Source organism: Agrobacterium sp. ST15.13.013 (assembly GCF_027956525.1).
Classification (GTDB): domain Bacteria; phylum Pseudomonadota; class Alphaproteobacteria; order Rhizobiales; family Rhizobiaceae; genus Agrobacterium; species Agrobacterium salinitolerans.
Map to the genome: position 1 here is coordinate 1 of NZ_JAQKGP010000022.1, position 99265 is coordinate 99265.

Annotated in this window: 83 protein-coding genes and 3 pseudogenes; 54 read left to right on the plus strand and 32 right to left on the minus strand. The window is 58.5% G+C overall.

The window, feature by feature from the left end; genetic code table 11:
* The first annotated feature begins 267 nt into the window (after positions 1 to 267).
* Both PL597_RS19885 and PL597_RS19890 read left to right on the plus strand, forming a co-directional pair.
* Positions 268 to 1416: an FkbM family methyltransferase gene (locus PL597_RS19885; protein ID WP_271366071.1), complete on the plus strand. Its 1149-nt coding sequence runs from the start codon at positions 268 to 270 to the stop codon at positions 1414 to 1416.
* 49 nt (positions 1417 to 1465) lie between these two features.
* The gene (locus PL597_RS19890; protein WP_271366072.1) at positions 1466 to 3349 is read left to right on the plus strand and encodes a glycosyltransferase family 4 protein; all 1884 of its coding nucleotides are present in this window, start codon (positions 1466 to 1468) and stop codon (positions 3347 to 3349) included.
* 38 nt (positions 3350 to 3387) lie between these two features.
* On the opposite strand, the gene PL597_RS19895 is transcribed toward PL597_RS19890, so the two are convergent.
* From PL597_RS19895 to tnpA, 8 genes and pseudogenes are all read right to left on the minus strand, one after another.
* Positions 3388 to 4818, minus strand: coding sequence for a mannose-1-phosphate guanylyltransferase/mannose-6-phosphate isomerase (locus PL597_RS19895; RefSeq protein WP_271366074.1), 1431 nt, complete (start codon positions 4816 to 4818; stop codon positions 3388 to 3390).
* A gap of 36 nt (positions 4819 to 4854) precedes the next feature.
* The gene (locus tag PL597_RS19900; RefSeq protein ID WP_271366075.1) at positions 4855 to 6618 is read right to left on the minus strand and encodes an ABC transporter ATP-binding protein; all 1764 of its coding nucleotides are present in this window, start codon (positions 6616 to 6618) and stop codon (positions 4855 to 4857) included.
* Positions 6619 to 7019: 401 nt separating this feature from the next.
* Entirely contained in the window at positions 7020 to 8312 is a 1293-nt protein-coding gene (locus tag PL597_RS19905) for a glycosyltransferase family 4 protein (RefSeq protein WP_271366076.1), read from the minus strand.
* A 502-nt stretch (positions 8313 to 8814) separates the two neighbouring features.
* A pseudogene (locus PL597_RS19910) lies at positions 8815 to 9932 on the minus strand (IS110 family transposase).
* A 355-nt stretch (positions 9933 to 10287) separates the two neighbouring features.
* Positions 10288 to 10662, minus strand: coding sequence for a hypothetical protein (locus tag PL597_RS19915; RefSeq protein ID WP_416372241.1), 375 nt, complete (start codon positions 10660 to 10662; stop codon positions 10288 to 10290).
* Positions 10614 to 12185 (minus strand): IS66 family transposase, encoded by a 1572-nt coding sequence (gene tnpC / locus PL597_RS19920; RefSeq protein ID WP_271366077.1) that lies wholly within the window; start codon positions 12183 to 12185, stop codon positions 10614 to 10616. The genes PL597_RS19915 and tnpC overlap by 49 nt, the downstream gene beginning before the upstream one ends.
* 70 nt (positions 12186 to 12255) lie before the next feature.
* Positions 12256 to 12603, minus strand: coding sequence for an IS66 family insertion sequence element accessory protein TnpB (gene tnpB / locus PL597_RS19925; RefSeq protein ID WP_137409396.1), 348 nt, complete (start codon positions 12601 to 12603; stop codon positions 12256 to 12258).
* A complete protein-coding gene (gene tnpA / locus PL597_RS26355) occupies positions 12600 to 12953 on the minus strand; it encodes an IS66-like element accessory protein TnpA (protein WP_416372243.1) in 354 nt (117 codons plus the stop codon). Before tnpA ends, tnpB begins: the two co-directional genes overlap by 4 nt.
* On the opposite strand from tnpA, the gene PL597_RS19930 reads away from it, so the two are divergent.
* Positions 12837 to 13304, plus strand: a complete 468-nt coding sequence (locus tag PL597_RS19930; protein ID WP_271366078.1) for a hypothetical protein — start codon at positions 12837 to 12839, stop codon at positions 13302 to 13304. The genes tnpA and PL597_RS19930 overlap by 117 nt on opposite strands.
* A 190-nt stretch (positions 13305 to 13494) precedes the next feature.
* On the opposite strand, the gene PL597_RS19935 is transcribed toward PL597_RS19930, so the two are convergent.
* The gene (locus PL597_RS19935; RefSeq protein ID WP_271366079.1) at positions 13495 to 14565 is read right to left on the minus strand and encodes a hypothetical protein; all 1071 of its coding nucleotides are present in this window, start codon (positions 14563 to 14565) and stop codon (positions 13495 to 13497) included.
* A 271-nt stretch (positions 14566 to 14836) separates the two neighbouring features.
* Between PL597_RS19935 and PL597_RS19940 the strand changes: the two are divergent.
* Both PL597_RS19940 and PL597_RS19945 read left to right on the plus strand, forming a co-directional pair.
* Positions 14837 to 15234 (plus strand): annotated as a pseudogene (locus PL597_RS19940) (transposase); the annotation flags it as partial.
* A 334-nt stretch (positions 15235 to 15568) separates the two neighbouring features.
* Positions 15569 to 15838 (plus strand): annotated as a pseudogene (locus tag PL597_RS19945) (transposase); the annotation flags it as partial.
* Positions 15839 to 15850: 12 nt separating this feature from the next.
* On the opposite strand, the gene PL597_RS19950 reads toward PL597_RS19945, so the two are convergent.
* Positions 15851 to 17917 (minus strand): ATP-dependent helicase, encoded by a 2067-nt coding sequence (locus PL597_RS19950; protein ID WP_271366082.1) that lies wholly within the window; start codon positions 17915 to 17917, stop codon positions 15851 to 15853.
* A gap of 276 nt (positions 17918 to 18193) precedes the next feature.
* Here PL597_RS19950 and PL597_RS19955 point away from each other — a divergent pair, with 276 nt between their 5' ends.
* The 6 genes from PL597_RS19955 to PL597_RS19980 are packed head-to-tail and all read left to right on the plus strand — an operon-like array spanning position 18194 to position 25036.
* On the plus strand, positions 18194 to 19264 hold the full coding sequence (locus PL597_RS19955) for a LacI family DNA-binding transcriptional regulator (RefSeq protein WP_271366083.1): 1071 nt from the start codon (positions 18194 to 18196) through the stop codon (positions 19262 to 19264).
* Positions 19265 to 19269: 5 nt separating this feature from the next.
* A complete protein-coding gene (locus tag PL597_RS19960) occupies positions 19270 to 20871 on the plus strand; it encodes an FAD-dependent oxidoreductase (protein WP_271366121.1) in 1602 nt (533 codons plus the stop codon).
* A gap of 48 nt (positions 20872 to 20919) precedes the next feature.
* Complete coding sequence (locus tag PL597_RS19965; protein ID WP_271366085.1) at positions 20920 to 22191, plus strand: ABC transporter substrate-binding protein; 1272 nt, start codon at positions 20920 to 20922, stop codon at positions 22189 to 22191.
* 10 nt (positions 22192 to 22201) lie between these two features.
* Positions 22202 to 23134, plus strand: a complete 933-nt coding sequence (locus PL597_RS19970) for a carbohydrate ABC transporter permease (RefSeq protein ID WP_137411214.1) — start codon at positions 22202 to 22204, stop codon at positions 23132 to 23134.
* Positions 23124 to 23966, plus strand: a complete 843-nt coding sequence (locus tag PL597_RS19975; RefSeq protein ID WP_271366087.1) for a carbohydrate ABC transporter permease — start codon at positions 23124 to 23126, stop codon at positions 23964 to 23966. Before PL597_RS19970 ends, PL597_RS19975 begins: the two co-directional genes overlap by 11 nt.
* A 17-nt stretch (positions 23967 to 23983) precedes the next feature.
* Positions 23984 to 25036, plus strand: a complete 1053-nt coding sequence (locus PL597_RS19980) for an ABC transporter ATP-binding protein (RefSeq protein WP_217003954.1) — start codon at positions 23984 to 23986, stop codon at positions 25034 to 25036.
* Positions 25037 to 25132: 96 nt separating this feature from the next.
* Here the strand turns inward: PL597_RS19980 and PL597_RS19985 are convergent, their stop codons facing one another.
* The 4 genes from PL597_RS19985 to PL597_RS20000 form a co-directional block, all read right to left on the minus strand.
* A complete protein-coding gene (locus tag PL597_RS19985) occupies positions 25133 to 25870 on the minus strand; it encodes an ABC transporter ATP-binding protein (protein WP_217003953.1) in 738 nt (245 codons plus the stop codon).
* Entirely contained in the window at positions 25867 to 26712 is an 846-nt protein-coding gene (locus PL597_RS19990; protein ID WP_217003952.1) for an ABC transporter ATP-binding protein, read from the minus strand. Before PL597_RS19990 ends, PL597_RS19985 begins: the two co-directional genes overlap by 4 nt.
* Complete coding sequence (locus PL597_RS19995; RefSeq protein WP_416172498.1) at positions 26699 to 27529, minus strand: ABC transporter permease; 831 nt, start codon at positions 27527 to 27529, stop codon at positions 26699 to 26701. The genes PL597_RS19990 and PL597_RS19995 overlap by 14 nt, the downstream gene beginning before the upstream one ends.
* Positions 27530 to 27594: 65 nt before the next feature.
* The gene (locus PL597_RS20000; protein ID WP_077983451.1) at positions 27595 to 28623 is read right to left on the minus strand and encodes an ABC transporter permease; all 1029 of its coding nucleotides are present in this window, start codon (positions 28621 to 28623) and stop codon (positions 27595 to 27597) included.
* Between the two features lie 206 nt (positions 28624 to 28829).
* Here PL597_RS20000 and PL597_RS20005 point away from each other — a divergent pair, with 206 nt between their 5' ends.
* From PL597_RS20005 to ligD, 9 genes are all read left to right on the plus strand, one after another.
* Positions 28830 to 29543 (plus strand): FadR/GntR family transcriptional regulator, encoded by a 714-nt coding sequence (locus PL597_RS20005; RefSeq protein ID WP_271366090.1) that lies wholly within the window; start codon positions 28830 to 28832, stop codon positions 29541 to 29543.
* A 67-nt stretch (positions 29544 to 29610) separates the two neighbouring features.
* Positions 29611 to 30591: a mannonate dehydratase gene (locus PL597_RS20010; protein WP_271366091.1), complete on the plus strand. Its 981-nt coding sequence runs from the start codon at positions 29611 to 29613 to the stop codon at positions 30589 to 30591.
* Positions 30592 to 30715: 124 nt separating this feature from the next.
* The gene (locus tag PL597_RS20015) at positions 30716 to 32254 is read left to right on the plus strand and encodes an ABC transporter substrate-binding protein (RefSeq protein WP_271366123.1); all 1539 of its coding nucleotides are present in this window, start codon (positions 30716 to 30718) and stop codon (positions 32252 to 32254) included.
* Positions 32255 to 32531: 277 nt separating this feature from the next.
* On the plus strand, positions 32532 to 33635 hold the full coding sequence (locus PL597_RS20020; RefSeq protein WP_137411236.1) for a hypothetical protein: 1104 nt from the start codon (positions 32532 to 32534) through the stop codon (positions 33633 to 33635).
* Positions 33636 to 33822: 187 nt separating this feature from the next.
* Positions 33823 to 36162 carry a bifunctional diguanylate cyclase/phosphodiesterase gene (locus tag PL597_RS20025; RefSeq protein WP_149148173.1) on the plus strand — a complete coding sequence of 780 codons (2340 nt, stop codon included), beginning with the start codon at positions 33823 to 33825 and terminating at the stop codon, positions 36160 to 36162.
* A gap of 201 nt (positions 36163 to 36363) precedes the next feature.
* Positions 36364 to 37257, plus strand: coding sequence for an SDR family oxidoreductase (locus tag PL597_RS20030; protein ID WP_149148172.1), 894 nt, complete (start codon positions 36364 to 36366; stop codon positions 37255 to 37257).
* Between the two features lie 43 nt (positions 37258 to 37300).
* The gene (locus tag PL597_RS20035) at positions 37301 to 37588 is read left to right on the plus strand and encodes a hypothetical protein (protein ID WP_080796398.1); all 288 of its coding nucleotides are present in this window, start codon (positions 37301 to 37303) and stop codon (positions 37586 to 37588) included.
* Complete coding sequence (ku, locus tag PL597_RS20040) at positions 37585 to 38418, plus strand: non-homologous end joining protein Ku (RefSeq protein WP_149148171.1); 834 nt, start codon at positions 37585 to 37587, stop codon at positions 38416 to 38418. The genes PL597_RS20035 and ku (PL597_RS20040) overlap by 4 nt, the downstream gene beginning before the upstream one ends.
* 3 nt (positions 38419 to 38421) lie before the next feature.
* Positions 38422 to 40914: a DNA ligase D gene (ligD, locus tag PL597_RS20045; protein ID WP_149148170.1), complete on the plus strand. Its 2493-nt coding sequence runs from the start codon at positions 38422 to 38424 to the stop codon at positions 40912 to 40914.
* A 12-nt stretch (positions 40915 to 40926) separates the two neighbouring features.
* Here the strand turns inward: ligD and ku (PL597_RS20050) are convergent, their stop codons facing one another.
* From ku (PL597_RS20050) to PL597_RS20060, 3 genes are all read right to left on the minus strand, one after another.
* Complete coding sequence (ku, locus tag PL597_RS20050) at positions 40927 to 41718, minus strand: non-homologous end joining protein Ku (RefSeq protein ID WP_149148169.1); 792 nt, start codon at positions 41716 to 41718, stop codon at positions 40927 to 40929.
* 89 nt (positions 41719 to 41807) lie between these two features.
* Positions 41808 to 42809 (minus strand): inorganic phosphate transporter, encoded by a 1002-nt coding sequence (locus PL597_RS20055; protein ID WP_077983442.1) that lies wholly within the window; start codon positions 42807 to 42809, stop codon positions 41808 to 41810.
* Complete coding sequence (locus PL597_RS20060; protein ID WP_149148168.1) at positions 42809 to 43453, minus strand: DUF47 domain-containing protein; 645 nt, start codon at positions 43451 to 43453, stop codon at positions 42809 to 42811. Before PL597_RS20060 ends, PL597_RS20055 begins: the two co-directional genes overlap by 1 nt.
* Before the next feature lie 113 nt (positions 43454 to 43566).
* On the opposite strand from PL597_RS20060, the gene PL597_RS20065 reads away from it, so the two are divergent.
* A complete protein-coding gene (locus PL597_RS20065; RefSeq protein ID WP_077983440.1) occupies positions 43567 to 44109 on the plus strand; it encodes an NUDIX hydrolase in 543 nt (180 codons plus the stop codon).
* A gap of 27 nt (positions 44110 to 44136) precedes the next feature.
* Here the strand turns inward: PL597_RS20065 and PL597_RS20070 are convergent, their stop codons facing one another.
* Positions 44137 to 45045, minus strand: coding sequence for a hydrogen peroxide-inducible genes activator (locus PL597_RS20070; RefSeq protein ID WP_149148167.1), 909 nt, complete (start codon positions 45043 to 45045; stop codon positions 44137 to 44139).
* 208 nt (positions 45046 to 45253) lie between these two features.
* Here PL597_RS20070 and katG point away from each other — a divergent pair, with 208 nt between their 5' ends.
* The gene (katG, locus tag PL597_RS20075; RefSeq protein WP_149148166.1) at positions 45254 to 47425 is read left to right on the plus strand and encodes a catalase/peroxidase HPI; all 2172 of its coding nucleotides are present in this window, start codon (positions 45254 to 45256) and stop codon (positions 47423 to 47425) included.
* Positions 47426 to 47436: 11 nt separating this feature from the next.
* Here katG and PL597_RS20080 read toward each other — a convergent pair whose 3' ends face one another.
* Positions 47437 to 47757 (minus strand): hypothetical protein, encoded by a 321-nt coding sequence (locus PL597_RS20080; RefSeq protein WP_271366095.1) that lies wholly within the window; start codon positions 47755 to 47757, stop codon positions 47437 to 47439.
* A gap of 214 nt (positions 47758 to 47971) precedes the next feature.
* Here PL597_RS20080 and PL597_RS20085 point away from each other — a divergent pair, with 214 nt between their 5' ends.
* Entirely contained in the window at positions 47972 to 48865 is an 894-nt protein-coding gene (locus PL597_RS20085; RefSeq protein WP_210248739.1) for a helix-turn-helix domain-containing protein, read from the plus strand.
* A 117-nt stretch (positions 48866 to 48982) separates the two neighbouring features.
* Here the strand turns inward: PL597_RS20085 and PL597_RS20090 are convergent, their stop codons facing one another.
* On the minus strand, positions 48983 to 51103 hold the full coding sequence (locus PL597_RS20090) for a TonB-dependent siderophore receptor (RefSeq protein WP_271366096.1): 2121 nt from the start codon (positions 51101 to 51103) through the stop codon (positions 48983 to 48985).
* A gap of 221 nt (positions 51104 to 51324) precedes the next feature.
* Here PL597_RS20090 and PL597_RS20095 point away from each other — a divergent pair, with 221 nt between their 5' ends.
* The 6 genes from PL597_RS20095 to PL597_RS20120 all read left to right on the plus strand — a co-directional run bounded on the left by PL597_RS20095 (position 51325) and on the right by PL597_RS20120 (position 55927).
* Positions 51325 to 52335 (plus strand): iron-siderophore ABC transporter substrate-binding protein, encoded by a 1011-nt coding sequence (locus PL597_RS20095; RefSeq protein WP_149148163.1) that lies wholly within the window; start codon positions 51325 to 51327, stop codon positions 52333 to 52335.
* On the plus strand, positions 52332 to 53375 hold the full coding sequence (locus PL597_RS20100; RefSeq protein WP_149148162.1) for a FecCD family ABC transporter permease: 1044 nt from the start codon (positions 52332 to 52334) through the stop codon (positions 53373 to 53375). The genes PL597_RS20095 and PL597_RS20100 overlap by 4 nt, the downstream gene beginning before the upstream one ends.
* Positions 53372 to 54412 carry a FecCD family ABC transporter permease gene (locus tag PL597_RS20105; RefSeq protein ID WP_149148161.1) on the plus strand — a complete coding sequence of 347 codons (1041 nt, stop codon included), beginning with the start codon at positions 53372 to 53374 and terminating at the stop codon, positions 54410 to 54412. The genes PL597_RS20100 and PL597_RS20105 overlap by 4 nt, the downstream gene beginning before the upstream one ends.
* Positions 54409 to 55215 carry an ABC transporter ATP-binding protein gene (locus PL597_RS20110; RefSeq protein WP_149148160.1) on the plus strand — a complete coding sequence of 269 codons (807 nt, stop codon included), beginning with the start codon at positions 54409 to 54411 and terminating at the stop codon, positions 55213 to 55215. Before PL597_RS20105 ends, PL597_RS20110 begins: the two co-directional genes overlap by 4 nt.
* 78 nt (positions 55216 to 55293) lie before the next feature.
* Positions 55294 to 55572, plus strand: a complete 279-nt coding sequence (locus PL597_RS20115) for a type II toxin-antitoxin system RelE/ParE family toxin (protein ID WP_149148159.1) — start codon at positions 55294 to 55296, stop codon at positions 55570 to 55572.
* Between the two features lie 55 nt (positions 55573 to 55627).
* Positions 55628 to 55927 carry a HigA family addiction module antitoxin gene (locus PL597_RS20120; protein WP_149148158.1) on the plus strand — a complete coding sequence of 100 codons (300 nt, stop codon included), beginning with the start codon at positions 55628 to 55630 and terminating at the stop codon, positions 55925 to 55927.
* A 19-nt stretch (positions 55928 to 55946) separates the two neighbouring features.
* Here PL597_RS20120 and PL597_RS20125 read toward each other — a convergent pair whose 3' ends face one another.
* The gene (locus PL597_RS20125; protein ID WP_149148157.1) at positions 55947 to 56819 is read right to left on the minus strand and encodes a helix-turn-helix transcriptional regulator; all 873 of its coding nucleotides are present in this window, start codon (positions 56817 to 56819) and stop codon (positions 55947 to 55949) included.
* Between the two features lie 134 nt (positions 56820 to 56953).
* On the opposite strand from PL597_RS20125, the gene PL597_RS20130 reads away from it, so the two are divergent.
* From PL597_RS20130 to PL597_RS20155, 6 genes are all read left to right on the plus strand, one after another.
* Positions 56954 to 58168 (plus strand): amino acid ABC transporter substrate-binding protein, encoded by a 1215-nt coding sequence (locus PL597_RS20130; protein WP_149148156.1) that lies wholly within the window; start codon positions 56954 to 56956, stop codon positions 58166 to 58168.
* A 70-nt stretch (positions 58169 to 58238) separates the two neighbouring features.
* Positions 58239 to 59111, plus strand: coding sequence for a branched-chain amino acid ABC transporter permease (locus PL597_RS20135; RefSeq protein ID WP_149148155.1), 873 nt, complete (start codon positions 58239 to 58241; stop codon positions 59109 to 59111).
* Positions 59108 to 60016, plus strand: a complete 909-nt coding sequence (locus PL597_RS20140; RefSeq protein ID WP_149148154.1) for a branched-chain amino acid ABC transporter permease — start codon at positions 59108 to 59110, stop codon at positions 60014 to 60016. The genes PL597_RS20135 and PL597_RS20140 overlap by 4 nt, the downstream gene beginning before the upstream one ends.
* Positions 60013 to 60741 (plus strand): ABC transporter ATP-binding protein, encoded by a 729-nt coding sequence (locus tag PL597_RS20145; protein ID WP_149148153.1) that lies wholly within the window; start codon positions 60013 to 60015, stop codon positions 60739 to 60741. The genes PL597_RS20140 and PL597_RS20145 overlap by 4 nt, the downstream gene beginning before the upstream one ends.
* Complete coding sequence (locus PL597_RS20150; protein WP_271366099.1) at positions 60734 to 61456, plus strand: ABC transporter ATP-binding protein; 723 nt, start codon at positions 60734 to 60736, stop codon at positions 61454 to 61456. Before PL597_RS20145 ends, PL597_RS20150 begins: the two co-directional genes overlap by 8 nt.
* Before the next feature lie 16 nt (positions 61457 to 61472).
* Positions 61473 to 62924 carry an aldehyde dehydrogenase gene (locus tag PL597_RS20155; protein WP_271366100.1) on the plus strand — a complete coding sequence of 484 codons (1452 nt, stop codon included), beginning with the start codon at positions 61473 to 61475 and terminating at the stop codon, positions 62922 to 62924.
* A 30-nt stretch (positions 62925 to 62954) separates the two neighbouring features.
* On the opposite strand, the gene PL597_RS20160 is transcribed toward PL597_RS20155, so the two are convergent.
* Entirely contained in the window at positions 62955 to 63851 is an 897-nt protein-coding gene (locus PL597_RS20160) for a choline sulfate utilization transcriptional regulator (RefSeq protein ID WP_271366101.1), read from the minus strand.
* A 94-nt stretch (positions 63852 to 63945) separates the two neighbouring features.
* Here PL597_RS20160 and PL597_RS20165 point away from each other — a divergent pair, with 94 nt between their 5' ends.
* Complete coding sequence (locus PL597_RS20165; protein WP_149148149.1) at positions 63946 to 64899, plus strand: choline ABC transporter substrate-binding protein; 954 nt, start codon at positions 63946 to 63948, stop codon at positions 64897 to 64899.
* Between the two features lie 15 nt (positions 64900 to 64914).
* Complete coding sequence (betC, locus tag PL597_RS20170) at positions 64915 to 66429, plus strand: choline-sulfatase (RefSeq protein WP_149148148.1); 1515 nt, start codon at positions 64915 to 64917, stop codon at positions 66427 to 66429.
* 15 nt (positions 66430 to 66444) lie between these two features.
* Here the strand turns inward: betC and PL597_RS20175 are convergent, their stop codons facing one another.
* Genes PL597_RS20175 through PL597_RS20200 form a run of 6 tightly spaced genes read right to left on the minus strand, consistent with a single transcriptional unit; the run spans position 66445 to position 72945 of the window.
* A complete protein-coding gene (locus PL597_RS20175; protein WP_149148147.1) occupies positions 66445 to 67338 on the minus strand; it encodes a carbohydrate kinase family protein in 894 nt (297 codons plus the stop codon).
* Positions 67335 to 68375, minus strand: a complete 1041-nt coding sequence (locus PL597_RS20180; RefSeq protein ID WP_149148146.1) for an ABC transporter ATP-binding protein — start codon at positions 68373 to 68375, stop codon at positions 67335 to 67337. Before PL597_RS20180 ends, PL597_RS20175 begins: the two co-directional genes overlap by 4 nt.
* Positions 68375 to 69889: an argininosuccinate lyase gene (gene argH / locus PL597_RS20185; RefSeq protein WP_271366104.1), complete on the minus strand. Its 1515-nt coding sequence runs from the start codon at positions 69887 to 69889 to the stop codon at positions 68375 to 68377. Before argH ends, PL597_RS20180 begins: the two co-directional genes overlap by 1 nt.
* A gap of 4 nt (positions 69890 to 69893) precedes the next feature.
* Complete coding sequence (locus tag PL597_RS20190) at positions 69894 to 70736, minus strand: carbohydrate ABC transporter permease (RefSeq protein ID WP_080793593.1); 843 nt, start codon at positions 70734 to 70736, stop codon at positions 69894 to 69896.
* A complete protein-coding gene (locus PL597_RS20195; protein ID WP_080793591.1) occupies positions 70733 to 71674 on the minus strand; it encodes a carbohydrate ABC transporter permease in 942 nt (313 codons plus the stop codon). The genes PL597_RS20190 and PL597_RS20195 overlap by 4 nt, the downstream gene beginning before the upstream one ends.
* A 17-nt stretch (positions 71675 to 71691) precedes the next feature.
* On the minus strand, positions 71692 to 72945 hold the full coding sequence (locus PL597_RS20200; RefSeq protein WP_271366105.1) for an extracellular solute-binding protein: 1254 nt from the start codon (positions 72943 to 72945) through the stop codon (positions 71692 to 71694).
* Between the two features lie 254 nt (positions 72946 to 73199).
* On the opposite strand from PL597_RS20200, the gene PL597_RS20205 reads away from it, so the two are divergent.
* The 3 genes from PL597_RS20205 to PL597_RS20215 are packed head-to-tail and all read left to right on the plus strand — an operon-like array spanning position 73200 to position 77756.
* A complete protein-coding gene (locus PL597_RS20205) occupies positions 73200 to 74426 on the plus strand; it encodes an ROK family transcriptional regulator (RefSeq protein WP_271366106.1) in 1227 nt (408 codons plus the stop codon).
* Positions 74427 to 74445: 19 nt separating this feature from the next.
* The gene (locus PL597_RS20210; protein WP_271366107.1) at positions 74446 to 76848 is read left to right on the plus strand and encodes a PIG-L family deacetylase; all 2403 of its coding nucleotides are present in this window, start codon (positions 74446 to 74448) and stop codon (positions 76846 to 76848) included.
* The gene (locus tag PL597_RS20215; RefSeq protein WP_271366109.1) at positions 76845 to 77756 is read left to right on the plus strand and encodes a DMT family transporter; all 912 of its coding nucleotides are present in this window, start codon (positions 76845 to 76847) and stop codon (positions 77754 to 77756) included. Before PL597_RS20210 ends, PL597_RS20215 begins: the two co-directional genes overlap by 4 nt.
* Before the next feature lie 15 nt (positions 77757 to 77771).
* Here the strand turns inward: PL597_RS20215 and PL597_RS20220 are convergent, their stop codons facing one another.
* Both PL597_RS20220 and PL597_RS20225 read right to left on the minus strand, forming a co-directional pair.
* The gene (locus tag PL597_RS20220; protein ID WP_271366110.1) at positions 77772 to 78233 is read right to left on the minus strand and encodes a hypothetical protein; all 462 of its coding nucleotides are present in this window, start codon (positions 78231 to 78233) and stop codon (positions 77772 to 77774) included.
* Between the two features lie 76 nt (positions 78234 to 78309).
* Positions 78310 to 79197 carry an AraC family transcriptional regulator gene (locus tag PL597_RS20225; RefSeq protein ID WP_077983929.1) on the minus strand — a complete coding sequence of 296 codons (888 nt, stop codon included), beginning with the start codon at positions 79195 to 79197 and terminating at the stop codon, positions 78310 to 78312.
* Positions 79198 to 79394: 197 nt separating this feature from the next.
* Here PL597_RS20225 and PL597_RS20230 point away from each other — a divergent pair, with 197 nt between their 5' ends.
* From PL597_RS20230 to PL597_RS20280, 11 genes are all read left to right on the plus strand, one after another.
* Positions 79395 to 80861 carry an alpha-glucosidase/alpha-galactosidase gene (locus PL597_RS20230; protein WP_271366112.1) on the plus strand — a complete coding sequence of 489 codons (1467 nt, stop codon included), beginning with the start codon at positions 79395 to 79397 and terminating at the stop codon, positions 80859 to 80861.
* Positions 80862 to 80966: 105 nt separating this feature from the next.
* The gene (locus PL597_RS20235; protein ID WP_271366113.1) at positions 80967 to 83054 is read left to right on the plus strand and encodes an ABC transporter substrate-binding protein; all 2088 of its coding nucleotides are present in this window, start codon (positions 80967 to 80969) and stop codon (positions 83052 to 83054) included.
* Between the two features lie 145 nt (positions 83055 to 83199).
* Positions 83200 to 84207 (plus strand): ABC transporter permease, encoded by a 1008-nt coding sequence (locus PL597_RS20240; RefSeq protein WP_271366115.1) that lies wholly within the window; start codon positions 83200 to 83202, stop codon positions 84205 to 84207.
* 1 nt (position 84208) lies between these two features.
* Positions 84209 to 85345 (plus strand): ABC transporter permease, encoded by a 1137-nt coding sequence (locus PL597_RS20245; protein ID WP_271366116.1) that lies wholly within the window; start codon positions 84209 to 84211, stop codon positions 85343 to 85345.
* Positions 85346 to 85357: 12 nt separating this feature from the next.
* Positions 85358 to 87025 carry an ABC transporter ATP-binding protein gene (locus PL597_RS20250; RefSeq protein WP_077983925.1) on the plus strand — a complete coding sequence of 556 codons (1668 nt, stop codon included), beginning with the start codon at positions 85358 to 85360 and terminating at the stop codon, positions 87023 to 87025.
* A 22-nt stretch (positions 87026 to 87047) separates the two neighbouring features.
* Positions 87048 to 88421, plus strand: a complete 1374-nt coding sequence (locus PL597_RS20255; protein ID WP_137411161.1) for an alpha-glucosidase/alpha-galactosidase — start codon at positions 87048 to 87050, stop codon at positions 88419 to 88421.
* A 311-nt stretch (positions 88422 to 88732) separates the two neighbouring features.
* On the plus strand, positions 88733 to 89797 hold the full coding sequence (locus tag PL597_RS20260; RefSeq protein ID WP_077983923.1) for an HlyD family secretion protein: 1065 nt from the start codon (positions 88733 to 88735) through the stop codon (positions 89795 to 89797).
* An 11-nt stretch (positions 89798 to 89808) separates the two neighbouring features.
* Positions 89809 to 92577 (plus strand): ribosome-associated ATPase/putative transporter RbbA, encoded by a 2769-nt coding sequence (gene rbbA / locus PL597_RS20265; RefSeq protein ID WP_271366118.1) that lies wholly within the window; start codon positions 89809 to 89811, stop codon positions 92575 to 92577.
* Positions 92574 to 93692 carry an ABC transporter permease gene (locus PL597_RS20270; protein ID WP_416372242.1) on the plus strand — a complete coding sequence of 373 codons (1119 nt, stop codon included), beginning with the start codon at positions 92574 to 92576 and terminating at the stop codon, positions 93690 to 93692. The genes rbbA and PL597_RS20270 overlap by 4 nt, the downstream gene beginning before the upstream one ends.
* 136 nt (positions 93693 to 93828) lie before the next feature.
* A complete protein-coding gene (locus PL597_RS20275; protein ID WP_165691259.1) occupies positions 93829 to 94431 on the plus strand; it encodes a hypothetical protein in 603 nt (200 codons plus the stop codon).
* Positions 94432 to 94646: 215 nt separating this feature from the next.
* Positions 94647 to 94793 (plus strand): DUF1127 domain-containing protein, encoded by a 147-nt coding sequence (locus tag PL597_RS20280; protein WP_077983920.1) that lies wholly within the window; start codon positions 94647 to 94649, stop codon positions 94791 to 94793.
* 404 nt (positions 94794 to 95197) lie between these two features.
* On the opposite strand, the gene PL597_RS20285 is transcribed toward PL597_RS20280, so the two are convergent.
* The gene (locus PL597_RS20285) at positions 95198 to 95638 is read right to left on the minus strand and encodes a response regulator (protein ID WP_077983919.1); all 441 of its coding nucleotides are present in this window, start codon (positions 95636 to 95638) and stop codon (positions 95198 to 95200) included.
* A gap of 380 nt (positions 95639 to 96018) precedes the next feature.
* Between PL597_RS20285 and ftsZ the strand changes: the two genes are divergently transcribed.
* The 3 genes from ftsZ to PL597_RS20300 all read left to right on the plus strand — a co-directional run bounded on the left by ftsZ (position 96019) and on the right by PL597_RS20300 (position 99030).
* Positions 96019 to 96981, plus strand: a complete 963-nt coding sequence (gene ftsZ / locus PL597_RS20290; protein WP_003521714.1) for a cell division protein FtsZ — start codon at positions 96019 to 96021, stop codon at positions 96979 to 96981.
* 276 nt (positions 96982 to 97257) lie between these two features.
* The gene (locus PL597_RS20295) at positions 97258 to 97956 is read left to right on the plus strand and encodes a GntR family transcriptional regulator (RefSeq protein WP_077983918.1); all 699 of its coding nucleotides are present in this window, start codon (positions 97258 to 97260) and stop codon (positions 97954 to 97956) included.
* A 108-nt stretch (positions 97957 to 98064) separates the two neighbouring features.
* Entirely contained in the window at positions 98065 to 99030 is a 966-nt protein-coding gene (locus PL597_RS20300; protein ID WP_137411157.1) for a dihydrodipicolinate synthase family protein, read from the plus strand.
* 45 nt (positions 99031 to 99075) lie between these two features.
* Here the strand turns inward: PL597_RS20300 and PL597_RS20305 are convergent.
* On the minus strand, positions 99076 to 99265 hold a 190-nt coding region (locus PL597_RS20305), incomplete at its 5' end, for a hypothetical protein (protein WP_271366119.1).

Consider the following 99265-nt stretch of genomic DNA (forward strand, 5'->3'; position numbering starts at 1 on the left):
CGACAAATGGCCAGCGGATAAGCCGATGCTCGATGAGCCGGCGCCGGCAAGCACCTTCTATCACATCGCCTGCGCCATATATGAGGCGGAGGCGGTGCTGGCGGTTCACGAGTAGATCGTTACGTGCTGATGAATGCTAATTTCCTACTTTTTCGTGGACGACGTTAGAAAAGCTACAAAATGCCTAGTGTTTTGCGAGCAAACATATAATCAAGACGCGGCTATTTTCTTGTCGCTAACAACGAAATTTGAAAACCGGGGGACGAAATGGATACATATCTCATTGAGGCATTGAAATGGCTAGAAAATAAAACAAGAACAATATACTCTCAGGAGGAATTTTCTTGGAATAATATAGTTTTAATCGGCTTGAATGAATCTAACTCGCGTAATGATGTAGGTATATCAAAGTACGCGCTGATTCATAAAGGAAAGATTAGGGAAATTAACCCCGCTATTTTAATGCAGTATGTTGGTAGAAGCGAAATTTGCTTTACTAATGATGTATATGTCGTGTTGCGAGTTTCCGATATTTCTGAAAAAGGTGACGGAATTAAGAGTTTCTTCTACAATTTGGCTGACTGCCTGCATATCGATACGACACCATCGAAGACAATACATCGAATGTGCCAATATATCGGAGAGAAAACTGTCTTAACAGAGACATTTTTTGGAAGGAAAATATTTTTAGACAGTATGGATATTTCTCTGACACCTCATATCATGGCTGAAGGGCGTTGGGAGCCGTGGGTCACTACGTTTCTTCAAAAAAACCTGAAAAAAGGCGATGTGTTTTTCGATGTGGGGGCGAATTGTGGATTTTATACCTTGTTGGCGGCTCATATCGTTGGTGAGCAGGGGTTCGTATTAGGTGCGGAGCCCCAAGTTGCCTTGCATTCTCGATTGATAAAGAGTGTTGCAGTAAATGGCTTCTCAGGTTTTGTAGAAGTCGCAAATGTTGCCTTGGGTGATGAAAGGAAAGAGGTCCATATAAATAAAATTGGAGATTACGTCGGTAGCGCCACATTGCTTGACGTAGAGGGATCCTATCGAAGTGAGCGCGTTAACGTCACGACCATGCCGTTATTGATCCAGGATGTAGAGCGCAAATTCAAACGAAATGTGTCACCAAATTTTATCAAAATAGATGTTGAAGGTTATGAAATAAATGTTTGGAAGGGTATGCGGAACTGGATTAAAGAGCAGCAGAACCTCACAATAGTTATGGAGTTTAGTCCAGTTGCGTACAAAGAAATGGGGCAAGATCCGCATGGTTTTGTAGGCGAAATCGTGGAGGCGGGCTTTAGTATTACTAGATTACTGCACGATGGAACGGAGATGTATTTTTCTTCGTCATCTGTTGACGATGTTATTGGTTCTGGAGATTATGTAGATCTGATATTGCGGCGAGAGTGATCGCATTGTCAATGCGGCGTGTTGCTTCGGTAGTGTAGGTATGGGTGTAATGATGTCGAAGTTTGTTTCATTTTCAAAAAATATGGAAGACGTTCTTCTGTGGCGTATGTTTAAATCTGAAGAAAACGGCTTTTATATCGACATCCATGCAGATTCGCCCGATCGCGAATCGCTTACCAAGGGTTTTTATGAGAAAGGTTGGAGCGGGCTCAATATCCATTGCGACATATCTATACTCAATCTATTTGAGCATTTACGTCCGAATGATGAAAACTTGCATTGTGTACTATCCGCGGACGCCAACCATTTAGGTGAAAATCTTACTGCTGATGGCAGTCGTCCCAATGTCTTATCGACTTGTTCGATTGGGAGAGGATTTAATAAAGCAAGACAACAGGTTTTTTCATTCAATCAGATCTGTGAGCGCTTTGTGCTGCCAAGTAAGTTAGTCCACTTTTTAAGGGTAAATTGGGGCGCTGATTTTGATCACTTATTCTCATATAATAACTGGCTTCAATTTCGCCCTTGGCTATTGATTATTGATACGCGAGATTTTGTCGACGCAGCCTTCAATGATCTCGATCAAAATATGCATTCTATTTCTTACGAAATCGCGTATTTCAACAATGACTATCGGTTTTATTTGGCAAAGGAAAAAAAGGAGCTCGCGTCTTTTTTTGACAAAGAGCCCAGTTTCGCTGATGGTTTTATTCCGCATGAGCTTTCACTCATTGCGGCCGAACTAACCGGCGCAAAGTCACAACTAGACGACCTCCACGAACGAATTGGTTCTCTCAACCACGAAGTTCTCTTTTTGAGATCAAAAATAGACGTTTTGGAAAGTAATAAGCTGCTCAAGATCGTCTCAGCTTCGAGGAAGTTGAATCCGGAGCGCATTATTCGGCGGGCAATCAGAAAGCGTTTTCCCAAAAAAGGAATCTTAAGTAGCGAAGAACTCTCGGGTTTTATCGAAATTAAGGTTGATGACATAACTATAAATTTTGCTGCGGAAGCGCTGAGGGATCAAAGAGGTATCGGTCGAGTAGCGCGGGAGTACTTGGCAGAATTGCGGAGCCGCCAGAACAAAGATCAATTACCTCTTGTGAATGATGAAGGCAGTAAAGTTATTAACTTCTATCCGTCTATTCATTGGTGTCCAGAGGATTTGAATGGCAATTCCTTGGTCATGATACACGACGTGATACCGCTTCTGTTTCCAGATCTTTTTCCTCGAAAAACGATTGACGATTGGAAGAATAAGTACGCCTACATTGCAAGTAAGGCGGGGCATATTTTAACTGTTAGTCATAGCAGCGCGGAAAGCATTTCAAGAGAGCTTTCGATCCCTATGAATAAGATTTCGGTCGCCTATAATGGTGTCACGATTTATGATCCTGATAGCGACGACTTAAATGACAGTCAAGAGCGGGGGAAATACTTTGTTTGCATAGGTTCTTTTGATTACCACAAGAATTTGAAAGTGATATTTGACGCCGCCCTTCTTCCGAATTTTCCTGACTGCAAGATATTTGTTGTGGGCGCTGGACACAATAACGAAAAATTGGCGTACTATAGTCCAAAAATACACTTCACGGGGAAACTGTCGGACGCTGAGCTTTTCTCACTTGTTAAAAATTCACAAGGATTGTTGTTTCCGAGTCTGTACGAGGGATTTGGCTTGCCCCCGCTCGAGGCGCTAGCTTTGGGTGTACCAGCCATTTGCAGCTCCCGACCCGCGATGACGGAGATCCTTGCGCAAGGAGTCTTATTTTGTAGACCCCACGACCCTAAAGAATGGGTCGAGGCTATGGTCAGCTTGATGTCATTGCCTCCTAGTGCTGAAGAAAGTCGCGACATGAGAGAATTTGTTAGAAGCAGATTCACTTGGGCTAAATCGGTTGATTCAATGATGGAGGCAATAAAAAAGATGTGAGTTTATCAGAAACTTCACTGATAATGCGCATCGCAAATCTATTGCCTCTTATAGTCATCCTCGATGCGGATGACATCATCCTCGCCGATATAGGCTCCGGTCTGGATTTCGACCAGTTCGAGCGGGATCTGCCCCTCATTGGCAAGCCGATGTGACTCGCCGATCGGGATGTAAACCGACTGGTTCTCCGTCAGCAGCCGGGTTTCCTCGCCAATCGTCACCGTCGCCGTGCCCTTGACGACGATCCAGTGTTCCGAGCGGTGATAGTGTTTCTGGAATGAGATGCGATGGCCGGGGTCGACGGTTATGTGGCCCACCCGGTAACGCTCGTCCACATACATGTGTTCGATATAACCCCAAGGGCGATAGACCCGCTTGTGGGTCTGCGTCTGCGGTGCGTGTTCGCCGTCCTTCAGCGTCTCCACCAGACCCTTCACATCCTGCACCCGGTTTTTCGGCACCACCAGAACCGCATCCTTGGTGGCCACGACAACCATGTCCCTGGCGCCTACCACCGTCGTCAGCAATTGCGTCGAATGGATGAGGCAGCCTTCGGAATCGATGAAGACGCCGTTGCCTTCCAGCGCATTGTCATTGCCGCGCTTGTCGGCGATCTCCCAGATCGCATCCCAGCTGCCAATATCCGACCAGCGGAAATGGCCGTGCACCACCGCCATGCGCTTGGTCTTCTCGATCACCGCATAGTCGATGGAATTTTTCGGCGAAGCCTCAAAGCTTTCCTGATGCAGGCGCACGAAACCCAGGTCGCTTTCATATTGCTCGACGGCCTGCGTCACCGCCGCCAGAATCTCCGGGGCGAAGGCCTTCAACTCGGCGATCATCACATCGGAACGGAACAGGAAGTTGCCGGAATTCCAGAGATAGCCTTTTTCCAGATAGGAAATCGCCGTCTTCATATCCGGCTTTTCCACAAAAGCGTCGACGCTGCTGAGGTCTTTTTCGCCATCGATCGCATCACCCGGCTTGATGTAACCGTAGGAGGTGCGCGGTTCGGTCGGCACCAGGCCGAAGACGACGATATTACCCTGATCGGCGGCCTTTGCGCCGAGTTTCACGGCGTCGGAGAACTTGTCGGCATCGAGCACCACATGATCGGCGGCAAGCGCCAGCACCAGGCATCCGGGTTCACGACGCTCGGCCAGCACGGCGGCGGCGGCCATGGCGGCGGCGCTGTCGCGGCGGGCGGGCTCCAGCACCACCGTCGCCGGCAGGCCGATTTCTTCCGCCTGACGGCGGGCGAAGAAACGGAAATCCTCGTTGGTGATGACAAGCGGCTCGGCATAGAGGCTCTTATCGCCCACCCGCTGCAACGTTTGCTGATAGGTCGAAAGATTGCCGACCAAAGGCTGGAACTGCTTGGGCAACTGATCGCGCGAGACGGGCCAAAGTCGGGAGCCCGCACCGCCAGCCAGAAGAACCGGCGTGATCTTTCGAGTATGTTCCTTCACGACAAAACCTTTCCAATGCGGCCTGATAAATCAGGATCATGCTACGTCCGCATCGAACTGGATGCTGTGCAGGCGTTTATAAAGGCCATCCGTTGCAAGTAGTTCACGCCGACTGCCTTCTTCTACGACCTGTCCATTATCCATAACGACGATCTTGTCGGCTCGGTTTATTGTTGAAAGCCGATGAGCGATGACAATAGATGTTTTGTTCAGTGTCAGGCGCTCAAGCGCATCTCGCACAAGAGCTTCGGATTCCGAATCCAACGCACTGGTCGCCTCGTCAAGGATCAAGATATCTGCGTCTCTCAGCATGGCGCGAGCGATCGCAACACGCTGTCTCTGACCGCCGGAAAGGCCTGAGCCATTTTCACCAAGCTTGCTGTCGTAACCGTCAGGCATCTTCATGATAAAGTCATGGGCATTGGCAGCCTTTGCAGCCGCAATGATCTCTTCTTCTGTCGCATCGTCCCGGCCAACGGAGATATTGTGCTTTACAGTACCCGAAAACAGGAAGGTTTCCTGACCGACATAAGATACGTGCTCTCGCAGGCTCGCAAAGGAGACATCGCGCAAATCCATACCGTTGATTTCAACGGAACCATTCTGAGGATCGTAAAGGCGCATCATAAGATTAATTATTGTGGATTTGCCACTCCCGGAAGGACCGACCAATGCGGTCATCTTGCCGCCCTCGAAGAGTACGCTGACGTCCTTCAGAACTGGTTGGCCAGAAACATATTCGAAGCTGACGTTCTTTAGTTCCACGTCGCCGCTGGCCTTGGGGAGAGGCAGAGCATCTTTCTTTTCGGCAAGCGTCAACGGGGCGTCCAGAACCTCGAACATCATACGGACACCGATCATGCCTCCTTCGATCTGGATTCGCATACGCGCCAGACGTTTTGCTGGTTCGTAAGCAAGAAGCAGAGCGGTTATAAAGGCCATCAGATCGCCCGGAGACCCGCCTTTCTCCAGAACGGTGTAGCCGGAAACGGCAATAACGACGGCAATCGCAAGGCCCGACAGCGTTTCCATGATCGGACTGGTCGCCGCTTCAAGCTTCGCAATACCATTTGCTCGATGCTCGACGTCAGACACTGCTTTGTTCATACGTTGACGCATAAGCTTCTCAAGCGAAAACGCTTTAATCACGCGGACGCCGATGCTGGTTTCCTGCACGACGTTGACAATTTCGCCAAGCGAAGCGAGCTCTGCCTCCATGATCTTACGCACCCGGCGCAAGACAAGACGGACGCTGAAGATGGCAAGAGGGCCTATAATCATCGAAATCGCGCTCAGAAGAAAATTCTGGGCGAACATCACCACGATCAAACCGATGAGCGAAAGCAGGTCGCGGATAAAGGACGTCACGATTGTATCGATAACGCTCCTGGCAGCCTGTGCATTGTAGGTTACGCGAACCAGCAATTCCGATGATGGCAGGTTTTGAAAGAACGATACGCCTTGCTTCAGCAGGCGATCATAGATTTTACGTTGCTGCTCCGCGACTATGCTGTTGCCGGCTTTGCTCAGATAGTAGCTCTGAACGAACGTGGCGAGGCCCTTGACGATGAATATCGCGGCAACCGCAAACGCAATCTCAAGGACGACATCAAAGCCACGCTTCAAGTAAACGCTATTAACGATATCGCGCATGATCCAGGCGCTGAGAGAGGTCGTTGCGGCAACAACAACCATTGCCGCGATTGCCATCGAGTACCAACCGACATGCTTCTTAAAGTTCTCTTTGAACAGTCGTACCAGCAGCTTCTTGTCGTTTTGCGACAAAAATGATCCGATCACAGCGATATTCCTAATTTGTGCAGAAACTACATTTGGTGAGTGTTTATCAGGTCAGATGAATAAACCCAAGCAGATGGAGTGATGGTCTGTGTGTAGGGTTCATTTATGACTGCTCAAGTTTCATACTGGCAAAACTTAAAGCTTAGCACTGGTCCAAATGCCGAGGCACTGCTAATCCAAAATTGGTTTAGTGCACTTAAATGGGTGATCACTAAGTGTCAATCTCTCTCCGGCTGTAAATGTCATCACAGCCCGTTTCTGGCTGCGACAAGAACGGAAGAAATTGCTGCTTTAGGGTAACCGGCAAGAAAATCCCATCTAGTGTGGCGGATGCCGATCCATCCCCATTCCGCGCTCAATATAGCCTCCCGATGGCACATCATCGATGTCAGCTTGCAGCCTTATCTCGCCCCCCGTTTCTCTTTGTGGTCAAATTTGCGCACCGAATGAAGTATATCGGACGCGACATTTCGCCAGGTCCGCATTTGTGGTTTGAATTCGGCGATTTTCGTTTTCAACGCAGCATAGCTATCCGGCTTTAGCAACAACCCGCGAACCAAATCCGCCAATTCATCCGGTTTCTCCGGATTGAAATACAGTGCGAGTGTACCCCCTGCCTCCCTCAAGGCCGGCACATCCGCAGCAAAAGCCGGCGTTCCGCACCAAAGAGCTTCGCTAATCGGCAAGCCCCAACCTTCCATCCTGCTCGGCAAAACGAGGCCATAGGCATTTTCGTAAAGCAGACGTAATTCCGCTTGGTTCGGGTTAACAACAAAGTGGAATTTGTCGACTATAGGGCGAAACTTTTCCTGCTTTAAGAATTTTTCAACTCTTTTGCGCCTTGCGCCTGCCAACACCAGTGCGGGCGGAACGACACCGGAAGCTTGCAATAGAAGCATAGCTTCAACAACACATTCCAAGTTTTTACGGCCGTTATAAATACCGACGCCCAGAAGGTAACGGCCTTGAGGGGGCTTTTTATCTATTGGCTCAACCGTCGGCCGAAGCTCATTACAAAGCGGGATAGCGACAACGTCCGGCAATGGCGGCAATGTCCCCTTATCTGAGAAATGCTTTACTTCCCGTGCCGTAAATTCTGAATTTGTCAAGATCAGTGCTGCTGCCCGGATAGCGACCTTGTTATCGTGAATAAAATTCCTAGGAAACGAAAACTGATTCCGATGTGTGAAATTATGTAATGGGATCATGTCATGGAGCATCGGAATGAACGTGGCTTTTTCGCCACGTTCATTCAACGCCATAATATAGTCAGACATGATTTTTGGCCTACCCAGTGAAACCAGAATCTGTCCGTCGAGATTAACCTCGCGAACAGCGCTTGCCGGAATAGTTGCCCAACGCTTGCGATTGCGATGTTCGACGACCATGCGCACCATGCTGTAGAAAAAGGACTTCGCAAAGTTGGTATCGAAAATATTCTGCCTCAGACGCAATGGGGTCGCGCTTGGAGGAATATTTGGATCCAGAACACCCGTCGGGGATGCGCCACCCGTGCGGGGAAAAACCTCGAAAAACCGACGATGCAGCGGCGAATAGATTACATACCTTACAGATTTTTCCGCCAAAGTCAGTTCATAAGCGACTTCCATTACGGTTCGCGCAATTCCGTAGTACTTGAACTTGACTCCTGAATTCAGAAAAAGTTCCGACAGATCAAAAAAGACTTGGGGCATTTACCGTCCTGCCTGACGGAGACTTCCGTCATGAAACATATTAGATTGCAAAAACTTACGAGCTCATATGCCACGCTGTTGCCGATCGCCCACCATACAGTTTGGATATAGATTTTGGACAGCACATTTGTCAACGTCGAGAACCTCCTGGTGGTGCAAAACTACACATTTCTGTCCACAATCTAATAGGCCGGACTCTCTTATGTTCATTTGCAAGCTCGTTAGGCGCGTTTTTTCTTTCGCCTTTGACGAGGAGGTCATGCGTAAAGCTGATGCACAAAGCAGGAGACAGGGCATTTAGACGACGGCTGGCATACTCTTATACGCGGGTTGGGTACCGCATTTCCGTGTGTTCGTCTGGGGCTGCCTCTGTCTAATCTCGGGCATGGATGTATCCGCCACATAGAGTCCGCGAGGGTTCCCCACCGGAGCCCTGCCTCCAACTTTGCACATCAGACAGATGATTGAGTTTCTCGATAATTTTCCGCCGACGGTCGGCGCTTTAAACCTTTGTTGCAGGAGCGACCTCCTGCCCAATCGCCCACAGGAACGCGGCCATTTCTCGCGCAATGGCGGTGACCGCGACGACCTTCGGCTTGCCTGCCGCGATTAGTTTTCGATAGCGCGCGCAAAGCCGTATCTGGCCTTTCCAGGCAATCTCGCGAACTGTCCTTGGCAGTCCCTCCAGCCGTGCCTGGATCGTCGGGCTTACCCGTGCAGGGAAGCGATATGTCCAAGCCCCTTCAATGAGGACTCTTCGAGCCCTTGTGTTACCCGCCTTGGTAATCCCACCACGCTTGACCCGTTCGCCCGTCGAGCTCTCCGACGGCACGAGGCGAAGATATGCCATCAACTGACGGGGATTATCAAAGCGCCTGACGTCGCCGATTTCGACGACAAAGGTGATCGCCGTCATGAACGCGACGCCGCGCATCGCTTGATAGGCGGCCACAACCGGCGCCATCGACCAGGAAGCTGCGGTCTCCGCCACCAACTTCGTTAGCCTGTCCAGACGCACGCCGGCATCCTCGATGGCCTGGCAATATTCTGCCAACAGGATTTGGTGGGCGGGGTGATCAAATCCCTGGCACGCCAGCCACCGTACATGGCGCGCGTCCATGGCTTGCGTCCGGTATAGATGCGGTCGTGACGCAACAAGAAAGATTGAAGTTGCTGACGCGCCTGTTTCAGCGCGTCGTTGGCAGCTTCGCGGGCTCGTACCAGGTCGCGGATCGCCTCATGAGCTTCGTCCGGAACCCAGACCGAGGTCAGTTCGCCCGCCCGGTGCAGCCGCGCCAGGCTTACGGCATCCCGGCGGTTTGTCTTCACCCGGTCGCCCGCACGCCTGGGCACGAGCGATGGTGCCACCACCACGCAGTCGTGTCCCAGTTCGATAATCTGACGGTAAAGGCCGTAACCGGTCGGACCTGCTTCGTAGCAAAAGTGAAGCTTCCCTCCACGCTTTGAAAGTCTGTTGACCAACGACGTCACAGACGCCGGTTCCGAGGAGATGTCGCCAAAAAACCGCACCTCGCCGTTGCGCGCTCCATCGGCAACCGCAACTGAAATCTTCGACTTGGATGTATCCAGGCCAATGAAGAATACGCTATCTTCTTTCATGGTTCGCCCTCGCTAAGCATGGGGCAAGGCTCCGGCCAATCCAGAGCAACCCCCGAATTCAGCTTACCGCGGGGGCGGGCCACACTCACCCCGCGAACATACGGTCTAATTCATTCTGGAGGAGATTCTCATTTGCACGTCATCACGGCCATCATAGATGGCCACAAGAAAAGCCGGATCGACGAGCTGCTCCTTTGTGCATTCCATAGGACCGTCAAGCCAGCCGCTTGACGGTTTCAACTCCACTGGCATACTCAGTGGAACTGATGTGGAAGCTTGGACGTGAGCTATGATTGAAGACTACGAACCCAATCTGGTCACTTCTGGTAAAAGGTAAGCGTCCGGCGAATAGATTTTATGCCCGCTTACGGTTTTGAGCCTCGGTTCGAGCCTGTTCTTTCGCCATGATGCGTTCGATCGTTTCCGGGTCACAATGATCCGCGACCAGGAAGCTTCGTAGTCCGCCCTTCCAGCTCCGGGCATCGCGAAGGAGTTCCTCTATGCATTCGATGCCGCGGTCTGTAAATCCGGTCATGCCATCTTTGGACCCGTCGTCTATGTGGATCATCTCGCCGTAATCGATGTTGTCGGAATTGTACGTGATCTCTTCGAGCAGCGCCATATCCTCGTCGAGGAGGTCCGAGACGGCTTTGATCGTGTATACGCGGGTCGAGCGGGCCATCAGGCGGCCTCGGCGCGGGTGATTGCTGCCGTCGGCACCCAGTTCCACGGCAGCAACTCCTCAAGGCGATCCTTGGGATGATCCTGAATCCTGATCAGAACGTCCGTCAGATAGACTTCCGGATTATGGCCATGGAGTTTGACCGTTTCGATGATTGTCAATATATTGGCGATGCGATCGCCACCCTTGTCCGAGCCTGCGAATAACCAGTTTTTTCTGCCAATTCCCAGCGGACGCATGGCTCGCTCAGCTATATTGTTGTCGATCTCGACACGTCCATCATCGATGTAAATGCTCAATGCTGCCCACCGCGAGAGGGCGTATCGCATCGCTTCGGCCAGCTTCTGTTTCTGCGGCAACGTCGGTAGCGTAGCCTCGATCCACACCTTCAAGTCCCTCAGAATGGGCTTGGCATGTTCCTGGCGCAGTGCGCACCGCTCATCAGCCGGCATGCCGCGGATACGATCCTCAATATCGTAGAGCGCGCCGATACGAGACAACGCCTCCTCGGCTATCGGTGATGGCTTCAGTTTGATCACATCATGGAACTTGCGGCGCACATGCGCCATGCAGGCGGCCTCGGTGATTTGGTTGCCGTAAAGCTTCTTATAACCACCATAGCCATCCGCATGCATCACGCCGCTGAAGCTAGCAAGATGGTCGGCTGGATGTGCGCCCTTACGATCGGGGCTATAGTAATAGGCAATGGCCTTGGGGGTTGGATCTTGATAGCCGCTGCCATCGAAGACGTAGACCCAAACCCTGCCGGTTTTCGTCTTCCCGCGCCCAGGGTCGAGAACATCGACCGGGGTATCGTCCGTATGTATTCTGTCGACCGCAGCGATATGGGCTCTGATCAGCAAGATGAGAGGCGCAAGCAGAACGGATACGCGGCCAACCCAGTCCGCCATGACGGACCGGGATATATCTATTCCCAGCCGGTCGTACATCTCGGATAGACGATAGAGCGGAATGTGATCGTCGAATTTGGCGACCATGATATGCGCGAGCAATCCCGGTCCGGGCTGGCCTCGCTCGATCGGCAAGGTTGGCATTTCGCCGGACACCGTCGTATCGCAGTCCTTGCAGATCATTCGCTTTTCGACGTGGCGGACAATCTTTACGGACGCCGGTACGTGCTCCATCACCTGGACCACCTTGTCAGCCGCCTTGAGGAAAGACGTGCCACCGCAGGTCGGACAACTGCAGGGCGCTGCATAGACCTGCTCTTCGGTGGGAAGGTCATCCGGCAGCGGTCTGCGCTTCGGCTTACCCGGTACGTCGTCCAAATCCGGCAAAGGGGTCTTCCCGGAACGCACCTCAGCCTCAGCACGAGAGGCCTCGATCTCCTCCAGCATCAGTTCGAATTGCTCGATCTTCCGGTCGATCTTTTCCGAAGAAGGACCGTGCTGCCGATGTCGGAGCAGTTCCAACTGCGCGCGCAGAAGACTGATAATGGAGTCGCGCTTGGTGACTTCGGCTTCCTGGCTCTCAAGTTTCGCCGCCTGTTCAGCGACGAGCGCGCGCAATGCAGATAGCTCGTCCTGACTGTTCAATGGCGTTGTTTCCATGCCGTTAAACTAGCCGATTTGCGCCTGAAGCGCTAGAATTTTTCCCGGATTTTCAAGTAAAACAAGGCTCTTAGCCCGTCCGAGCTGGAGCGGAAGTCCACGCCGGTCGACGCCAATCAATCCCTTCGACAAGCATGGAAAGCTGAGCCTGCGTCAGATGCGCAACGCCTTCTTTCGCCGTCGGCCAGGGAAAATATCCGCGCTCGAGAATTTTGTAAAATAAGCAAAACCCCTGGCCATCCCACCATAAAAGCTTAATCCGATCCGCGCGTTTGCCGCGGAATCCGAAGATCGCGCCAGAACCCGGCGCCTCCTTTATGACTGCCTCGACCAACACTGACAGACCATCAATGCCGCGCCGCATATCAGTCACCCCGCAGGCCAAATAGACCCGTACATTTCCTGAAGGCCCGATCATGCCGCCTCCACGCAGGCGATCAAAGATGCCAACGTCTTTCGCTCAAGGTCGACTGGAACTTTCAAACCGCGACCGTTTCGTAGCAAGATCTCGATGAACACCCGCGACGGCGGAACGGCAGGCTTCTGCCGCTGACCTATGTCGTCCACGAGCTGTACCGGAACGAACGATGGCGACGCACTAAAGTGGCTGAATGTCTTTCGCCATAAACGGATCTGACCCGGATGGATATCATGCCGACGAGCTACATCCCCAATGCGGACGCCAGGCTCATCTGCTTCTGCCAGTATCTCCAGCTTAGCCTCTTTCGACCATCGCCGCCTACGCTCAACGCCGGAAATAATCTCCATGCGAGCCATGCCAACCTCTCAGATCTGGTATTAATCTCAGCACTAATGCTGGTTCTAATGCCAGAACATCGCCTAACTGGCTCGTTCTGCAAAATCCGCTCACCGGACGCTCACGGTAAAAGTAAGAGGATCGTCGTTGATGGCTACCCGTTCTCTATCGACATCTTCCGGCTGGAAACCGATACGACATGGACGCTTGAAGTGGTCGATCACCAAAATACCAGTCACGTATGGGACGACCAGTTCAAATTCGACGCAGAGGCTTGGGACGTGGCAGTCAAAACTATCGAGGCAAAGGGCGCCCTTTCGTTCATGCGCGGCAACAACGTCATTCCCTTCCGTCATGGGTAAATCGACGTGCTCTTAAAGCGGCGTTTATCACGAGTGAGCGACCAAACCAACAAAGCGGGTGACCGTATTCACGAGAATCAATGCTGCGATGATCCGACTGCAAGCGCTGGGGCGGTGTTGGTTACAGCCGCAGTAAAGTCAAGCAGTCTTCATGGCATTGCCGGGTGCATTGCTTACTCGCTCCCTTATGTCATGGCTTCGACCATTCGAAATTAATCAGACCTTTAAGCCTACCTTCAACGAAAGGCATCTTACCTGCGTTAACGCGCCGCCGAGTAAGAGACTGTATCCAAGAGCGGGCAGTTCCGTGCGTTTCGAACACGTGCCTCCAAAACTCTGGGTACCAGTACTCATGGGTTATAGGTACGTAGTCCCGATAAAAATCGCCTCCCCAGTGGCGACCGGACAGATACAATGCAGAGTGTCCAAAAAGCTTGGCTTCATAAGCGGAACCTGACGAGATTGTAACAATCCTTAAGTCCTTGCTTTGGCAGAATAACTCGTAAGCCGAGATATCGCTTGGCACCTCTTTTGTATCTGGGAACATATGTTGCCAAAAATCAAATGACTCTTGGTTGCGTACATGGGGATGGCGTTTGTAGAATATGGCACGAGACGAATTAATTTCGTTTTTCAATATTTCCGAAAAATCACCGATCCTCAAGAATCGGCCGTTTTCTATTAGGCTAGCATCTTCATTTGTCTGCGCCATAAATATCGTTGATCCAGCGGGGATCACATTTGGTGATTTACGCCATCGCCTTTGACACAGCTTCACTTCTCGCTTTAGGAAATTACCTTTCATCGCGAATTGCTTCAATCTTAGAGCAAAGTTTTTATTATTCGTCTTGATTGCAAAAATTAGGTCGGACGCGAATCGGATAGGGTGAACGCGGAAGTTAAGATACACCATCCCTGCAGAATCCAAGGCTTCCATGAATGCGGGTGATGCCTCGAACAAAAAAAACGTCGCGGGCCCAAATGCGTCAATAAGTTTCTTGATAAATGGGGCTGGGAAGCCGGCATCATAACGCGCCGCCCATTGATCTTGAATTTGGCGGGAGGTTTGATCGTAAATCGAATCGTGTAGGAGGTTTAGAGGGAAGTCATTCTCTTTCTCTCCAACAGTATAGACCTTGAACCCCAGCGACTCAAAAATAGGCGTAAAAAGACGAGAAAACCAAGCGATATTGTGGGACTGATGTAGCTCCATCCTATTATTCACTCTGGTTAAGTCGCCAGAGATAACGATTTGTGTCATTGTCGTACCAGTGATTTAGTCTGCACTTTCTTTCTCCTAAAAGTTTGGAATAACCTGCTCCTCAAATGAGAAGCAACTAATAGAACTTGTGGGGGATTGTTTGCGGTCAAAATCTTCGAGCTCGCGGCGGCTAGGTCCTGTTGACAAGGTTGGATTGAGCGCTTGTGAGTGATCGCGATCTGGATATGTTCAGCGGATGAGAATAGAGAGAGATGGCTCGGGAAATCTCAACGGCGGGGATAAGTGGAATTTCTGCCTGACTTCGGCTTAGATGCCGGGAACAGGAGATACCATGACGCGACAACCGCGCCGGAACCACAGCCCGGCTTTCAAGGCGAAAGTGGCGCTCGCCGCCATTCGAGGCGAGCAGACGCTGGTGGAATTGTCCCAGCAGTTCGACGTTCACGCCAACCAGATCAAACAATGGAAAGACCAGCTTCTTGAGGGAGCGACAGGTGTCTTCGGCGATAAAGCGAAGCCGGAACCGGCGGGTTCAACCGTTGATGTCAAAACACTGCACGTGAAGATCGGCGAACTGACACTGGAAAACGATTTTTTATCCGGAGTGCTCGGCAAAGCGGGCTTGCTGGGCGGAAAGAAATGATCGACCTTTCGCACAAACCATCGGTCGCGCGCCAGGCGAAGCTTCTCGGATTCAGCTGTGGTAGCGCTGTCTAATCGCACCTCATTAGTCAAGTTGGTCTGCCAATCGGCATCGTCACCTTACTCCGGACCACGCAAGGTGTCGTAAGTTCTTTGATTAGATCGGGCCTGTTTTCGTCAGAGCTATCCGGCGCCGGGAGCAGTGTTGTCTCCGCGGTCGACACATGATCGCCGCATGATGTGTCTTCGCAGGGTGGATCTTCCTATGTCTACTGCGCAGTCTCGATCAGCTGCAGCGCTGCTATCGGAATGATCTAGCCCACGTCCTAGCGGGGACGCTCATTGCATCAAATCAGTTTTGATACGCTGAGGTGAAGGCTGGCTTTTTCGCTTATGCGGGAAGCTTGTCGGCGTGGCATCGATCAAGCGCGATAGCGGACAGATGCGCGGCAAGCGGATGATCGCAGGCGGACGAAAGCAGGTCCGCGACGAACTCTATATCGCCGCCCTGCCGGCAATCTGCTTCGATCCGGTTATGAAGGCATTGTTCCAGCCTCTCAAAGAAAAGGGCAAGCCTGGAAAGGTTGCCCTCGTCGCCGTTATGAGAAAAATGATCATCATCTTAAATGTAAGAATGAGAGATCACAGAGAAACGGTGCTTGACCGATAACACCGCTGCTCTTTATTTCCACATGGTCCGCATACGCGCACCCACATCGATGCGGATCTGCTGCGCGCTGCGTTCCGAAGCGGCGGCTGAAACCAGTGGCCAGGTCGCCGTTTCGAAGAATTGCAGCAATGTCGCCGGGATGAAGCGGGTTCTTGCGGCGTAAACATGCCTGTCTCCCTGCTGGCTCTGCCCGCCGGTGAAGAAACGTTGCGGCGTGATCAGCGCGAGACTGTCCTTTGCGCGCGTCATGGCGACGTACAGCAGCCGGCGTTCCTCCTCCAGTTCCTGGGTGGTGCCGACCCCGAGATCGGAGGGAATGCAGCCATCGACCACGTTCAGGATGAAGACGGAACGCCACTCCTGGCCTTTTGCCGAATGGATGGTAGACAGGCTGAGATAGTCCTCGTCGAGCAGCGGCACGCCGGCCTGATCGCTGGTGGCGTCGGGTGGATCGAGGGTCAGCTCGGTCAGAAAACGTTCGCGTGAGGGATAGCCGCCAGCGATTTGCTCGAGTTGTAGCAGATCGGCCTTGCGGGTGTCGGCGTCCTCATGGAGGCGTTCCAGATGCGGTTCGTACCATAGCCGCGCCTGCCCGATCTGGCCCGGCCAGTCGTTCGGCGCCTGTCGCAGGCCCACCAGCATTTGCGTGAAGGCCACCCATTCATCGCCGGTCTTCGGCGGCGGCGGAATTTCGGCAAGGGCAAGCAGCGGCTCGGGGTCTGTCGCAATCGCATCGAGAATATTGCCGGCCTTCTTCGGTCCGATGCCGGGCAGCATCTGCAGCAGCCGGAAACCAGCGACGCGGTCGCGCGGGTTTTGGGCAAAACGCAGCACCGCCAGCATGTCCTTCACATGGGCGCTGTCGAGGAATTTCAGGCCGCCAAACTTGACGAAGGGGATGTTGCGGCGGGTCAGTTCCACCTCGAGCGGGCCGCTATGGCTGGAGGTGCGGAACAGCACGGCCTGCTGTTTCAGCGTCATGCCGCTTTCGCGATTGGCAAGGATCTGGTCGATGATGAAATTCGCCTGTTCGGTTTCGTCCTTTACAGTCACGAGTTTCGGGCGCTCCAGCGACTGCCGCTCGGTCCAAAGATTCTTGGTGAACCGCTCGCGCGCCAGATCGATGACGCCGTTGGCGGCCGCAAGGATCGGCTGCGTTGAGCGATAGTTGCGGTCCAGCGTGACGATATCGGCCGCCGGGCTGAAGGAAGCCGGGAAATCGAGGATGTTGCGAACGGTCGCTGCGCGGAAAGAATAAATCGACTGCGCGTCGTCGCCCACCACGGTCAAGCCGCGGCCGCCGGGCTTCAGCGCCATCAGCACCGAAGCCTGCAGGCGGTTGGTATCCTGATATTCGTCGACCATCACATGGTCGAAGCGGTTGCCGATATCATCAGCCAGAACGGGATCGCTCACCATCTGCGCCCAGTAAAGCAGGAGATCGTCGTAATCGAGCACGTTCTGGACCTGCTTTGCCTCCACATAGGCTGCAAACAGTTCCTTGAGTTCGCTCTCCCAGTTGGCGACCCAGGGATAATGCTGGCGCAATATCTCCTTGAGCGGCGTCTGGGAATTCACCACCCGCGAATAGATCGAGAGACACGTACCCTTTGTCGGAAAACGGCTTTCCGTTTTGGAAAAACCCAGTTCGTGCCGGCAAAGGTTCATCAGGTCGGCGCTATCTTCGCGGTCGTGGATGGTGAAATCGATGTTGAGCCCGATCTGTTCGGCATAGATGCGCAACAGGCGCGCGCCAATGCCGTGAAACGTGCCGGACCAGGCGAGCGCGTCGGTCATAATTGCAGAATTCGCCCCGATAACGTGTTTGCAGATACGCTCGACCCGCCGCGACATTTCCGTGGCGGCACGTCTGGAAAACGTCATCAACAGGATGCGGCGGGGATCGGCGCCGTTCACGATCAGATGGGCGACACGGTGGGCGAGCGTGTTTGTCTTGCCCGAACCCGCGCCGGCGATGATCAGCAAAGGCCCGGCCGAGTGGCCATCCGTCAGCCCAACGCCATGCTCGACCGCCTTGCGTTGCTGTTCGTTGAGCTTTTCCAGATAGGCAACCGCCATGCCAGCAATCCTTTAGATAACCTGCCTGTTCCCACGGATGAGAACCCTGTTCAGAGATGGCAGTCGTCGCGAAGCTCCGGCCACTGTCTGCTCGTTGTTGCAATGATTAGCAAAGACTCAAACAGCAATCCAGAACAAATGCTGAACGCGTCGCTCCATGGTGTGAGAGGGCCGTCAGATGCAGTTTACCTCTTGACTCGGCGTCCCAAAATCATGCTAATGCGCATTAGCAGCTAATACGCATTAGCAAATATCGAATGTCGGGGAGGGCATCGGTTGACTACTCACAGACGTCTCACCCAAAACGATATCGCCAAGCTCGCAGGCGTCAGTCAGGCAACCGTGTCGCTTGTTTTGAATGGCGCGCCGGCAGCGATCGCCCGCATCCCGGAGGAGACCCGGGAAAGGGTACAGGCCGTCATTCGCCAGACAGGTTATGTCGCCGATCCGATTGCGCGGCGCATGGCCAAGGGGCTGAACCGCATCCTCGGCGTGTTTACCTATGAGCCGGCATTCCCAAGCGCGCAGGCTGACTTTTTCACGCCATTTCTGCTCGGTATCGAAGAAGAGGCGCAGCAGCAGGCTTACGATCTTCTGCTGCTGACGAGCGCCGTCGTCGGCGAGAACCGCAAGATATTTTCGGAGGGCAACAGGCTTCGGATTGCGGACGGCTGTCTGGTTCTCGGTCGCGAGTTCGATCGCAAGGAACTCGCCCGGCTGGTTTCGGAAGACTATCCCTTCGTCGCGATCGGCCGGCGTGAAGATGCCGGCGGACCGGTTCCTTATGTGGGCGGTGACTATGCCGCGGGCACGCGTCAGCTTGTCGAAGACGCCATTGCGCTGGGGCACACCAAGCTTGCCTATATCGGCCCGAATGGTCCGGCAGAATCGATTGCGGATCGCTGGCGGGGTTTCAACGCGGCGCTGGGAGGCGCGGCCTCGCTCGCCCTGCATATCAAGGCAGTCAATCGCCCGGCTGAGAAAATACTCGATGCGATCCTTGAGAGCGGGGCCACGGTGGCCTTCTTCATAGAATTGGCTGATGCCGTGCGCGTCGAGGCGCTGGCGCGGGCGAGGGGACTTGTCGTGCCGGACGCTTTTTCGATGATCGTGCTTGGCAGCCATATTAGAGCCGCGCGTAGCCCGGTGCGCTTCACCTCCTATGAAATTCCCCGCGAGGAGATGGGGCGGCAGGCGACCGCCATGCTGGTCAATCGCATCGAAACCGGCAGCGCTGGAGGGCAGATCCTTCTCAAATGTGAACCCGTCAAGGGAGAGACGCTGGGGCCGGTCCCAACTGGTTCGGCAAACAAGTCCTCAGTCAACAAAACGGATGTGACGTCGTGAAAGACATGAAAGCAGATATTCTCGTGGTCGGTGGCGGCCTTGGCGGCGTGGCGGCAGCAATGGCGGCTGCTAAGGCCGGAAAACGCGTGATCATGACCGAGGAATATGACTGGATCGGCGGGCAATTGACCAGTCAGGCCGTTCCGTCGGACGAGCATACTTGGGTCGAACAGTTCGGCATCACCCGGTCCTACCGCGCGCTGCGCAACGGTGTGCGGCAATTTTATCGCGACCACTATCCGGTGACGGAAGGTGCGCGGGCATGGGGCGATCTCAATCCGGGTGGCGGATGGGTGAGCCGTATCTGCGCCGAGCCGCGCGTCAGCCTCGCGGTCCTGGAAAGCATGCTGATGCCCTATATTGGCGCAGGTCGCCTGACGGTCCTCAAACCCTGGCGTCCCGTCGCGGCTGACGTGGACGGCGACAGGGTTCGCTCGGTGACTGTTCGCCATCGTGACAGTGGCGCTGAAATCTCCATTTCCGCCGATTACGTTCTCGACGCCACCGAACTTGGCGATCTGCTTCCGATGACGGGCACGGAATATGCCAAGGGATTTGAGGCGCAGTCAGATACAGGCGAACCCAGCGCGCCGGCTGAAGCCCAGCCCGATAATGTGCAGGCTGTCTCGATCTGCTTTGCCATTGACCATGTCGATGGCGACCAGACAATCGACAAGCCCGAAAATTACGATTACTGGCGCTCTTACCAGCCGCATTTCTGGGGCGGGCCGCTCCTTGGTTTCACCGCGCCAAACCCACGCACGCTGGAGCACACCACCCGCTCCTTCACGCCCAATCCCGATGACGATCCGCTGCTTGTCGATGCCGACCAGCGCAAAGGCGGCGGCGATGAGAACCTGTGGATTTTCCGGCGCATTGCGGCGCGGAAAAACTTTGCGCCCGGCTTCTACCAGTCGGATATCTGCCTCGTGAACTGGCCGATGATCGATTACATGGACGGCACGATTATCGACGTGTCGGAAGAGGAAAAGGCGCGACATCTGAAGGCGGCGGCGGACCTTTCCTATTCGGTCTTCTACTGGCTGCAGACGGAAGCGCCGCGTTTCGATGGCGGGCAGGGGTTCCGCGGGTTGCGGCTGCGCGGCGATATCACCGGCACCGACCATGGGCTCGCTATGGCGCCCTATATTCGCGAAAGCCGCCGCATCAAGCCGGTAACGCGCATTGTCGAGCAGGACCTGTCCTACACGGTTCGCGGCGAACGAGGCGCTGTGCGCTATCGCGACAGCATCGGCATCGGCATGTATCGCATCGATCTGCATCCATCCACCGGCGGCGACAACTATATCGACGTGCCGTCATGCCCCTTTGAGATCCCGCTCGGCGCGCTTATCCCTGAGCGGGTGAAGAACCTCATCCCGGCCGGCAAGAACATCGGCACGACGCATATCACCAACGGTTGCTACCGCCTGCATCCGGTCGAATGGAACATTGGCGAAGTGGCGGGAATGCTCGCGGCGCATTGCCTGGAGAATGGCCTCACGCCGCACCAGGTGCAGGAAGACGACAAGCACCTGCACGCCTTCCAGGCGAAACTGACCCGCGAGGGCATCGAGATTCGCTGGCCGGATATCGCAGCATACTAGGACGGCGGTTTGCCGTCTGATCGAACCCATCTTGGAGGAGGACCGGGAATGAACAATCATTTTAAACTGAAATCCACGGCCTGTGCGCTTGCGCTTATCGGCTCGTTTACGCTTGGCGGTGCTGCCAAGGCGCAGGATGCAGTCAATCTGCGCATGACGATCTGGAGCGCCAATGAGGCGCATCTGAAGCTCTTCAACGATATCGCAGCGGGTTTTAAAAAGGATCATCCAAATGTCAGCGTGACCTATGAGTCCCTGCCTTTCGATACCTACACGACAGCACTCACCACCCAGATCGCGGGCGGCAATGCACCTGACATGGCCTGGATTTTCGAGACGTCGGCCTATGACTTCGTCAAGTCCGGCGCGCTCTACCCGCTCACCGACACGCTGAAGGCCGCGCCAGGCTATAATCTTGAGGAAGTCAGCGCCGGGGCCACGGAACGCTGGTCGCAGGACGGTACGCTTTACGCCTATCCGTTCTCGACGTCACCCTTCGCCGTCTTCGTCAACAACGATCTCATAAAATCCGCCGGCGCCAAAACCCCTGCCGACATGATCGCTGCCGGCGAATGGACCTGGGAAAACGCCATCGCCACGGCCTCTGCCGTTGCCAAGACCGGCAAGGGCGGGCTTGTCGTCCGCGATTTCAATTACCAGAGCTGGCAATATCTCACCTCGGTCTGGAATGGTTGGGGTGCTTCCCCCTGGAGCGCTGACGGCGCAACCTGCACCATGGCGGAAAAGCCGATGGCGGATGCCGTCTCATTCATCCACGACGCCATCTTCAGCAAAAAGGCCATGCCCGGCCCCGGCGAGACAGTCGATTTCTTCGCCGGCAATGCGGCGATGACCATTACCCAGATCAGCCGCGCCTCGCTTCTGCCGAAAGACAAGCCTTTTGGCTGGGATCTCGTGCCTCTTCCGAAGGGGCCGGCCGGCGAATACGCGCTGATCGGACAAGCCGGTATCGGCGTCATGCAGTCCGGCAAGAATGCGCAGACTGCAGCCGAATTCGTCGCTTACATGACCAATCCGGAAAATTCCGCCAAGCTCAGCCAGTTCTTCCCATCAGCGCGCAAGTCGCTGTTGAATGCGGAGGTGTTGATAAAGACCAATCCGTTGCTCAGCCAGGAACAGATCGAAAAGGTTGTCATATCAGGCATCGCGACCGGCAAGGTCATGCCCGGCCACACCGGTTTTGCCCAGATCCAGCAGATGGTGCGTTCAAACCTCGACGCCGTCTGGCGGCCGCAGGCCGACGTCGCCGGTGCGCTTCAAAAAATCTGCGGCCAGATCGGGCCGCTCCTGAAGCGCTGAGGAGAAAAAGATGGCTGTCGCGCAGGAAGTTACCCGTCGTCCAGATCGCCCGGTGTCGGCGTTCTGGACAATCGCGCGGCGCGACAGCCTTGCAGGCTTCCTGTTCATCGCCCCGCAACTGATCGGCATCATCATTTTCGTGCTGATCCCGCTCGGGCTGGTGTTCTGGTATTCGCTGCATGAATGGAATGTGCTGGCCAACACCTTCACCTATACGGGCGCCCAGAACTACTCGATGTTGATGGAGGACGGCAATCTTCGTGAGGTGCTGGGCGCGACCGCGATCTTCTCGGCCGGTCTAGTCGTGTTCAACCTGTCGCTGGCGCTGCTTCTGGCCGTATTGCTGAACCAGAAACTGGCCGGCATCGCCATCTTCAGAACACTGTTTTTCTCGCCGGTCGTCGTATCGCTGGTTGCCTGGACGATCGTCTGGGGTTTCCTGCTGCAGAAGAACGGCGGCATCAACGGCATGTTGCTGATGGTCGGCATCGAAGGTCCCAACTGGCTGCGTGAGGAAACGACCGCGATGATTTCCGTCATCGTCGTGCAGGTCTTCAAGAATGTCGGTCTCAACATGATCCTGTTTCTGGCGGCCCTTCAGGGCGTGCCGAAGGAACTCTATGAGGCGGCCCGCATCGATGGTGCGCCCGCCTTCAAGCAATTTCGTCGCATTACCCTGCCGCTGATCAGCCCGACAATCCTGTTGACCTCGATCATCACCATCGTCGGCTCGCTGCAGGTCTTTGCCCAGATCGCTGTCCTGACCCAGGGCGGTCCGGGTCTCTCGACCACGGTGCTGGTCTATTACCTCTACCAGCAGGCCTTCCAGTTCCATTTCTTCGGTTATGGCTCGACGCTTTCCATCCTGCTGTTCCTGATCGTCGCGGTATTGACCTTCGCCCAATGGCAGATGCGCAAGAGGATCGTCTTTTATGAAAGCTGACCTTTCCCCCCGTATGCAGATGGCGCTCTACGGACTGTTGTGCGTGCTGCTGATCCCCTTCGTCTTTCCGACCTGGTGGATGGTGACCTCGTCCATCAAGCCCATCAGCGACATCTTCGCCTTCCCGCCTCAGCTCATCCCGCAGAGCTATGACTGGACGACCTATTCGAAGGTCTTCGAGCTGCAGCCTTTCGTGCGGCAATATTGGAATTCCGCCTATATTGCCGCTGTGGTGACAGTGGGAACCATGATTATTTCCTCCATGGCGGGATATGCTTTTGCGCGGATCCGGTTTCCGGGCGCCAACGCCATCTTCATGATCGTGCTGCTTGGCCTGCTCATCCCGTCGGAGGTGACAATCGTGCCGCTGTTTCAGATGTTTCTGAAGGCGGGTATGGTCAATACACACTGGCCGCTCATCCTCGTGCCGATCTTCGGCGCGCCCAGTGTCTTTGCCACCTTCGTCATGCGGCAGTTTTTCGTGACGCTGCCGGGAGAGCTCGAAGAGGCGGCGCGCGTCGATGGTCTCGGGCGCTTCAAGATTTTTCGCAAGATCGCACTGCCGCTCGCCAAACCGGCGCTGGCCTCGGTCGCGATCTTCACCTTCCTGCACTCCTGGAACCTGTTCCTCGAACCGATCGTCTTTCTCTCCAGCGCCGAGATGTTCACGCTGCCGCAGGCGCTGACACAATATACCGACGCCTATGGCGGACCGATGTGGAATATCCAGCTTGCCGCAGCGACGCTGACGGCGCTGCCCGTGCTCATCGTCTTCGTGATTGCCCAGAAGCAGTTCGTCGAAGGCCTCGCCCATACCGGCCTCAAGGGCTGAAGAACCGGATTTAATCGATGGCTAATGTTTCCCTGTCCGACATCCGCAAAAGCTATGGCGCGGTAAAAACCATTCACGGCGTCGATCTCGACATCGAGGATGGCGAATTTGTCGTCCTTGTCGGCCCCTCCGGCTGCGGCAAGTCGACCCTGCTGCGGATGGTCGCCGGTCTTGAAACGATCACGGGTGGTGAACTCAGGATCGGCGAGCGGATCGTCAACGATCTCGACCCGAAGGACCGCGATATCGCCATGGTGTTCCAATCATATGCTCTTTATCCGCATATGACGGTCGCCAGCAATATGGGTTTTTCGCTGGAGCATCGGGGATCGAGCAAGCAGGAAATCGCCGAAAAGGTGAATTGGGCAGCGGATATTCTCGGCCTCACACAGCTGCTCGACCGTTATCCGCGCCAGCTTTCAGGCGGCCAGCGCCAGCGTGTTGCCATGGGCCGGGCTATCGTTCGCAATCCGCAGGTGTTCCTGTTCGACGAACCCCTGTCCAATCTCGATGCGAAACTGCGCGTCGTCATGCGCGGCGAAATCAAGGCGCTTCACCAGAAGCTCAAAACCACCACGATCTATGTGACGCATGACCAGGTGGAGGCAATGACGATGGCGGACAGGGTCGTGGTCCTGAATGGCGGCCGGGTCGAACAGGTCGGCACGCCGCTTGAACTTTACGACCGTCCGGCAAACCAGTTCGTTGCCGGCTTCATCGGTTCACCCTCCATGAATTTCCTGCCTGGCGTGATATCGCAAGCCGGTTTTGAAACCGGCGGTGTGGTCCTGCCGCTGCCGGCCGCTACCGCAGCTCTTGTGGGAAGAGGGGCCACTTATGGCATCCGCCCGGAGCACTTCGCGCTCGATCCTTCCGGCGTGCCGGCCGAGATCCTGCTCGTCGAACCGCTGGGATCGGAAACGCAGGTCACCATGACGCTTGGTGGTTCGCGGGTGCTCGGCGTCTTTCGCGAACGTATAGCCCAGGCGGTCGGCGAGGAGATAAGAATTTCACCGGCTCTGGACGGAATTCATCTGTTCTCGGACGAGAACGGCAATCGGCTGAACTGACTTTGGCATCTGCGGCGGTTAGGAGCCGCAGACGCCGGACATGTCCGGGCAAGCCCGACCGAGCTTCGGGCGTTGCCGTCATCGCGACCGGTCATTTCAAAGAAAGCTGCTTTCGAACAGCTCGCCTGAATAGGTCGAATGGGTAATACCCGCTTCAAGATCGGCCTTGGTCAACTCATCGACAAACACGCCGTTCTGCATCACCAGAACGCGGTCGCACATATGGGCGATCACCGCGAGATCGTGGCTGACGAGAACAAAGGTCAGGTCGCGTTCTTCGCGCTGGTCGGCAAGCAGGTTCAGGATTTCCGCCTGAATGGAGACGTCGAGCGCGGATGTCGGCTCGTCGAGCAGCAGGATCGGCGGTTCTAGGATCAGCGCGCGGGCGATCGCCACGCGCTGGCGCTGGCCGCCGGAAAGTTCATGCGGGAAACGCTCGGCGAAATGTGCGGGCAGACCCACCTGCTGCAGGGCGGCCGGAACCTTCGACCAGCCGTCGCCAAGGCCCATGGCGCGGACCGGTTCGGCGAGAGCCCGGCCGATGCGGTGGCGCGGGTGCAGCGAACCATAAGGATCCTGAAACACCATCTGGGCCAGTTTCAGTTCGTCGCGACTGCGGGTCTTGCCGACCGGTTTGCCATTAAAGCTGATGGAACCGGTCCAGCCGGCCTCCAGCCCAGCCAGCGAGCGCAACAAGGTGGACTTGCCGCAGCCGCTTTCGCCGACGATGCCAAGGGTTTCCCCCTTGTTGACCGTGAGGCTGACGCCGCGCACGACGTGATTGCTCTTTTCCTTTACGCCGTAGACGACGTCGAGCTTGTCTACCGTGATCATCCCATCACCTCCGCATCGATTGCCTGACGATCCAGCACCTTGAGACGCCGCACCGGATTGCGGGGATCGGGCATGGCCGCGATCAGGCCCCGCGTATAGGGATGTTGCGCATCTTCCAGCTTCGTCAGCGTTTCCACCACGCGCCCGCCATACATGACCAGCACGCGCTCGCAGAAGGCCGCGACCATGCGGATGTCATGGCTGATAAGGATAAGTCCGGAATTATTCTCGCGCACCATCTCGTCCAGCAGCAAGAGCACATCCTTGCGCACACTGACATCGAGGGCCGAGGTCGGCTCATCGGCAATGACGAGTTTCGGCTTGGCGAGCAGCATCATGGCGATCATCACACGCTGGCCCATGCCGCCCGATATCTGGTGCGGATAAAGCGCCATGACACGATCAGGATCGTTGATGCGCACACGCAGCAACATGTCACAGGCTGCATCTCTCGCCGCCTTTCCGGTCAGCGCCAGATGCAGTTCGGCGGCTTCCGCCACCTGTTTGCCGATGGGCAGCACCGGGTTGAGCGAATAACGCGGGTCCTGCATGATCAGCGCCATCTCGCTGCCGCGGATCGCGCCCATTTGCCGCTCGGATTTTGAAAGCAGCGGTTCGCCGAGAAAATCCATTCTCTCTGCCGTCACCGTTGCGCTTTTCGGCAAAAGCCGCATGGCGGCCCGGCCGGTGGTGGATTTGCCGGAGCCGGATTCACCGACGATACCGACCCTTTCTCGCCCGACATCGAAATTGACGTTGGACACGGCAGGAATGGTGTTGCGGCCAAAACGGACATTGAGGTCGCGGACCGAAAGGATGGGGGAGCTATCAGGAACGGGCATGACGCGGATCCAGAAGGTCGCGCAGCGTATCGCCGGCGATGTTGAAGGCAAGGCTCGTCAGCAGGATGGCGATGCCGGGCATGACGGCGACCCACCAGTAATCGAGCATGAATTTGCGGCCGCTGGAGATCATCGCGCCCCATTCCGGAAGCGGCGGCTGGGCTCCCAGGCCAAGGAAGCCGAGTGAAGCGGCGGTCAGGATGATGCCCGCCATATTCAATGTCAGGCGAACGATGACCGAGGGAATGCACATCGGCGCAATGTACAAAAACAGGATGCGCATCGGCGAGGCCCCATAGAGACGGGCGGCGGCGACATAGTCGGTATTGCGCACCACAAGCGCTTCCGCGCGGGCAAGACGCGCAATCGGCGGCCATGCGGTGAGCGAGATCGCAATGATTGCCGTGCCGAGACCGGCGCCCATGGCGGCCGCAAAAGCAAGTGCCAGTACGAGGGACGGGAAGGACAGCACAATATCCGTGGCACGCATCAGGATCGCGTCGGTGCGCCCGCCGAAGAAGCCGGCCATGACGCCGATGGCAAGGCCGATCGGACCGACGATGACCGAGACCGACAGCACCGTCTGGATGGTGATGCGCGTGCCGTAGACGAGCCGGCTGAAAATGTCGCGACCGAATTCGTCGGTTCCGGCCAGATGCACCCAGCTGGGAGGCTGGAGCGCGTTTTCGAGCGCCTGGCGCGCAGGATCGTAGGGTGCAATGAGTGGCGCGAAAATGGCGACCACGACCAGAATGGCCAGAATGGCGAAGCCGAACATGCCAAGCGGTTCGTCTGCGAGCTTACGAAGCGTCAGCATGGTGGTGGTCGAGAGACGCGACAGGGCGCCGGGGCGATCAACGGTATTGTTATGCGCGATATCAGTCATCGTGCAGCCTCCCGTGTACGGGGATCAAGCGTGGTGTAGGCCAGATCGGCAAGGAAGTTGAGCAACATGAATATGAAGCCGATGACGATTGTGGCGGCGAGGATCGCATTCATATCGCCGATGAGCAGCGCATTCGTCATGTACTGGCCGATGCCGGGCCAGGAAAAAACGATCTCGGTCACCACCGCGCCTTCCAGCAGGTTGCCGTAGGAGATAGCCAGAACGGTGATGAGCTGCACGGCGATGTTGGGCAGTACATGCCGGGTTATGGTGCGTGCCGGGCTGACGCCCTTCGCTCGCGCTGCGATGACATAGTCCTGGCTGAGCTGTTCAAGGGTGAATGCCCTCGTCATGCGGGTGATGTAGGCCATGGCCATATAGGCGAGGATGATGGCCGGCAGGATGATATGCCCAAGCGCGTTCCAGAAGATTTCCGTCTCGCCCGCAAGCAGGCTGTCGACAAGCATCAACCCCGTCTTCGGCTCGACAATGCCTTCGTAGAAGACGTCGACCCGGCCGGGCCCGGCGACAAGGTTGAGGTTCGCGTAAAAGATCACCAGCCCGACGATGCCAAACCAGAAGACCGGTATCGAATGCCCCACAAGCGCGAAAACGCGCGCGAACTTGTCGATGAAGGTGTCGCGGAAGAGCGCAGCGGCAAGACCCAGTGGGACGCCGATGACCGTCGAGATGATGATCGCCAGCGTGGCAAGTTCGAAGGTGGCGGGAAAGGCCTGCGCCAGATCGCGGGTAACGGGGTTGCCGGTGAGGATAGCAATGCCGAAATCGCCATGCAGCAGTCCGCGCAGGTAGATGAAAAATTGCTGGTAAAGCGGCAGGTCGAGCCCCAGCCGCGCCCGCATGGCCTCGTAGGCCTTGGGGTCGGCAAGTTCACCGACGATGGCACCAACCGGATCGGTCGGCATGACCCGGCCGATGATGAAGGTGATGCACAGCAGGATGAAGAGGCTGACGATCAGTTGCAGGAAACGATGTCCAAGCCCGCGCAGTGAGATCTCCGTCATTGCTGGTCGCACTTCCCCGTAAAAAAGCCGTCAGCGGCCAGGGTGTTGCACGCTGCTCGCCGCAGACGCGCAATTCTCCTTTGCAAAAACTCTCGATGGTACTTCATCCCAACTCCTCCCTGAGTTAACATGAAAACATATGATGTGCGGTCATGTCATCATATGAGTAACGAAGGGATTCGTATTCTGCAAGAGGGAAGAGTGGCATGATGGGCGACAAGGCGAGGCCGCGGGAGAGGCGGGCGCAACAGATCATCGATAATCTCAGCGCAGAAATTCGCAGTGGAAAACTGAAGAATGGGGATCAGCTTCCCACCGAACCGGAGCTTGAGCGCAGCTATGGCGTGAGCCGCACCGTGGTTCGCGAGGCGATCGCGGATTTGCGTTCTGCCGGCTATGTCGTTCCCATCCAGGGCAAGGGGGTTTTTGTCAGCAACGCCAGTGAGTGGGCCGGCGTGAAGCTGACGCAAACCGAAGTCGGCACCATCGCGGAAACGCTGGAAATGTTGGAGTTCAGGCTTGCGACCGAAGGGGAGGCGGCGGCAATCGCCGCCTATCGCCGCACCGCCCAGCAGGAGGCCGCAATCTCTGCGGCGCACCGGAAAATGGCTCGCGCCATCGATGCGGGTGAAACCACCGTCGATGCCGATTATGAGTTCCATTCGGCCATCGCGATCGCCACCAACAACCGCTTTTATCTGGAGGCTCTGCGTCAGTTCGGCTCGCGCTCGATACCGCGTGGGCAATTCCCGACGCTGCCGGAAACCGGTGATGCGAATTATCTTCGCAAAGTGCAGGCCGAGCACGAGGCAATCCTGCGCGCCATCGTCGAACAAGACCCGGATGCGGCGCGAAAAGCCATGCGCGAACATATGCTTGCCAGCCAGCGTCGATACAGGTTGCTGTCGGAAGCGCAATAGCATCTCGACACTCATCTTATTTCATGCGATGTCATATGATGACTTGCATGGAGAGAGGAGAGAATCGATGTATGTCGGCACCCAGGTTGCTGCGCGCGATGATGAGGATTTCAAGGTTTGGGCGCAGCTTGGCGTCAAAAATATCAACGCGGATCCGCCCGGAAAGCCCGCGAGCTGGACTTTCGAGGACTTCGAGCGCCATCGTGACAAGGTCGAAAGCTTTGGCCTCGTTCTCGACATGGTGCAATTACCCCTGCCATCGCGGCCCATCGAAGAGGCGTCCTATCCCGATATCCTGCTTGCCGGGCCGGATCGCGACCGGCAGATCGATGCCGTCTGCACGATGATCGAAAATATCGCCAGGGCAGGAATCCCTGCCGCGAAATACAATCTCAACCTTATCGGCATTCCACGCACGGAAATGGAGCGCGGACGTGGCGGTTCGCTCAATGAAGCCTGGCGTTGGGACAAGGCGGACCATGATGCCGCGCCGGGCCTCGCCGGCGTTCTTTCAGAGAACGAAAACTGGGAACGCATCGACTATTTCCTCGAGCGCGTGGTGCCGGTGGCTGAAAGCAACAAGGTGCGTCTCGCCTGCCATCCGCATGATCCTTATACCCCGCCGGGGTACAAGGGGGTGACCCGCGTTCTCGGCACGGTCGAGGGGCTGAAGAAATTCGTGCAGATGCACGAGAGCCCCTATCATGGCCTGAATTTCTGCCAGGGGTCGATCGGCGAGATGCTCGATAATCCGCGCGAGGAGATCGACGACATCATTCGCTGGTTCGGTAGTCGCGACAAGATTTTCAACGTCCATTTTCGCAACATCAGTGGCGGCAAGCTCTCCTTCATGGAGACATTCCCCGATGAGGGCGACATGGACATGGTGCGGTCGCTGAAACTTTACCATGAGCTCGGTTATCGCTACATGATCATGCCGGACCACGTACCGACGATTGCCGGGCGCGATCCCGTCGGCGTGGCTTTCGCCTTCTGTTACGGCTACATCGCTGCCCTGATCGAAGCGCTTGATAACAAACATCTTTGACCATTCCGGCTCGCGACGCACCCGGCGTCGCGGCCTTTTCCTGAACATGAATTACCGATCTGTAGGAGGAGCAGGTATGAAAAGAACACTAATCCGTCTCGCATTCACCACCGTTCTGGGCGCAATGCTCGTGCAGGGATCGCCCGTCGCGGCCAAAACCCCCAACGACCAGCTGGTCATTGGAACGTCGCTGGCGCAGGTCCTGTCTCTTGATCCGCACCAGGCGACGGAGGCAAAGGCCAATGAAATCATGGCCAATCTCTATGACCGTCTGATTTCCGTCGATGGTTCAGGCAAGGTTTCCCCGCAGCTTGCCGAGCGTTGGGAGACGGATGACAAGGGCATCACCTTTCATCTGCGCGAGGCCAATTTCGCTTCGGGCAATCCCGTAACCTCGGCCGACGTCGTCTATTCGCTCACTCGCCTGCTGAAGATGAACCAGGCCGCAGCCGCCAATCTGAAGCGCGTGGGTTATAACGCCGATAATATCGACAAGCTGGTCAGCGCACCCGATGAAAAGACGGTTCGCCTCGATCTTTCCGGCGAGACGACCTCCGAACTGCTCCTCTATCGTCTGGCCATGGTCATCGCCAGCGTCGTCGACAGCAAGGAACTCAAGTCGCATGAAAGCAATGGCGACTGGGGCAATGGCTGGCTGAGAACCAATTCCGCCGGTTCCGGTCCCTTTACGCTCAATCGCTGGTCGCCCAATGAGATCATCATTCTCGAGGCCAACAAGAACTACGTGGTCGGTAGCCCGAAAATGCGCCGCGTCATCGTGCGGCATGTGCCGGAAAGCCAGGTTGAGCGCCTGATGCTGGAGCGCGGCGATATCGACATCGCCAGTGCGCTGACGGCTGCCGACCTTGCAACCTTCAACAACAAGGAGGGTTTCCAGATCCAGCGCGTGCCGACGGGCGGCTTTTACGTCCTGTCCATGAATGCCGGCAAGGAGCCTTTGTCCAACCCAAAGGTCCGCGAAGCGATTGCCTATGGCATTGACTACAAGGGCATGGAAAAGACCATCATGGGTCCTTATGGCAAGGCGCGCACGGTGCCGGTGCCGCAAAACTTCGAATACGCCATTGCGAGCCCTGACTGGAAGCTCGATGTGGAGAAGGCGAAGGCTCTCCTCAAGGAGGCCGGTTATGAGAACGGCTTCACGCTCACTCTGAAAACGATTGCGCAGACGCCGCGCATCGATCTCGCCACCGCCATCCAGGCCTCACTCAGCCAGATCGGCATCAAGGTCAACATCCAGCAGGGGAATGGTTCGGAGGTTATTGCCGCTCACCGCGCGCGGGACTTCGATCTGCTCATTCCACAGACCGGCGCCTATATGCCGAATGTTCTGGGCTCGATGGAGCAGTTTTCGTCCAACCCCGATAATTCGCTGGCCGCCAACAATGCCGGTAATTTTGTCTGGCGCTCGGCCTGGGACATTCCGGAACTGACGGCGCTCACGGCAAAGGCGTCGCTGGAACCCGATGCCAAGAAGCGCGGGGAAATCTACACGCAGATGCAGGAGATGTTCGTCGCCCAGAAACCGGCAGTGCTGCCGATGTTTGAGAGGTTCGAGCCGATCGTGCTGAATGCGCGTGTGAAGGATTATGTGGGGCATCCGAGCCAGACGACGCGGCTTGAAAACGTAACGAAGGACTGAGGACAAACGACAGCCTTTGCAACAAGTGACGGGCGGTTTTACCGCCCGTTTTTATGAGGTTTTGGGCCCATGCCCCGGAAGGCTTCCGCCGCAAGGTTCATCCGGCGCTTTGCGTTCACAAAGCAAAGCGGCAATAGGCGATTGCCGCCCTCATCCCACAATTTCAGGGGGTTTTCTCAAGGACTTCATCGGTTTAGACCGTCCCGCAACTGTTCCTTCCGTCGGGCGAGAGTCGCGAACTCCGCTCACCCACCTCCCGAAGAATGCGTTGACGACAATGAACCTTGCACAGATAAAACTTCCGTCGCGGCCGCTGAGCCTCAAACGCGGCGTCATTTCGGCTCCTGCAGCCTATTATTTTTCCATTCCGGTGCTTCTGGCCATCACGGTCGTCATGCTTGTCGCCGAAGGCCCGGGCATATTGCGCGACTATCAGATCAGCAAAGATCCGCTGGAGATTGAAAACGGCGATATCAGCGGCAGCTGCAAGACGCGCAAGGCGATCTTCACGACCTGCAAGGCCGATCTTTCCTATGACCATGCGGGCGTAAGCTACAAGAAAGATGTCGAGGTCATGTTCGTCGATTTCCATTCCGGCGATTATGAAACCGGACTGGTCATCTCCGCGAAGAACCCGGAACTCGCAACGATTTCGCTGGGCCTCGACATGCTCTGGAACCGCATCATCACGCTCGGCGTGTTCGTTGTTCTTCTCGGTTTCGGCAGTCTCGCGATGCTGTTCACGCTTCTGCGGATCCTGCGGGTTCGTCTGCAACTGCGCAAGCCTGAGCCTTTGTCCGTCATTCCGGTGGCGCTGACGGCGGTTGCCGAAAAACGCAGCCGTCTCTTCGTCACCTATGCCGATACGGTGAGGGACGATAAAACCAAGCGGCAATCTTTTGCGCATCTGGAGCGGGGCCGCATTCCCGTTGTCATTGGTCACACCGGAAAACAGGATGTGGCGCTGGCGGTCCTGCATGGCGACAGCGCCTTGCCGGTTCTGCTCGACGACCGGCTGGAGCGGATCGACCTGACCGAGCAGGAAAGGGCGGAAGCCCTTGCATCAATTGCCCCGATGCTCGCCAGTGAGGCGCAGGAGGCTGCAACGGCCCAGGCCGCGGCGATGAAGAAGGGACCGGGCCTGCTGCGCAGACTGGGTATTTTCGCTGCGATCGTCGCCGTCATCGTCGTCGCGGTGTTCGGTTACTGGCTGTGGTATGTCACAAGCGCTCCCTCGCAGTTCAACTCGCCCGGAATGGACATCAACAACATGCTGCCGGCGGCGCTTAACGAATGGGGTTGCGCCCGGTTGCAGGAGCGTTTCGCCGATGGCGCGGCGCCTTTCGGATGTGCCGCGGCAGATTACCGAAGCTGGAAATAAAGTTTCGGTCGATGATTTTCCCGGGTCGGTTTGCCATAAGCGTGACAGCCTGGCGCGCCGGCCCGCTTTCTTTTTCGTGCGCGAAAAAATATTGAAACAATTATCAATGGTTGCATTAGAGATTTATAAATAAACCATTCCCATAGTGCCATCCTGAGCGGTTCTTCAGAGGCTGGGAGAGTGCGTCATGTTCACGGTTCTGGAATGCGTTGCCATACAGCACGACCACGCGGTCGTGCTTCTCGCGGCTGTTATCTGCCTTCTTGGCATGTTTGCTTTTTTTCATCTTTTGTTGCGCGCGGAAGAAAGTCCGGCTGGCCGTAAACCCTACTGGGTGCTGGTTGCGGCCATTGCCGGGGGACTGAGCGTCTGGGCGACGCATTTCGTCGCCATGCTGGCCTACAAGGGTGCGGTCCCGATCGGTTATGATTTCGCCTTCACGGCTCTTTCTGCGGTTCTGGCCGTTTTCGGTTTCTGGTTTGCGCTCATTACACGCTCGCAGGCCGCGCACAGCCCGGTGATCGTCGGCACGCTCATCACCTTGTCGGTCGCCGTCATGCATTTCGTCGGAATGGCCGGAATGGATGTCGCCGCCACGATCAGCTACCGGTGGAGCGCGGTGGTGGGTGGTTTTGCGGTCGCCTGGGTGTCGTTTCTTCTGGCGTTTTTCCTTTTCCGTCGCCTCGGCTCCTGGCAGCGCATCGCCGCGCCGGCCGGATCGGCGATCTTCGCGATCTGCGCACTACATTTCACGGCCATGTCGGCCACGGTGCTTTCGCCGGATCCATCCGTATCCGGGCCTGATCCCGACAATGTCGCCCGGCTGATCATGATCTGCGCCATTTCCGGCGTCACCTTCCTGATCCTGTCCACCACTGCCGCTGCTGCTCTTGTGGATCGTTACCTTGTCGATCTCAAGGGTCTTGTGGATGCGACGCTCGATGGTCTCGCCGTCGTGCGCGATGGGCGGATCGTGGAGCTTAACACCCGCTTTGCCGGCCTTCTGGGCCGGGAGGAAGCGTCGCTGCTCGGACAAAATCCCGACGATCTTTTCAAGGCCATCGACGGACAGCCCGCCTATCTGCCGCGCCACGCACCTGTGGAGGCGGTTCGCGAGCGCGCCGGCCAGGCGCAAATATTCGAGCTTAGTGTGCGCACGATCGAATTTCGCGGCCATCCTTGCGAGGTGATGGCCATTCGCGACCTGACGGAAAAGCGCGAAGCGCAGCGGGAGATCGAATATCTCGCCCGCCACGACGTCCTGACAGGCCTTTCCAACCGCACCATGTTCCAGACCCGTCTTCACCAGCAGATCGAGCTCTGCGACGAGGAGGACCAATTCGCGCTTCTGGCGCTCGATCTCGACCGCTTCAAGGCGGTCAACGACATATTCGGCCATGCCGAAGGGGACCGTGTTTTGAAAAAGGTCGCCGCTATTCTCGATGAATGTGCAAGGGCAGGCGATGTGGTCGCTCGCCTCGGCGGCGATGAATTTGTCATTCTGACCGCACGGCAAACCAGGGCGGAAGAGGCCCGTTTGCTGGCAGAGACGATCCTTGGCATGTTCGCGCTGAAGATGAATGTCGCCAACGATCCGACTTCCGTTGGCGTCAGCATCGGCATCGCCGTCTTTCCGCGGGACGGGAAGGATCACGAAAGCATCATGCATGCCGCCGATCTAGCGCTTTACCGCGCCAAGATGGGCGGGCGCGGCATATTGGCCTTCTATGACCCCCTGATGGACCAGGAAGCGCGCGAACGCCGCCAGCTCGAGACGGATTTGCGCCTCGCTATTAATCGCAACGAGTTGCTGCTGAATTATCAGCCGGTCCTTTCGGTCGAATGCGGCCAGGTGGTCGGTTACGAGGCGCTGGTGCGCTGGCAGCACCCGACGCGCGGCGTAGTGCCGCCGGATGTCTTCATTCCGATTGCCGAGGAGAGCGGCATCATCATCTCGCTCGGCGAATGGGTGCTGCGCGAGGCCTGCCGCCAGGCGGCCGGTTGGGCGCCGCATCTGAAGGTCGCGGTGAATGTCTCGCCGTTGCAATTCTCGTTGGCCAATCTCGGCCATGTCGTCTGCACCGCCCTGATGCAGACCGGGCTTTCGCCGAACCGGCTGGAGCTGGAAATCACCGAGGCAGCACTTCTGAAGGATCGTAAGGCGACGCTGATTATCCTCAACCAGTTAAAGGCGCTCGGCGTTGCCATCGTCATGGATGATTTCGGCACCGGTTACTCCTCGCTCAGCAACCTGCAGAGCTTCCCCTTCGACAAGATCAAGATCGACCGAAGCTTCATTGCCGCCATGAGCGACGATGACAATGCCCGCGCCATCGTGCGCGCGGTAATCGGGCTTGGCCGCAGCCTCGATCTGCCGGTGACAGCAGAGGGGATTGAAACGGATGCGCAATACCGCATGGTGGTGGATGAGGGCTGCGCGCAGGCGCAGGGTTATCTCTTCGGCAAACCGGATGTCGCTCCCGCGCAGGTCGTCAGACCCAACACGCGGAAGAAACATCCTGTTTGATAGAAACGGTGACGGCGAGGACGTCGTCACCACGCCTTCCCATATTCTTTGGAACGAGAGCGAGGGCAGATCGTTAGGGTTGCGTATGGCGCGTCCATGCTGCGGCTGCCTGAGCGGTATCCGCGAGCAACCCGACAGGAGTTGTTTGACCCCTGTCATGAACGCGTCCCTGATAAACTTCTATCGATGGGAGAGATCGCGATGACAGACCGCCTCGAGCCTCAGGATCCACGCAGCCAGTATCCGCGCCCGCCCTTTTCGACCCCGACGCAGGAGATGCCGGGTTTGGTGACAAATATGACGCCTTTCCCGGACCATGGTGAGAAGACCTATCGCGGCGCCGGCAGGCTTGCAGGGCGCAAGGCGCTGATCACCGGTGGCGATTCAGGCATCGGCCGCGCGGTCGCTATCGCCTTTGCGCGGGAGGGCGCGGATGTGGCGATCTCCTACCTGCCGGAAGAAGAACCCGACGCCGAGGAAGTTGTGGCGCTCATTGAGGCGGAAGGTCGAACAGCCGTCGCGCTGCCCGGCGATATTACCGATGAGGCGTGGTGCCGTGAACTGGTTGAGAAAGCAGCAGGCGATCTCAACGGGCTGGATATTCTGGTCATCAATGCCGCAAGACAGCAGTATCGCGACGACATAGAGGAATTGTCGACAGCCGACTTCGACCGCACCATGAAGACCAATCTTTATGCGCTTCATTGGATTTCCCAGGCCGCTGTTCCCTATCTCAAGCCGGGGTCGTCGGTGATCACGACCGCCTCGATCCAGGCATATGAGCCCTCCGCAATCCTGCTGGATTACGCCACCACCAAAGCCGGTATCGTCGCCTACACAAAAGCGCTGGCCAAACAGCTTATCGAAAAAGGTGTGCGCGCCAATTCCGTTGCTCCCGGCCCGTTCTGGACGGTGCTTCAGCCAAGCGGCGGCCAGCCGGACGAGAAGGTGAAGAATTTCGGCAAGGACAGCGATTTCGGCCGTCCGGGACAACCGGTGGAACTGGCGCCCGTTTATGTGCTGCTGGCGTCGCAGGATGCGAGCTTCATCAATGGCGAGGTTTATGGTGTGACTGGCGGCAGGGGCATTGCCTGAGGCGATGCCCGCCAATGCCGGACGAGCCTATGAGGATTTCCAGATGAAACGGCAGGCAGACCCTTCAGAAAGGAATTTGAAGAGCTTGGATGTCCGCGACCGGCTGATACTGGCGCTTTATGCGCAGTTGAAAGCCGAGCGGCAAACCCGCGAGGCGATGGAATGGGTCATCCGCAATGGCGGGCTGTCGCCGGAGATGCTTGAAGCCATGGCGTCAGACCCGGTACCGGTTCTGGCGGAGGCGGACGTGCCCGCCGTCGAGCGCATTCTGGCCAGCGGCCGACGCGGAGAAACGTCCTCCCACAGCGATGACGAGGGACGACGGACATGAAACGGAGAGCGAGCTGGAGAGGCAAGCTGACCTTTGCCGATTTCAACTGCGAAGTCGGTCTTTATTCCGCACTGACCTCGGCGGAGAAAATCTCCTTTAATATCGTCAACCGCAAGACCGGCCACCGCGTCGAGCGGCAATATGTCGATAGCGATACCGGCGAGGCGGTTCTTCGCGAAGATCAGGTCAAGGGGTACGAACTCGACAATGGCGACCATATCGTCATTGAGGGAGACGAGATCGCAAAGCTGATGCCGGAAAGCGATAAGGTTATCCGCATCAGTCACTTTCTGCCCTGTGACGAGATCGACAAGCTTTATTTCGACAAGTCTTATTATCTCGCGCCAAGCGGTGAGGGTGGCGAAGAGGCGTTGACGCTTCTGGCGAAAGCCATGGACGACGAGAACGTCGCAGCTCTCGGCGAAGCGGTGCTTTTCCGCCGCAACCGTGTCCTGCTAATCCGTCCGTGCGGTAAGGCTCTCGTCGCGACGACGCTGAATTTCAGCTACGAGGTCCGTTCGCAGACATCCGTCTTCAAGTCGATCCCTGACATCGAGTTCGATGAAGAAATGCTCGAGCTCGCCGGGCACATCATCGAAAAGCGCGCAGGTACCTTCGATCCCGCCGACTATAGCGACCGTTACAACGATGCGCTGGCAGAACTTGTGAAAGCCAAGATCGAGGGCCGGGAAATCGAGAAACAGCCGCCACGCAAGGAAGACAATATCATCGATCTCAAGGAGGCCCTGCGTCGCAGCGCCGGGGCCGAAAAGGACAGCAAGAAAAGAGCAACGGCAACAGGCCGCAAGGCGCCGCGGAAAGCGAGCTGATCCATGGGATTGCAGACCTACAACGCCAAGCGCAGTTTCGACAAGACACCGGAGCCCAAAGGCACGAAGGCCGAAAAGCAAGGGTCGAGCTTCGTTATCCAGAAGCACGATGCCCGCCGACTGCATTATGATTTTCGGCTGGAAATGGACGGCGTGCTGAAAAGCTGGGCGGTGACGCGTGGCCCAAGCCTTAATCCCGAGGACAAGCGCCTTGCCGTACATGTGGAAGACCACCCGCTCAGCTATGGCGATTTCGAGGGAGTCATCCCGAAAGGACAATATGGCGGCGGCACGGTGATCGTCTGGGATCGCGGTATCTGGCAGCCGGTCGGGGACGCTCGGACGGGTTATCGCAAAGGCCATCTGGAGTTCGAACTGGAGGGCGAGAAGCTGAAAGGCCGCTGGCATCTGGTGCGCATGCACGGAAAGCCCGGAGAAAACCGGGAGAACTGGCTGCTGATCAAGGGCGATGACGAGGAGGCGAGGCATAAGGGTGGCGCGGATATTCTCGAAGAACGGCCGGAATCCGTAAAAACCGGGCGCAGTGTCGAGGAAGTCGCAGCCAAACCGAAGGATACCTGGAATTCCAAGCCGGTATCGAAAAAGGCCGCCGCTTCGACGTCGGGCAAGAAACAGGCGCATGTGCTGCCCAAAGGTGCACGCAAACTGGCTATGCCATCTTTCGTGCCGCCGGCACTCGCCACCCTGAAGCCTAAACCGCCGAGCGGAGATCGCTGGCTGCATGAAATCAAATTCGACGGTTACCGTCTGCAGGCGCGTGTCGATCAGGGCAAGCTACAGCTGCTGACCCGCAGCGGGCTCGACTGGACGGAAAAATTCGGTGATGCCGTAGCATCCGCGCTGACGGCGCTACCGGCAGAAACGGCGTTGATCGATGGCGAAATCGTCGTTGAAGGCGATAACGGCGCCTCCGATTTCTCCGCCTTGCAGAAGGATCTAAGCGAAGGGCACAGCGACCGCTTCCTATTCTATGCCTTCGACCTTCTTTATCTCGATGGCAGCGATCTGCGCGCTGCGGCATTGAGCGAGCGAAAGGCGCTGCTGGAAAAGCTGTTGCCGGCAGGCGATCCCCATCTCCGCTACAGTCAGCATTTCGAAGAAAGTGGCGCGCTTGTCCTCGACCATGCCTGCCGGCTGAGCCTCGAAGGCGTCATTTCCAAGGTCAGGAACAGCAAATATGTTTCGGGCCGCAAGGGCGATTGGGTAAAATCCAAATGCTCGATGCGACAGGAATTCGTCATCGGCGGTTATACCGTCTCCTTGACATCGGACCAAGCCATCGGTTCGCTGGCACTCGGTGTCTATGAAAAAGGCAAGCTGCGTCATGTCGGCCGTGTCGGGACGGGTTACACGGGCGACGTGGCGGAGATGATATTTTCTCGTCTGAAGCCGCTGGAACGCAAGGACAGCCCCTTCGGTGACAAGCTCACCGCGCTTGCCCGCCGCGATCTTCATTTCGTGGAGCCCGAACTGGTGGCGGAAGTGGAGTTCCGCGCATGGTCGGGAGATGGCAATCTTCGTCACGCCTCCTTCCGGGGTCTACGGGAAGACAAGCCGGCTGGGGAGATCGAACGCGAGGAGAAGGCCGTGTCGGATAGCAATGCGCCGCAGTCGAAGATCAAGTTCACTCACCCCGACCGGCTCTACTGGCCGGACGATGGCGTGACGAAGGAGGGACTGGCCGACTATTATGCGCAGGTCTGGCGGCACATGGCGCCCTTCGTGGTCAACCGGCCGCTTGCGCTGCTGCGTTGTCCGGAGGGCATAGAGGGCCAGCGTTTTTTCCAGAAACACGCCTGGCGCGGCATCAACAAGGCAATCGAGCAGATCAAAGATCCCAAGGACAGGGGCGGCGAACCGCTGATCCGCATCACCGATTTCGATGGCCTGATGGCGCTCGTGCAGTCCGCTGCGCTTGAAATCCACCCCTGGGGGGCAAGCACCGCCAACTGGGAAAAGCCTGATATGATCACCATGGATATCGACCCTGGCGAGGATGTGGCCTGGGACGCGGTGATCGAGGCGGCGCACGAACTGAAGCGACGTTTCGAAGAGGCGGGTCTTGCCGCTTTCGTCAAGACGTCGGGCGGCAAAGGGTTGCATGTCGTCGCACCGTTGAAGCCGCAGGCGGGCTGGGGCCCGGTCAAGGCCTTCGCGAAAGCGATGGCGGCGGATATGTCGAAGGCCGAACCGGAGAAATATCTCTCCGTCGCCACCAAGGCGAAACGGCAGGGCCGCATCTTCATCGATTATCTGCGCAATGGCCGGGGCAATACGGCGGTTGCGGCCTATTCGACGCGCGCCCGGCCGGGGGCGGCCATTTCAGCGCCGCTCGAATGGTCGGAGCTGACGGCTGAGATCGGCCCGGCCCATTTCACCGTCAGCAATATCGGCGCACGCCTTTCCGCTTTGAAGAAAGACCCGTGGGACGGCTTTTTTACTGCTGCCGAGCCGCTTCCGAAAAAGGCCCGCTGAAGGCATCGAGCCTCAGCTTCTCTTGTCGGAAGCAAGGCTTTTCTTAAGGGCATCCATGATGTTGATGACATTGCCGCCGCTGCGTGCCTTCGTGCCGGTTTTCTTTTTCGAGGAGGAGACCTCCTCGCCCTTGGACTTAAGCAGGGATTTGATCTTTTTCTGAATGGGGTCCTGCACCAAAGCCGGCTTCCAACCCGTCACCTGTTTGCCGATGCGTTTTTCCATGGCGTCCAGCAGCGGCCGGTCGATTTTCATCTTCGGCTCCAAGGCGTCGATGCTCTCGCGCACTTCCTCACCGTAATGCAGCGTCCAGAGAATGATGCCCTTGCCTGAAGGTTCGAGGAGCACAGCCCTCTCGCGGCGATAGATCACCAGACGCGCAATGCCGAAAACATCGTTCACCTTCATGGCTTCGCGGATGACGCTGAAGGCTTCGGTGCCGATCTTGTCTTCCGGGCGCAGGAAATGCGGACGGTCGTACCAGATCCAGTCGATAGACCCCTTCGGCACGAAGGTCTTGATATCGATGGTGCGGGTGCTTTCCAGCGCCACCGCATCGATTTCGTCATCCTCCAGCAGAACGTAATCGTCCTCGGAGCGTGGAAAACCCTTCACCTGGTTTTTCCCGGCGACCGGCCTATGGGTGACGCTGTCGACATACCGGCTTTCGACCCGATTGCCGGTTTTGCGATTGAGGATATGGAAACTGTATTTGTTGCTTTCGGTCGTTGCGGGCGTCAGCGAGACGGAAGCCGTCACCAGCGACAGCTTCAAATAACCCTTCCAAAAAACCTGCCGTGCCATGTCCGCGATCCACGTTGATCTCCCGGAACAACAGCCAAGGGCGGCGTTTGTTCCGGGAGAAGCGGCCCGTAGCGGCAGTAATGCAGCTATCAGAACAGCGAGGTCAGCCCGTAAACCGCAGCGGAGATCAGCGCAGCCGCCGGCATGGTCACGATCCAGGCGATGACGATATTGCCGGCAAGGCCCCAGCGCACCGCCGAGACACGGCGGGCCGCGCCGACGCCGACGATGGCGCCGGTGATCGTGTGGGTGGTGGAGACCGGAATGCCGAGCCATGTCGCACCGAACAGCGTCAGCGCGCCGCCGGTTTCGGCGCAGAAACCCTGCATCGGGTTCAGCCGGGTGATTTTCGATCCCATCGTATGAACGATGCGCCAGCCGCCGAACAGCGTACCAAGCGCCATGGCCGACTGGCAGGAAATCACCACCCAGAAGGGCACGTAGAAGCTTTCGCCGAGATGGCCCTGGCTGAAGAGCAGCACGGCAATGATGCCCATGGTCTTCTGCGCGTCGTTGCCGCCGTGTCCCAGCGAATAAAGCGAGGCGGAGATGAACTGCATGACGCGGAAGGTGCGATCCACGGCAAAGGGCGTCTGCCGCACGAACAGCCAGGAGACAGTCAGCACCAGAAGCAGCGCGAGGAAGAAGCCGATGGCAGGCGACATAAAAATGGCGCCCACAGTCTTCAGCAGGCCCGACCAGACGATGGAATTGAACCCCACCTTGGCAAATCCCGCACCGACGAGCCCGCCGATCAGGGCGTGCGACGAGCTGGAGGGAATGCCGAAAATCCAGGTGACGATGTTCCAGACGATGGCGCCGATCAGCGCCGCGAAGATCACCTGCGGCGACACGATGGCCGGGTCGATGATGCCGGTGCCGAGCGTTTCGGCCACATGCAGGCCAAAAAACAGGAAGGCGATAAAGTTGAAGAAGGCCGCCCAGGCTACCGCATATTGCGGGCGCAGTACGCGCGTGGAAACGATGGTGGCGATGGAATTGGCGGCGTCGTGCAGGCCGTTCAGGAAATCGAAGAACAGCGCAATGGCGATGAGGCCGACAAGCAGCGGCAAGGCAAGTGCGACATCCATCAGACGTTCTCGATCACGATGCCGCTGATCTCGTTGGCCACATCCTCGAAGCGGTCGACGACCTTTTCGAGTTCGCCGTATATCTCGCTGCCGATTATATAGGCCATGGCATTGCCGCTTGCGCCGTGGCGGCGGAAGAGGTCCTTGAGACCCAGATCGTGAAGTTCGTCGGAGCGGCCTTCAACGCGGGTCACCTCTTCGGCGATGGACGACAGGCGATGCGCATTCGTGCCGACCTTGTTGAGAAGCGGAATGGCTTCTGCGATGAGGCCGGCTGCGCGCACGATCTCATGACCCATTTCCTTCATCAGCGGATCGAATTCCGTTTGCTCGAAAAGACGGATGGTCTTGACCGTCTTGTGCATCATGTCGATGGCGTCATCCATCGACTGGATGAGATCCTTGATGTCGCCACGATCGAATGGCGTGATGAAGCTGCGTCTGACCGCAAGCAGCACATCGCGGGTGATGTCATCCGCCTGGTGTTCCAGAGCGACGATGAGGTCGCAGTTCTTCTCGACGTCGATGCCGCTCAAAAGTTGGTCAAGGGCCTCGGCCGCTTTGATAACGGTTTCGGAATGTTTGCTGAACATCTCGAAGAAACGGTCCTCGCGCGGCATCAGCTTGCGAAAAATACTCATCATGCGAATTGGCCCTCAATGGCGCTATATTAGTTGTGGGGGGTGATTGTCATAAAACTGTCATAAATGTACGTGGGGCATTGATGCAACCCGGAAAATCAGCACTATCAACGGATATGAAACCCACCAAGAAAAGCCGGAAAACCCGCCCGGCTCGTGCGCTGACATTGCTACAGCAGCTTGCTGCGGTTCCGGAAAAGCTCTTCACTGGCGCTTTCCGGCAGCAATATGCCGCGCTCTGCTTCCGTTATGCCGGCAATGGCGAGGAGGTCGAAATCCTCCTTGTCACCTCCCGTACCAGCGGGCGCTGGATCATTCCGCGCGGCTGGCCGATGAAACGAAAGAAGCCGCACGAGGCGGCGGCAATCGAGGCGTGGGAGGAGGCGGGCGTGCGCGGCCGGGTGAAAAAGAATGCCGTCGGCCGCTACACCTATCTCAAGATGCTCGACAATGGCGATGTCGTTCCCTGCATGGTCGATGTGTTCCAGATAGAGGTGACTGAGGCGGAAACCAGTTTCAAGGAACGCGGTGAACGCCTGCTGGAATGGGTGCGCCCGGACGAGGCGGCAAGGCGCGTTCGCGATATCGAGCTGAAATCGCTGTTGGTCGATTTTCGCCCGAAGGGCAAAAAGAAGCGTCAGAGCGGCGTAAAGCTCTAGGCCCAGCTACAAGGGTGGCGGATTTCTTCAGGCGGCGGCCGCCAGCCTCCGGAGGCCGCATTCGCGGACGATCTCCGCAATATGGGCAAACTGCGCCGAGAGCGGATTGCTCTTGCGCCACACGATGCCGATGGTGCGGGAAGGACGAGGCTCCGCCAGCCGAAACACAGAGACCGTGGATTGCCGTGTCTCCATGTCGACCGCCATCTGCGGAATGAGCGTGACCCCGATGCCGGCACCGACCATCTGCACAAGGGTGGAGAGCGAGGAGCCTTCCATCAGCACGCGCGGCGGCGCATTGGTCGTGCTGCAGAAGGAAAGCGCCTGGTTGCGGAAACAATGGCCTTCTTCCAGTAACAGCAGGCGCATTTCGCCCAGCTTGTCGGCGCTCGGCACCGGCATGCCCGCGTCCTCCATCGGCCGCACAAGGATGAATTCCTCCGAAAACAGTGGAACTTCCTCCAGTGCCGGCTCCGAGACGGGCAGGGCGACGATCGCCATGTCCAGCCGGGCTTCCAGAAGGTCGTCGATGAGTTTCTGCGTCACCGCCTCGCGCGGGCGGGCCTCCAGTCCGGGATAATGCCGCGTGAGTGTCTTGATAATCTGTGGTAAAAGATAGGGTGCGACGGTGGGAATGACGCCGATGCGCAGGCGCCCGCTGAGCGGCCCATGCCGCGCCCGCGCCAGATCCTGCAACTCATCCACCGAACGCAAGATCGAGCGGGTGCGTTCGGCGAATTCCTCACCAAGCGCCGTCAGCCGGATCTGGCGGCTGCTCCGTTCAACGAGCGGTGCGCCGATCAGTTCTTCCAGCTCCCGGATCTGCAGCGACAGCGCCGGTTGGGAAATCGCGCAAGCCTCTGCCGCCCGGCCGAAATGGCCGATCTTGGCCAGCGCATCGAAATAACGGAGATGTTTCATGGAGAGCGCAATCATAAGCTCAGCATATCGCAGCCTTTAGAATATACAATTGGAAATTATGGAACCCGGCTGCTAGTCATTTTCATGACAGAAAGAGGCTGTAGCTGTGAGAGGTTACCAGCGTCGCTGCACGGTTTCCCATGACCAACTGCTGGCTCTGGCTTCCACGCTGCACATGTCGAATTGATTATTGGTTTAATTGTCAAACCCATCGGAGGGCGAAATGGACGCAACTTCAAAACCGGCTGGCAAGTGTCCTGTCATGCATGGAGGCAACACGGCCTCGGGTAGATCGGTGACCGAATGGTGGCCGAACGCGCTGAACCTCGACATCCTGCACCAGCACGACACCAAGACCAATCCGCTCGGCACCTCCTTTAACTATCGCGAAGCCCTGAAGACGCTCGACGTTGAGGCGCTGAAGGCCGATCTGCGCGCGCTGATGACCGACAGCCAGGACTGGTGGCCGGCCGACTGGGGCAGCTATGTCGGCATGATGGCGCGTGTTACCTGGCATGCGGCGGGCTCCTACCGCGTGACTGACGGTCGCGGCGGCGCCAACACCGGCAACCAGCGTTTTGCCCCGCTCAATTCCTGGCCGGATAACGTCAACACCGACAAGGGCCGCCGCCTGCTGTGGCCGATCAAGAAGAAATACGGCAACAAGATTTCCTGGGCAGACCTGATCGCGCTCGCCGGCACTATTGCCTATGACGTCGCAGGTCTGAAAACCTTCGGTTTCGCCTTCGGCCGTGAAGACATCTGGGCTCCGGAAAAGGACACCTATTGGGGTGACGAAAAGGAATGGCTGGCGCCGAGCGACGGCCGTTACGGCGACGTGACCAAGCCCGCGACGTTGGAAAACCCGCTTGCCGCCGTGCAGATGGGCCTCATCTACGTCAACCCGGAAGGCGTCAACGGCAAGTCCGATCCGCTGGCGACCGCCGCACAGATGCGTGAAACATTCGCCCGCATGGGCATGGATGACGAGGAAACCGTGGCTCTGACCGCCGGCGGTCACACCATCGGCAAGTCGCATGGCAATGGCAGCGCCGCCAACCTCAGTCCCGATCCGGAAGCCGCCGGCCCGGAATACCAGGGTCTTGGCTGGATGAACACCAAGGGTCGCGGTATCGGTCGCGACACGGTGGTGTCGGGCATTGAAGGCGCCTGGACCAGTCATCCGACCAAGTGGGACAACGGCTTCTTCGACATGCTGTTCAAGCATGAGTGGACGTTGACCCACAGCCCCGCCGGTGCATCGCAATGGGCGCCGATCACCATCGCCGAGGAAGACAAGCCCGTGGACGTCGAGGACGCCTCGATCCGCACCATCCCCATGATGACCGATGCCGACATGGCCCTGAAGGTCGATCCGATCTACCGCGAGATTTCGCTGAAATTCAAGGACGATCAGGACCATTTCTCTAAGGTTTTCGCCCGTGCATGGTTCAAGCTGACGCATCGCGACATGGGCCCGAAGTCCCGTTATTTCGGTCCGGACGTTCCGGCGGAAGACCTGATCTGGCAGGATCCCATCCCCGCAGGCTCCACCAGCTACGATGTCGCTGCCGTCAAGGCAAAGATCGCGGCGTCGGGCCTTTCTGTTGCCGATCTAGTTTCGACCGCCTGGGACAGCGCCCGCACCTTCCGCGGTTCTGACAAACGCGGCGGCGCCAATGGCGCACGCATTCGCCTTGCACCGCAAAAGGACTGGGAAGGCAATGAGCCCGCCCGTCTTTCGCATGTGCTTTCGGTTCTGGAGCCGATTGCCCGTGAAACCGGCGCGAGCATCGCGGATGTGATCGTTCTGGCCGGCAATTACGGTGTGGAACAGGCGGCGAGAGCGGCCGGCTTCGACATTGCCGTGCCTTTCTCGGCCGGCCGTGGCGATGCTTCCGCCGAGCAGACGGATGCCGACAGCTTTGCCCCGCTGGAACCGCTGGCGGATGGTTTCCGCAACTGGGTCAAGAAGGACTATGTCGTCAGCCCTGAGGAACTGCTGCTTGATCGCGCACAGCTTCTGGGCCTGACCGCGCCGGAACTGACCGTGCTCATCGGCGGCCTGCGCGTCATCGGCGCCAATTACGCCGGTGCGGCCCATGGTGTGTTCACCGACAAGCCCGGCGCGCTGACGACGGACTTCTTCACGACGCTGACGGACATGGCCTATTCCTGGGTTCCGACCGGCAACAATCTCTATGAGATTCGTGACCGCAAGACTGGCGCGACCAAGTATACGGCGACCCGCGTTGACCTCGTGATCGGTTCTAACTCCATCCTGCGCGCCTATGCAGAAGTGTACGCGCAGGATGACAGCAGGGAGAAATTCGTGCGTGACTTCGTCGCCGCCTGGACGAAGGTGATGAACGCCGACCGTTTTGACCTTCTGTAAGAAAAACCCGGCTATTTAAGAATAAACACCTCCCCGAGAAATCGGGGAGGTGTTTTGCGTTCTATCGACCGCCAAGGCGCAAGGTTTGCCGCGACGGTGAAAAGATTGCTGGACGCCTCATAGGCCCTCTTTATCTTGTTTGCGCAGGACGGTTTCCCTATCGCCGGTCCGATGACGGACGGTTTGCCGGCCGGGGTTTTTTCAGCGTCTGGCGACGGGGCTTTGCCGTCCTTCTCGTTTTCATGCGCGTCCGGCCCCGCCACGATCACGCCACGGCCGTGCTCCTCGCGCTTCTTGTCTGCGAAGTCGCCCGGTTCCTTATTGCTGTTCATGGTAATCTCCTTGTTGCACTTCTGTCAGGAGTTCAACGGCCGTCATGAGCAGAGGTTCCAGCGCGGTCGCCGCCGCGAACGTTTCACTTTATAACGATCTTTGCTATTAACATGAATTGATAAGTCATGTTAATGGGGCGCAGCGCGATGACTGGCGTGGTGCGCGCGTCTTTTCATACGCTCACCCTAACCCGACAACCGGACGGTACCCGCATTGAGTTTCTGGCATTCCATGACCTGGCACACGGAAGGGATCAGCGTCACTGCGCCGGTGAAATGGCGCCAGTTCGACGGACTGGTCAGTGCTTTCTGGGAGGCGGAAAGCCAGATGGGGGCGAAGGGTTATTATCTGGCCGCCGATCCGCGCATCATGATCTTTTTCAACGATGTCTCCTCGCGCATCAGCATGTCCAACCGCAATGGCGAATTTACCAACCATTCGCGGCCAATGACACGGGCGGTTTATGTGCCCGCCGGCGTGCCGATGTGGACGAGCAGCAGCGCCACGCACCGGTTCTCGCATCTCAACCTGCATATTCACAAGGACCGGTTGTTGCGCTTCCTGTCACCTTCGGTCGGCAGTTCCGCGGCGATGACGGCGCTGCGTCGCCCGGTCGAGATACAGGACATCGGTTCGGTGGAAACCCTTGCCGGCCTGCTTGTCGATGAGCTCTGCGAACCCTCGAAACATGCGGTCTACGCGGAAAGTCTTGTCGGCAGCATCGTTGCCGGCCTGCTGGATATTCCCGGCCCTGCTCCGGAGCAGGCTAATGGCAGGCTGACGCAGGCGCAGTTGAACAAGCTTCTTGCCCAGGTCGAAAAACGTGGCGACGACCGTATGACGGTTGCCGAGATGGCCGATATCGTCGGGCTTTCGGAAAGCTGGTTCGCCACCGTATTTCGCCAGACCACCGGCAAGACGCCGCTGCAATGGCAATTGGAGCGGCGCATCAATGCCGCCCAGAAACTTCTGCTGGAAGGCGATCTGACGGTGGCCGATATCGCCGCCCAGCTCGGCTTTTCCGATCAGGCCCATCTGACCAAGGCTTTCCGCCAGTCCGTAGGCAACACGCCCGCCGCCTGGCGACGTCTGCACAAGCTGCTTTGACGGGGCGAGATCGGTGTCTTGATGCGACCCGGTCAGATCCTCGGGACAAGCCCGAGGATGACTTTATGTGTTAGAAAAACTATGCAATATTCTGAAAAATATTGCTAATGTCGTTTTTTACCACGTCTTTCGCAAGGTTATGGAAAACGCCCGACCGGGATTATAAAAGTCAGCGCCGAACCCGCCATAAGAGACATGTTTTTCGTTGAAGATGTTGGAAACATTGACGTCCAGCGAGGCAGTTTCCTGAATCTTGTAGCTGAACGCGGCATCCACGGTCACGCTGCTTCCGGTTTCGACCTTGTTGGCATTGTCGAAATAATAGGCGCCTGTATAGCGGCCGCCGAGACCGAAGGTCATGTCGCCGAAATGGTCGTTGCCAGCAAGCGTATAATTGACCCACAATGAAGCCTGATGCTCTGGCACGAATTGCGGCCGGTTGCCGACATTGCCGCCGGTGCCGTTTTCCGTGATTTCCGCGTCGAGATAGGAATAGGCCGCCGTCAGGCTGAGATTGTCGGTCACTTCCGCCTTGGCTTCGAGATCGAGACCGCGCACGCGTACCTCGCCGATGGTGGTCGGCAGGCTGGTGATCGGGCTGGTAACGGTAATGTTGTTCTTCTTCAGATCGTAGATCGATGCGGTGAACAGGGCCGGGAAAGCGTCGGGCCGGTATTTCACCCCGAGTTCGATCTGCTCGCCGCGTTCGGGCTCTACCGTCAGGCCGGATGCGGGCACTACCGATTCGGCATAGCTGATATAAGGCGCGATTTCGTTGGTGACCTTGTAGGACACGCCGATGCGCTTGGTCAGTTCGCTGATGTCGCCGCTGGCCGTCGTGCCATTCAGCCGATTGGTCTGCTCGGTGTCGATCCAGTCGTTGCGCAGGCCGGCGCTGACGATCAGCCTGTCGAAGAAGGTGAAGTCCTGCTGGAGATAGATCGCCTTGGTCTTCTGATCCGTCAGGGAGTCGGCATAGAGCGGCACGGAAGCGGGTGCGCCGGTATAGACCGGGTTCATCCAGTTGATGCTCGGCGCAGCACCGAAGTAGCTTTTGCTGCCGGATTCGTAGTTGTTATAAAAAACGCCGACGAGGCTGCGGCTTTCGACAGTTTCAAACCGCGTGTCATATTGCAGGCGTGTGTCGATCAGGAAGTTTTCGGTCTCGGTGTCGTTTCCGAAATAGGACCGGTTGGCGATGGTCGAACCGTTGGTCGGTGTCGACGAGATATAGGCGTAACCGAAGTCCGTATTCGCCTTGCTGTAGCGCGCATTGGAACTCAGCGTCAGGCCGGAGCCGAAATCGTGGTCGAACATCACGCTCAGCGAATTGCGGTTCGTGCCGCGATAATTGTAGTCCGGTTCGCCGAAGAAGCGGCTCCGGTCGAAATGCGAGCCGACGGGATGGCCGCCCCCGCCCGGAACGCCATCCTTGTTCAGATGATCGTAAACCACGGTAAGGCTGGTGACGTCCGTGGGGCGCCAGGTTAAGCCGCCCATGAAGAATTTCTCGTCGTCGCGGGAATAGTCATATTCCGCATCGGCATTTCTGAGCTTGCCGGTCAGGCGATAGGACAGCGTGTCGTCGCTGGTGATATTGTCGCCAAAGTCGAAGCCGGTTTCGGCGCGGCCATAGGAGCCGCCGGTGACATAGGCTTCACCGAAACGGGTGCGCTTCGGCACCTTGGTGGAATAATTCACCGAGCCGCCGGGATCCGAGACGCCAAAGGTGGTGGAATTTCCGCCCTTCAGCACTTCCACACGCTCATAGGCATAGGTTTCTTCGCGCAGCGCGCCGAAGGGACGGCCAAGCGTCAACCCGTCGCGATAGGTATAGGCGTCGAAACCGCGAATCTTGAAATAGTCGAAACGGTCGTCGGAGCCGTAAAAATCCGTTGTCACACCGGCGGTATATTGCAGCGCCTCTTCCACGCTCTGCACGCCGCGCTGCTGCATTTCCCTGGCGGTGATGACGGAAACGGAGGCCGGTGTGTCGAGAATATCGGTCGCCATCTTGCTGCCGCTTGTGGTGCGGGTGGCGACAATGGACTTCTGGTCATTGTCGCCGCTATCGATGGTGATGCGCTCCAGAACCGTGCTGCCGCCCGTATTGGCAGCTTCCTGCGCCAGAAGGGAGCCGGGCAGGGTGGCGACAAGCGCCGTGCAGGCAAGCAGCGCCCTATCCTGATAACGACGTCGCGTGGTTTTGCGGTGTCTGCCTTCGGTTTCGATATTCATTGGTATGTTCCAGACGTTGATGCCCCGACCGCCGCTTGCACGGCCCACTCTCGAAGCGCCCAATAACTTGAGAAAGTTTGTCCGGTATTGTAACTTTTTGCGGTTTTGTACAAAACCCCGGAAATTTCACCGCTGTTGCGACGCCATTTCCTGCCTGGGCTTGACGGGGGCATTTGAAGCTGAGAGTTCAACTCCACTTTTGAACCTTTGAGAGCTCGCCAATGCTTTGCCCGTTCCGCTGCCTCATGTCGGTATTTGTGCTTTTCCTGTCGATGATCGCGCCGAATATGGCCGCGGCGGAGGAGACAACCCGCTATCCCATCGTCATCAAACATGCGTTCGGCACGACCACGATTGCGAAGAAACCGCAGCGGGTCGCGACTGTCGCCTGGGCCAACCATGAGGTGCCGTTGGCCCTCGGCATCGTGCCTGTCGGCTTTGCGGCGGCCAATTTCGGCGATGATGACGGCGATGGCCTGCTGCCATGGGTGGCGAAGCGGCTTACCGAACTCGATGCCGCAAAGCCTGTTCTGTTCGACGAGGGTGACGGTATAGATTTCGAGGCCGTGGCGGCGACGCAGCCGGATGTCATCCTTGCCGCCTATTCAGGCCTCAGCCAGTCCGACTACGATACGCTGAGCCAGATCGCCCCTGTCGTCGCCTATCCCGTTTCTCCCTGGGCAACGGACTGGCGCGAGATGATCCGATTGAACAGCGCCGGTCTTGGCATGGCGGCCGAAGGTGAAGCGCTAATCAAACGCATAGAGGGTGAGATTGCTGAGGTCGTTGCCGGCCACCCGCAGCTGAAGGGCAAGTCGGCCATGTTCGTCACCCATCTCGACGCCACCAATCTCAGCGTCGTCAATTTTTATACGGCCAATGACACCCGGGTGAAGTTTTTCGCCGATCTTGGGCTTTCCTCGCCGAAAAGCGTCTTGGAGGCGACGAAGCCGGGGCAATTCGCCGCCGGCGTCAGCGCCGAGCGTGTGGATGCCTTCGACGATGTCGATATCGTCGTGACCTATGGCAGTGAGCAGCTGCTGAATGCCATGCGGGCCGATCCGCTTCTCGCGCGCATGCCGGCCGTTGCCAATGATGCCATCGTCATGCTGGGCCGCGATCCGCTTGGCACCGCCTCCAACCCCACGCCGCTGTCGATTTCGTGGGTGTTGAAGGACTATGCCGATCTTCTGGCAAAGGCCGCCGACAAATCCTCCGGGAAATCGCAGTGACAATGTCCGGCCCTGGCAAAGCGACGGCCGTGCTGCTCGCCGGCCGCTCCAACCGCGTGCGAACGGCCTGGCTCGGTGCGGTGCTGGCGCTTCTCGCACTGCTTTGTGCGCTCTCCGTCGCCATCGGCACGCGTGAGGTCTCTTTTGCGGATATTGTTGGTGGGCTCAGCGGCCGCGTCGCGACGGTTGCCGAGGCGGCCGTCGCGGTGCGCCTGCCGCGCACGCTGCTTGCCCTGCTTTCCGGGGCGGCACTTGGGCTGGCCGGGGCCATCATGCAGGGCGTCACCCGTAATCCGCTTGCCGATCCAGGCATTCTCGGTGTCAACATGGGGGCGTCGCTCGCCGTCGTCATCGGCATTGTCTGGTTCGGCATCGCCACGGCGCAGGCCTTCATCATGGTCGCGATTGCCGGGGCGGGGGGATCTGCGGTTTTCGTTTATGTCGTCGGTTCGCTCGGGCGAGGCGGGGCGACACCGTTGAAACTCGCACTTGCGGGCGCCGCCACCTCCGTCGCCTTTTCCTCGCTCGTCGTCGCCGTCGTGCTGCCGCGTAGCGATATTGCCGGCGGCATCCGTTCCTGGCAGATCGGCGGCGTCGGTGGGGCGACTTTCGAGCGCATCGAGACCGTGCTGCCCTTTCTGGCCGCCGGCTTCATCATCAGCCTGCTTTCGGCGCGCAAGCTGAATTCTCTGGCGCTCGGAGACGAACTCGCCGCCGGGCTTGGCGAGAATGTTGCGGTGGCCCGAGCCGTAGCCTCCTTCGGTGCCATTCTGCTCTGCGGTGCGGCTACCGCCATTTGCGGGCCGATCGGTTTTGTCGGGCTGGTGGTGCCGCATCTCTGCCGCCTGCTCGTCGGGGTGGACAATCGCTGGCTTTTGCCGTTCTCGGCACTTGGCGGTGCGTGCCTGCTGCTTGCCGGCGATATTGTCGGGCGCATCGTGGCGCGGCCGTCGGAACTCGATGTCGGCATCGTCACCGCCCTTGTCGGTGCGCCTTTCTTCATCTGGATTGTCAGACGCCAGAGGGTGCGCGAATTATGACCATATCCGCTCCCGTCATCGAAAATCTTGTTTTCAATCGCCATGCCCGTCAGCGCCGGCGCCGTCTTGTCATCGCCGCCCTGTCGGTGATCCTGATCGCCGCTTTCGCAATTACGCTGATGCTCGGGCAATCCTTCACGCCGCCCGGCGATGTCACTCGTGTTCTGTTGGGGGAGGAGATTGCCGGCGTCACGTTCACCGTCGGGCAGCTGCGCCTGCCGCGCGCGCTCCTTTCGGTTCTCGCAGGCCTGAGCTTCGGGCTCGGCGGCGTCGCCTTCCAGATCATGCTGCGCAATCCGCTCGCCAGTCCCGATATTATCGGCATCAGTTCCGGCGCAAGTGCGGCGGCCGTTTTCGCCATCGTCGTTTTGCAGATAAGCGGTCCGCTAATCTCGGTCTTCGCCGTCGCGGCCGGTCTCGGCGTCGCGCTTCTCGTCTATCTCCTGTCCTTCCGCAACGGCGTGGCCGGCACGAGGCTTATCCTCGTCGGCATCGGCGTTTCAGCCATGCTGGAAAGCTTCATCGCCTATATACTCTCCGTTGCGCCGGCATGGACGTTGCAGGAGGCGATGCGCTGGCTGACCGGCAGCGTCAACGGCGCCAAAATCGCCCAGTTGCTGCCGCTCCTCATCGCGCTCATCCTGTTCGGCGGCCTGCTCCTCAGCCGGGCGCGTGATCTGGAAGCGTTGAGACTGGGTGACGACGCCGCCGCAGCGCTCGGCGTGCGGGTGGGACGAACCCGTATCATCGTCATCATCGCCGCAGTCGGCATGATCGCCTTTGCAACGGCGGTCTCCGGGCCGATCGCCTTTGTCGCTTTTCTCTCCGGGCCGATTGCGGCGCGCATCGTCGGCAGCAACGGCTCGCTGCTCCTTCCTGCGGCTCTGGTCGGGGCTGTGCTGGTGCTGGTTGGCGATTATTGCGGCCAGTTTCTGTTGCCAGGCCGTTATCCGGTCGGCGTCGTTACCGGCGCGCTCGGTGCGCCCTATCTGATTTACCTGATCGTGCGGGTCAACCGCAGCGGAGGCTCGTTATGACCGGCCACTCCCTTTCCGTGAACGGCCTGTCGGCCGGCTACGGCGAAAACCTCATCATAGAAGGGCTGGATCTCACCGTTCCGCGCGGCAAGATCACCGTCATCGTCGGCGCCAATGCCTGCGGCAAGTCCACCTTGCTGCGCAGCATGTCACGGCTCATTACGCCACGCGCCGGTCAGGTTCTGCTCGATGGAAAATCGATTCATCGACTTGCCTCCCGCGATCTCGCAAAGCGCATGGGCCTTTTACCGCAATCGCCGATAGCGCCGGAGGGTATCGTGGTTGCCGATCTCGTCAGCCGTGGCCGGCACCCACATCACGGCCTCTTCGCCCGCTGGTCGCGGCAGGACGACGAGGCCGTCGCCGCAGCCCTTGTCGCCACCGATACGGTGGAACTGGCCGAGCGGCCGGTGGATGAGCTTTCCGGCGGCCAGCGTCAACGCGTCTGGATCGCCATGGCGCTCGCTCAACAGACAGACATATTGCTGCTGGATGAACCGACCACCTTCCTCGATATCAGCCACCAGGTCGAGGTGCTGGATCTTCTGACCGACCTCAACCACGCCCGCGAGACCACCATCGTCATGGTGCTGCATGACCTCAATCTCGCGGCCCGTTATGCCGATCATCTCGTTGCCATGAGGGACGGGAAGCTGCATGTGTTCGGCACGCCGGAAGAGGTGCTGACGGAAGAGAATGTCCGTCACGTCTTCGGCATCGAAAGCCGGGTCATCGAGGATCCGACCTCGGGCAAGCCGATGATGCTGCCAATCGGGAGGCATCGAACGGTGGTGGGGTGGTAATAGCCGTATCTCTTTGAGATACGGCTCTGTTGACTTCTGTGCGTATCGGTTTATGATACCAACATCGCGAGGCCAACAATGATCCGCTCTTTCAAAAACAAGCTGACCGCGTCGATTGACGACGGATCTGTGAAGAAGGGCTTTCCCGCCGATCTGGTACGCCGCGCCCAGCAGCTGCTCACGATCCTGGACGCGGCGACCACGGTAGAAGACTTTCGGTCACCGCCCGGTAACCGTTTGGAGGTGTCCGGCGACCGTGAAGGCCAATATTCGATCCGGATCAACAAGCAGTGGCGCATCTGCTTCGTCTGGACGGAAGCAGGGCCGGAAAACGTTGAAATAACCGACTATCACTAGTCTGGCATTTTTGTGGAGAGGCTCATGACAAATCGGCCAAGGAGGGCCAGCGAGCATGACAATCAGTAAATCGCCTCCGATCCATCCGGGGGAAATCCTGCGGGAACTCTATCTTGAGCCGCTGGGGATGTCTGCTTACGCTCTTGCAAAGCACCTCAATATTCCGCGCACCCGCATAGAACGCATTGCCGGAGAGAAACTCGGTATCACCGCCGACACCGCCTTGCGCCTGGCAAAATTTTTCAAGACCACACCGGAATATTGGCTGAACCTGCAGAACGCCTTTGACATTAAGGCGGCGGCTGCGAGGCTGGAAGCGGACCTTGCCAATATCAAAGAACTGGAAGCGGCTTAATTCTCAGCCGCCTGTCAGGTCACGGCCAGGCCGCATAAGATGGCGGCGGAACCTTCTGCATTCGCGTTGCCGTTCTCCTGAAACGGCCGGGAGACGTGCCCTCGTTGCGAGTGAAAAAGCGGTTGAAGTATCCAGGGTCCTGAAAGCCCAATCGGAATGCGATTTCAGCGACTTGCAGCGATGAGTTCACAAGAAGGTCGCGCGCTTCGGACAGCAGTTCCCGGTGAATATAGGCCTGCGGCGAAAGCCCCGTCGCCTTGCGCACCGCAAATCCCAGCCGTTCGCGATTGACGCCGAGTTGCCTTGCATAGTCTTCCACGCCCCATTGATCACGTTTGTGCTGGCTGACCAGCAGCACGAAACGCTCGGTGAGGCTGCCAGGCGTGGAGACGGCTGCGGCAATATCGGCGATGGCGTGCTGGCATATGCGAATGAGGGTGACGGAGAGGAGGCTGGTGATGATCGTGTCTGAGCCGGTTGTCGCGCGGACATTTTCGCTGGCGATGGTCTCAAGATAACCCGCCAGTTCCTGCCGGTCCTTCTCCGCCGGCGTCTGCGTCAGAACACGTTGCAATATATTGCGAACAGCGCTTGCGCTCGTGCCGGTGGGCATCGCATGGGCAAGCCCGATTTCCGTCGTCTTAAGCAGCGATCCACGGCTTCCGGCATTCAGCCGGAGGCGGCCATTAGGACCGATGGGCAGCCAGATCAGCCCCGGTGCCGGGACAGGCAGCGTCTTTTCACCCTGTATGATTTCCGCTTCCCCGGCGGACAGGAGAAGGAGATGGGCGCTATCCGATTCCAGCCGGAACTCGGATATGCGCAGCGTCGAGGCGAGGGTGCGCGCCGTGATCTCCACGCGATTGCCGGCAATCTGGCTGTGCAGCGGCATTCGACCTCCAAAAGTGCAATAATGCGCTACATTAGTGCATTTTATATGCGGCTGTCATTGCTAAACTTTGATCAGCGCAGGGGAAAGCCTTGAGGAGAATGGCAACCCCGACAACGCGCTTTGGGAGGAACATCATGAATAGTCTGAAGCGCAGAACGCTGTTCTGCCTGCTCTCCAGTGCTGCCCTGTCGGCGGTATTTTTCGGTCACGCCAATGCGCAGGACCGCACCTCGGTGAAGATCGGTTATGCGGTCTCAAAAAGCGGCGCCAACGCCACGGGCGCCGGCATCACCACCATTCCCAACTACAAATTATGGGTGAAGGAGGTCAACGATGCCGGCGGCCTCACCCTGCCGGATGGCAAGCGCCTGCCGGTGGAAGTGGTCGAATATGACGACCGTTCCTCGGCCGAGGATGCGGTGCGGTTCACCGAGCGTCTGGCGAGCCAGGACAAGGTCGATTTCATTCTGCCGCCCTGGGGAACGGGCTTCAATCTGGCCGTCGCTCCGCTCTACGACCGTTTCGGTTATCCGCAGCTTGCGGTGACTGGCGTCACCGACAAGGCGCCCGAATTTGCCGCCCGCTGGAAAAAGAGCTTCTGGATGCTCGGTGGTGGCCATGATTATGCCAATGCACTGGCCGATGTTTTGAAAGCCGCACGCGATGCCGGCCAGATCAACGACAAGGTCGCGGTGATTTCGGTGGCTGACGGTTTCGGCATCGATCTCATCAAGGCCGCGCGGCCGGCGCTGAAGGAAGCGGGTTTCACGCTTGCCTATGACAAGACCTATCCGGTCGGCACCTCGGATTTCGCAGCACTTGTGAACGAGGCGGCGGCGAGCGGCGCGGACAGCTTCATTGCCTTTTCCTATCCGCCCGACAGTTTCGCGGTGACGAAACAGGCGCAGACCGCGCGATTCAACCCGAAGGTTCTTTATGTCGGTGTCGGCGGTGCGTTCCCGATTTTCCCGAAGGTCTCCGATGGCAAGCAGGAAGGCGTGATCAGCATCGGCGGCGTCGATGGCAGCAGCGACAAGATCGAGGATTATTTCAAGCGCCACGAAGCCTTCATCGGCGCCAAGCCGGACAGCTGGGCAAGCGCCATCACCTATGCGAGCCTCGAAATGCTTGCCCAGTCCATCCAACGTGTCGGCCTTGATAAGGCGGCGGTGGCGAATGAGCTTTCGACGGGAAGTTTCCAGACCGTCATCGGCCCGGTCAAGCTTGAAGACAACCAGCTTCGCCAGCTCTGGTGGGCGGGACAATGGCAGGGTGACCGTTTCGTGGCGATTGCGCCCGCAGACCGCCCGGGCGCAGCGAAGCCGGTCATTCCGAAGCCGCAATGGTGAGCCTTTGCCGGCCGGGGCCGTAAACCCCGGCCGGAAGGCTTCGGCCATGTTCCATACTGGAGACGTTCCCTTGTTTTTATCCACCCTCATCTTCGGTTTGATGCTGGGAGGGACCTATGCGCTGATCGCGCTTGGACTTTCGCTGCAATATGGCATCGCCCGCATCATGAACCTTGCCTATGGCGAAGTGCTGATTGCGGCTGCCTTCATCACCTTCGTGCTGTTTTCCGCCTATGGCCTGTCGCCACTCTGGTCTCTTTTCATCATCGTTCCGCTCGGTTACGCCCTGTCTTTCGTCATCTACCGGGTCATGATGCGGCCGCTGGTGCGCCGTTCGGGCGCGTCCGGCCGTCTGGAAGTCGATTCCATTCTGGCGACCTTCGGGCTGCTCTTCGTTATCCAGGGCATCATGCTGGTGGCGTTCGGCGGCAACTACCATTCCTATTCCTACCTCTCCGATGGCGTCGACGTCTTCGGCACGACAGTGGCGCTGGACCGGCTCTTGTCCTTCGGCCTGTCGGTCGCAATCGGTGGCGGGCTATATCTGGCGCTCACCCACAGCCGCTGGGGCCTCAACCTGCGGGCGGTCGCGCTGGCGCCCAAATCCGCGCCGCTGGTCGGCATCGATGTGAATCGCGTGGCCTCAATCGGTTTTGCGCTTGGCGGCGCACTCGCCGTGGCAGGCGGGGTGATGATCTCTATGTATCAGACTTTTTCCGCCTCCTATGGCGTTGTCTTCACCATGAAGGCGCTTGTCGTCGTCATCATGGGCGGTGTTGGCAATCTGCTCGGCGCGCTGGTTGCCGGCCTGCTGCTTGGCCTCGTGGAAACCTTCGTACTCGTTTACGTTGATCCCGGCCTCACGCTTGCCGCCACCTATCTGCTTTTCCTTGTGGTGCTGCTCTGGCGTCCGGAAGGCATTTTCGCAAGGAGGGGCAAATGATCCCGCTTCTCATCGGCCTTGCCGCAGCCGCGCTGCTGGCGCTTTCCCCCTTCTTTTTCGATGCCTATGGCGTCGGTGTTATCATCGGCCTTCTCGGTTATGCGACGCTTGCCTCCGCCTGGGCGATGTTCTCCGGTCCGACGCGGTATATTTCGCTCGCCACCGTCGCGTTCTTCGGTGTCGGGGCCTATACGGTTGCGGTGCTGAGCGAAGTCTTACCATGGCCGCTCGTCCTCCTGAGTGCGGCCCTTGTCGGCGCGTCGCTGGCGCTCGTCGTCGGGCTGTCCACACTGCGCGTCGCCGGCATTTATTTCGTGATCTTTTCCTTCGGTCTTGCCGAACTTATCCGTCAGCTCATCACCTGGTATGAGGTGAATGTGACGGGCACGCTCGGGCGTTACATCTTCCTGCCGCTGGAGCCGCAGCATGTGCTCTGGCAATTGCTGGCGCTGGCTGTCATTACCCTTCTGCTGTCGATCCTCATCGACCGCAGCAAGCTCGGACTGGCGTTGAAGGCAATCGGTGACGACGAGGTCGTGGCCGCCCATGCGGGCATTAATCTCGCACGCACCAAGCTGACGCTTTTCGTGCTGTCGGCCACGATCATCACGCTTGTCGGCGCCATTCAGGCCCCGCGCTGGGTCTATATCGAGCCGGCCATCGTCTTTAATCCGCAGGTCTCGTTCCTCACCGTCATCATGGCACTGCTTGGCGGAGCCACACGACGCTGGGGACCGATCCTCGGTGCGGTGCCGCTGTTCCTGCTGTTCGAGTGGCTGGGTGCCAACTTCCCCAATCATTTTTCCATCATTCTCGGCGCTCTCTTCATCCTCATCGTGTTCGTGCTGCCGGATGGCGTGCTCGCGGCGCTCGAGAAGTTGCGCAAAAAGGAGAAAGCCGCATGAGCGCCGTTCTCGAAATCACCGATATCCGCAAGACCTTCGGCGGGCTGAAGGCGGTGGATGGCCTTGGTCTTACCATCGAGGCCGGCGAAGTCGTCGGGCTGCTTGGGCCGAACGGTTCCGGCAAGACGACGCTGATGAATCTCATCTCCGGGGCGTTGAAGCCGACCGAAGGGTCGATCCGGCTCAAAGGGCAGGAGATTGCGGGCAGACGGCCGGATGTGATTGCGCGCGCCGGCGTGGCGCGCACCTTCCAGCTCGTGCGGCTTTTGCCTTCGCTTTCCCTACTCGAAAACGTTGCCGTATCGGCCATGTTCGGCCCGCAACGGCTTTCGCGTCCCGAGGCGGAGAAGGTTGCGCGCGCCTGCCTTGAAAGGATTGGTCTTGCCGGGCGGGAGACGATGCCGGCTGGCGATCTCACCTATATTGACCAGAAACGCCTTGAACTGGCGCGTGCGCTTGCGGGTGAACCGAAGCTTCTGTTGCTGGATGAATGGCTCGCGGGCCTCAATCCCACCGAACTTCAGGAGGGAATAGCGCTGATCCGGCGGCTGGCATCGGAGGGTACGACGATCTTGCTGGTGGAACATATCATGGCCGCCGTGCGCGCCCTTTGCTCGCGCTCGGTGGTCATGGCGGCCGGTCGCAAGATTGCCGACGGGCCGACGGCAAGGGTGCTTGACGATCCGCACGTCATTTCCGCCTATCTGGGAGCGGCACATGCTTGAAATAGACGCACTGACAATCCGCTACGGCAAACATCTCGCGGTTGACGGCATATCGCTCAATGTCGCCAAGGGCGAAACGGTGGTGCTGCTCGGTGCCAATGGAGCCGGCAAGTCGTCACTGCTGAAGGCGGTCGGCGGCCTAGTTGCGGCAGCCGCCGGCGACGTGCGCGTCAATGGCGAGTCGCTTGCCGAGGTTCCCGCCCATCAGATCGTGGAGCGGGGTGTGGCGCTGGTGCCGGAGGGGCGCGGAATTTTCGCGGCGTTGACGGTGGAAGACAATCTCCGTCTCGGATCCAATCCCCGCCATGCCCGTTCAGCGGAAAAGACGACAAGAGAGCATATTTTTTCGCTGTTTCCGCGGCTTGCGGAGCGGCGGCAGCAGCTTGCCGGCACCATGTCCGGCGGCGAGCAGCAGATGGTCGCCATCGGCCGCGCGTTGATGTCGGCACCGGATTATCTGCTGCTGGATGAACCGAGCCTTGGTCTTGCGCCCATCGTTACACAGGAACTTTTTGCCGCTTTGGCGGAGATCAAGAAAAGCGGCCTTTCCATTCTGCTCGTAGAGCAGAATGTGCGCGAAAGCCTCGCGCTTGCCGATCGCGGTTATTTGCTGGAAGCAGGGCGGATTGTCGGGGCAGGCACGGCTGAAGCCCTGTCCGCCGATCCCGCCGTGCAACGGGCGTTTCTTGGCGGCACCACCGCCGCCATTGTCTGAATTCAGGAGGAAGATCATGCAGACTGTCAATCTTTTCATCGGTGGCGACCATTGCCCGGCCACAAGCGGCAAGCGCTTCGAACGCAGCAACCCCATTACCGGCGACGTGGCGACGAGTGCTGCGGCGGCAACAGTGGAGGACGCTACCCGCGCGGCCGATGCCGCGGCGGCCGCTTTCCCGGTCTGGTCGGCAACGCCGCCCGGTGAACGCCGTCGCCTGCTTCTGGCCGCTGCGCAGGCGCTTCTGGCCGCAGGGCCCGATATTACCCAGGCGATGAAGGAAGAAATCGGCGCAACCGACGCCTGGGCCGGTTTCAACGTCAAACTGGCAAGCGATATGCTGGTGGAGGCCGCAAGCCTCACCACCCAGATCAAGGGCGAGATCATTCCGTCCAACCGTCCGGGAACCGTGGCCATGGCGCTGCGCCAGCCAGCGGGCGTTGTGCTGTCCATCGCGCCGTGGAACGCGCCGGTTATTCTCGGCGTGCGCTCCATCGCCACGCCGCTTGCCTGCGGCAATACGGTGGTGATGAAGACCTCGGAACTCTGCCCACGCACCCATGCGCTGATCATTGAGGCGGTCGCTTCCGCCGGTCTGCCCAAGGGCGTGCTCAACGCCGTCTCCAACGCGCCGGAAGATGCCGCAAAGATCGTCGATACGCTGATCGCACACCCCGCCGTCAGACGCGTGAATTTCACCGGCTCGACCCGTGTCGGCCGGGTGATTGCCGAAACGGCCGGCCGTTACCTGAAACCCGCGCTGCTGGAGCTTGGCGGCAAGGCGCCGTTCATTGTGCTTGACGATGCCGATATCGACGCAGCTGTCGCGGCTGCGGCTTTCGGCGCATACATGAACCAGGGCCAGATCTGCATGTCGACGGAACGCATCATCGTGCTCGACAGCGTCGCCGATGCGTTTGTGGAGGCCTTCGCCAAAAAAGCGTCGAGCCTCACGGCTGGCGATCCGCGTGAGGGCAAAACACCGCTCGGCTCGCTGGTCAGCGCCGAAGCAACCTCGCGCATTCGGGCGCTGGTGGATGACGCCGTCTCCAAGGGTGCACGGCAGGTCGCCGGTGGCGGCGGCAACGGCACGATGCTGGATGCGATTGCCGTCGATGGCGTCACCCCCGCCATGCGGCTCTATTCGGAGGAAAGTTTCGGTCCGGTCGTTTCCATCATCAGGGCCGGCAGCATCGATGAGGCGGTAAGCATTGCCAATGAAACCGAGTTCGGCCTCTCCGCTGCGATTTTCGGTAGGGATCAGGCACGGGCGCTGTCCATTGCCGCCCGTATAGAAAGCGGCATATGCCACATCAACGGTCCAACCGTTCACGATGAAGCGCAGATGCCCTTCGGCGGGGTTAAGGCCTCCGGCTACGGCCGCTTCGGCGGCACGGCGGGCATTGCGGAATTCACAGAGCTACGCTGGGTCACGTTGCAGGACGGACCGCTGCATTATCCGATCTGAACAGGAAACGGTACAAGCTGGCGGGCGGCGTTACCGCCGCTCGTCGATCAGCCAGCCGGTGAGTTTTCTCACCGCGGTGTCGCTGCTTTTCGGTCGCATCAGCCAGTAGCCGCGCCCCGGTGCATCGAGGCTTGGGCCTGCCGTCACCAGCACGCCGGCCTGAAGCAACGGATCGACCAGTCCGGCCCAGCCGAGCGCGAAACCCTGCTCGCCAATGGTTGCCTGCACCACCATGGTGTAATTGTTGAAGCTGATGTCGCCGCCATCGTGGTCGGCCGGTCTCTGCACGCCGAAATGCTTGAAGTAGGAAGGCCAGTCGAACCAGTGCGCTTGCGAGGTGTTTTCGAGGTGAATGAGCTTCCGTCGCGAAAAATCCGCAACGGTTGCGGATGCCGGTGTCTCGGTCAGCAGGGCAGGCGAGCAGACCGGCGTGACCTTTTCCGAAAGTAGCAGCACCGCGCCGTCGCCGGCCTCCTGCCGCGTGCCGAAAATGATCATCACGTCGCTATCGTGCTTGCCCTGGCCCAGCGGATCCTGCGTGGCGACGATCTGGATATTGATATCCGGATTGAGCGTTCGAAAGCCATGCATGCGCGGGATGAGCCATAAGGAAGAAAAGGCATAGTCCGTGTGCAGGCGGATGGTCTGCCGTTCCTCCGTCCGGCGAAGCTGTTGTGCGAGATGGTCGATGGCGTCAACATTGCGTGAAACAATCTCGAATAGTTTTTGTCCCTCGGCCGTTAGTTCGATGCCGCGATGTCTGCGCTGCACGAGCGCTACGCCCAGTTCCTCCTCCAGGCGGCGAATCTGATAGCTTACGGCCGGTTGCGTCAGCCGCAGGGATGCCGCCGCCGCCGTCAGGCTGCCGCGGCGGGCAACCTCGGTGAAAATGCGCATCCATCCCAGATCGAGCGGCCGGTCTGACATTAAAATTCCTTATATCAACCATCGAAAAATACCCGCTTCACAGGCAAAAGCAACGTGGTGTTCAATAAACTGGATTGATAAAAGGGGAGCCGCAATGAAAACCATTTCTCATCTGCATCGCATCGCCGCCGGTCTCATCCTGTCGGTGGCAGCCTTCTCCACCCCGCTTCAGGCGGCCGATGACGCGGCCTGCAAGACCATCCGCCTCAGCGATCCCGGCTGGACCGACATCACCGCCACCAATGGTGTCGCGTCCGTGCTGCTCGATGCGCTTGGCTATGAGGCCGACGTCAAGACGCTGTCAGTGCCGATCGGCTATCAGGCGATGAAGAACGGCGAGATCGACGTTTTTCTCGGCAACTGGATGCCGGCGCAGAAATCCTTCGTAGATGATCTTGATGCCGCCAAGGCGGCAGAGGTGATGACGAAGAACCTCGAAGGCGCCAAGTTCACGCTGGCGGTGCCGGCCTATATGGCGGAAAAGGGCGTGAAGGATTTCGCCGATCTCGCCAAACACGCCGATGAGTTCGAAAGCAAGATTTACGGCATCGAGCCGGGCGCGCCGGCCAACCAGAATATCCAGAAGATCATCGACGCCAATGATTTCGGCCTGAAAGGCTGGCAACTCGTCGAATCCGGCGAGCAAGCCATGCTGGCGCAGGTGGAGCGGGCGGGCAGGGACAAAAAGGCCGTGGTATTCCTCGCCTGGGCGCCGCATCCGATGAATGAGAAGATCGATATCGCCTATCTCTCCGGCGGGGACGCCTATTTCGGCCCGAATTTCGGCGGCGCGGAAGTCTACACGCTCGCCCGCACCGGCTGGCCGCAGCAATGCCCGAATGCGGCGACGCTGTTCAAGAACCTCAAATTCGATATTGGCATGGAAAACAGCCTGATGGGTTCCATCCTCGGCGGCGAAGATTCCAAGGCCGCGGCGACGGCCTGGCTGAAGGCGAATCCCAAATCGCTGGATGGCTGGCTGCAGGGTGTCACCACGCTGGATGGCAAGCCGGGTGCGGACGCCGTCAAAGGCAAGCTTGGCCTCTAAAATCGGAAAGTGGAAATGCCGCGTCCCAATATTCTGATCCTGATGGCCGACCAATTCAACGGGACGTTTTTTCCCGATGGCCCGGCCGATTTTCTCTACGCACCACATCTCAAAACATTGGCGAAGCGCTCTGTGCGCTTCGCCAATACCTATACGGCAAGTCCGCTCTGCGCGCCGGCGCGCGCCTCCTTCATGTCCGGGCAGTTGCCAAGCCGGACACGGGTCTATGACAATGCCGCCGAATTCGCTTCCGATATTCCGACCTATGCGCATCACCTGCGGGCGGCGGGTTACTACACCGGTCTTTCGGGAAAGATGCATTTCGTCGGCCCGGACCAGCTGCATGGCTTCGAGGAGCGCCTGACGACTGATATCTATCCGGCTGATTTCGGCTGGACGCCTGATTATACCAAGCCGGGCGAGCGGATCGACTGGTGGTATCACAATCTCGGTTCGGTGACCGGCGCTGGTGTCGCGGAAATCACTAACCAGATGGAATATGATGACGAGGTGGCCTACAACGCCACCCGCAAGCTTTACGACCTGTCGCGCCGCCTCGATGAGCGGCCGTGGTGCCTGACTGTCAGCTTCACCCATCCGCACGATCCCTATGTGGCGCGGCGCAAGTTCTGGGATCTATACGAGGACTGCCCGGCGCTCGATCCGCAGTCGCAGGCGATTGCCTTCGAGGAGCAGGACCCGCATTCGAAGCGGCTGCTGGAAGCCTGCGATCATGGGGCATTCGAGATCACAGGCGAGCAGATACGCCGGGCACGGCGCGGTTATTTCGCCAATATCTCCTATATCGACGAAAAGATCGGCGAAATCCTCGACGTGTTGAAAGCGACACGGATGGAGGACGACACCATCATTCTCTTCCTGTCGGACCATGGCGATATGCTGGGCGAGCGTGGCCTGTGGTTCAAGATGTGTTTCTTCGAAGGCTCCGCTCGTGTACCGCTGATGGTGGCCGCACCCGGCTGGCAGCCGGCTTTGATCGACACGCCGGTCTCGACACTCGATGTCACGCCGACGCTGTGCGGGCTGGCGGGTCTCGATATCACTTCGCTCAAACGCTGGACGGATGGCGAGGATCTGGCGGCGCTTGCCAAGGGAACCGGCGGGCGTGGCCCGGTGCCGATGGAATATGCCGCCGAAGGCTCGATAGCACCGCTCGTTGCCCTTCGCGATGGGCGCTACAAGCTGTCGGTTTGCGAAGCCGATCCGCCGCTGCTTTACGATCTTGAGGCTGATCCGGAAGAGCGCACGAACCTTGCCGGCGATCCGGCTTTGCGCGATGTGCTTTCATCGCTTTCCGCCGAGATTGGTCGGCGCTGGCAATTGCCGGTCTTCGACGCTGCCGTTCGCGAAAGTCAGGCGCGGCGCTGGGTGGTCTACAAGGCGTTGCGCAACGGGGCTTATTATCCATGGGATTACCAGCCCCTGCAGAAAGCCTCGGAACGCTACATGCGCAACCACATGGACCTCAACGTGCTGGAGGAAAACCAGCGTTTTCCGCGGGGAGAGTGAAACAGGCGGGATGCCTCAAGCGGCGGCCGTCTCCCTTGGTGCGCCGCCTGCCGCCTGCACGGCAAGGCTGCCCGCAGCGACCCCGGCTTTGAGGCATCGCTGTTCGTCCTGTCCCTCAAGCCACGCATCGAGAAAACCGGCATTAAAGGCGTCGCCTGCGCCGGTCGTATCGATAACCGGGACTTTCTGGGCCGCTACATGCCGCAGCCCCCTCTGAGAGGAAACCCACGCCCCCTGCGCGCCACCTTTCAAAGCCACGACGGGAAACGCCTCTGATAAAGCGCGGATCGCGATTTCCGGGTCAGAATGACCAGTGATTGCTTCGGCCTCTTCGAGATTCGGCAAAAAAACGTCGACGCCGGCACAGGCCTGGAGCAGGCCCTTGTCATAGATCAGCGAAGCATCCCAGCTTGGGTCGAGCGAAACGGACAATCCGCTTGCCTTGGCGCGGGAGACCAGGTCGGGCATCTCATGCAGAGTGGCGAATTCGGCGATGTGCAGATGCCGGGCGGTTTCCCACGCAAAGGCGGCATCCAGCGTCGAAGGCCGGGCGGCACCGGCGCGACGCGTCAAAAAAGCCCGGTCCTGACCAACCACTGTCGCCACCGTGACTTGCGGTCCGGCATCTGCTGAATGTTCCAAAAACTGCAGGTCGACGCCGCTTCGCGCCATTTTCTCACCGATATCTCGCGAAAACGTGTCGGTGCCGAGCCTTGCCAGCAGCGCAACGGGTCGGCCGATATGGGCGAAATGCGCGGCGGCAATGAAAGCTCCGCCGCCGGCGGCAATTTCCATGTCGCGGGCAAACAGTTCCCGGCCGAGCACCGGCAATTCGTCAAGCCCGGTGAAAATGAGGTCGCAATAGATCCGGCCGACGCTGATGACGGCAGTTTTTTCCGTTGTCATCATGCGCGGCCCAGAAGCTTTTCCGTCTTGGCGTCGAAAAGATAAAGCGAACCTCGCTCCGCCTGGCATTGCAGCCGGCTGCCGACGGCCGGAATGGTTTTGCTTCGCGCAGTGGCGATCACCGAACTGGTGTCGGTGTCCAGATGAACAAGCGTCTCCGGCCCGAGCGGCTCGACCGCCGTTACCGTTCCCTCAAGCGTGAACGTCGCCTGAGCAGCACCGTTCTCGCCGACCAGCAGATCATGCGGCCTGACGCCGATCAGAAGGTCTCCCGTGGCCGAGGGCGCAACGCTGTCGCCGGCGCTGGTTCCGCGCAGGAGGTTCATCGAGGGGCTGCCTATGAAGCGTGCGGTAAAGATGTCGACGGGTGTTTCGTAAAGTTCCGTCGGCGTGCCGACCTGCAATATGTGGCCGTCCTTCATCACCACGATACGATCCGCCATGGTCATGGCTTCCACCTGATCATGGGTGACGTAGACGGTTGTCGTCTTAAGACGTTGGTGCAAGCGTTTGATTTCAATGCGCATCTGCGATCTCAACTGCGCGTCTAGATTGGAGAGCGGCTCATCGAAAAGAAAGGCAGCAGGATCGCGCACCATGGCGCGGCCGATGGCGACGCGCTGCCGCTGGCCGCCCGACAAAGCGGCAGGACGGCGGTCGAGCAGGGCCTCAAGCCCCAGCACCCGGCCGGCCTCTTCGATGCGGCGGTTCTTTTCCGCCCTGTCGAGCTTTGATGTATAAAGTCCGAAACCGATATTCTGGCGAACCGTCATATGCGGGTAGATCGCATAATTCTGAAAGACCATGGCGATGTTGCGCTGCTTCGGTTCTTTCTCGTTGACGACGTTTCCGGCGATTTTCAGCGTGCCGTCGGAAATTTCCTCCAGACCCGCGATCATTCTAAGGGTGGTGGATTTTCCGCAGCCGGAGGGGCCGACAAAAACGACGAACTCGCCGTCTTCAATGGCAAGGTCTATGCCCTTGACTGCTTCGACCTTGCCGTAGCGCTTCACGAGTTGATTGAGTTCGATTGTCGCCATTATCGCGCTCCCGTCAGGGCGGTGAATTTCTCTGCCAGTTCGGCGGCTTTCGCCGCTTCGTGATCGGCGAAACGCCGTGCTTCCGCCGCAAAAGCGCCGAGCCTGTTGCGGTATGCCGCAATCGCTTCCCGCATGGGTTCAGGCGCCGGGCCGCCGAAGCGGCTGCGCACGGCGACAAAGTGTTCCGGCGAGACGATCTGCTTAAATTTTTCCTCGTCGATGCCGGTATCGCGTCCTGCCAGTTCCCGAAACGCCTTGAGGAACGGTTGGTAACCCTCATTCGGCAGATCGCCCTTCAGCGCGACGACGCTCTTGGCAACAGTCGCGGCAATTTCATGCGCCTGACGGAATGACAGGTCTTCGATGCGGACAAGTGAATCCGCCAGTTCGGTGATGGTGATGCAGGAGCGGCGAATATTCTGGTCGACCCTTTCAGGATCGATGCTGATCTGGCCAACGAGGCTGGCGAGAAGATCGAGTACCCGGCTGGCAGAAGTGAAGGCTTCATAACCCATACCCTGCGTCTCGCCCTCGCTGTCATTCATGTCGGTGAAGGGCGTGTTGTGCATTACATCCAGCACCGTGCGTGCCCGGCCGAATGTCTGGCTGGCGAGGTGGCGCAGATGTTCGATCGGCACCGGGTTGCGTTTCTGCGGCATGATCGAGGAAATCTGCACCAGCGAATTCGGTACATAGATCTGGCCGACCTCAAAACTCGTCCAGAACTGGAAATCCTGAATAAGCCGGCCGAGATGCAGGAACATCAGTTCGATCGCGCCATAGGTCGCTGTTGTATAATCCACGGCGGCGATGCAGGAATAGGAATTGCGTAAGGGTGCGGCAAACCCCAGCAATTCGGCAACCCGCGCCCGGTCGATGGGAAAACCTGACGTGGTGATGGCGGCGGCGCCCATCGGCGACAGATCGACGATGCGTCGCGCTTCGGCAAAACGCTCGATATCCCGGATCAGCACTTCGATGGCGGCGGAAAGGTAGTGGCCGAAGGTGGTGGGCTGGGCCGGCTGACCATGCGTATAGGCTACGATCAGGGTGGATTGATTGCGCTCGGCGGCATCGATCAGCGCTTTTAAGAGAACGCGCGCCTTGGCGGTGAGCGTGTCGATCTTGTCCTTGAGGCCGATCTTGAACAGCGTGTGATCGATATCGTTGCGTGAACGCGCCGTGTGAAGGCGGCCGGCTACATCGACGCCGATGCGGGCTTTCAGCTCCTTCTCGATCAGGAAGAAGAAATCCTCGACTTCGCCGGTATAGACCAGCTCCGATGGCTCGATGGTCCTGTCGATATCCTCAAGCGCGCCGGCGATCTTCGCCGCTGTTTCGGCATCGAGAATGCCGGTTTCGCGCAGCATGACCAGATGGGCGCGGTCGATACGGCGGAAGCCGTCGACATGGTGGTTCTTGGCACCGTCGAACAGCGGGCGCAGCACGGTTTCCTTATAGACAGGGTCGGGAAACTTGCTGGTGTCGGACAGGCGCGGGTTCATATCGGCCATGATATTATCCTTTCAGACCCGCCAGCATCACACCGCGAACGATGTAGCGTTGCAGGACGATGAAGACGATGAGGGTGGGGATGGTCGCAATGGCGGCGCCCGTCATGATCATTTCCCACTGGATTTGCTGTTCCACGGCAAAGCTCGAAAGACCGACCGGCAGCGTGTAAAGCTCCTTGCTTGTCGTGACGATCAGTGGCCAGAAGAAGGCTGTCCAGTTGCCGAGGAAGGTGAAGATCGCGAGTGCGGAGAGCGCCGGTGTGACGAGCGGCAGGGCGACTTTCCACCAGATCTGGAATTCGTTGAGCCCGTCGACGCGCGCGGCCTCGATGAAGTCGTTCGGAACCGTCTCGAAGAACTGCTTCATCAGGAAGGTGCCGAAGGCCGTCATCATGCCCGGGAACATGATGCCCCAGTAGCTGTCGAGCCAGCCGAGCTGACTGGACATCAGATACCAGGGAATGACGAGCATTTCGGTCGGTATCATCAGCGTCGAGAGGATTGCGAGGAAGATAAAATAACGACCGCGGAACTCGAATTTCGCCAGCGTGTAGCCGACAAGACTGTCAAAGAAGCAGTTGGACACGGTAACGATGACCGCAACCAGCATGGAGTTGAAGAACCAGCGCAGGAAACGGCCATCGGCCATGACGGTGATGTAGTTTGCAAGCGTGGGTGCTGCCGGAATGAGACGTAGATCGTAAACCTGATCCGCCGTCTTGAACGAGGTCGAAAACATGAAGAGCAGCGGCGAGATCATGATCAGGCCGCCGATGAACAGCAGCGTCCAGGTGACGATGCGGCCGGGGCGGATGCGGGCGTGGGAGAGTGGCGGCGCTTCGCTCATTTCTTTTCCCTCAGGACCCAGAGCTGGACCAGCGATACGACAAGAAGAATGGTGAACAGGACGACCGTCTGTGCTGCGGCATAACCCATGGCATAGGAATTGAACGCAGTCTGGTAGATCATCAGCACCAGCGGCTTGGTTGAACCGAGCGGGCCGCCCGGATCATTGGTGGTCATGTTGTAGACCTGGTCGAAGATGCGAAGGAAGCCGATGGAGGAAAACACCACGAGGAAAACCGTGGTTGGTTTCAGAAGCGGCAGCGTGATCTTGCGCAGGATCGCCCATTCACCCAGCCCGTCGATGCGGGCGGCTTCGTAGAATGTCGTGGGAATCGCACGCAGGCCGGCCATGAAGATGATGATCTGGAAGCCGAGCCCCGCCCAGATGGCTGTCACCATGACCGAATAGAGCGCCTGATCGGTGGAGCGGATGAAGGGCTGCTGGGGAATGCCGATCATGCCGAACACGTCGTTGATGATGCCGATGGGCGGCGGCTGATAGAACCAGCGCCAGACCCAGGCCATGGCCGCTGCAGTCGTCAAATAGGGCAGGAAATACAGCGCGCGAATGAAACCATGCAGAATGCGCACCCGGTCGAGATAAAAGGCGATGACGAAAGCAAGGACGAGACTGATCGGCGTGCCGACGATGAGATAGGTGAAGGTGTTTTTGAACACCTTCCAGAATTGCGGATCCTTGAACAGCTTGACGTAATTGGCGGCGCCGATGAACTTTGCTGGCCTGAGCAAGTCCCAGTTGGTGAAGGACAGATAGAAGGCCTGCAGTGTCGGGTAAAACCGGATGACGCTGTAAAACAGGATCGGGATCGCCAAAAAGCTCCAGATCCACAAAAGCCGTTTGGTGCGCATGGAAAGGCGATCTCCGAAGGAGCCGCCGGGGCGGCCGGATGCCGCCCCTTGTTGATCTATCGCTGTCATTGTTGGACCTGCGGTTTTCAGGGTTTCGCCGCGTCGATGATTTCCTGCTCGGCCTCGGCGGCCTGCTTGACGGAGTCTTCAACCGACTGGCCCTCGAGCAGGACACGGTTTGTCATGTCGATGGCGTTTTGCCGCTGGGCTGCCTCATCCATGAACAGCGTCGTATGCGCATATTCCAGACCCTTCAGGAACGGCGCGTAGATCGGGTCCTTCAGGTTTTCTTCGGTCAGTGCCGCCGAGCGCCGCGCCGGCAACTCGCCCACCGTCTTCAGCCAAATCGCCATGGCTTCCGGGGAAGAGATATAGGCAAGGAACTTCTTGGAGGCCTCAAGCTCTTCACCCGTGGTCTTGGCGCTGATGCCGTTGGCGAAGTAGCTTGCATAGTTGGAGCGAATATTCTTGTCATTGGTGGGAAGTTCGGTCACGCCCCACTCGAAATCCTTGATGGTGCGGAACGAGCCGAGCCGGAAGGTGCCGTCGATGGTCATGCCCGCCTTGCCGGCGCGGAAGGCGGCCTGGCCCTCATCCATGAAACCCACCTGGCCGATCTTCTTTTCAAGCTGCAGGCTGGTATAGAATTTCAGGGCCTGAATGCCCGGCTCGCTATTATAGGCGACCTTCTGGTCGTTGTCGGTATAGGGCTCGCCGCCATACTGGCGGATGAGGACTTCACGCCACCACTGATGGTCCTGTCCACCCATGTCGAGCGTGGAACCGGCAACGGTGAGGTTTCCGGCGGCATCGTGCTTGGCGATCTTTTCCGCGGCGGCGACGAATTCATCGAGCGTCTTCGGTGGATTGGAGGGATCGAGACCGGCGTCGGTGAAGAGCTTCTTGTTGTAGAACAGCGCCAGCGAACGAACCGCTGTCGGCAGGCCATAATAGTCGTCGCCGCGTTTCATGGCGCTGACGATCGGGAAAAATTCGCTTTCGATCTTGTCATGCGGGAAGGTATCGGCCGGCAGTGGCTGCAAAATGCCCCCGGCTGCGAACTTGTCGAGCCAGCCGTAAAACAGCTGCATCACGTCCGGGCCATTGCCGGACATGTTGGCGGCGATCACGCGCGTTTGGTAGTCGGCGTAAGGAAAGGTCACCTGCTTGACGGTGATATCAGGATTGGCCTTCTGGAATTCCGCGATCAGCTCGTCCATGGCTTTCACACGGGTGTCGAAGACATATTGCCAATATTCGATTTCCACCGCCTGCGCGGCGTTGAATGCAAATGTGCTGAAACCGGCGACCAAGCCGGCGAACAGAGTTGCCCTGCGCATGTAAGCCTCCTTTTCCTCCGTCCGGTCTTCCGGATGCGGAGCGATCGTTCCCTTTATTCGCGCTTTCGCGCGCGCTCATCGATTCGCCGGCCGCGGAGTTTCCTCTTCCGCCCCATGCAAACCTGACCCCCGGTCGCCCTCTACGGTTCTCTGAAGGCGTCCGTTTGTCAATAAGATAATTTACTTGAATTATTATATTGCGCTTATCCTCAATTCGACGCTATGAATTTTCCAACAGACGGGAAGTTGAAGAGATGACGGTGCACACGGTGGACGCTTATCCCGTAGCAATCGGAAAAAATCCCGAGCGCAGCCGGGAGCACAACAGGCGAGTCGTTCTCGACCTCGTCCGGCGGCATGGCTCACTCGGTCGCGCCCAGATTGCCAAGATTACCCATCTTACCCCGCAGGCGGTTGCCAATATCGTCGACGAGCTGGTTGGCGAGGAATTGCTCAAGGAACTCGGCCGTCGTCGCACCGGCAGGGGCCAGCCGCCGATCCAGTTCGCGGTCAATCCGGATGGCGGAGCGACCATCGGCGTGGAAATTGCCGCCGACCATATGGTCACGGTCGGCCTCGATCTTGCCGGCGTGTTGCGTACCCATCGTGTTACACCCCTCAAGGACACGACGCCGGACGCCATATTCAAGACTTTTGCCGCCGAGCACGCTGCCGTTGCGAAAAATCTCGGCTGCAAGCTGCTTGGCACCGGGGTTGTCATGCCCGGTCCTTTCGAGATTGATGGCATGACGTCCGTCGGGCCGACGACGCTTTCCGGCTGGGGCGGCATCGATGCCCGGCAGATGCTGGGGGAAGCCTGCGGTCAGCCGGTCGTGGTGGAAAACGATGCGACGGCCGCCGCTGTCGGCGAACGGCTGTTCGGTGCGGGCCTGGCCATCCCAAATTTCTGCATGATCTATTTCGGCGTCGGTATCGGCCTCGGTATCATTCAGGATGGTTCACCCTATCGCGGCGCATTCGGAAATGCCGGCGAAATCGGCCACGTGACCGTCTCGCCAAAGGGAAGGCCTTGCCCCTCCTGCGGGCAGAGAGGGTGCCTCGAAGCCTATGCCTCCGTTTACGTGCTGAAGGAAAAACTTGTCTGCGCCGGTGTCGCGGATACGGAGCTTGACGATCTGGAAGCCCTGTTCAAAGCGGGCAATCCGGTGGTGATGGAATGGATCGAAGATGCCGCCGCCCATCTGGCGCCCATGGTTGCGATGCTCGAGAATATTCTCGATCCGCAGACTGTCATTCTCGGCGGTGCGCTGCCTGAGATCGTCATCAGTGCAGTCATTGCGCGGATGGGCACTTTGCCAACCTCGGTCGCAAGCCGGCGACAGCGGGAACTGCCGCGTGTCATGCACGGCAAATCCGGACAGTTGACGGCGGCACTCGGTGCGGCCGCCTTGCCGCTGTTCGACATCGTCACACCAAAACTCGAGACATCCACGGGAGCTGCAACGCAGGCACCCGGTTGAAATTTGGAGGAGACCGCCCATGCTTAACCCTCGGGAGCGCATCGAACGGCAGATGGCCGATCCGTGGCTTGTCCGCCTGCACCGCAAGCTGAGCGCGTTGAAATCCACCGTGACCGTCATGCACACCGGCGCGCATCCCGACGACGAGCAGAACGGACTTCTGGCCTATTTTCGCATGAAACTCGGTATGCGGATCATCATCGCCTGCTCCACACGCGGCGAGGGCGGGCAGAATGCGCTGGGGCCGGAAAGGCTGGGCGCGCTTGGCGTCATCCGGTCGCGGGAGCTGGAGGAGGCCGCCCGTGTCATCGATGCGGATATCATCTGGCTCGGCCATGGCCCGGCGGATATCATTCACGACTTCGGTTTTTCCAAGGATGGCGACCAGACCTTTAACCGCTGGGGGCAGCAACGCATCGTCGAGCGGCTGGTGCGCGCCTACCGCAAGGAACGCCCGGATATCGTCATCCCGACCTTTCTCGATGTGCCGGGACAGCATGGGCACCACCGCGCCATGACGCGGGCGGCAAAGAACGCCATCGCGCTGGCGGCCGATCCTGCCGCCTATCCCGAGCATATTGCCGAGGGGCTGAAACCTTGGCAGGTGGCCAAATATTACCTTCCCGCATGGTCTGGCGGTGGCGACACCTATGATGACGAAGTGCCGCCGCCGGAGACGACGCTGATAGTCAATGCTCCGGGCAAGGAGGCGGCCACCGGTGCGCAATATGACCGCATCGGCGAATGGTCGCGTTATTATCATGCCTCGCAGGGAATGGGTCATTGGCCGAAACGGGCGCAGGAGGTCTGGCCGCTGCATCTGGAACTCTCGGATGCCGTCGGCGGCGAGGAAAGCTCGATCCTCGACAGGCTTCCGTCTTCACTCACCGACCTTGCGACTTTTCCGGGGCTGGATGCCGAACTGGCAAAGGCGCTGGTCAAGGCCGAACAGGCAATAAGCCAAGCAATCGCGGCCTTTCCCGACAGGCGGAATATCACGGCGTCGCTTCTTGCTGCGGCGGCTCTTTTGCAGACGGTAGATGAAGCCGCAGCTGCGGATTTCAAGGAGCTGCACGGGCATCGGATCGCACGCAAGCGGTTGCAGGTCGACGCCGCTATCCTGACGGCGCTCGATGTTTTCGAGCGGGCCTATGCCGAGCCGGGGGAGATCGTTGCGGGTGGAACATCGGTTCTTTCCGTGGAGCTTTCAGACAAGGCGGGCGAATTTGACGTCGAGGTCACGCCGGTCCTTCCAGCGGGTGTCTCGTCGTGCGTTCAGTCGCGTGGCAGGACGCTGGTCTTTTCGCTTGCCGCCGATCGGGATGCTGCTGTTTCCGGGCTTTATCAGCCCGACTGGAAAGCCCTGGGCGGCAATGGCCATGCCTTTGTGCTGCTTTCCGCAACGGTTGAAGGCAGAAAGGTCTCGGCCGCCTTCGATCTGGAGGAGCCGTTTTTCGTAACGCCCGCGCAGTCGCTGACGATTGCGCCCGATGCCCTTTTGGTTCCGCTTGGAAAGGGGCAGGATGCCCATGTCTTTCAGGCGCATGTGAAGGGCGCCGATGCGCCTCTGTCGTTCAGGACTACGGGCGGCTGGAACCTGCGCAGAAACGGCGGCGACTGGATTGCGGAACGCACTGGCGATGCGACGGCAGGCCTTGCCAGAATAGAAGCGCTTGTCGGTTCGCAACCCGCTTTCCAGATCACGCCCATCGCCTATCCGCATATCGGCAGGGCAAGGTTTCTGGCGCCGTCCGTTTTGAATATCCTGTCGCTGGACCTCAAACTGCCCGAGGGCGCACACGTCGGTTATGTCGGCGGCGGCGCCGACAGGGTGGGTCTTTGGCTTTCGCGCATGGGTCTTAATGTTTCCGAACTCGATGCTCAGGCGCTTGGCGGCGACCTGTCATCTTTTACGACGATCGTTATCGGCATCTTCGCCTTCGGAATCCGCAACGACCTGGCCGCTGCAACGGAAAAGCTTCATCGTTTCGTTGAAGGCGGCGGCCATCTTGTCACGCTCTATCACCGGCCGACCGATGGATGGGATCCGGAGACGACGCCTGTGAGACGGCTTGAGATCGGCAGGCCTTCCTTGCGCTGGCGTGTAACCGACCCGCAGGCGGAGGTAACGGTGCTGGCGCCCGAACATCCGCTACTTGCCGGCCCCAACAGGATCAATGCCGCCGACTGGGCGGGGTGGGACAAGGAACGCGGGCTTTATTTCGCAGCGCGCTGGGATGATGTCTACGAGCCATTACTCGCCATGCATGATGTCGATGAGCAGCCGCTCAAGGGCGCGCTGGTCTCCGGTATCATAGGCAAGGGCCGTCACACCCATACCAGCCTTGTTTTGCATCACCAGATGGACAAGCTTGTGCCCGGGGCCTTCCGCCTTATGGCCAATCTTGTGCAGCCGGCGTGAATGGCGACGGCCAAAGCGAAGAACAGGAAACCCCGCGCGAAACGGATACGCGCGCGGGCATAGGCTGGCTGTTGCTGGATATGACCCTTGTTGCGGGCGGAATGACCGCGCTCGTCAAGGCGCAGGGCGTCACCTATCCCGCCTTCCAGCTTGTCTTTATCAGGGCGATGATCGGTCTGATGTTCATCCTGCCACTCATCTGGCGGCACGGGCGCGAAATGGCGCGCGTCAAATATCCCTGGCGCAACATCTTCCGCATCTGCTGCAACGCCATCGCACTCACCAGCAATTTCATCGCCATCACCCTTTTGCCGCTTGCGACCGTCAATGCCATCGGTTTCTCGCGGCCATTGGTGACGATGGCAATGGCTGTTGCCTTTCTCGGTGAAAGCGTGAGCCGTTTTCGCTGGACCGGTGCCTGTCTTGCATTTGTCGGCGTTCTGGTTGTCATCGGGCCGGGAGGCGCGGAGTTTGGCGCGAGTGTGGTTGTCGTTCTGGTCTCGGTGGTGTTCGGCGCGCTGGCAGTGATCCAGACCCGGGCGCTGCGGCAGGAGAATACCACGGTCATGATGGTGTTCTATACGGTGGGCCTCGCCGTCATCACCGCCGTTCCGGCGATCTGGACATGGAAACCGGTTGCGTCATTCGACTGGGTTCCGCTGCTCGGCATCGGATTGCTGGCGCAGATGGGGCAATATTGCTTCCTGCGGGCCTATCGCGTTGCCGATGCCAGCATCCTTGCGCCTGTCAGCTATCTGTCGATCCTGTTCGTGACAGCAGTCGGATATTTCCTGTTTGACGAAGTGCCGGAGGCCCGTGTGGTGTTTGGCATCGTTATTATTCTCGTTTCGCTTCAGGCGACCGCCCTTGCGGAATATCTGCTGAAAAAGCTGCGTCGCAAACAGTGACGGGTCGATCTGCCTCTATTGCGCCAGAAGCCGGAGCCTGATCCAGTTCAGTGCCGCGAGTTTGAGGCGATCGTAAAACGACCGTGCGAAACGCACATAGCGCATGATCCATGCAAGCCAGGGATAGGTAAGGAGCTTTTCCCGGCCGGCGTGATAGATGCGCTCGACGATCAGGAATGTTGCGAGATGGGCGAGGATCGTGAGAACCAACCCCATCTTGACGGCGCCATTGGCAATGAGAAGAAGACCGATGATCTTCATGGGTTCGGCGATGGCGAAGGGCACGGCTAGGCAAAGGAGAATGGCAAGGCGCGGCAGTCGCGCGATCCGGCTTTCCAGTCGCCTGATGAATGTCAGCCCGGATAGGGCCCTGATGACGGGCCGGTAGAGCGGGCGAACAATACCGTCGAGGATCAGGGCGAAAACGATGATCGTCCGAAGCGGAAAAACGAGGATCGTCCGGATTATGTTCTTCACCTCGGCGGGTCTCCAAAAGGGGCATAACGCCCATCCTTAATCGCCTGAAACATGTCAAAACGAAGTCGCGTTGCGTTCAGCCCTGCCGCACGCTCGCATACATGCCGGTGGTGCGGAATTCGCTGGGGTTGGTGCCGTAGAGCCTGCGAAAGACCTTGGAGAAATAGTTCGGGTCCTCGAACCCGCACAGCACCGACACTTCCTTGATGGGAAGGTCGGCAGCCGAGGTCAGAAGCTTGGCCGCACGCCTGAGCCGTCGCTGCAGCACGAATTCCGCCGGCGACAGGCCTTCGCTTGCCGCGAAGATGCGGGAAAAATGTGCGCGGCTGAGGCCTGCCACCGCCGCAAGGTCGCTGACCGAAAGCCGTTCGCCGAGATGGATGTCGATGTAGCTCAGCACCTGCTGCATGGTGCGATATTCGCCCCCGAAAGATGGATGAGAACCGAAGACATCGTCATAGAGCGTCATCGCCGCCTCATAGGCAACGGCGGAGGCAGCGCCTGGCGTTTCCGCGCCATTGACGAGGCGGGAACAGCATTCGGCGAGATGATCCACGGTTTCGGGCTGGAGCTTGAGGATCGGGCCGGTAACGGAAAGGATATTGCGGTGAATGCGCAATGCTTCCTCGCCATTCATGGAAATCCAGAAGAATTCCCATTGCTTGCCCTCTTCAAGCCAGTAGCGGTGATTGTGAGGAATGAGCAGCAGCAGGGTTTCGCCCGGCCTAACGACGTAATGACGGTTCTCGTAACGCAGGTTACCCTGTCCGCCGATACAATATTGCAGCACGGTGAACGGCGTCTGGCCGCGCTTGCGCCCGTCCCAGTCGTAATTGCCGCTGCGGCGGATTTCATAACCGCTGCTGGTCGGCATGGTGTGCAGCGTCTGGCGGCCGCGCGGCAGCGAAACTGTTCGCATACAGGGGCCCTGGTCGATCAAATCTTGCAGCACAAAATTACCCATGAAAGCATAATCCTTCTCTGGCCCTCACCGATATTATACGCATAATCCCGATCCGAGGAGACAGCCAGCAGGATATTGTTGCTGAAAAATTGGGATGAAGGCCGGTTTTACGGGATTCTTAACGGTATTTTTCTGCAATGCCATTTTACGATCCTTCGGCCCGTTTCACCCGTTCGATTTGCAACAGAGGTGGCGTTATGAGTTTCAAAATCGCTATTATTGGCGCAGGCAGCGTCGGCTTCACGAAAAAACTGTTCACCGATCTCCTGTGTGTGCCGGAGTTTCGCGATATTGAAGTCGCGCTCACGGATATCAGCCAGCACAATCTGGATATGATCAGAGCGATCCTCGACAAGATCGTTGAGGCTAATGGTCTCCCCGTCAAGGTGACGGCCGATACCGACCGCCGCCGGGCGCTGGAGGGCGCGAAATATATCATCAGCTGCGTGCGGGTCGGCGGTCTGGAAGCCTATGCCGACGATATCCGCATTCCGCTGAAATACGGCGTCGACCAGTGCGTGGGCGATACGATCTGCGCTGGCGGCATTCTCTATGGTCAGCGCAACATTCCGGTCATTCTGGATTTCTGCAAGGATATCCGCGAAGTCGCAGCACCGGGTGCGAAATTCCTGAACTATGCCAACCCCATGGCCATGAACACCTGGGCGGCCATCGAATATGGCAAGGTGGACACGGTCGGTCTCTGCCACGGCGTGCAGCACGGCGCGGAACAGATCGCCGAAATCCTCGGCGCGAAATCGCCTGGAGAACTCGATTATATCTGCTCCGGCATCAACCACCAGACATGGTTCATCGATCTGAAGCTCAACGGTCGCAAGATTGGCAAGGAAGAACTGATCGCTGCCTTCGAGGCGCATCCGGTCTTCTCGCAGCAGGAGAAGCTGCGCATCGACGTGCTGAAGCGTTTCGGCGTCTATTCGACCGAAAGCAACGGTCACCTCTCCGAATATCTGCCGTGGTATCGTAAGCGACCGGAGGAGATCAGTCGCTGGATCGACATGTCCGACTGGATTCATGGCGAAACCGGCGGGTATCTTCGCCACTCCACGGAAACGCGCAACTGGTTCGAAACCGAGTTTCCGCAGTTTCTGGCGTCTGCCGCCAAGCCGATCGATCCGGCCAAGCGCTCCAACGAACATGCAAGCCATATTCTTGAAGCGCTGGAGACGGGTCGTGTCTATCGCGGCCATTTCAACGTCAAGAACAATGGCGTCATCAGCAATCTGCCGGCGGACGCCATCATCGAATCCCCCGGTTTCGTCGACCGTTTCGGCATCAATATGGTCTCGGGCATCATCTTGCCGGAAGCCTGTGCGGCCACCTGCATGGCCTCCATCAACGTCCAGCGCATGTCGGTGCATGCGGCGGTGAGCGGCGATATCGATCTTTTGAAGCTTGCCGTGCTGCATGATCCGCTGGTCGGCGCCGTCGCCACGCCGGAGGAGGTCTGGCAGATGGTGGATGAGATGGTTGTCGCGCAGGCGCGCTGGCTGCCGCAATATGCCGATGCCGTTCCGGCAGCAAAGGAGCGGCTTGCGAAATCAACCGTCAAGACGCGTGACTGGGCGGGGGCCGCCCGCCGCAATGTGCGTTCCATCGAAGAGTTGCGGGCCGAAAAATCGGCACTCAAGAAAGCTGTCTGAGGAAAAAGCATGAAAACAGGCCGGTGGCGAAAGGGAGTTCGCCGTCCGGTCTTAACGATCACAGGGGGTGGGCGCTCGAAGAGCTGCCATTTGGGAGGAAGAACGATGTTACTTCAACGCAGGATCGGTATCATCTCGGCACTGGGTCTCGGTGTTTCGATGATTGCACTCAATGCGAATGCCTTCGAGACCACCACGCCGCCCGAGCCGCCGCAATTTCCGGCCGAAGGCAAGATCAATTATGTGGCGCGCGACTCGATCCTCGAATTCAAGGCGCTGCCGGACTACAGCGAACCTGACTGGGTCACAGAGAAATTCGAAAAGACCGGCAAGCTGCCGCCCTTGAAAGAGCGCCTGCCGGAAGAGCCTCTGGTCTACAAGACCGGCAATATGCCCGACGGCATGGGTGTTTACGGCGACACGATGCGCCATGTGGTGGGCGGCAGGCCCGAGGGCTGGAACTACATTGCCGGCCAGAGCCAGGGCTGGGGCGGCATCGATATCGCCCTTTCCGAATGCCTGACGCGCACCGCGCCGCTCTTCCAGGTGGATGCCAAGGATACCGAACCGCTGCCCAATCTGGCGAAAAGCTGGGAATGGTCCGAAGACGGCCACAAGCTGACGATGCATCTCGTCAAGGGTGCCAAGTGGTCCGACGGCGAGCCCTTCAACGCCGATGACGTGATGTTCTACTGGGAAGACGCCGTCATCGATCCCAATGTCTCACCGCTTGGCGGCGGCGCATCGCCTGAGGCTTTCGGCGAGGGAACGACGCTGAAGAGGGTCGATGACTACACCGTCGAATGGACTTTCAAGGCGGCGTTTCCCAAACAATATCTCTACACCATGGCCTATCCGAGCTTCTGCCCCGGGCCGTCGCATCTCTTGAAGCCCCAGCATCCGAAATATTCCAAGAACACCTATAACCAGTTCAAGAACGCGTTCCCGCCGGAATATATGAACATGCCGGTCATGGGCGCATGGGTGCCGGTGTCATACCGGCCGGACGATCTCATCGTTCTGCGTCGCAACCCCTATTACTGGAAGGTCGATGAGAAGGGCCAGCAGCTGCCCTATCTCAACGAAGTTCACTACAAGCTCTCCACCTGGGCAGATCGTGATGTGCAGGCCGTGGCGGGATCTGGCGATTTCTCAAACCTGGAACAGCCGGAAAATTTCGTCGCTTCACTGAAACGCGCCGCCGAGCCCAATGCGCCGGCCCGCCTTGCCTTCGGGCCGCGCCTCATCGGCTATAATCTGCAGATGAACTTCTCCGCCAATGGCTGGGGCAATCCGGACGAGCGCGGGCAGGCCATTCGCGAGCTGAACCGCAACGAGGTGTTCCGGCAGGCCGTTACATCGGCCATCGACCGCAAGGCGGTCGGCGACTCGCTGGTGAAGGGTCCGTTCACGGCGATCTATCCGGGCGGCATTTCGTCTGGCACCAGTTTTTATGATCGCGCCTCCACGGTCTATTACCCCTTCGACCTTGAGGGCGCCAAGGCCGCACTCACCTCGATCGGCCTGAAGGACACGGATGGCGATGGTTTCCTGAATTTCCCGAAGGAAACGCTGGGCGGTCGCAATGTCGAAATTACCCTTCTCGTCAATAACGGTTACGCGACGGACAAGAGCCTCGCGGAAGGTCTTGTTGGCCAGATGGCGAAACTCGGCCTGCGCGTCGTTATCAACAGTCTCGATTCCAACCAGCGCGACGCCGCCCATTATGGCGGACAGTTCGACTGGCTGGTGCGGCGCAACTCAACCGAGCTTTCATCCGTGGTGCAAAATACCGAGCAGCTTGCCCCTGTCGGCCCGCGCACCAGCTGGAACCATCGCTCGCCCGAAGGCAAGGAACTCGATCTGATGCCGTTCGAAAAGGAGATGGCCGACATCGTTCGCAAATTCATCTCGTCGCAAGACAATGCCGAGCGGGCGGAACTGATGAAGCAATATCAGAAGGTCTATACGCAGAACCTCTATACGATTGGCCTCACCGAATATCCCGGCGCACTGATCGTCAACAAGCGGTTCTCGAATGTGCCGCAGGGCACGCCGATCTTCATGTTCAACTGGGCCGAAGATTCCATCATCCGCGAACGCCTGTGGGTCGCAGCCGACAAGCAGGGCAAATACGAACTTTTCCCGCAGCAGCTTCCCGGCAAGCCGGGCGAGGGCGGGCCGATCAACTAAAGCATTTCCCGAAAAAGCGGACACTGCTTTTTCGTCTGAAAATGCCAAGACCCTGAAGAACTCCTCCCGGAGCACACCCGGTACCGGTCGCGCGTGAAGCGCGGCCGGCAACACACGGCCCATCCAAACCGAGGAAGACCGTTCGATGCTGAGATTTCTGACGATACGCGTGGCATCCGCCATTCCGGTGCTGCTGATCCTGAGCGTGGTGACCTTCGCCATCATTCAGGCGCCGCCCGGCGATTATGCCGACTACATCCGCTCGCAGCTGATGAACCAGGGCGGGGCGTCCTTCGAACAGGCGGAAGCGCAGGCGCAGGCCTATCGTATCGAACATGGCCTCGATAAGCCGCTCGTCATTCAATATTTCAACTGGATCGGGGGCATCGTCACCCGCGGCGATTTCGGCTACAGCTTCTATTACAACAAGCCGGTTGCCGATGTGGTTGGCGAACGCCTGCCGCGTACCATTGCGCTGGCGCTGGTCTGCCACATCCTTGCGTCCATTCTCGGCATCGGTTTCGGCATATGGGCAGCTACGCGGCAATATTCCTGGGTCGATAATCTGCTCTCCACCATCGCCTTCCTCGGCATGACGATCCCGCGTTTCCTGATGGCGCTGATCCTCGTTTATCTCATGGTGTTTCATTTCGACGTGTCGGAGATCGGCAGTTTCTTTTCGCCGCAATATGGTGGGGCACCCTGGTCGTGGGCAAAATTCGTCGATCTCGTCAGCCATGTCTGGCCGGTGGTCGCCATCGCCGTCTTCGGCGGCCTTGCCTACAATATGCGGGTCATGCGCGGCAATCTGCTCGATACGCTGAATGCGCAATATGTCGAGACGGCCCGCGCCAAGGGGCTTTCAGAAGGCGCCGTCATCATGCGCCATGCGGTGCCGAATGCCGTGCACCCCCTCGTCATGTATCAGGGCGTGGTGCTGCCCTATATGTTGAGCGGTGAAATCGAGACCGCGATCATCTTCGCGCTGCCGACCGTCGGCCCGGCCATTGTCGGCTCCATGGCGGTGGGCGATGTTTATGTCACCGCCACCTTCATGATGGTGCTGGCTGCAACGCTGATCGTCGGCAACATCATCGCCGACATGCTGCTCGCCATGCTCGACCCGCGCGTCCGCGAATTCGGGAGGGCCTGAGATGATGGCGTTTGACGACGTGAAAACCGAAACTGCTACCGCGGCAAAACCCGACCGCTCCACCCATGGCAACGAGACCTATCTCGCACTGGTCTGGCGGCGTTTCCGGCGCTCGTTTACCGGCATGGTCGGGCTGGTGCTGGTAGCGCTGTTGATCCTGATTGCCGTCTTTGCGGATTTCTTCGCGCCGATGAACCCGCTTGAAACCAATGCCAGCTTCTCGCCGCCGCAGGTGGTCAGTTTCTTCGACAAAGACGGCAATTTAAGCCTTGCACCGCGCGTCTATGCCATCGCCGAGACGGAAGAACTCGATCCCGTCACCTTCCAGCCCATCGTCGGGCCGGATTACGACAATCCCGTCTATCTCGGCTTCTTCGTCAAAGGTGCGGAATACAGGCTGTTGGGCCTTATCCCGATGAGCCGGCATTTCTTCGGCTCGACCGAGGGCCAGCCTGTCCATTTTCTCGGCACCGACAAGTTCGGACGCGACGTGCTGTCGCGCGCCATTTACGGCTCGCGCATCTCGCTTGCCATCGCCTTAAGCGTCGTCGCCATCGTCACCGTCATCGGCACCAGTGTCGGTCTGATATCAGGATATTTCGGCGGGCCGCTGGATGCCTGGGTGCAGCGTTTTGTGGAAGTGGTGCTGGCCTTTCCCCAATTGCCGCTTTATCTCGCGCTGACCTCGCTCATTCCGGTCACCGCACCGACGACCGTGTTCCTTGTCTTTGTGGTCGGCGTCATGTCGGCGCTTGGCTGGGCGCAGATGTCGCGCGAGGTGCGCGGCAAGACGCTGGCGCTCGCGCGTATCGATTATGTGCGCGCGGCGATTGCCGTTGGCGCGACCGACCAGCGCATCATCTTCCAGCACATCCTGCCGAATGTGATGAGCCATGTGATCGTTGCCGTGACCTTGCATATTCCGAGCGTCGTTCTGCTCGAATCCTTCCTGGGGTTCCTTGGCTTTGCGGTCAAACCACCGCTCATCTCCTGGGGCCTGATGCTGCAGGATACGGCGACCTATTCCGTCATCGGCTCCTATCCGTGGATCCTTGCCCCGGTCGGCTTCGTGCTGGTCACCGTCTTCGCCTTCAACGCGCTCGGCGACGGCCTGCGCGATGCCGTCGATCCCTATTGAGAGGAGCGTGAAATGGAAGCTGCCCAGAACAAGGCCTACGCCCCCGCCATCCGCTTCGATGCCGTTGACCGTCACGACGACGCCATCATCGACGCCCGCAACATTGCCGTGACCTTCAAGGTGGAGCACGGCACGGTGGAGGCGGTGAAGGACATCTCCTTTCAGCTTTACCGGGGCGAGACGATTGCCATCGTCGGCGAGTCCGGTTCGGGAAAATCCGTCACGGCCCGCACGATCATGGGGCTTCTGACGAAGCGGGCTTCGGTTTCGAAATCCGCGACCGTGCGGTTCAACGGTGACGACATATTGAAATTCTCCAGCAGTAAACGCCGGGCGCTGCGCGGAAACCGCATCTCGATGATCTTTCAGGAGCCGATGAGTTCATTGAACCCGATCTATACGATCGGCAGTCAGATCGTCGAGGCGATCCGCGTCCATTCGAAGCTCAGCCGCAAGGAAGCCGAGGCGAGGGCGCTCGATCTGCTGCGGCAGGTGCAGATACCGGAGCCGGAAGCGCGGCTGAAACAATATCCGCACCAGCTTTCCGGCGGCCAGCGGCAGCGTGTGATGATCGCCATGGCGCTTTCCAACGATCCGGATGTGCTGATTGCCGATGAGCCAACCACTGCGCTCGATGTGACGGTGCAGGCGCAGATTCTCAACCTCATACGCGATCTGCAGAAGAAGCGCGGCATGGCCGTGGTTCTCATCACCCATGACCTGACGATCGTGAAGCAGTTTTCCGATTACGTCTATGTCATGCAGCATGGTGAGATGCGCGAGCACAACACAACGGAAAAGCTCTTCGAAGCGCCGCAACACCCCTATACGAAAAAGCTGCTTGCCTCCGAACCGCATGGCACGGCAAAGCCGCTGCCGGAAAAGTCCGGCGTGCTGCTGACGGCAAGCGGCGTGCGCGTCTCTTTCATGATGCGTTACGGCGGGCTGTTCAAACCGGAACTGAAGGAACTGATAGCCGTCGATGGTCTGGGGCTCACCCTCAGGCGGCACGAGACATTGGGCCTCGTCGGTGAATCCGGTTCCGGCAAGACGACCTTCGGACAATCCCTGCTTCGGCTGAACGAGCCGGCGGGCGGCGAAGTGGTCTTTGACGGCGAAAGGGTCGATGGCCGCTCCCGCGCCGAAATGCGGCCTTTGCGTTCGCGCATGCAGATCGTCTTTCAGGACCCATTCGCCTCGCTCAATCCGCGCATGACAATCGGTCAGATCATCGAGGAAGGTCTTGTCGTCAATGGCCTTGGCCGGACGAAAGCCGAAAGGCTGGACCGGGTGCGCGACGCCCTTGAGGCGGCCGGCATGCCCGGCAACATCCTCTCCCGTTTCCCGCATGAATTCTCCGGCGGCCAGCGCCAGCGCATCGCCATTGCCCGTGCGGTGGCGCTGGAGCCGGAATTCATCCTGCTCGATGAGCCGACCTCGGCGCTCGATCTTTCCGTTCAGGCACAGATTATCGACCTTCTGCGCAAGCTGCAGGATGAGCGGGGCTTAAGCTACCTGTTCATTTCGCACGACCTGAAAGTGGTCCGCGCGCTCTGCCACCGCGTCATCGTCATGCAGCGCGGGCAGATCGTTGAGCAAGGCCCTGTCGAGGATGTGCTGAGCAACCCTAAAACCGAGTATACTCAGCGGCTTGTACGGGCCGCCTTTGAAATCGCTTGAATTCACAATGCCGGAGGTAGACATGGCAAGAGATCCCAAGATCACATTCATCGGTGCAGGCTCCACGGTGTTCATGAAGAACATCATCGGCGACGTGCTCCAGCGTCCGGCCCTTTCGGGCGCCACCATCGCGCTGATGGATATCAATCGTGAAAGGCTGGAAGAAAGCGCCGTCGTCGTCAACAAGCTGATTTCGACGCTGGGGGCAAAGGCGAAAGCCGAGACCTACACCGACCAGAAAAAGGCGCTTGCCGGTGCTGATTTCGTTGTCGTCGCCTTCCAGATCGGCGGGTACGAACCCTGCACGGTCACCGATTTCGAGGTGCCACGCAAATACGGCCTGCGCCAGACCATCGCCGATACGCTCGGCGTCGGCGGCATCATGCGCGGCCTGCGCACCGTGCCGCATCTGTGGAAAATCTGCGAGGACATGCTGGCCGTCTGCCCCAACGCCATCATGCTGCAATATGTGAACCCCATGGCGATCAACACCTGGGCGATTGCGGAGAAATATCCGACGATCCGGCAGGTCGGCCTTTGCCATTCCGTGCAAGGCACGGCCATGGAACTCGCCCACGATCTCGATATTCCTTACGAGGAAATTCGCTACCGTTCGGCCGGCATCAACCACATGGCGTTTTTCCTCGAATTCGAACACCGCCAGCCCGATGGCAGCTACAAGAACCTCTATCCGGACCTCGTGCGCGGCTACCGCGAAGGCCGTGCGCCAAAACCCGGCTGGAACCCGCGTTGCCCCAACAAGGTGCGTTACGAGATGCTGACGCGGCTTGGTTATTTCGTCACAGAAAGTTCCGAACATTTCGCCGAATATACGCCCTATTTCATCAAGGAAGGGCGCGAGGATTTGATCGAAAAATTCGGCATCCCGCTCGATGAATATCCCAAGCGCTGCATCGAGCAGATCGAGCGCTGGAAGGGGCAGGCGGCCGCTTATCGTTCGGCCGACAAGATCGAGGTCAAGCCATCGAAGGAATACGCCTCCTCCATCATCAACTCGGTCTGGACCGGCGAGCCCTCCGTCATCTATGGCAATCAGCGCAACAATGGCTGCATCACCTCGCTGCCATTGGATTGCGCGGCGGAAGTGCCCTGCCTGGTCGATCATAACGGCGTGCAGCCCACCTTCATCGGCGAATTGCCGCCGCAGCTCACCGCGCTGATGCGCACCAACATCAATGTGCAGGAACTGACGGTGCGGGCGCTGATGAGCGAAAACCGCGAGCACATCTTCCATGCGGCGATGATGGACCCGCACACGGCGGCGGAACTGGATCTCGACCAGATCTGGTCGCTGGTGGACGATCTGCTGCTCGCCCATCGCGACTGGCTGCCGGAATGGACGCAGGTGGAGGTGAAGCGGGCGCGCGCGGTGTAAGGCGCGGTTGCTGCAGCCAATGAGAGGTGGCGGGTTTTCGTCTGCGGTCGAGTTCACCGAAATGCCTCTCTCGATATTCGATGTCATCCTCGGGACGAGTTGTCTCGAGGATCCAACCACGTAGCGAAACCTCCCTCGCACTTGACTTGTGTCAAAGCCGCAAAACACATCCTCACGTAAACAGCCCTTAACCCGGCCCGTTCTCCTCAAACAGGAGAAATGTCGGGTGCGAATACTAAACGCAAAGGTGGCTGGCTTCTTCGGTTTCATCGTATTAGGGTTGAAATTCGAAGGGTTCATGGGGAAGACGGATGTCTAAAAAAGGCTTGCTCGTTGGTCTGGTGGTTCTGGTTATTGCCGGTATCGCCTATTTCTCCTGGTCAAAGCTGAAGGGTGAGGGGCTTCCCGCCGGATTTGTGGCCAGCAACGGCCGGATCGAAGCAGTCGAAATCGACATTTCCACCAAGACCGCAGGCCGCCTTCAGGACATCATGGTGCGTGAAGGCGATTTCGTGAAGGCGGGGCAGGTGCTGGCGCAGATGGACACCGCCCAGCTGGAGGCGCGGAAGCGTCAGGCCGAAGCACAGTTTCGCCGTGCGAAAATAGCAATCGATACGGCCCACAGCCTTGTCGCCCAGCGGGAAGCCGAAAAAACCTCGGCGCTGGCGGTGGTCGAACAGCGCAAGGCTCAGCTCGATTCTGCCTCCAAGACCTATGCACGCTCGAAACAGCTGCTGACCGGCAACGCCGTTTCGCAGCAGATCGTCGATGACAGTGAAGCCGCCGAGCAGTCCGCCCGCGCCACGCTTGCCTCCGCCCAGGCCTCGCTTGCCGCCTCCGATGCCGCAATCAACGCGGCCAAGGCGCAGATCGTCGATGCCGAGGCGGCGGTGGACGCCGCGCAGGCCGATATTGAAAGCATCGAGACTGATATCGCCGATGCGACCCTGAAATCACCCCGCGACGGCCGCGTGCAATATCGGATCGCCCAGCCCGGTGAGGTGCTGTCCGCCGGTGGACGGGTTCTGAACCTCGTCGATCTCGGCGATGTCTATATGACGTTCTTCCTGCCGACAGCCGAGGCCGGTCGCACGTCCATGGGCTCGGATGTGCGCCTGATACTGGACGCGGCCCCGCAATATACCATTCCGGCGAAAGTTTCCTTCGTTGCCGATGTCGCGCAGTTCACGCCGAAGACGGTTGAAACCGAAGAGGAACGCCAGAAGCTCACCTTCCGGGTGCGGGCGCAAATCCCGCAGGAACTGCTGCAGAAATATATCCAATATGTCAAAACCGGGCTGCCCGGCATGGCCTATGTCCGGCTTGATCCACAGGCCGCCTGGCCGGAAAACCTCGAACGCAATCTTGTCAAGTGAGGGGGGCCGCGATGGTCACGCCCTCCGCAACGAATGACAGAAATGCACCGGTCGCGCGGCTGACCGATGTGCGGCTGACCTTCGGAAGCACCATCGCGCTGGCCGATATATCGGTCGAGATCCCCGCCGGGCGGATGATAGGGCTTATCGGGCCGGACGGTGTCGGCAAATCGAGCATGTTGTCGCTCGTCTCTGGCGCGCGCGCCATCCAGAAGGGCAAGGTGGAGGTTCTGGGTGGTGATATGTCCGATCCGCGTCACCGCGAGGATACCTGCCCGAGTATTGCCTACATGCCGCAGGGTCTTGGCAAGAACCTTTATCCCACCCTGTCCGTCTTCGAGAATATCGACTTTTTCGGCAGGCTGTTCGGGCAGGGCAGTAGGGAGCGGCAGGCGCGCATTGCCGAGCTACTGAAAAGCACCGGCCTCGAGCCCTTCGCCGACCGCCCCGCGATGAAGCTTTCCGGCGGCATGAAGCAGAAGCTCGGGCTCTGCTGCGCGCTGATCCACGATCCTGACCTGCTCATTCTCGATGAGCCGACCACCGGCGTCGACCCGCTGTCACGCCGGCAATTCTGGGAGCTGATCAGCTCCATCCGGGCCGGGCGTCCGGGTATGAGCGTCATCGTTGCCACGGCCTATATGGAAGAGGCGGCCGGTTTCGACTGGCTGGTCGCCATGGACGGCGGCAAAATACTCGCCACCGGCTCACCCGCCGAACTTCTCGAGCGCACCTCCGCACCCAATCTCGACGCCGCCTTCATCGCGCTTCTTCCCGAAGAAAAGCGCAAGGGTTACCACGAGGTGCATATCGCGCCGCGCAAGGTGGCGGGTGAGGCCGATTATGCCATCGAGGCGTCGCATCTCAGCATGCGCTTCGGCGATTTTACCGCCGTCGACAATGTCAGCTTCAAGATTCCGCGCGGCGAGATTTTCGGCTTTCTCGGCTCCAATGGCTGCGGAAAATCCACGACCATGAAGATGCTGACCGGGCTTCTGGCGGCTAGCGAAGGCGAAGCCAAGCTCTTCGGGCACAAGGTGGATGCCAGCGACATGGCAATCCGCCACCGCGTCGGTTACATGAGCCAGGCCTTCTCGCTTTATTCAGAACTGACCGTGCGGCAGAACCTCGATCTTCACGCTCGCCTGTTCAAGCTGCCGGAAGACACCATTCAGCCGCGTATCGCCGAAATGGCCGAGCGTTTCGATCTCGGCGCTGTCATGGAAACACTGCCGGACGACCTGCCGCTCGGCATCCGGCAGAGGCTGTCGCTTGCGGTGGCGATGATCCATTCGCCTGATATTCTCATCCTCGACGAGCCGACCTCCGGCGTCGACCCGGTGGCGCGCGACGGGTTCTGGCAAATCCTTGCCGATCTCTCGCGCAACGACAATGTCACCATCTTCATCTCCACCCATTTCATGAACGAGGCGGAGCGTTGCGACCGCATTTCGCTGATGCATGCCGGTAAGGTGCTGATCAGCGATACGCCTGACGCGATTACCAGGAGCCGCAATGCCGCAACGCTTGAAGAGGCTTTCGTCGCCTATCTCGAGGATGCCTCGGGTGTGAAGAAGGGAAAGCCCGCGACACAGCCCACACCGGCAGCGGAGGTGCCAGCGACGCAACATGCCGCACCCACGCGCAAGAGGTTTTTCGATTTCCGGCGCATGTTCAGCTATACCCGCCGCGAGGCGCTGGAGCTGCAGCGGGACCCCATTCGCGGAACGCTGGCGGTGCTCGGCAGCGTCATCCTGATGTTTGTCATCGGATACGGCATCAATCTCGATGTTGAGGACCTGACCTTCGCGGTGCTGGACCGCGACGATTCCACCATCAGCCGTGACTACGTGCTCGATATTGCCGGCTCCCGTTATTTCATCGAAAAGGAACCGATCCGCGATTATGCCGATATGGATCGGCGGATGCGTGACGGGGAACTCAGCCTCGCCATCGAAATTCCCCCCGGTTTCGGCCGGGATGTCTTGCGCGGCAAAACCGTGGAGGTGGGCGCGTGGATCGACGGCGCCATGCCGCAGCGGGCGGAAACCGTTCGCGGATACGTGCAGGGCATGCACCAGACATGGCTGGCGCGCAAGGCTGTCGAGATTTACGGCAGCGCGGCGACGCAGAGCAGTTTCAGCATCGAAACGCGCTATCGTTACAATCCTGACGTCAAAAGCCTCGTCGCCATGGTGCCGGCGGTCATTCCGCTGCTGCTGATGCTCATTCCCGCCATGCTTTCGGCACTCAGCGTCGTCAGGGAAAAGGAGCTCGGCTCCATCGTCAATCTTTACGTGACGCCGACCACGCGCCTGGAATTCCTGATCGGCAAGCAGCTTCCGTATGTGGCTCTTGGCATGCTTAATTTCCTGCTTCTGACGGCTTTCGCCATCTTCATCTTCCAGGTGCCTTTCACCGGAAGTTATCTCGCCTATGCGACGGGAGCGCTGCTCTATGTCATCATTGCCACCTCCATCGGCCTACTCATGTCGTCCTTCATGAAAAGCCAGATCGCGGCAATCTTCGGCACGGCCCTGCTGACGCTTATTCCTGCAACGCAATATTCAGGCATGATCGATCCCGTTTCATCGCTACAGGGGGCGGGCGCCTTTATCGGCAACATCTATCCCGCTACCTATTTCATGACCATTTCGCGCGGCACCTTTTCGAAGGGGCTGGATTTCGCCGGGCTCTCCGGCTCTTTCCTGCCGCTTCTCATCGCCATTCCGCTGCTTCTCATTGCCGGCGCCGCACTTTTGAGGAAACAGGCGTCATGAAGCTGTTTTCGTCCAACATCTTCCAGCTCGGCATCAAGGAACTGCGCGGCCTTGCGCGCGACGGCATGCTGCTGCTGCTCATTGTCTACGCCTTCACGCTGCAAATCTACACCGGCTCCAGCGCGCTGCCGGAAACGCTGAACAATGCCGCCATCGCCATTGTCGACGAGGATCAGTCGCCGCTTTCCGGCCGCATCAGTACGGCGTTTTATCCACCCTATTTCGCACCGCCGAAGCAGATTTCCATTGCGGAAATGGACAAGCGCATGGATGCGGGTCTCGATACTTTCGCGCTCAACATCCCGCCGGATTTCCAGCGCCGGCTGATGGCCGGGCAGCAGCCGGCCATCCAGCTCAATATCGACGCCACCCGCATGAGCCAGGCCTTCAGCGGCGGCGGTTATGTGCAGAACATCGTAACCAGCGAAGTTCAGGAATATGTCAACCGCTCTCGCGGAGCGACGTCAGCGCCTGTGGACCTGACAGTGCGATCCCGTTTCAACCCGGAGCTGGACAAGTCGTGGTTCGGGGCGATCAACAACATCATCACCGCCATCACCATGCTGTCGATCGTGCTGACGGGGGCGGCGCTCATTCGCGAGCGTGAGCATGGCACGGTCGAGCATCTGCTGGTCATGCCGGTCACGCCGCTGGAAATCATGCTCAGCAAGGTCTGGTCCATGGGCCTTGTCGTGCTGGTGGCCTCGGCATTTTCCCTGTTCGTGGTCGTCAGGGGGCTGCTCGCCATTCCGATCGAAGGCTCGCTTTCACTTTTCCTGCTTGGAACGGCATTGCAACTCTTCGCCATGACGTCGATGGGCATCTTCCTTGCGACCGTCGCAGGTTCCATGCCGCAATTCGGCATGTTGCTGATCCTGTTCCTGCTGCCTTTGCAGGTGCTCTCCGGCGCCATGACGCCACGTGAAAGCATGCCTGATATCATCCAGTACATCATGCTTCTCGCACCCAACACCCATTTCGTCATTCTGGCGCAATCGGTGCTCTTCAGGGGGGCGGGGCTGGATGTGGTCTGGCCGCAACTGCTGGCGTTGCTCGCCATCGGCTTTGCGCTTTTTGTTTTCGCGCTTCGCCGTTTCAGGCGGTTCCTGCGCTGACCCCAGCGCGATCATGCGCCTGTTTCACCCGTTTCCGCGCGCGTTGAATTTATTGTGTTCGGTAACGGTATGTTCGCCTTCCGTGAATATGCCTATGAGGACGACTGGGTAAGCGGGCTTTGTTCAGGAGTAGCAAATGAATATTGCAGCACGTCTGCCACTGGCAGCCATGATCGCACTGGTGGCAACGCCATCCCTCGCGTCGGAAGATATGACGTTGCAGACGAGCGAAGCGATATTCGGCTTTGGCGGCGTCCTGACGAAAGAAGACATGCTGAAAAGTGCAGCCCTCATTCCGGTGGAATATGAGCGCAACGCCATTCTGGGCGGCGGCTATCAGTTCTACCCTTACCATATCGGCAATGTGAAACTCGGCGGCGAAATCGGCGTTGCCGCCAGGTTCGGCAAAGGCTTTACGGGTGAAGTCTGGGCGGGTCCCGTCGCGCGTTACGAGCAGATCAGGCTGGGAGAGCGTCTGTTCATCACGCCAAGCTTTACCGCCGGCCTCAGCCTTGTCACGGATGCGCAGCGGGGCCGCGAGCGTGAACAGGAAATCAAGGACGACGGCAACGCCAATGTCCTGTTTTATCTGGGGCCGGAAATCAACGTGTCCTTCAGCGAGGATTCCCCGACGGAATTTTTCTGGCGGCTGCACCACCGCTCCGGCGGCGGCAAGACGCTGGGCAATATGAAGGGTGCGACGAACGCCAATGTCTTCGGCGTCCGCTATAAATTCTAGGCTGCTCGACGGGGTCCGGGTCTGCAGGCGGCCAAAACTTCAGCCGCCTTTCTCATTTTCGCACGCCACAGGTCGGAACCCGTGCATGCAGCGCATGGGTGGATTGCCTTATTCTGCCTGTTAATTCGTCATCGGAAAGCGCATATAGAGCGCATCAGAAGACGCCGGGACGAAAATGTTACTGACGTCACCTTAACCTCAGAAAGGGTAATGTCATGAACGTAGCACGCAGCTTCAATAACTGGCGCAAATATCGTCAGACCATCAACGAACTCGGCCGTATGAGCACCCGTGAACTGCACGATCTCGGTATCGATCGCAGCCAGATCACCAGTGTGGCCCGCGCCGCCGTTGGCAAATAATCAAGGCCATATCGCCTCATTTGAATATACGAACGCCCGCTCAGCGGGCGTTTTTTGTTTTGGGGATAGCGAAAGCTTCGCGGTGAATGTCCGCCAGATACTCAGGCGGCGATGAAATCGGATGCGAAGGGCGATAATAGTCGCCATGCGTTCAATGCATATCTGCGCTGCAAGCTTTTGCCTATCAAATGCGCAGAAAAATGCTATCTTCCAATCATCGAAAGCGATGTACCTCCTCCCACATCCTTTTGGTAATGCGGGTAATCCTACTCCTCCTCCCAATGGATTACCCCGGGGACAGCGGTTTTCCTCCTCCCATATCGCTGTTCATCTTTTCAGAAAGCCTGCCGCACCTCCTCCCGCGGCAGGCTTTTTTGTTTTACCGGGAGTTTCCAGCGTCAATCTCAATCGAATGGCAGCATCCCGATGGGGGTGACGGCATGTGTGCCGGCCCGTTTGGCTATGGCATAGGAGAGGCACTGCTCCACCGCATCTTGCGGTACAGGCTTGGAAATAACGCCAGCGCCGACACCAAGGTTGACAACGACTTCTGGATTGGCCGTCATGAAAATGACGACGACGCCGTTTTCCGACAGTCTGCGTCCGATTTCCGGTCCGGTCTGCCCGTCCGCAAGGTTGACGTCGACAAAGGCGACGTCAGCGCTCCTGCCGAGCGCGATCGCGTCATCCAGACGGTTGGCAATCCCGATGACGTCGGCTTCATCTTCGGCCTGCATGATGGAATCTTCTATATCCATGGCAATCAGGAATTCGTCTTCAACGATCAGCACGCGCGGCTGCTGCGTGCTGTAACCCGTTTCTCGTTGTAAGACGTCTGCCAACATTTGCCTGCCTCCGTTTTGCGCGCCGCCAGGCGCTGTTGGCTAGCAAACACCCTGAGCGACAACTCGTTCCAAAGTGAGATAAACATAGTGAATAGAGTGTAAACGGCGTGCCTTTTCGGCTATGACGAAGCAATGGCGAAGCATTTGATTCGGTTTGGTTTTCATCTGGGGAAGGGGTGGGAGAACGCTGCCGTAGCGCATCTTTCGCCGCTGGAGCGCAAGTCTTTTGGCCGCAATTTGTCCTTAAGGCCCGCATGGAATTCAAGATGTTACGGCGTCATTCCTTTGCCTGGAGTGGAACGCCGAGACGCCGCCGATCATTCGCGTGCCCCGTTCAGAAACGGTGCCGGACCCGATGAGTTTAGAAAGAGAATAAGACGATGACCCAGTCTCCGCGCGCCACCATTGCCCGCAACACACCCAACATCGCCGTCGTCGGCGTCGGTGGCGGTGGCGGTAACGCGATCAATAACATGATTGCCGAGGGCATTGGCGGCGTCGATTTCATCGCTGCCAATACGGATGCGCAGGCGCTGAAGAAAACCAATGCGCCGCGGTTGGTGCAACTCAGCTCCGAACTGACCGGCGGGCTTGGAGCGGGCGCCGATCCCGAGGTGGGCCGACAGGCGGCGATCGATTCCCTTGACGAGATCATGGATCACCTGAGCGGCTACGACATGTGCTTCATCACCGCCGGCATGGGCGGCGGCACCGGCACGGGTGCTGCCCCCGTTATTGCCGAAGCCTGCCGGGCAAAGAACATCCTGACCGTCGGTGTCGTCACGCTTCCCTTCAGCTTCGAGGGCGCACGCCGCATGAGGGCTGCCGAATATGGCTTCGCCAACCTGCTCAACACGGCCGATACCGTTATCGTCATTCCAAACCAGAACCTGCTGCGCATTGCCGATGCCGGCACGACCTTCGAAAATGCGCTGAAGACGGCCGACAAGGTCCTGTCACTTGGCGTGCGCTGCATCACCGATCTCATCCTGCGCGAAGGTCTGGTCAATCTCGATTTTGCCGATGTGCGCTACGTCATGAAAAATGGCGGCCGGGCTTTGATGGGCACGGCACAGGCCAAGGGTGAAAAACGCGCCTCGGAAGCAGCGGCGGCAGCCATCGCCAACCCGCTTCTCGGTGAACCGTCTCTGAAGGAAGCGCGGGGTGCGCTGGTTTCCATCTCCGGCGGCAACGATCTGACGCTTTACGAGATCGATGAGGCAATGACGCTGGTGCGTGAGGCGGTCAGCGAAGAAACCGATGTGGTGATGGGCGCTTCCTTCGACCCGACGCTGGACGGCGCTTTCAAGATTTCCGTCGTCGCCACTGGCCTGCGCAACTGATAATGCTGGCTTGAGACGGGACACTGCTGGGCGTTTCTTCTCCCTGGCGGGGGAAGAGGCACGCGGCGTGCTCCTCGCTTCCCAAGATCAATCGTCGTTCGTTTAAGCACCCGCGCCACAAACTTAACGATCAAAAGCCGTCGTGTGGAATTTTCGCGACGGCTTTTTGTTGTTTTTGAACGATTATTCCGCCATTCAAAAAAGCGGCGGTGCTGCGCGGCGTTGATCGGGGAAAAATATAATAGTACTCTTTATGTCGACAAGAGGGATTTGATAATGTCTGATATTATTGCTTCTGCCGAGCGTAAGCGCGGCTCTGGCGTGAAGATGGTCTATGACCTGCTGCGCGACGAGATTCTCGATCTGGTTCTGCCGCCGGGCAGCCCCATTGATGAGGTGCAGCTTGCCGAACGGTTCAAGATGTCGCGCACGCCGATCCGCGAGGCGCTGGTGCGGCTTTCGGGCGAGGGGCTGATCGATACGCTGCCGAACCGATCGACCATGGTGTCGAATATCGACTTCCTCAACATGCACACTTATTTCGATGCGCTGGTGCTGATGTATCGGGTAACGACGCAGCTTGCCGCGCAATATCACCGTCCGGAGGATCTGGCCGGCATCCGCGCCCATAATGTGGAATTTGCCATTGCAGTCGAGAAGCAGGATGCGTTGGCGATGATTTCCACCAATGCCGCCCTCCACCTTTCCATCGCCGAAGCCGGGCGCAATCCTTATTTCACCAGCCTGTTCAAGCGGCTCCTGGATGAGGGACGGCGCATTCTCAGGCTTTATTACCAGTCCTATGATGATCGTTTGCCCAAGCGCTTCGTCGATGATCATGAAGAGATGATTGCGGCGATTGCCGCTCGCGATATCGCTCTTTCCGAACGGCTGGCGCGGGAGCACGCCGAACAAATCGTGCGGCAGGTGCAGAAACTTCTGGTGCGAAACGAACGGCTGGAAATAAATCTGTAGCTTGTCGATTTCTTGTCGACAAATAAAATACAAGATAGTAATGTCCTTGTTGAAAGGGTGGCGCGGAGGTGCGTCCATTCCCGAAAAACTGTCCCTTAGGAGCTATTAATGACGGCCAGCATTTTTTCCGGCGTGATTCCCGCCTTGATGACCCCTTGCAAGGATGACCGCAGCCCTGATTTCGATGCGCTTGTCCGCAAGGGCAAGGAACTGATCGCCGATGGCATGTCGGCGGTCGTTTATTGCGGCTCCATGGGCGACTGGCCGCTCCTGACGGACGAGCAGCGCATGGAAGGCGTGGAGCGTCTGGTGAAGGCCGGTATTCCTGTTATCGTCGGCACCGGCGCGGTCAACACGGCATCCGCCGTTGCCCATGCCGCCCACGCCCAGAAGGTTGGCGCCAAGGGTCTGATGGTCATTCCGCGTGTTCTGTCGCGCGGTTCGGTCATCGCTGCTCAGAAGGCTCATTTCAAGGCCATTCTTTCGGCTGCGCCGGAAATCCCGGCCGTCATCTACAACAGCCCCTATTACGGTTTTGCGACCCGCGCCGACCTCTTCTTCGCGCTGCGCGCCGAACACAAGAACCTCGTCGGCTTCAAGGAATTCGGCGGCCCGGCGGATATGCGTTATGCGGCCGAGAACATCACCAGCCGCGATGACGACGTGACCCTGATGATCGGCGTTGATACGGCAGTCTTCCACGGTTTCGTCAATTGCGGCGCCACCGGCGCCATCACCGGCATCGGCAATGTCCTGCCGAAGGAAGTCATTCACCTCTGCAAGCTGTCGCAGGCCGCCGCCAAGGGCGATGCCGATGCCCGCGCCCGCGCGCTGGAACTGGAACAGGCGCTGGCCGTTCTCTCATCCTTCGATGAAGGCCCGGATCTGGTTCTCTATTTCAAGCACATGATGGTGCTGAAGGGCGACAAGGAATACACGCTGCACTTCAACGAAACCGACGCCCTGACCGACAGTCAGCGCGGTTATGTCGAGGCGCAGTTCAAGCTTTTCAACAGCTGGTATGCCGATTGGAGCAAGCTTCCGGGCGCGGTGCAGGCCTGCAAGGCTGCCTAAAGCAGCCGCTGATGTGAAAACAAGAGGCCCGCAAAATGCGGGCCTTCAGACCGCTGACAAACCCGTCGATATTTTCGGCGGGTTTTTTCTTTTTCGGGATGATGACGTTTTGTTGTCGTCTTTTACGATGCTGGATGGGAGATAAGATGAGCCTCGTTTCCTCATCCCCAGGCGGGTTTGGGTGCTTTCGTGAGCGCCATCGCTATTTTCTTGATGTTCTGGGCGCTCGCGGCGA

What these genes read in the sequence shown, in the direction of transcription:
- PL597_RS19990 (WP_217003952.1), bottom strand. Translation starts at nt 26,712, where the DNA reads ATGCCCGTTCCTGATAGCTCCCCCATCCTTTCGGTCCGCGACCTCAAT.
- PL597_RS20180 (WP_149148146.1), bottom strand. Translation starts at nt 68,375, where the DNA reads ATGGCGACAATCGAACTCAATCAACTCGTGAAGCGCTACGGCAAGGTC.
- PL597_RS20120 (WP_149148158.1), top strand. Translation starts at nt 55,628, where the DNA reads ATGACAATCAGTAAATCGCCTCCGATCCATCCGGGGGAAATCCTGCGG.
- PL597_RS19885 (WP_271366071.1), top strand. Translation starts at nt 268, where the DNA reads ATGGATACATATCTCATTGAGGCATTGAAATGGCTAGAAAATAAAACA.
- PL597_RS20190 (WP_080793593.1), bottom strand. Translation starts at nt 70,736, where the DNA reads ATGAGCGAAGCGCCGCCACTCTCCCACGCCCGCATCCGCCCCGGCCGC.
- ku (WP_149148171.1), top strand. Translation starts at nt 37,585, where the DNA reads ATGAAACGGAGAGCGAGCTGGAGAGGCAAGCTGACCTTTGCCGATTTC.
- PL597_RS20105 (WP_149148161.1), top strand. Translation starts at nt 53,372, where the DNA reads ATGACCATATCCGCTCCCGTCATCGAAAATCTTGTTTTCAATCGCCAT.
- PL597_RS20125 (WP_149148157.1), bottom strand. Translation starts at nt 56,819, where the DNA reads ATGCCGCTGCACAGCCAGATTGCCGGCAATCGCGTGGAGATCACGGCG.
- PL597_RS20295 (WP_077983918.1), top strand. Translation starts at nt 97,258, where the DNA reads ATGTCTGATATTATTGCTTCTGCCGAGCGTAAGCGCGGCTCTGGCGTG.
- PL597_RS20235 (WP_271366113.1), top strand. Translation starts at nt 80,967, where the DNA reads ATGTTACTTCAACGCAGGATCGGTATCATCTCGGCACTGGGTCTCGGT.
- PL597_RS20020 (WP_137411236.1), top strand. Translation starts at nt 32,532, where the DNA reads ATGAACCTTGCACAGATAAAACTTCCGTCGCGGCCGCTGAGCCTCAAA.
- PL597_RS20155 (WP_271366100.1), top strand. Translation starts at nt 61,473, where the DNA reads ATGCAGACTGTCAATCTTTTCATCGGTGGCGACCATTGCCCGGCCACA.
- PL597_RS19935 (WP_271366079.1), bottom strand. Translation starts at nt 14,565, where the DNA reads ATGACACAAATCGTTATCTCTGGCGACTTAACCAGAGTGAATAATAGG.
- PL597_RS20140 (WP_149148154.1), top strand. Translation starts at nt 59,108, where the DNA reads ATGATCCCGCTTCTCATCGGCCTTGCCGCAGCCGCGCTGCTGGCGCTT.
- rbbA (WP_271366118.1), top strand. Translation starts at nt 89,809, where the DNA reads ATGGTCACGCCCTCCGCAACGAATGACAGAAATGCACCGGTCGCGCGG.
- PL597_RS19975 (WP_271366087.1), top strand. Translation starts at nt 23,124, where the DNA reads ATGAAAGCTGACCTTTCCCCCCGTATGCAGATGGCGCTCTACGGACTG.
- ftsZ (WP_003521714.1), top strand. Translation starts at nt 96,019, where the DNA reads ATGACCCAGTCTCCGCGCGCCACCATTGCCCGCAACACACCCAACATC.
- PL597_RS19980 (WP_217003954.1), top strand. Translation starts at nt 23,984, where the DNA reads ATGGCTAATGTTTCCCTGTCCGACATCCGCAAAAGCTATGGCGCGGTA.
- PL597_RS20210 (WP_271366107.1), top strand. Translation starts at nt 74,446, where the DNA reads ATGCTTAACCCTCGGGAGCGCATCGAACGGCAGATGGCCGATCCGTGG.
- PL597_RS20175 (WP_149148147.1), bottom strand. Translation starts at nt 67,338, where the DNA reads ATGATGACAACGGAAAAAACTGCCGTCATCAGCGTCGGCCGGATCTAT.
- PL597_RS19950 (WP_271366082.1), bottom strand. Translation starts at nt 17,917, where the DNA reads ATGGCGGTTGCCTATCTGGAAAAGCTCAACGAACAGCAACGCAAGGCG.
- PL597_RS20030 (WP_149148172.1), top strand. Translation starts at nt 36,364, where the DNA reads ATGACAGACCGCCTCGAGCCTCAGGATCCACGCAGCCAGTATCCGCGC.
- betC (WP_149148148.1), top strand. Translation starts at nt 64,915, where the DNA reads ATGCCGCGTCCCAATATTCTGATCCTGATGGCCGACCAATTCAACGGG.
- PL597_RS20270 (WP_416372242.1), top strand. Translation starts at nt 92,574, where the DNA reads ATGAAGCTGTTTTCGTCCAACATCTTCCAGCTCGGCATCAAGGAACTG.
- PL597_RS20090 (WP_271366096.1), bottom strand. Translation starts at nt 51,103, where the DNA reads ATGAATATCGAAACCGAAGGCAGACACCGCAAAACCACGCGACGTCGT.
- PL597_RS20250 (WP_077983925.1), top strand. Translation starts at nt 85,358, where the DNA reads ATGGAAGCTGCCCAGAACAAGGCCTACGCCCCCGCCATCCGCTTCGAT.
- PL597_RS20025 (WP_149148173.1), top strand. Translation starts at nt 33,823, where the DNA reads ATGTTCACGGTTCTGGAATGCGTTGCCATACAGCACGACCACGCGGTC.
- PL597_RS19985 (WP_217003953.1), bottom strand. Translation starts at nt 25,870, where the DNA reads ATGATCACGGTAGACAAGCTCGACGTCGTCTACGGCGTAAAGGAAAAG.
- PL597_RS19995 (WP_416172498.1), bottom strand. Translation starts at nt 27,529, where the DNA reads ATGCTGACGCTTCGTAAGCTCGCAGACGAACCGCTTGGCATGTTCGGC.
- PL597_RS20010 (WP_271366091.1), top strand. Translation starts at nt 29,611, where the DNA reads ATGTATGTCGGCACCCAGGTTGCTGCGCGCGATGATGAGGATTTCAAG.
- PL597_RS20000 (WP_077983451.1), bottom strand. Translation starts at nt 28,623, where the DNA reads ATGACGGAGATCTCACTGCGCGGGCTTGGACATCGTTTCCTGCAACTG.
- PL597_RS20005 (WP_271366090.1), top strand. Translation starts at nt 28,830, where the DNA reads ATGATGGGCGACAAGGCGAGGCCGCGGGAGAGGCGGGCGCAACAGATC.
- PL597_RS20055 (WP_077983442.1), bottom strand. Translation starts at nt 42,809, where the DNA reads ATGGATGTCGCACTTGCCTTGCCGCTGCTTGTCGGCCTCATCGCCATT.
- PL597_RS20035 (WP_080796398.1), top strand. Translation starts at nt 37,301, where the DNA reads ATGAAACGGCAGGCAGACCCTTCAGAAAGGAATTTGAAGAGCTTGGAT.
- PL597_RS20115 (WP_149148159.1), top strand. Translation starts at nt 55,294, where the DNA reads ATGATCCGCTCTTTCAAAAACAAGCTGACCGCGTCGATTGACGACGGA.
- tnpC (WP_271366077.1), bottom strand. Translation starts at nt 12,185, where the DNA reads ATGGAAACAACGCCATTGAACAGTCAGGACGAGCTATCTGCATTGCGC.
- PL597_RS20070 (WP_149148167.1), bottom strand. Translation starts at nt 45,045, where the DNA reads ATGATTGCGCTCTCCATGAAACATCTCCGTTATTTCGATGCGCTGGCC.
- tnpB (WP_137409396.1), bottom strand. Translation starts at nt 12,603, where the DNA reads ATGATCGGGCCTTCAGGAAATGTACGGGTCTATTTGGCCTGCGGGGTG.
- argH (WP_271366104.1), bottom strand. Translation starts at nt 69,889, where the DNA reads ATGGCCGATATGAACCCGCGCCTGTCCGACACCAGCAAGTTTCCCGAC.
- PL597_RS20080 (WP_271366095.1), bottom strand. Translation starts at nt 47,757, where the DNA reads ATGAACAGCAATAAGGAACCGGGCGACTTCGCAGACAAGAAGCGCGAG.
- PL597_RS20245 (WP_271366116.1), top strand. Translation starts at nt 84,209, where the DNA reads ATGATGGCGTTTGACGACGTGAAAACCGAAACTGCTACCGCGGCAAAA.
- PL597_RS19970 (WP_137411214.1), top strand. Translation starts at nt 22,202, where the DNA reads ATGGCTGTCGCGCAGGAAGTTACCCGTCGTCCAGATCGCCCGGTGTCG.
- PL597_RS20275 (WP_165691259.1), top strand. Translation starts at nt 93,829, where the DNA reads ATGAATATTGCAGCACGTCTGCCACTGGCAGCCATGATCGCACTGGTG.
- tnpA (WP_416372243.1), bottom strand. Translation starts at nt 12,953, where the DNA reads ATGGAGATTATTTCCGGCGTTGAGCGTAGGCGGCGATGGTCGAAAGAG.
- PL597_RS20240 (WP_271366115.1), top strand. Translation starts at nt 83,200, where the DNA reads ATGCTGAGATTTCTGACGATACGCGTGGCATCCGCCATTCCGGTGCTG.
- PL597_RS20280 (WP_077983920.1), top strand. Translation starts at nt 94,647, where the DNA reads ATGAACGTAGCACGCAGCTTCAATAACTGGCGCAAATATCGTCAGACC.
- PL597_RS19930 (WP_271366078.1), top strand. Translation starts at nt 12,837, where the DNA reads ATGCCGACGAGCTACATCCCCAATGCGGACGCCAGGCTCATCTGCTTC.
- PL597_RS20255 (WP_137411161.1), top strand. Translation starts at nt 87,048, where the DNA reads ATGGCAAGAGATCCCAAGATCACATTCATCGGTGCAGGCTCCACGGTG.
- ku (WP_149148169.1), bottom strand. Translation starts at nt 41,718, where the DNA reads ATGGCACGGCAGGTTTTTTGGAAGGGTTATTTGAAGCTGTCGCTGGTG.
- PL597_RS20095 (WP_149148163.1), top strand. Translation starts at nt 51,325, where the DNA reads ATGCTTTGCCCGTTCCGCTGCCTCATGTCGGTATTTGTGCTTTTCCTG.
- PL597_RS19960 (WP_271366121.1), top strand. Translation starts at nt 19,270, where the DNA reads ATGAAAGCAGATATTCTCGTGGTCGGTGGCGGCCTTGGCGGCGTGGCG.
- PL597_RS20130 (WP_149148156.1), top strand. Translation starts at nt 56,954, where the DNA reads ATGAATAGTCTGAAGCGCAGAACGCTGTTCTGCCTGCTCTCCAGTGCT.
- katG (WP_149148166.1), top strand. Translation starts at nt 45,254, where the DNA reads ATGGACGCAACTTCAAAACCGGCTGGCAAGTGTCCTGTCATGCATGGA.
- ligD (WP_149148170.1), top strand. Translation starts at nt 38,422, where the DNA reads ATGGGATTGCAGACCTACAACGCCAAGCGCAGTTTCGACAAGACACCG.
- PL597_RS20260 (WP_077983923.1), top strand. Translation starts at nt 88,733, where the DNA reads ATGTCTAAAAAAGGCTTGCTCGTTGGTCTGGTGGTTCTGGTTATTGCC.
- PL597_RS20205 (WP_271366106.1), top strand. Translation starts at nt 73,200, where the DNA reads ATGACGGTGCACACGGTGGACGCTTATCCCGTAGCAATCGGAAAAAAT.
- PL597_RS20065 (WP_077983440.1), top strand. Translation starts at nt 43,567, where the DNA reads ATGAAACCCACCAAGAAAAGCCGGAAAACCCGCCCGGCTCGTGCGCTG.
- PL597_RS20285 (WP_077983919.1), bottom strand. Translation starts at nt 95,638, where the DNA reads ATGTTGGCAGACGTCTTACAACGAGAAACGGGTTACAGCACGCAGCAG.
- PL597_RS20060 (WP_149148168.1), bottom strand. Translation starts at nt 43,453, where the DNA reads ATGATGAGTATTTTTCGCAAGCTGATGCCGCGCGAGGACCGTTTCTTC.
- PL597_RS20145 (WP_149148153.1), top strand. Translation starts at nt 60,013, where the DNA reads ATGAGCGCCGTTCTCGAAATCACCGATATCCGCAAGACCTTCGGCGGG.
- PL597_RS20110 (WP_149148160.1), top strand. Translation starts at nt 54,409, where the DNA reads ATGACCGGCCACTCCCTTTCCGTGAACGGCCTGTCGGCCGGCTACGGC.
- PL597_RS20165 (WP_149148149.1), top strand. Translation starts at nt 63,946, where the DNA reads ATGAAAACCATTTCTCATCTGCATCGCATCGCCGCCGGTCTCATCCTG.
- PL597_RS20230 (WP_271366112.1), top strand. Translation starts at nt 79,395, where the DNA reads ATGAGTTTCAAAATCGCTATTATTGGCGCAGGCAGCGTCGGCTTCACG.
- PL597_RS19965 (WP_271366085.1), top strand. Translation starts at nt 20,920, where the DNA reads ATGAACAATCATTTTAAACTGAAATCCACGGCCTGTGCGCTTGCGCTT.
- PL597_RS20225 (WP_077983929.1), bottom strand. Translation starts at nt 79,197, where the DNA reads ATGGGTAATTTTGTGCTGCAAGATTTGATCGACCAGGGCCCCTGTATG.
- PL597_RS20300 (WP_137411157.1), top strand. Translation starts at nt 98,065, where the DNA reads ATGACGGCCAGCATTTTTTCCGGCGTGATTCCCGCCTTGATGACCCCT.
- PL597_RS19890 (WP_271366072.1), top strand. Translation starts at nt 1,466, where the DNA reads ATGATGTCGAAGTTTGTTTCATTTTCAAAAAATATGGAAGACGTTCTT.
- PL597_RS20150 (WP_271366099.1), top strand. Translation starts at nt 60,734, where the DNA reads ATGCTTGAAATAGACGCACTGACAATCCGCTACGGCAAACATCTCGCG.
- PL597_RS20195 (WP_080793591.1), bottom strand. Translation starts at nt 71,674, where the DNA reads ATGACAGCGATAGATCAACAAGGGGCGGCATCCGGCCGCCCCGGCGGC.
- PL597_RS20200 (WP_271366105.1), bottom strand. Translation starts at nt 72,945, where the DNA reads ATGCGCAGGGCAACTCTGTTCGCCGGCTTGGTCGCCGGTTTCAGCACA.
- PL597_RS20015 (WP_271366123.1), top strand. Translation starts at nt 30,716, where the DNA reads ATGCTCGTGCAGGGATCGCCCGTCGCGGCCAAAACCCCCAACGACCAG.
- PL597_RS19905 (WP_271366076.1), bottom strand. Translation starts at nt 8,312, where the DNA reads ATGCCCCAAGTCTTTTTTGATCTGTCGGAACTTTTTCTGAATTCAGGA.
- PL597_RS20160 (WP_271366101.1), bottom strand. Translation starts at nt 63,851, where the DNA reads ATGTCAGACCGGCCGCTCGATCTGGGATGGATGCGCATTTTCACCGAG.